Origin of the sequence: Shewanella sp. SACH, from assembly GCF_001887095.2 — a bacterium.
GTDB classification, from domain to species: domain Bacteria; phylum Pseudomonadota; class Gammaproteobacteria; order Enterobacterales; family Shewanellaceae; genus Shewanella; species Shewanella baltica.
In genome coordinates this window covers 315,519-430,861 of the sequence record NZ_MPDG02000001.1, presented here as the reverse complement: position 1 = coordinate 430,861, position 115,343 = coordinate 315,519, and the positions used below count along the sequence as shown (strand labels likewise).

Below are 115,343 nucleotides of genomic sequence, written 5' to 3'. Positions count from 1 at the left end.
TCACTGCAAAAGACCTTAGTCGCAGACTTAAGCCAATGTGCTCAAGGTGATATTAGCGTTAAAATCATCGAACCAAAAAGCTTTGGCATTCAGCGTATTATCGAGTTACCAGGCACGTGTATTGACGATCTCGATATTGAAGTCAGCGATTATAGTTTTAATCCTGATTACTTGGAAAACAGCACGGACGATAAGCAAACGGTAGCGGAAACGCTTAATTCAAACCTGCTGAAATCCAACTGTTTGATCACTTCGCAACCCGACTGGGGCAGCGTAATGATCCGTTATCAAGGGCCTAAAATCGATCGCGAGAAACTACTGCGCTATTTGATTTCTTTCCGCCAACATAACGAGTTCCACGAGCAATGTGTCGAGCGAATTTTTGTCGATTTGAAGCGTTTCTGTCATTGCACTAAATTGACCGTTTACGCCCGCTATACGCGCCGCGGCGGTTTAGATATCAACCCGTATCGCAGTGACTTCGAGCAACCTGGCGAAAGCCACAGACTCGCAAGGCAGTAATTAACGTTCGTTCGAGTATCAGATTACGAACTAAGGTTTAGAACTGAGAAAAAACCAAGGTTAAAAACCGAAACTAAGCTCTGAATCGCTAGCCTAGTTGCTAGCAAGATTCAGAGCTTTTTCATTTACCGTGCTCGCACTGGCATCGAGCAATAAGCTTCGTAGCCATTGATGGCTCGGGTTTTGGGTGTATTTACTGCTCCACACCATATACAAATCAATGGGTCTTGTTTTCAGTGGCATAGGTAAAATCTGGATGCCGAACAACTCGGCGTACTGACTGGCGTATCGCAAAGGCGCTATGCCTATCGCCTCACTTTTGCCTACGGTAGCAAACATACTCAATAAAGATGACTGCTCACTATACATCTTGCGTCTAGGCAAGACGCCTTCGGTAAACAAATCCCCCGCAGTAAGATTAAAACGCCGCATATTCAAAAAGACGTGTTTCTCCTCAAAATACTGCTCATGGGTAATGGCGCCTTGAATCCGAGGATGCTGCCGACTGACGATACACACTAAGGTTTCGGTGAAGAGTAATTTGCTCGAGAGCAAACTTTGCTGCGCGGGTTTAATGTCTATCGCCACAGCGACTCGCTCAAGCAAGATATCGCGATATAAATCAGCTTCCTGTGGCGGTGATTCCCGAAAAATCACTTCAATATCCGCATCCTGTAATAAAGCCTGCACACCGGTTTGCAGCGCTTCGATAACCGACTCATTGGCATACACATAGAAGCGTCGCTGACTGCACTTTGGATCAAAATGCTCAAACCCCAGCAATACAGTTTCGATATCTGCCATTGGCTGCTCAAACTTACGGTACATTTCCCGCGCCACTGCCGTCGGTTCAATTCCCCTCCCAACCCGATTGAACAGTGACTCCCCGACCCATACCCTGAATCGACTGATCGCGTTACTGACTGAAGACTGAGTTAAGTCCAACTCTTCAGCCGCTTGCGTGAATGAACGAGTACGGTAAACCACCATAAACACCCGCAATAAGTTTAAATCTAATGGCTTTTGTGTCGGCATAAGGGAAACTACTCATTCACAATATGAATATTACAACCCAAGCTAACGCGAGTTATCTAAATACACAAGCTGTCTATACTCAAACCATCAACGACACTATCCCTCCTATCTGTAGGTAAAATTATGCAAAAATCTTTGATGACATTGAGTATTATCGCAACGTTCTCCCTCAGCGCTTCGGCGGCAGAACACGAGCATGAACATATCAGTCTGCACTATCAGGGAAAGCCTGCGACCCAGCAAACCGCTGAGGTCAACAAGGCCACAGCAGCCACTCTAAATTACACCGATAAAAAAGCCTTTGAAGAGTTTTCTAAGAATCTCATCGCCGAACTCGATGAACCAACTGCCGCCATTTTACGCACCGAATTCAGCTTTATCGGCGACAAAACCCCAGACACAGTCAATCCCTCACTCTATCGCCAAGCCCAGTTGAATATGGTGTCTAACGGCTTATACAAGGTCACAGATGGCATTTATCAAGTTCGCGGCACTGACTTGTCGAACTTAACCCTTATCCGCGGTAAAACAGGGTGGATCCTTTATGACGTGCTGCTCACCAAAGAAGCTGCAAAGTTATCATTGGAGTTTGCACTAAAAAACTTGCCTGAGGGTAATGACTTACCTGTGGTGGCGATGATTTATTCCCACAGTCATGCGGACCATTTTGGCGGTTCCCGTGCAATCAAAGACATGTACCCTAAGGTCAAAGTCTATGGTTCAAATAACATTACCAAAGAAATTGTCGACGAAAACGTTCTCGCCGGTAATGCTATGAGCCGCCGCGCTGCCTATCAATACGGCGCAACGTTAGAGCGAAACGATCAAGGTATTGTCGATGCAGCACTCGCCAAGGGGTTATCCAAAGGCGAAGTGACCTACGTTAAACCCGATGTCACCTTAAACGGCAAAGATAAGTGGGAAACACTCACCATTGATGGTATCGACATGGTGTTTATGGATGCCTCAGGCACAGAAGCCGCCTCGGAAATGGCCACCTATATTCCCTCAATGAAAGCCCTGTGGACGGGTGAACTCACCTACCATGGCATGCACAACATTTACACCTTGCGCGGTGCAAAAGTCCGTGACGCCATCAAATGGTCAAAGGATATCAATGCATTGCTGACACGCTTTGGCGATGATGCGCAGGTACTTTTTGAGGCCCACTCGGCGCCCGTCTTTGGCAATGCGGATGTGAATGCTTACCTCAGAATGCAAAGAGATAACTATGGCCTAGTGCATAATCAAACCCTGCGTTTAGCCAATAATGGCGTGGGTATTCAAGATATTGGCGATGCGATTCAAACCACTATCCCTAAGGCGGTGCGCGATACTTGGTATACCAATGGTTACCATGGTACCTACAGCCATAATGCCAAAGCCGTGTACAACATGTATTTAGGCTATTTCGATATGAATCCAGCCAACTTAAACCCGCTACCGACAAAGGAGGAAGCGAAGAAATTTGTCGAGTATATGGGTGGTGCTAAAGCTGTGGTTAAACACGCCAAAGCCGACTATGCCCAAGGGGAATACCGTTTCGTGGCGACGGCACTGAATAAAGTGATCATGGCAGACCCCGATAACGAAAAGGCCAGACAATTACTTGCCGATACCTATGAACAACTGGGCTATCAAGCCGAAGGCGCAGGCTGGCGTAATATTTATCTCACTGGCGCCCAAGAGTTACGCGTAGGGATCCAACCCGGCGCACCCAAATCGGCATCGGCAGATATTTTAGGTGAAATGGAGATCTCGACTCTGTTTGACTTCCTCGCCGTAAAAGTCGATAGCATCAAGGCCGCTGAACTTGGACTGATCAGGCTTAATGTGATTAACCCCGATACCAAAGAAACACTCTACGTCGAACTAAGCAACGGTAACTTAAGCAATATTAAGGTTAATAAACCAATGGAGGCCGACACCAATCTTTATATTGATAAGCGCTACATTACCGGGATTTTACTCGGCAAAGTGACCCTCAAAGACTTACTTGCCAACGGCACGGCCAAACTCGAGGGCGATAAAGCGGCCTTCGGTAAGATAGCGTCGACCTTAGTAAAATTTGATGAAAACTTTGAAATCGTCCCGCTACCTAGCGCGAAATAATGACATCAACGCCCTGAAGCTTCAGGGCTTTTTTATGGGAAAACGAACTAGCGCATAATCACCTTGAACGCCTCTAGCACTGGGGGATTGGCATCATCCCAAGCAGATTCAGGATGATGTTGTCAGTCAGAAAGCAGAATTAGTTCGCAGGAGCTGGTGTTGGCGCTACAGTTTTACACTCAAGTAATAATTGCTGGAAATGTGCGCCTAAATCTTGCTGGGCAAATTGCTCGCTCGCGGTCGCCATTTGCTTCAGGCTTTGTAACGCTTGATCTAAACCTTGTTGCTCGATAAGGCTTTTAGCATAGGCCGCCGCATCAGCGCCCTTTTGTAACAGACTCGCTACCTGATCAAAACTGATGTCTTGCTGCATCACTTTCTGTAAGTCACCCAGTAATTCTGCCACCTTGGCCGACTCCACCAGCGAGCCTTCAACATTAACTAACTTACCAAGCGGATCTTGGCTCAGTTTTTCTGCCACGCAGGCAGAAACTGTGCCCGCTGCCGCGCTTTGGGCGACAACATCTAAGCCATTGGCACGAATTTGCTCAACCACTTGCTGCAACTGTGGATCTTGGGCCAACCAAGCCTGCTCTAATTGCTGCTTTTCATCGCCACCAAAATAACCACAACCAGATAGCAACACCAGCATAGTGACCGGCAATACGCACTTAATCCGTTTCATTGCTAAACCTCATTTATTTCATTCAAATTCAAAATATTATGGGCGTGACTATATCCATCAATGTTTAACCGAAGATGAATAAAATGGATTGATAACAAGATAAGGCGCAGAAAGAATTATGGCTAAACGCAATCGCAGATCTTAGCGGTTTAGGTGAGTTTACTGGCGCGAAGAACGCACTCTGTTTCGCAGTTAATAATCTGCAAGTAAGACTTCTATGCTGCTCAGCTGCGCGGTTAGCGTCATGGGAATCGCGGCATTACCAGCATGCGCTAGGCTAATGGCAAAGCGATACTCCTCGGTCAAACGACCAAAGTGCGTCTGCCAATGCAGGGAATCAACCAAATCCGGTGTTTTTAGCGAGATTTGTTGCGGGATATTTAGCGAGATATGTGGATAAACATTAAGCATTGAAGCTACGCCGCAGGCTTGCCTCAATCCGGCATCTTGGCATGATAACTCAAGCGATTCTGCCGCCAATTGCTCAAACGGCTTAAGCTCAAAGGCAAAGGATTTGAGCGACTGCGCTAAACCTAGGCCAGTCGCCTTAATATAGGATTCCTTTAACGCCCATAAATCGAAAAAGCGCTGCCGCTGACTCGCTTCATCGACAAGGGTCAACAAAGCCGCAGTTTCTTGGGCGGAAAAATAATGATTTAGGATTGGATAGATATCCGTCTTCGGCCGCGATCTTTCAATATCGACCCCAAATAAACCAGACTCAACACCATGAAACTGAGCCACACCAATCAATAACCAATCGCCGCTATGGCTTAAGTTAAACTCAAGCCCCGTTTGCTGTTGCAATTTTGCCGTTAAACTCGGCTTACCCTTAGCGCCATATTCAAAACACCACTCGTGTGGCGATAAATCCGCATAGCGAGATAACACGGCCCGCAACGCTGCCCTGACCTGTAATCCCTTCATTTGCGCCTTGGGATCGCGATAACGCGCGACCTTGGCGAGTTCATCATCACTTAACCAAGACTGAGCGAGTGATGTTTGCGGCGATGAAATATCGCTCAGTGGAATAAAAAATAGATCCACATTCACGCCGTTTTTGCTAGATGTTCTGGAGTCGGTCATTTGAGGGCCTTGCAGGACAAAGCCTTGCGGCTGATGGTTATCATTGTCTGGCTTTTTGGAGAGCACTTAGCAACATTCTTATCTGGGTTCATCATTATTTGAGTTCATTAGCATCTTAAATAGTTTCAACTAAGCCCGAGTTCAATTCTTAGCTGCACTCTAATTAGAGCAATTCTTAGAACGCCCCTGAACGCCATCCTATGCGCAAATTTTTGCAGCAATTGCGCCAAGGCTTTACGCCCAAATTAACAGGTTTAGCCGCACAGTCTCATTCATGACGAAAGGGACGTAAGCCAATATTGAGCTATTTTACCCCGCTAACTCAAAAAAGCGGTCTTTATCGCCCCTAAAAATTTAACTCTTCCACTATCAAAGTATTAAAAAGCCCAAGCGGTCAGCGAAAACCCAACATAACGCACAGAAAATACCATTACTCAACGAAAGCCAATAAATTCCAGTCCCAGATGATTGTATCGACCCGAAACCTCAGGTAATCTGCATCCCCATTAAGTGACACAGATGATAAGCACAGGTTTTACGATGAGTGTCACTATGTTCTTCAAGAGTGCCACAGCTGACTCAGCCAAAATGGCTTCTCAGTCCCAATAGATTATGTCGGATGATAATTATTATTAATGGCAGCTCGCGACTCTCAATCTAAAGCGCCGTCTTACGCCCCTAAGAGCACAACTCAAGCGGCGAAAAAAGACAGCGCACCTCGGCATCGAAACGCCACCACCACGCCTGAAATGCGACTCTTTATCCAGCAATCGGATCTGAGCGTCAGCCAGCTGGCAAAAATTTTAAATATTACTGAGGCAACGGTGCGTAAATGGCGGAAGCGTGAGTCCATTAGTAACAGTTCGAACACGCCCCATCACCTCAATACCACGCTCACGCCGATGGAAGAATATGTGGTGGTGGGATTACGCTATCAACTCAAACTCACCTTAGATAGATTACTTCAGGTTACCCAAACCTTTATTAATCCCAATGTGTCACGCTCCGGCCTTGCCCGTTGCTTAAAGCGATATGGCATATCGCGGCTCGATGAATTTGAAGCACCGCAAGTCCCCGAACGCTATTTTAATCAATTGCCTGTGACTCAAGGCAGCGATATCCAAACCTATACGGTCAATCCCGAAACCTTGGCCAAGGCGCTGGCTCTGCCAAGTACCGACGGTGATACTGTGGTGCAAGTGGTGTCACTCACCATACCGCCGCAGCTTACTGAGCAAGCTCCAAGCTCAGTGCTATTAGGCATAGATACGGCAAGTGATTGGATTTACCTCGATATTTATCAAGACAGCAATACTCAAGCGACCAATAGATATATCGCCTATGTCCTCAGACATGGGCCGTTTCATTTACGAAAGTTGCTCGTTCGCAACTATCACACCTTCTTAGCCCGTTTTCCCGGTGCCCATGGCACGCCAAAGACAAACGCGGCTGAATCCCAAAACAAGGTCACCGTATCCAGGTCGACCCGTGGAGACTCTTTATGAGCCATACCCCTTCTGTACCTAATTCTGCGACTGAGTCAAAAAAAGATAAACGACTCAACAAACGTTTGAAAGATATGCCCGTTGCCATCGTCGGCATGGCCAGTATCTTCGCCAACTCGCGTTATTTAAATAAATTTTGGGATTTGATCAGCGAAAAAATCGATGCCATTACTGACATCCCAGACACCCATTGGCGCGCCGAAGATTACTACGATGCAGACAAAAGCAAAGCCGATAAAAGCTACTGTAAACGCGGTGGTTTTTTGCCTGAAGTCGACTTCAACCCCATGGAATTCGGTCTGCCGCCCAATATTTTAGAACTGACAGATACCTCGCAACTATTGTCGCTGATTGTCGCCAAAGAAGTGCTCGCCGATGCCAATCTGCCCACCGATTACGATCGTGATCGTATCGGTATCACCCTAGGCGTGGGCGGTGGTCAAAAAATCAGTCAGAGCTTGAACTCGCGCCTGCAATATCCAGTGCTTAAAAAAGTATTCAAAAGCAGCGGCCTGAGCGATGAAGACAGCGAAATGCTGATCAAAAAGTTCCAAGACCAATATATCCACTGGGAAGAAAACTCTTTCCCAGGTTCACTCGGCAACGTGATTGCAGGCCGTATCGCCAACCGATTTGATTTTGGCGGCATGAACTGTGTGGTCGATGCTGCCTGTGCGGGCTCACTGGCCGCTATGCGTATGGCGTTGACTGAACTGACCGAAGGTCGCAGCGACATGATGATCACTGGCGGTGTCTGTACCGATAACTCGCCATCCATGTACATGAGCTTCTCAAAAACGCCAGCCTTCACCACTAACGAAACCATTCAACCCTTTGATATCGATTCAAAAGGCATGATGATTGGCGAAGGGATCGGCATGGTCGCGCTTAAACGCCTTGAAGATGCCGAGCGCGATGGCGACCGGATTTATGCCGTCATCAAAGGCGTTGGCGCCTCATCGGACGGTAAATTTAAGAGTATTTATGCGCCGCGCCCTGAAGGCCAAGCTAAAGCACTCGAACGCGCTTACGACGACGCGGGTTTTGCACCGCACAGCATTGGTTTGGTTGAAGCCCACGGCACAGGTACTGCCGCAGGTGATGTAGCTGAATTTAATGGTTTAAAATCGGTATTTGCCCAAGGCAACGACACCAATCAGCATATCGCGTTAGGTTCAGTGAAATCCCAAGTGGGCCACACTAAATCCACCGCAGGTACTGCGGGGGTAATCAAAGCCGCACTGGCACTGCATCACAAGGTATTGCCTGCGACCATTAACGTTAGCAAGCCTAATCCAAAACTGAATATTGAAAGTTCGCCATTCTATTTAAATACCGAAACGCGCCCATGGTTCCAGCGCGCCGATGCAACGCCGCGCCGTGCTGGCGTCAGCTCCTTTGGTTTTGGCGGCACCAACTTCCATCTTGTATTAGAAGAATACAAACCTGAGCATAGCCGTGACGAGCAATATCGTCAGCGCAGTGTGCCGCAGACGCTATTGTTTGCCGCCGCCAATAAAGCCGCGCTGCTTAGCGAATTAAAAGCTGCGTTGAGCCAAAGCGTAAACACGAACGCGAATAAGAGCAGCGCTGCGAGTCTGAACGCTATCGCCCAGCAATATCCGCTACGCACACTGGCAAGCACAGATGCCCGTTTAGGTTTTGTGGCTAAGGATATCGCACAGCTGCAAGCTCAGTTAAATCAATCGATTGCGCATTTAGAAACCAATGCAATTGAAGTGTGGCAATTGCCTTCTGGTATCAGCTACCGCTCTCATGCCTTAGTGGCTAAGAATGAATCAAAGAAAGTAGCCGCCCTGTTTGCCGGTCAAGGTTCACAGTACCTCAACATGGGCCGCGAACTCGCCTGCCATTTCCCTGAAATGCGCCAACAAGTGATGGCCAGCGATAAGGTATTTGCTCACCACGGCCAAACGCCGTTATCCAACATCCTTTACCCTATTCCGGCATTCGATGCCGATGCGGTTAAAGCCCAAGAAGCGGCGCTGACCAATACCCTGTTCGCCCAAAGCGCCATAGGCGCGGTTTCAATGGCGCAATATTCGCTATTAACTCAGGCGGGGTTTGCCCCCGATATGGTAGCAGGTCACAGCTTTGGTGAACTGTCAGCCCTTTGCGCGGCAGGCGTGATTTCCAATGAAGATTACGTCGAACTGGCCTTCGCCCGCGGACATGCCATGGCGCAAGTGCCGAGCGATACCGCGAGTAAAGCCGCAGACACTGGGACTCAAACTGACTTAGGGACAATGTTCGCCATCATTCTTAAGCAAAAGAATGATATCGATGCGCTCAATAGCTGTTTAGCCCAGTTTGATGGCGTTAAAATTGCCAACTACAACGCGCCGACACAATTAGTCATTGCAGGTGGCACAGAGCAAACTCAGCTGGCCGCTAAAGCCATTAGCGAACTGGGCTTTAAAGCGATTGCCCTGCCCGTCTCTGGCGCGTTCCATACCCCATTGGTTGGACACGCACAAAAGCCATTTGCCAAAGCCATTGATAAAGCTAAATTCAGCGCACCTTCTGTCGCACTTTATGCCAACGGCACGGGTCAATTACACCCAACCGATGGCAAAGCGATTAAAGCAGAATTCAAACAACACATGCTGCAATCGGTTCGCTTTAGCGAACAACTGCAGGCCATGTATGACGCTGGCGCCCGGGTATTTGTTGAGTTTGGCCCTAAAAACATACTGCAAAAGTTAGTTGAAAATACCTTAGGTGAACACTTAAATGAGCTTTGCCTTGTTAGCATTAACCCGAATCCTAAGGGCGACAGTGACAGTCAATTACGCTTAGCCGCAGTGCAACTCGCGGTAGCCGGTGTGGCATTAACTGAAGTTGATCCCTATCAAGCCATTACGTCACAAGAGATTGCCGAACGTGAAGCGCCATCAGCAATGAACATCAAACTCACCGCCACTAACCATATTAGTGCTGCGACCAAAGCTAAGATGGCCAAATCCCTCGCCACAGGCAGCGTGACTAGCCAAGTGCAATATGTGGATCGCATCGTTGAAACGGTTGTCGAAAAAGAAGTCGAAAAAATTGTTGAGAAAGAAGTCATCGTCGAAAAAGTTGTTGAGAAAATAATAGAAGTGGAAGCGAATCAAGTGGCAGCTGTTGAAATGAAACAAACATCCCCAAGCGTTGTGCAAGGCTTAAGCAATCAGCAGCAAGCGACGGCGCAGTTAAACCCAAGCACACCTAACGTCAGCGGCGATGCGTTAACGGCATTTTTCAGCGCACAATCTCAAGCGGCGCAGTTACATCAACAGTTTTTAGCTATCCCGCAGCAATATGGCGATACCTTCACGACACTGATGACAGAACAAGCCAAGATGGCAAGCCAAGGCATTGCAATCCCAGAAAGCCTGCAACGCTCGATGGAAATGTTCCACCAGCATCAAGCGCAAACCCTGCAAAGCCACGCCGAATTTATGCAACTGCAAAGCAGTAGCAGCCAAGCGGCCTTGGCGATGCTAAACAATGCGCCGATTAACTTTACCCCAGCGGTTGCAAGTCAGCCACGAGCAACTGCGCCGGCTCCTGCACCTGTTGCTCTAGCACCTGTTGCTCTAGCGCCTTTTGCTGCATCGACAGTGGCGCACAATGCCGCACCAGTAGCGGCTCAGGCTGTTGCGACGAGACCAGCAGTTAGCACACCCATTCCTCCTGTTGTGCAAACCGCTCCTGTTGCTTATGCGCCTGCGGCAACAGTACAAGTTGCGCAAGCAGCTCCTGTTTTAGTTATGCCAGAGATGACATCTGCGACACCAGCAACAAGCGGTTTAAGTGCTGCACTTGTTCAACAAACTATGATGGCTGTGGTGGCCGACAAGACAGGCTACCCCACTGAAATGCTGGAACTTGGCATGGATATGGAAGCCGATCTAGGTATCGATTCGATTAAGCGCGTTGAAATTTTAGGCACAGTACAAGACGAACTGCCGGGCTTACCTGAACTATGCCCAGAAGATCTGGCCGAGTGCCGTACCTTAGGTGAAATCGTTGACTACATGAACAGCAAACTGCCTGCGGCTGGCCAAGTTGTAGTTTCTACAACAGCGCCAACAGCTCCTGCCGCCAACGGTTTAAGCGCTGCGTTAGTGCAACAAACCATGATGGCTGTGGTGGCTGACAAGACAGGCTATCCGACTGAAATGCTAGAACTTGGCATGGATATGGAAGCCGATCTAGGTATCGATTCCATAAAGCGCGTTGAAATCTTAGGCACAGTACAAGACGAACTGCCGGGTTTACCAGAACTCAGCCCAGAAGATCTGGCCGAGTGTCGCACCTTAGGTGAAATCGTTGACTACATGAACAGCAAATTGCCAGTAGTTAGCGTGGTAGCAGTTGCACCACCGGCAAACGTTGAAGCAACGCCTGCACAAATTCCAGCGAATAACGGTTTAAGCGCTGCCTTAGTGCAACAAACCATGATGGCTGTGGTGGCTGACAAGACTGGCTATCCGACTGAAATGCTGGAACTTGGCATGGATATGGAAGCCGATCTAGGTATCGATTCAATTAAGCGCGTTGAAATCTTAGGCACAGTGCAAGACGAGCTGCCGGGTTTACCTGAGCTCAGCCCAGAAGATTTGGCCGAGTGTCGCACCTTGGGTGAAATCGTTAATTACATGAACAGCAAACTGCCAGCTGTGGGATCAGTTATCGTAGCAACTCATGTGACAGCTGCCGCGCCTGCCGCCAGCGGTTTAAGCGCTGCGTTAGTGCAACAAACCATGATGGCAGTGGTGGCCGACAAAACAGGCTATCCCACTGAAATGCTGGAACTCAGCATGGATATGGAAGCCGATCTAGGTATCGATTCTATCAAGCGCGTTGAAATCTTAGGTACAGTGCAAGATGAGCTACCGGGCTTACCTGAGCTGAATCCTGAAGATCTGGCCGAGTGTCGCACCTTAGGCGAAATCGTTGACTACATGAACAGCAAATTGCCAGTAATTAGCGCGGTAGCAGTTGCACCAGCGGCAAACGTTGAAGCAACGCCAGCACAAGTTCCAGCGAATAACGGTTTAAGCGCTGAAAAAGTCCAACAAACCATGATGGCTGTGGTGGCCGACAAGACGGGCTACCCCACTGAAATGCTGGAACTCAGCATGGATATGGAAGCCGATTTAGGTATTGATTCGATCAAGCGCGTTGAAATCTTAGGCACAGTACAAGACGAGCTACCAGGCTTACCTGAGCTGAATCCTGACGATCTGGCCGAGTGTCGCACCTTAGGTGAAATCGTTAGTTATATGCAAGGTAAGCTAGGCCAGAATGTAGCGCCAATTAGCGCTGTCGCGGCTGAACCAGCTATCGATTTGCCACCCCATGATTTACCACCCCATAGCGAGGTAGTGCTAAAAAAGTTGCCAGCGGCGGCTGAGCTAACGCAGCAATCAGCACAAAAAGCTCTGCCACGTGTTTTTGCTAAAGATGCCTGCATTATCATTAGCGATGATGGTCACAATGCTGGCGTACTTGCCGAGAAATTGCATGCTCAAGGTCTAACGGTTGCGGTTGTGCGCTCGCCAGAAAGCCTTGTAGCCAGTGCATCACCGCTCAATAGCCACATTGCCAGCTTCACATTGGCGGCGATTGACGATGCCAGTATCAGCGCAGTGATTAATGAGATCAAAAGCTTAGGTCAGGTTGCAGGCTTTATTCATCTGCAACCACAACATAAAACCTCAGCCGATGCGAAAGGTTTAGTGTTATCGAGTGCCGCCAAAGCGTCGGTCGAGCAAGCGTTCTTGTTCGCCAAACACTTACAACCGCTTTTAACAACAGCAGCAACGGCAAATACTGATAGCAGCTTTATCAGCGTCAGTCGTATCGACGGTGGTTTTGGTTATCTTAACCACAGCCAAATTGCCCGCAGCGAGTTAAACCAAGCGGCATTAGCAGGTCTGACGAAAACCTTGAGCCACGAGTGGCCAAGCGTGCATTGCCGCGCCTTAGATATCGCGCCAGCACTTGATGCCAAACAACTGGCCAATGCGGTCATCGCTGAGTTATTTGCAACCGATAAGCTATTAGAAGTCGGTGTGAGTGAAGCAGGCGCAACAGAAACGCTGGCACGCGTAACCTTAGTTGCAGGCAAGGCAGATACCCGCCACAGCGCAGCTAACTTGACCAGTGCAGATAAAATTCTAGTGACCGGCGGCGCAAAAGGCGTGACCTTTGAATGTGCCTTGAGTCTGGCAAAACGCAGCAAGGCGCACTTTATCCTTGCTGGCAGAAGCAGCCAACAAGCCATTCCTGCTTGGGCACAAGGTAAAAATAACAGTGAACTTAAAGCCGCAGCTATTGCCCATATTCAAAGCTTGGGCGAGAAACCCACCCCAAAACAAGTGGATGCCTTAGTATGGCCAGTTCAAAGCAGCCAAGAAATTGCAGCAGCACTGCAAGCCTTTACCGCAGTAGGCGCGAGTGCCGAGTACTTAAGCCTCGATGTTAACAATCCAGACGCGATCGCCAGCACGATAGTGCCGATCACCGAATTATCACCTATTACCGGCATCATTCATGGTGCGGGCGTACTCGCCGATAAACACATCCAAGACAAAACCTTAGATGAGTTAGCACGGGTGTATGGCACTAAGGTCACAGGCATTAGCAATCTGCTTGCCGCACTGGATTTAGATAAAGTAAAACTGATTGCCCTGTTCTCTTCGGCGGCGGGTTTTTACGGTAATACCGGCCAAAGCGATTACGCCATGTCCAACGACATACTCAATAAAGCCGCACTGCAACTGGCGCAGCAACTGCCAAATGCCAAAGTGATGAGCTTCGATTGGGGCCCGTGGGATGGCGGCATGGTGAATCCTGCGCTGAAAAAGATGTTTATCGATCGCGGTGTTTATGTGATCCCGTTAAAGGCGGGTGCTGAGTTATTTGCGAGCCAATTACTGAGCAACACAGGCGCACAATTGCTGGTCGGTACTGACATGCAAGGCAGCGCACCTCATGACGACACTTCTAATAAAGTGCAAGAGACTGAAGGTAGCAATCTAAAAAAGCCTGAAGCGGATCTGACCACTGACGCGTCGGATCCGCATGCTTTGCTTAACGCTTTAAATCCAAGCGCAGTAAATATAAGCGCTGTAAAACTGCAGCGCACACTGGACCCTAAGGCAATGATCTTTATTGAAGATCACTGCATTAACGGTAATCCCGTATTACCGACTGTGTGCGCGATTCAGTGGATGCGTGAAGCCGCCTTTGATGTGCTCAAGCAACCAGTCAAAGTGCAAAGCTACAAGCTGTTGAAGGGCATTATTTTCGACACTGCCGTGTTACAAAATGGAGCGTTAGAAAGTGCAGCCCCCATCACGCTAGAACTTGAACTTGCACCGATTGCGTTAACGGATAAAGCCGCGAAAGATACTGACGAGTGCTTGAGTAGACAATTCAGTGCCTTAATCAGCTTTGAAGGTCGTCCGCAATATCAGGCCATCCTAGTCGTTGATGATGCTGTTGATGCTGTTGATGCTGTTGATGCTGTTGATGACGCGGCGAGTGATAACTTAGCCACTAACAGCAAAGCAACTACTTTTGACGCGCACAGTTTGGCAGGACTTTCAGCCATCACAACCGCGAGCAGCCTTTACAGCGACGGCACGCTTTTCCACGGCCCAAGACTGCAAGGTATTGAGTCTGTGGTGAAGTTTGACGATGCGAGCTTAGTCGCCAAGGTGAGTCTTCCCCATGTTGCGTTAGCGGACTGCGGGAGTTTTGTGCCCAATCTGGCACCTAAAGGCTCACAAGCTTTTGCGGAAGATTTGCTGCTGCAGGCGATGCTGGTGTGGGCGAGACTCAAATATGGTGCGGCGAGTTTGCCATCAAGCATTGGGGAGTTTATTTCCCATGCGCCGTTTGCCTTTGGCGATAAAGGGTATCTAGTGCTCGAGGTGGTAAAACACTCTGGTCGTGCCCTTGAAGCCAATATTGCGCTGTATCATCAAGATGGCCGCTTGAGCTGCGAGATGAACAACGCCAAAGTCACCATCAGCAAAAACCTTAACGGTGCATTCTTAGCCAATAAAGTTGCTGCTAATCAAACCGCTGCGAATAAAGCCATTGAAAGCGTGGAGGCGAAAGTCGAGTGAACTTAGCCCACCCTTTAGCAACGACGCATAGCGGCCAAGCTGAAACGTCGATAGCTGACACAGCTAATGCCGACAAGGCTATTGCAGACACGGTTATTACTGAAAAGCTTGCCAAGCCACTGCGTATTGCAGTGTTGCTTGGCGATGCCGTCAACCTTGACTCTCACTCAGCCCAAGTATTAGGGACGTTTACTGAACGTGAAAGAGTTCAAATTTGCGCTGCCGATGCCAACCAATCAACAGCACATGAACCGACATTGCACGAGTCGAAAATGCATGAACCGTCAGTGCATGAGCCGTCAGTGTATGAGCAAAGGTCGCTCACTGCCTTGTTAGGCCAAGCAACAACAGCCATTGAGCAAGGCAAGCTCGTTGAACTTAAATTCAATGATGGTAATCTACCCCAGTCTCTGTATTTGCTCGATGGTTTACGCGCCGCCAAACTGCGTCTCCACGCCCATGCTTTTATTGCTGGCTTTGCCGCTGGCAATGAGGCTACAGGTGTTGCAAATGCGGCGGCTGTTGCAAATGCAGCGGCAGTTGCAAGTAAGGCGTTAGCGGCGGCAAAGCGCAGCCCAGCTCAAACCGTTCAACATCAGACTGTCGCCAACACACTCAACGAGGCATTTGTTGCGCTGCGCCAAGGCGTAACCGCCCTCGCCGCGCGAACACAAGCGCCGCTTCATGGCGCAACTGATATTAAAGAGGCAAACGGCACCAATCATCAAACTGGCTATTGGTTTAGCGACCAACATCAAGCGCGGGTGTTGTGTCTAAATCTTGTAGCAAAGACGTCACATCAAGCGGATGAGTCTCGAAATCTAAACCAAAGCCTAGTGCTGACCCAAGGCACACAACTTGCCGCGCCCAAAGCCCTTGTCGATGAAAACAGGCTGTTTGTGCCGATAAGCGCTGACAATATTGATTCACTCATCGCGCAAGTATTGCTGCTAATTAACACACTGGAAAATGGCACGGACTTTCACGTTGAGCAGTTCAAACCTTGGTTTGAACGCTACGATGCCAACGCACCACTGGCATTAGTCTTGATGGCGGCATCAAGTGATGATCTCAAACTTGAAGCCAAAGCCATGCTTACGGCGCTTGAAAATGATGCTATTCGTCATCATGATCAACCCTTTAAGACACCAGCGGGCAGTTGCTTTACCGCTAAGCCACTAGGGGATGCGGGACTGACCTTTGTATATCCCGGCGTTGGCACGGTTTACGCCAATATGTTCAATAACTTGCATGAGTATTTCCCTGCGCTGTATCACCAGCTAGAACGTGAAGGCGATTTAAGCGCCATGCTGCAATCACCGCAAATTTATGCGGCAGATGTTAAAACCGCGGCTGGCATGAACCTAAGTCAGCAAGCAATTAGTGGCGTGGGCGCCAGCTACCTATTCACTAAGCTGTTAACCCAAGTCTTTAATATTCAGCCAAAAATGGCGCTCGGTTACTCAATGGGCGAAGCCGCCATGTGGGCCAGCCTGGATGTGTGGCAAACACCGCACGCTATGATTAACGCCACTGAAAATAGCGATATTTTCAACCATGCGATTTCTGGCGAGCTAACCGCAGTCCGCCGAGCATGGCAGCTTGCGGATGATGAAGCCATAGTGTGGAACAGCTTTGTGGTGCGCGCTGATAGCAATGAAATAAAGGCATTATTGCCAGAGTTTCCTCGTGCTTATTTAGCCATCACCCAAGGTGATACCTGCGTCATTGCAGGCTGCGAAACAAGCTGTAAAGCCCTGCTTGCCAAGTTAGGTAAGCGCGGGATTGCCGCCAATCGCGTCACGGCAATGCATACCGCGCCTGCCATGCTAGTCCACGGACAAGTACAAGATTTCTATACTCAAGCGCTAAAAGCGGCGGCGCAAGATTCACCTATTCGCTTTATCAGTGCAGCGCAAACTGCGCCAGTAATCGTGGATAGCAACAGCATTGGCCGCGCGATTGCCGATACCTTTTGTTCGCCACTCGACTTTAGTGCGCTCATTCAAAATGCCACTGAGCAAGGCGCAAGACTATTTGTCGAAGTGGGCGCCGATAGGCAAACCAGCACACTCATAGATAAAATCAGCCATGCCCATGCAAGCCAAAGCACAGCGAACGCGGCGACAGCCGCCATTGCTTGCAATGCTAAGGGTGCCGATGCTATCACCAGCTTACTCAAGTGTTTAGCTCAGCTGATAAGCCACAGAGTACCGCTGTCGCTCGCGCCGCTCATTCAGCCGCTAAGTGCTAACGCAGCCCCTTTATCATCAGCAGTATTACCAGAAGGAGAACCCCTGTGAGTTCTCAGCATTTCCCTACTATTGATAAAACTACCGTGCCTACCATTGCGTCAAACAGCGCATCAAAAAGCGCGTCAAAAATCGCGATTGTCGGTCTCGCGACTCAGTATCCTGACGCAGATAATCCCCAAACCTTTTGGCAAAATCTGCTGGATAAAAAAGACTCGCGCACCCAAATTAGCCGCGAAAAGCTCAATGCTAATCCAGCCGATTACCAAGGTGTGCAGGGTCAGTCTGACCGTTTTTACTGTGATAAGGGCGGCTACATCCAACACTTCCAGTTTGATGCCAAGGGTTATCAACTGCCTGAGTCTGCCTTTGACGGTTTAGATGAAAGCTTTTTATGGGCACTCGATTGCAGTCGTAAAGCCCTCCAAGACGCAGGGATTGCCACAAGCGATGCCGTACTGGCGCGCACAGGAATTGTAATGGGAACCTTGTCGTTCCCGACCGCCCGCTCCAATGAATTATTTTTGCCTCTGTATCATCAAACCGTTGAAAAGGCGCTGCAAAACAAACTTAATCAAAGCGCGTTTCAGCTGGCTGATTTTAACCAAGCTCACGCCGACAAAGCATTAAACGTCGAGCAAGCGTTAAACGTTGCCAATGGCGCCGTTGCTCACACAGCCTCAAAGCTGGTCAGCGATGCACTCGGTTTAGGTGGCACTCAGTTAAGTCTGGACGCCGCCTGCGCTAGCTCGGTTTATGCACTCAAACTTGCCTGCGATTACCTAACCACAGGCAAGGCCGATATGATGCTTGCTGGCGCAGTATCGGGCGCAGATCCCTTCTTTATCAACATGGGATTCTCGATTTTTCACGCCTATCCAGATCACGGTATTTCGGCGCCCTTTGATAGTAACAGCAAGGGCTTATTCGCCGGAGAAGGCGCAGGGGTTTTAGTCTTAAAACGCTTAGAAGATGCCGAGCGCGATGGCGATAATATCTATGCCGTCGTCAGCGGCATTGGATTGTCGAACGACGGTAAAGGCCAGTTTGTATTAAGCCCCAACAGCAAGGGCCAAGTGCAAGCCTTCGAGCGCGCCTATAGTACGGCAAACACTCAGCCCGCCAATATCGAAGTGATTGAATGCCATGCCACCGGCACGCCGCTTGGGGATAAAGTCGAGCTCGCCTCGATGGAGCGCTTCTTCGAGGACAAACTCGCGGGTTCAGCAGTGCCGCTGATCGGTTCGGCAAAATCTAATCTTGGCCATTTGCTCACCGCCGCAGGCATGCCGGGGATCATGAAGATGATTTTTGCCATGCGCTCGGGTCGACTGCCGCCAAGTATTAACTTATCAGCGCCGATATCCTCGCCTAAGGGTTTGTTTAGCGCTAAAAATCTGCCAACAGAATTACATGCTTGGCCCGATAAAGCCGGCAATGACCGCCGCCACGCGGGTGTTTCTGTGTTTGGTTTTGGCGGCTGTAACGCGCATTTGTTGCTGGAATCCTATGCTGCTAATACAAACAAAAAGAGTGAACAAGCCGCAGTAAGTTACCAGCACACGCCATTAAATATCATTGGCTTAGCATCGCACTTCGGGCCTTTATCCTCCATTAATGCACTGGATAACACGATAAGCGCAAAGCAGCATGCCTTTATCCCGCTGCCCGCTAAACGCTGGAAAGGCTTAGACAAACACCCTGATATTCTGGCCAACTTTGGTTTAAGCGGAACTGGCCTCGCAGCCGCACCACAGGGCGCGTATATCGACCAGTTCGATTTTGACTTCCTGCGTTTTAAAGTGCCGCCCAATGAAGATGACCGCCTGATCTCCCAGCAACTGCTGCTAATCAAAGTGGCTGATGAAGCGATTCGTGATGCCAACTTAAAGCCCGGTGGCAAGGTTGCTGTATTAGTAGCGATGGAAACTGAACTGGAATTACACCAGTTCCGTGGCCGCGTAAATCTACACACACAACTGGCCGACAGCCTTAAAAAACAAGGAATAACACTCACACAAGCTGAGTATCTCGCCCTTGAAAAAATCGCCATGGACAGTGTGCTCGATGCCGCCAAACTGAACCAATACACCAGTTTTATTGGCAATATCATGGCGTCACGCATCGCATCCCTTTGGGACTTTAACGGCCCTGCCTTTACCATTTCAGCGGCGGAGCAATCGGTCGCCCGCTGTATCGATGTAGCCGAAAATCTGTTGTCCCAAGAGTCCTTAGATGCCGTGGTGATCGCCGCCGTCGATTTAAGTGGCAGCCTTGAGCAAGTGATCCTCAAAAACGCCGTATCGCCAGTGGCATTTAATGCCACCGACACTGGTTGGAAAGTCGGTGAAGGTGCAGGCGCATTAGTGCTCACGACAGCGCAATCAAGCATTGAAATTCGCAATAACGATGCCAATGCCCAAAGTAATGGCAACAGCTATGGTCACATCAGCGGCCAAGTGTTTGGCGCTATGTGTGACATGCAAGGTCACAGCAACACAGCGCGTATTTGCGATGACTTGTTAACCCAAGCCAAGGTGAATAGCAGCCAAATTAGCTTGATTGAAACCAGTATTGCTGTTGAGCAACTTGCCGATTCAGCGCTGGTACTCAATCCCCTGCTGCCGAGTGTGAACCAGCGCAGCCAAGCCGCTGATACCATTGGCCACAACTTTGCCGCTGCGGGAATGGCGAGTATTTTGAGCGCGCTATTGCAGCTTAAAAATCAAGGGCAGTTAAAAAAACAAGCGCTGTTTGACAAACATACATCTCAACCTCAGCAGCACGCGCTCGTAGCGACTTTTAGCCAAGGTAAATGCTCGCAGTTATTGCTCAGCCAAAGTGCCACGCAAGCGCACAGTTTGCAGCAAAGGCTTGAACAAGACTTAACGCTTTCTGAGCAAAAACACTTAATTAAACAAGTGACACTCGGTGGCCGCGATATCTATCAGCATATCCTAGATACGCCGCTCGCGGACATAGATGCAATACAGCAAAAAGCCCAAGCCATCACTGCATTGCCAAAGCGCAGCCAACGCAAACATTTGGCCCAAATAGCGAGCAAAGACACAAGTGGCTTTGCAACAAGCAGCCCGACCACGGCTCAACAAAAAGAGACATTAAGCAGCATGCCAATGAATGCCCTAAGCACGCCCAATGACAACGCCGCTCAAGCAGAGCTAAAAGACGCTGCATTTATACGTAATCAGCAACTCGCCCGTGAAGCCCATTTAGCCTTTTTACAAAGCCGTGAGCAAGGCCTGAAACTGGCCGATGCCTTGATGAAAGCCCAGCTTGCCAGCGAGTTAGCCGTCAATGGCCAAGCTGATCCGGTGGAGCAGCAAGCCATCGTTCAAGCATCTGCGACAGCGGTTCATCCACATACTGCACTTTATCCAAACCAAGTGCTTTATCCAAACCATGCAAAAGTGCCTCTGTACACGCCGCCAACACCGATGAGCAAGCCTTGTATTTGGGATTATGCGGATTTAGTCGAGTACGCCGAAGGCGATATTGCTAACGTCTTTGGCCAAGATTACGCCATTATCGACAGCTACTCGCGCCGTGTACGCCTGCCAACCACAGACTATTTGCTGGTATCTCGGGTAACGAAACTAAACGCCCAGATGAACCAATATCAGCCTTGCACTATGACTACAGAATACGACATTCCTGTGGACGCGCCGTATTTGGTCGATGGTCAAATTCCGTGGGCCGTGGCCGTTGAATCGGGTCAATGCGACTTAATGCTGATCAGCTACTTAGGTATCGACTTTGAAAACAAGGGCGAGCGCGTTTATCGCCTGCTCGATTGCACCCTGACCTTCCTTGGCGACTTACCGCGCGGTGGCGACACCCTGCGCTACGATATTTCCATCAATCACTTTGCCCGCAATGGCGATACCTTGTTGTTCTTCTTCTCCTACGAATGTTTCGTGGGCGACAAGCTGATCCTGAAAATGGATGGCGGCTGTGCCGGCTTCTTCACCGACAAGGAACTGGCCGACGGCAAAGGCGTTATTCACACCGAAGCTGAAATCAAAGCGCGCAACCTCGCCTTGAATAATCCGAATAAGCCGCGCTTTACTCCGCTGCTTGATTGCGCGCAAAGCCAATTTGATTACAGCCAAATCCATAAACTGCTCGGCGCCGATATCGGTGGCTGTTTTGGCGGCGCCCATGCGGTGCATCAAGCCCAACACGGTTTGCAGCCCTCACTATGCTTTGCATCCGAAAAATTCCTGATGATTGAACGGGTCAGCCATCTTGAGGTGCATGGCGGCGCGTGGGGCTTAGGCTCAGTGCAAGGCCATAAGCAGCTCGAAGCCGATCATTGGTATTTCCCGTGTCATTTCAAGGGCGACCAAGTGATGGCGGGATCGTTAATGGCTGAAGGCTGTGGTCAATTACTGCAATTCTTTATGCTGCATATTGGTATGCACCTCGGTGTTAAAGATGGTCGTTTCCAACCGCTCGAAAACGCATCACAAAAAGTGCGTTGTCGCGGTCAAGTGTTGCCGCAATCTGGCCTGCTCACCTATCGCATGGAAATCACCGAAATCGGCATGAATCCGCGCCCGTATGCTAAGGCGAATATCGATATTCTGCTTAACGGCAAAGTAGTGGTGGATTTCCAAAACCTTGGGGTGATGATCAAAGAAGAAGCCGAATGCACCCGCTACCTTGCGGATAACGATGCCTGCACAGCTGACAATACGACTAAAAATGCTGCTTCGGCTGTGCCGCTAGTTTCGACAACACCCGCATCGTTCGCCGCGCCGTTAATGGCCCAGCTGCCAGATTTAACTGCGCCAACCAACAAAGGCGTAGTGCCGCTAAAGCATGTACCTGCGCCGATTGCGCCAGCGGATTCAAAGTACGCCAACCGTGTGCCCGATACCCTGCCGTTCACGCCGTACCACATGTTCGAATTTGCCACCGGCGACATCGAAAACTGCTTCGGCCCCGATTTCAGCATCTATCGCGGCCTTATTCCACCGCGCACGCCTTGCGGTGATTTACAGCTCACGACTCGCGTCATTGCGATTGACGGCAAACGCGGCGAGCTGAAAAAGCCCTCTTCGTGTATCGCCGAATACGAAGTGCCCGCAAACGCTTGGTATTACGACAAAAATAGCCATCACGCCGTAATGCCCTATTCTGTGCTGATGGAAATATCACTGCAGCCAAACGGCTTTATCTCAGGCTATATGGGCACCACCTTGGGCTTCCCCGGCCAAGAGCTGTTTTTCCGTAACTTGGACGGTAGCGGTAAGTTGCTGCGCCACGTGGATTTACGCGGCAAAACAATCGTGAACGACTCACGTCTGTTATCGACTGTAATTGCTGGCAGCAACATTATCCAAAATTTCAGCTTCGAGTTAAGCTGCGATGGCGAGCCTTTCTACCAAGGTAAAGCGGTATTTGGTTACTTCAAGGGCGATGCGCTGAAAAACCAACTCGGCATAGACAACGGTAAGATCACACAACCTTGGCATGTGCAAAATGGCATAGCCGCCGATAGCCAAATCAATCTGTTAGATAAACAGCATCGCAGCTTTAACGCGCCAGAAGGTCAGCCGCATTACCGTTTAGCGGGCGGTCAGCTTAACTTTATCGACAAAGCCGACATCGTGAAGACCGGCGGTAAAGCGGGCCTTGGCTATTTATACGCCGAGCGCACCATTGACCCGAGTGATTGGTTCTTCCAATTCCACTTCCATCAAGATCCGGTAATGCCAGGCTCATTAGGGGTTGAAGCCATTATCGAGCTGATGCAAACCTATGCGATTGACCAAGACCTTGGTGCGGGCTTTAAGAGTCCAAAATTCGGCCAGATATTATCGGATATCAAATGGAAGTATCGCGGCCAAATTAACCCATTAAACAAGCAGATGTCGCTGGATGTACACATTACCAGCGTGACGGACGACAATGGCAAACGCATCATTATGGGCGATGCTAACTTGAGTAAAGATGGCCTGCGGATTTATGAAGTCAAAGATATCGCCATCTGTATTGAAGAAGCTTAATGCGGTAAATTCTATTTATTGAATCACTTAAAAATAATCCTGCCGCTGCGTTGGTTTTTTACTCCCGAACTTTTTACTCAAGTAATAGCAACGCAGCAGCATTAAAAACGAGACCCAAGATGACTAGCCATACTCTAGATCAATTCAATAGTAATAACGAAAAACTCAGCCCTTGGCCGTGGCAAGTCAACGATGCAGAGCTGAGCTTTGATATCGACTCATTAGGCAAAAAACTCAAAGATTTAAGCCAAGCCTGTTACTTAGTCAATCACAGCGAAAAAGGCTTAGGCATAGCGCAAACGGCCGAAGTGACCACAAGTGACAGCCAAGCGCCATTGGGCTCACACCCTGTCAGCGCCTTTGCCCCTGCCCTTGGCACCCAAAGTTTAGGCGACAGTAATTTTCGCCGCGTCCACGGCGTCAAATACGCTTACTACGCCGGCGCTATGGCTAACGGTATTGCCTCGGAAGAACTGGTTATCGCCCTTGGCCAAGCGGGCATTTTGTGCTCATTTGGCGCGGCGGGGTTAATTCCATCCCGCGTTGAAGCGGCCATTACCCGCATTCAAGCAGCGCTGCCCAATGGCCCTTACGCTTTTAACTTAATTCACAGCCCGAGCGAGCCCGCGTTAGAGCGCGGCAGCGTTGAGCTGTTTTTAAAACATAAAGTGCGCACGGTCGAAGCCTCAGCATTTTTAGGTTTAACGTCGCAGATCGTCTATTACCGCGCCGCAGGTTTGAGCCGCGACGAACATGGCGAGATAGTCATTGGCAACAAAGTCATAGCAAAAATCAGCCGCACCGAAGTCGCGACTAAGTTTATGGAGCCAGCGCCTGCTAAAATCCTACAGCAATTAGTGAGTGATGGTCTTATTAGCCAAGATCAAATGGCGATGGCGCAACTTGTGCCAATGGCAGACGACATCACAGCCGAAGCCGACTCAGGCGGCCATACCGACAATCGCCCATTGGTCACGCTATTGCCGACGATTTTGGCGCTCAAAGATGAAATCCAAGCTAAGTATCAATATAAAACGCCAATCCGTGTTGGCGCAGGCGGCGGCGTCGGCACACCCGATGCAGCATTAGCGACCTTCAACATGGGCGCGGCCTTTATCGTCACAGGTTCTATCAACCAAGCTTGCGTCGAAGCGGGTGCGAGCGAACACACCCGTAAGTTACTCGCCACCACAGAAATGGCCGATGTGACTATGGCGCCTGCCGCCGATATGTTCGAAATGGGCGTTAAATTACAAGTGGTTAAGCGCGGTACTTTGTTCCCGATGCGCGCCAATAAGCTTTATGAGATCTACACCCGTTACGATTCGATTGATGCTATCCCTACGGACGAGCGTAAAAAGCTCGAAGAGCAAGTGTTCCGCTCATCACTCGATGACATTTGGGCGGGTACTGTCGCCCACTTTAACGAGCGCGATCCTAAGCAAATCGAGCGCGCATTGGATAACCCAAAACGTAAGATGGCATTGATTTTCCGCTGGTATTTGGGTCTGTCTAGCCGCTGGTCAAACACAGGTGAAATCGGCCGCGAAATGGATTACCAAATCTGGGCAGGCCCAGCACTGGGGGCATTTAACGCTTGGGCGAAAGGCAGTTATTTAGATGACTATAAAGCCCGTAATGCGGTCGATTTAGCCAAACATTTAATGGTAGGCGCAGCGTATCAATCCCGCATTAACTTGCTGTTATCTCAAGGTGCGAGCATTCCGGCCACACTACTACGCTGGAAACCGCTGAATCGTTTTTAAACGCTTGTAGCCCTATTACAGACTGCTAATAAAGCAAATTGATGCAAGAGCCGACACTGATTGATGAATGGATTAATTGATTCACGCATTAACAGTGTCGGCTTTTTATTCTGTTTCATTTGTCATCAACCTCAGCTCCCCGACCTTCAATCAAGGCTTTGATCAACGTTTCAAATCCCAATATTAGGCTGAAACTCTTACCGAAGCTTAGGTAAAAATTGCCTGTACTACGTTTAGTACATTCGCGCCCGCTTAAAACCAATCAATTAAATTTCATTTAAAATCAACAAACTAATTAAAATATGCAAAGTTGGCATTATGTTCGCAATCTAGAAATAACCATTAGCCGTTACCTTACAAATGACACAAACGGTCATGCGAAGGATTAAGACAAGGGCAGGAGGTTCATATGTTAGGTTGGACATTAGTATTTCTGGTTGTTGCTGTTATTGCAGGCCTATTAGGATTTACTGGGATAGCTGGCGCAGCGGCGGGCATAGCGAAAATCATTTTCTTAATCTTTATTGTGTTATTAGTGATTTCCCTGCTGGTTAATGCCTTTAGAGGTAAGTCACCGCGACTTTAATTATTTTTTAGAAAGGAGATGTATATGAAACCATTTACTCTGATGACAAGCGCTTCACTGGCATTATTACTCGCCCTCGGTTTAACCGCTTGTAGCGATAACAAAGCCGAAGACGCGGGCGAAAAAATTGATGAAGTGATGACAGATACAGGTAATGCCATCGAAGATGCCTGTGAAGAAGTCAAAGAAGGTGTTAAAGCTAAAGATACTAAGTGCTAAGCAAACCTCACTTTAGGGTGGCAATAGACTCGTCTACTGCCACCCTTTTGAGTTAGCACCTAATTTAAACTTGAGTTAGAACCTGATTTCAACGACGCGATTCACCGATGCAGTCAGCCGTTTAACATGCAGCGGTAAAATCAAATGAACAGCATTGGAGGGCGCGTATGCTAAGCAAAATCCACATCAAATATTTCTACTTAGCAGGTGCCGTACTGCTAGCCTATTTTGCGGTAACGGGCACGTCTCCCCTGCTCACCTTTATTTGGGCTTGGACAAGCCTGTCGCTATTTTTAGTCGGTTCAGCCTATTGGTTTAATCTCGCCAGCATTTTTAGAAAGCGCCAAGATGGCACTATCCCTTGGTATATTCGCTGGGGCTTTATTCCGTTTCTATTGGGCTGCCGGCTGTATAACCATTGGGCGAGAAAACGCGACTCAGTGCCGTCGATGCAAAAGATAGATGAGCAGTTGTATCTCGGCTGCCGATTATTTTCTGCGGATCTGGAGAAAATCAAAGCCAATAAGATCACCGCAATTCTTGATGTGACCGCCGAATTTGATGGCTTAGATTGGTCGCAGTTTGAAGATCATATCGAGTATTTAAACATTCCCATCCTCGACCATAGCGTGCCGACCAACGCCCAGCTCAATCAAGCCGTTAACTGGTTGCATCGCCAAGTGCGCGCCAATAAACAGGTGCTGATCCACTGTGCTATGGGGCGCGGTCGTTCAGTACTGGTGCTCGCCGCCTATTTAGTCTGTAAAGATAAACAGCGTAACTTCGCCGAAGTATTACAACAAATTAAGCAAGTCCGCAAAACCGCGGGCTTAAACAAATGGCAATTACGCGCCCTTGAGCACATGCTCAAGCAAGGCAAAATCAACATCCATAAAGTGGCGTGGATTATCGCCAACCCTGTCTCTGGCGGCGGCAAATGGCAACAATATGGCGAGCAAATCCAAGACGAACTAAAAGCCTATTTTGACCTAACGTTAAAACTCACCAGCGAAAATATCAGCGCAAACACCTTCGCCAAAAAAGCCCGCAGTAGCGGCGCAGATATCATTATTGCCTGTGGCGGCGATGGCACAGTGACAGAGGTGGCATCGGAAATAGTGAACACCGACATCGCCTTAGGGATCATTCCCTTAGGCACCACTAACGCACTCAGCCACGCGCTATTTGGTTTAGGCAGTAAGCTCATTCCTGTCTCTCAGGCGCTGGACAATATTATCCAAGGACATTACCAAGCCATTGATACAGCTCGTTGCAATGAACAATTAGTCTTGTTACTTGTGGGGATAGGCTTTGAACAGCAGATGATTGAATCGGCCAACCGTGAACGTAAAAATGCCCTCGGCCAGTTTGCCTACCTCGATGGTTTATGGCGCGCCGTCAATGCCGATATCACTTTAACCATACAGCTCAGCTTAGATGATGCCGAGCCCACAACATTGACCACCCATAGCCTCATTGTTGCCAATGCCGCCCCGTTTACCAGCGTATTAGCGCAGGGCGATGGCGAGCCAAATATGACAGATGGCCTGCTCGATATTACCTGGTTAGATTCAGGGGATGAACCTAAGGAACAGCTCCTTAGCCTGGCCGAATTAGCCATTGCTGGATGGGTAAAAGAAGGTAATAAAGACACACATTCAAAGCGACCTAGCGCGCCTTCTACCGCGACCAAGGTCCACCACGCCCATGCGAAAAAAGTGAGCATTAGCAGTCAGCCCAAGTGTAAATATGTGATTGATGGTGAAATCTTTGAACCCGCAGATCTCACCATTGAAGTCCAACCCGCATCCCTTAAGGTGTTTGTGCCTTATCAGGAAATAACTGAAGAGGATGGGTGACGGCTCAATGAGGCCAAAAATCCGAGTCGCACCCTTCCTATTGTCAAAATAATATTGAAACAGAACCGATTTTTACACTATTTTTTTTGTAAATAATAACTTCTATTCTACAGCCCTTAATCAAAAAGCGGAGTTAGAATATGAAACACCTTATCACATCAGCATTATGGCTTTCTTTGACAGCCAGTAGTTTTGTGAATGCCACCACAGCAATAGGAAGTCTTGAAACCGTCGCTGAATTGCCAATACGACCAGGCAATGTCAGCGTAACTGCACAAGGTCGGATTTTTGCCACAGTACATCCACTTGATACACCATCAGGTTTGCAATTGATTGAAGTTAATCGTGAGACCAACGCTTATAAAGCTTGGCCTTCAACGGATTTGCAAAAAACATCGACTGCCAATACCACTCAATTTGATACCTTATTAGGGATTGCTCAGGACAAAGCTGGACACCTTTGGACCGCAGATATGGGGTTAGAATTAGGCCAGACAAGGATTTGGGGATTCAACATTAAGGATGGCAGTTTATATAAACAAATCGTCCTACCGCAAGCACTAGCGCCCAAAGGCAGTTTTATGCAGGATCTGGTTGTCGATTCACAAAAAGGCTGGATTTACTTAGCCGATATCGCTAACCCAGGCCTCATAGCGGTTCGTATTGACGATGGTCATACAATACGTTTTTCAGATCATAGTTCGCTGCAGGCCGAAGCGGATGCAGTAATGAACATAGACAACAAAACAACATTGTTTAATGGCAAAGTTGCCAGTGTCGCGGTCAATCCGATCAGTTTATCCGCTGACGGAAACACACTCTATTATGGCGCAATGAATGGCACTCACTGGTATCAGTTATCGACTGCGGCTTTACAAACAGGCAACGATAATAAAATTATCGCCACTGTAAAATTAGTCGGAGCCAAGCCAGTATCAGATGGCGCATCAACGTCCAAACAAGGTAATCATTACTTTACCAATTTGAACCACAATGCCATTTCCATGCTAGATAACAAAGGCACACTAACCACAGCGGTCAGTTCTCCACTACTGGATTTTCCAGATAGTGTGCAATTTGGTGAAACGGGTTGGTTATATATTTCAGTAAATCAATTGCATAAAGCAAAAGCCTTCAATGGTCAGGCCGAAACTGCTAAACCACCTTATCGCATCATGCGACTCTGGACCGGTGAAGATACCGCTGCGGGGCAATAATATTTGAGCTGCAACTGCAAAGTTGCAGCTCATTTTTGCTTAAGGGCCATAAAGCATTCATCGCAATCTAAGTAAACGCCCCCATAACCTTCACTTTTAAGCCTAAAAACTACATCTCTGCATTCGATTCACCCGCTTCGATTTGCTGCTCGTATTTGCTGAGCTTGTTGTAGAGGGTTTTCACGCTGATCCCCAGCTGCTCGGCAGTATCGGTTTTATTGCCTTGAGTCGTTTCTAATGCTTGATAAATGGCGATTTTTTCTAAGTCATCTAAACGCATGCCCTGCGGGATAACGACTTGGTCATCGCCAGAAGCACCCATTTCACTCGCCTGTGGCAACTGTAAATGGCTGGGTAAAATCTCTTGGTCTGCCAAAATATAGGCTCGCTCAATGGCATGCTTTAATTCACGCACATTACCCGACCAAGGGTACGCAGCGATCATCTGCGCACTGTCGTCAGCGAGGCTTTTATTCTGCTTTTCTGCCACGTTACGATAGGCAAGAAAATGCTGCGCCAGCCCAAGAATATCATCGCCACGTTCCCTTAATGGCGGAACGCGGATAGGGAACTGGGCCAAACGGAAATATAAATCCTCGCGAAATTGCCCAGCCTCGATTGCCGCTATGGGATCACGATTGGTTGCCGCTACAATCCGCACATTGGCGAGTTGCACTTTGGCACCGCCAACGGGGCGATATTCACTATTTTCAAGCACTCTGAGTAACTTCACTTGATGCTCAATTGGCATTTCGGTGACTTCATCGAGAAATAAGGTTCCGCCTTCTGCCTGCTCAAATACGCCTTTGTGATCGCGATGAGCGCCAGTGAACGCGCCTTTTACATGGCCAAACAACTCGCTATCGACCAATTCAGGGCTTAAGGCGCCGCAGTTAATCGCGATAAAAGGCTCGTTCAGCCTAGGGCTGGCAAGATGTATGGTATTAGCGACCAGCTCTTTCCCCGCCCCGCTCTCACCGATGATCAGCACATTACTGTCGGTCGCGGAGACGCGGCGAATCGTGCGATACAGCTTATGCATCGCAGCAGAGGAACCGACGAGTAAACCATATTGGTCTAGCTCACTGGAAAAAGGCCGAGGCCGAATTGGGGATGACACTAGATACTGGGCAAAATCGGCGAAAATATCGCTGATTAACGTCATGTCGTAGGGTTTGCGAAAATGATAACCGGCAAAATGCGACATTAACTGATCAAGATTGGGGTTTGGCTGGCCGTCGGAGAGAAAAATAAACTCAATATTAGACAGAGCTACATTGTCCAGTAGCCCGAGATAATCCTCACGGCTAAGGCTGGACAGCTCAATGATGGCAACATCGACGTGATTCGCCTCAAGCTGTTCTATCCAAGGCAAATCATCGACACTGCGTAGCTTATTAAAGTCGGCAGCGCCGGCGAGTTCTAAGATGGCTTGTTCGGCGTTTACATCCTGCAGGTGATAAAAAAGTGTCAATCGAGCCATGCTATCCCACTCCCTGTGTATGAAGGGCTACTGTATGTCAGTCGTGAAATTTTAACAACAGCAGCGGTAATAGTTGCCGATATTCCAAGAGGATGGCGTAATGAACCGAGAATATCAGTCTAAAAATCAGCCTGTTAACATATCATTAAAAACGAGAACAGAATATGCATGGTAGCTGAACGAAACTCAATTAGTTGACCCAAGCCGTTAAACAAGGCTATGTCGAACACTAGCATTAGGAGGCCCATAATGAAGTCTAATGTTGTGCAACATCAGACTGATATCCGCGCCGATATCATGTTGATCGATGAAATGATAACGCTCAATCAAGAAGGACTCACATTTTACAACCAAGCGATGACGTACGTCGAAGACTATAACCTTAAGCGGATTTTTTCGACCAAAGCGAATATCCACCAGCGAATGTTGAGGCGATTTGAGCAGCTGCGCCCTTTGTCTAGCGAGCCGCTTCATGGCCTGAGTCATACGATACCTGTCACTTACACTCAAGCGACAAAGTTGCTGCATCAGTGCCATATATCGCAGGCGATGGCCGCACTTGTCGTTATAGAGCAGCAAGTGTTAACCCAGATGAAGCAAGCAGTAAGGCAAGCACATCAGCCACAACTTGCCAATCAGCTCGCAGAAGGCGCCGCTTGGCTGCAAATCAGTTGCGATGGTATGAGTTCGCTCAATCCTGGGTAATTCTTTGCACCTGTTTACATCAGTTTGCATTAGTGCGCATCAGTATGAGCCTCTTTACCTGGCAATATCCAGCTTTAACGCACCGCTTGCTATTCCGCACACATTCGTGCGGTTTTTTATGCTTTAAAGATGACTTCGCTTGCCAGAAAAAATTACATTTTGTCGGTAAAAAAGACCGACTTAAGCAAAACAATCCTTCCATTAAAACATCAAAAATAGCAATCAAACACTTTCAAATCAGCAACTTAACAATGTTGGCACGATTCACGCAATATCTAACATCGAGAAAACAACGGAGGATATGATTATGAAAACCACAACAGCATCAGTACTAGCGACCTTACTTGTCGGTTCAATCAGTTTAAATGTCGCAGCAGCTCAAGATTGGAAGGACGGGGCTAAGGATGCGTGGATCGATGGTAAAGCTGAAACTACTTTACTGCTCAATACCAATCTCAATTCCTTTGACATTATAACGGATGTCAAAGAGGGAAACGTGACGTTAACGGGTAAAGTGGAAAGCAGTGTCGATAAAGCTCTTGCCACTGAACTGATCAAAAGTTTAGACGGCGTAAAAGATGTCGATAATCAACTCATTGTGATGAATGAGAAAGAAGGCACCAGTGAAGTTGTTGCTACTTTGACCGATTCTAAGGTTGCCACAGTCGTCAAAACCCGTTTACTGTTTTCAACCGATGTTTCCGGCACTCAGATTAATGTGGATGTCGCTAATGGTATCGTCACCTTAAAAGGTGAAGTTGCTAGCGATGCCGAACGTCAGTTAGCGCTGAAAATTGCCGAGAATACCGACGATGTGAAAAAAGTTGTCGATAAAATCAAAGTCGTTAAAAAAGCCTCTTAACGCTAGCTAAAGCTGCACTTTCTGAAACTAGCTTTCAAAAGTAGCGCTTTAACAGTCAGAGTTAAGTACAAGGCGTTAATCTTGCCTCAACTTTTGAACTCGATTGATAAGAAAGAGTAATAACAAAAAACCAGCCTAGGCTGGTTTTTTTATGTCCATTATGTCACTAAATCAAGCAAGGTTTTCTAGGCCACGTAGATAAAACTAGGTTTGAGAAAACGAAATCAAGGTAGGAAAATTGAACGACATCAGGCTAATGCTGGAAGCGATAGTACCTTAAGCGATAACACCTTAATAGTGCCTGAAACTATATTTTCAGAAACAATCATGCCTAAAACAATCATGCCTGAAGTCGCGTTAAAATGCGGGCTCAGCGCTGGCTTCAAAGCCAAACTGGAACTCATAAAAATGCTGACCATTTTCGATACTGATGGCCATAGTGCCCGTTAAGCCCTGCAACTCGCCCGCACCGGAATGGGGAACCACTTCTAAGATCAAACGGTTTTGTCCATCGGTCATAATGCCAAAATGTTGCAGCACGAAACTACCCTGCTTACCACACACTTTGCCAACCACTTGCTCAATCGCCACATAGCCAGCCGAGCCTTTGACTGACGTCATTGCACTGAGCATTTCCCCTTGGCTACGGCCCTCAAGCTCGCCATAAAAGGTTTTATCTAAACCCATACGACCTAACGTCACGCCGCCCACACCCGTAGCATAGGTGCTATCTGGGGTGAGCTTAACATCAAATTTCCCAGTGATTTTGCTAACTTGCATGACACTCTCCTTGTCAAAACATTATGCCAAGTCTATCTACCCGAGAATACTTGCCGCAGCGGCAAGCATCACACACAGAACGAAAAATAACTTAGCACAAGCCTGCGCAGATCCATAATGCATTTACTCCCGACCCTTTGCGCACGACTACTCACTACTGATTTATGTTAGTGATGCCAGTTTCGCTCACTGTCACCTCTAAGGTTTTGACGATTTCAGGGCTTTCAGACATAGGTTGGTCAGGCGCTCTATCGCGATAAATCACGGCAATTTTGAATGGGGCTTCGAAGGGATAAACAGGTTCAATACTGTCAACCTCAATGCGGTCGCCCAGCATAACGCTGCCTAAATGCTTCAAGTTATTGTGTTCAAAATCGAGGCTAAACAAGCCAAGATACCAAAATGCCCCCGAACCTTGAGTCGTCACAATAAACGGTGCCACAAAGGGCATAGTCTGCATTTTAGGATCATCTTGAATTGGCGCGTTACTCTGGGTGTCGGGCTCTAAAGCGGGATCGAAATTTAACGGCGTAATGCGCAAATAATCCAGTAATACTCGGCCTTTTACCTCGCCATCTTGATAATCGCCCATCGCAAATTCAGTTTGCTTGATCTTAATAAAATGGGTCAAGGCAACCGATTTACCGCCCTCTGGTAGGGTAATTTCAAACGGGTTGGCGGTATTTAAGCTGAAGAGTTTAAGCATCACTTCCGACGCATTCGCCACCGGCTTAACCTCAAGCGGTGTCACCACTTCGACCTCATTGGCCTGTGCCTGCGTTTTTTCCTGCGCCATGGCCTCGTCGTATTGCATGACCTTACCATCTTCCATCACCATATAAATATCATCATTGGTCATGTTGAAACGGTAAATACCTGCGGCGAGTATGGCTAATATCACTAAGGTGCCCGCTAAGGTTAACTTTACAAACGTACTCATTTTCTCTCCCCAATCGCGCGCTTTGTGCGCTGCTTTTCTAACACTGATCAACTTCAAATCAATGTCGGAGCAGTATTACAGATACTGAGTTAAAGCGGAGTGGGTAAAGTGTAAAAAAGTGACGCTATTTTGAGTTTTGTCAGGCTAAGTTCAGCAACATACCCTTTACTCGGCCAATATAATGGGCCGAGTAAATACTCAGCCCAACACTTAGCTACTTCTCGTTTTTCCACAAGGCTGGGGTTTGGTTCGGTTGCCAATTACTTTGGGAGAAATGGGCTTGCACTAAGGAATAGATTTTATCTTGATACGAGACAAAATCAGGCTGCTGATAATCATGCTGATCCTGCCAAGCGGGGGCATAGTTATCTAGCGTGTCGAAACGGTATCCTTGGCGCTGCGCCTCTTCCACAAAGCGTTTAATTTTAGGCAAGTTGATGGTCGCCCCCTGACCACGGTGAGCATTCTCAAACAGGAAGTCGTGGGTCAAGATCACCACTTTACCGTCGTGCAAACCATCGCTACAGTCTAAGTTCTGCGTGCGACTGTTAAGAGGGTTCATTGTGGTGCCCGCACAGGTGTTGATCACTTGATTGATTTTATCCACCAGCTCAACCCCATCGGCCATAGATTCGGCTGGAAAAGCCACGCCCCAATCCTCTGGCCCCCAATCAAAGTCCCAACCAAATATTTTATAGTCACTCTCGGCGAGCATGTTTTGAATTTGCACCGCAACTTGCGAGCTGTTGGTAGAGGTTTCAGCGGTACAAGCAAAAGCAGGGTCCCAAGGTGGCACAGTATCAGAGGTGGCACACAAACCGTCGCCTTTGAGTTTACTGCTCACTCGCCAGCCATTGGTATAGGGCAAACGCGCCAACTTAGTCATCTTGTTGTTTGGATAACTGGCGGCATTAGGGATAATTTCAACCACTTTGGCGGTATTCGTCACAAAGTAGGTAAAGTCGGTAGCCGCATCTTGATAGGATTTAACTGGCCAGAGGCCCACTTGATTGCAATAAACCGCCCCCGATTGCACACCATCGGTGCAGTTATGCAGCATATGATCGTAACTGTGGTTTGCCAGAATATGACCATCGTCTAGCAAACGTTGTAAGGCGACAGCCGCTAACGCTTCGTTTTCATCCCCTTCGCCATACATATGAAAAGCATTGATAAAGAACGTCGCCTTGATATTGGCGTCTTTTAAGGCGTCTAACAGTCCTAAGGTCGCATCAATTGGACCATCATCAAAGGTGAGGTAAATGGTTTTATCGCTGGCGTGGGCAACACTTAAGCTCGCTAAACAAAGTCCAACTGCGGCGGCTATCGATTTCAGTTTCATGATCTCATCCTATAGATAATGTTTAAAGCTAATGCTTAAAAAGTAATGAGTTAATGCCCATGGTGTCCAAACTCACACACAGTGGCGGCACTCATTCGCTCGGCATCTCTATAGTGAGTAATCCAGCTGGCGTTAGTTATACCATCCTAGCAACAAGCCATACTTTTCTACGCTAAGTCGATAAATCTCCCATCACCACTCAAGTTGAAATCACCGCCTCCCTCGCGTTAAACACAATAGAAAAATACCAATCCTAGTGTGAAAAGTACCGCATCAACAATTCGATAACAGGTAAGTTAACTGAAGAAAAAAACAACACTAAAGCACTACAGGGACGCTATAACATGTCAGAAGGTCAATTATTTAAGAGCTCTTTGCTCGCATTGTGTATCGCTAACGCCTTATTCGGGATGAGCTCAACCGCAGTCGCGGCGGAGCAACAAGAGGCAACGGCAGAAAATATGGAGGTGATCCAAGTACGCGGCATACGTCGCTCGATTGAAGCCTCATTGAATACCAAACGCTTCGCCGACTCCACGGTCGATGCCATCACCTCGGAAGACATAGGTAAGTTTCCCGATAAAAACATCGGTGATGCGCTGCAGCGAATTTCTGGGGTGACGGTCGATAGGCAATACGGCGAAGTAAGCGGCGTCACTATTCGCGGTACAGCGCCAGAGCAGAGCCGTATTTTGCTTAACGGTCAAACCGTTGCTAGCACTTCTTGGTATGACTTGGGTCCTGCCACTCGTACCTTCAATATGGAATTGTTGTCGGCTGAGCAAGTGAACGCCGTTGAAGTGCATAAAACCCCGACTGCCAGACTTGAAGAAGGTGCGCTGGGCGGTACTGTCGATCTCAAAACCCGCAAGCCCTTAGATCTCGATGCCCACACCTATCAAGTCGCTGGCGAGCTGAGCCAAAGCAGCCTGTACGATGAAACAGACCCGAGTGGCTCATTCCTCGGAAGCTGGAAAAATGACGATGAAAAGTTCGGTATTTTAGGCGCCTATTCAGTAGAAAAAATTACCAGCGGCCGCCAAGTGCTGGAATCTCTCAGTGGCTATTATGAATACTTCGCCGCCGATCCCGCGCAAAATCAAGAATCTACCGTTGGCGCTTGGGGCATTGGCTCGCAGGCCTTTAGAGCCGAACGTGAACGGACCAGCGCCCAAGTCACACTGCAATTTGCGCCAACTGACAATACCGAGTTCACCTTAGATTACTTTAATTTTGAACTCGATATCCCCCACGTAAACCATAACTTCTTAACCGTTGGCGCGCGCGGTTCAGGCTCCACCAACGTAGTGAACAATGCCCAAGGCGGTACGGCATCGGCAACGATTCTGCCGGCGTATGCGTCGATTATTTATAACCCTGTGGTGCGCCACGCGGTCAATATGAAATCTGACGTACTCAACTTAACCGGAAAATACGTCGGGGACAGTTTTACGATTAGCGGCGTCATTGGCCAATCGACCTCAGATGGCGGCACCCAAGGCGGTTCATCTTCTTGGTGGATCCCAGCGACGGATCAAGGCGGTAAAATTGGCGACTCCGCCTTCCCTAATGGTCAAGGCAGTGTCGATGGCGGCTTTAGTTACGATGCCACGGGTCCCTACCAAGTGGTGCTGACGAGTTTAGATGCTAACGATGCCAGCCAGTTCAAGCACGCCCAAGAGGCGAACTACGAAACCACAGTGCAAGATCATAAAGTGACCTACGCACAGACCGATTTCGAATATCAACTCGACCATGATTTTATTAACAAAATTGCGGTCGGGATTAAGTACAACACCAGTGATTTCGAGCGAAATGCCTTCAACCGTAACCCCGCAGAAATCCTAGGTTTCGTGCCTAATGGCAACCTCGCTAACTGGAGCGATGGCGTGCTGTCTGGGCTACATTCCCAGAGCGGCGGCAATGTGCTCGACTCCTATGCCAAGTTAGATGAAGACAAATGGTGGGCCTTTATCAGCGAGAAATACGCCAATGGCGAGTTAGTGGAAGTCGCCGATCTCGGTAACACCTTCACTGTCGAAGAGGATATGTTGGCCCTGTATGCCCAAGCGGATTTCAGCGGCGAATTCTACCGTGGTAACTTTGGCGTGCGTTACGTTAACACAGACCAAACCTCAACCGGTTTTGCCGATGGCAAGCCCTACAATGAATCAGTCAATTACGATAATTGGCTACCGAGCATCAACGTCGCCTTTGATCTGCAAGAAGACTTAATCCTACGTGCTTCGGCCTCTTCCGTGATGGCGCGTAACAACTACAGCGACCTCAAACCTGGTTTAGCCATAGCGAAAAACTTTGGTACTGCGACCGGCGGTAATCCAAATTTGAAACCCTATAAGGCGAATCAAGCCGACCTTGGCATCGAATGGTACTTCACTGAATCTTCTATGTTGTCGGCGGCCCTGTTCTACAAAGATATTGATAACGTAGTGTTTGTCAGTGAGTCGACGCAATATATCGAAGGTTGCGGCGCGTCAGAATCCGAGTGGGATAAATGCCGAGTTACAGCCCCAGCCAACGGCGGCAGCGGCTCAGTGACTGGGCTTGAAATCCAGCTGCAACATAACTTTGAAAGCGGTTTTGGCTTCTTGACCAACTACACCTATGTTGACAGTAAGAGCACTCGCCCCGATGGCACTGAACAAATGATTGAAGGCGTGTCAGAAAACTCCTTCAACGGCTCACTCTTCTACGAAGATGATCTATTCAGCGCCCGTATCGCCTATAACTGGCGTTCAGAATACTTAGGCGTGGGTAACATTCAAAACGTGTTAAACGACAGCTATCAACAAGTCGATGCCTCGATTATTTGGCATGCGATGGAGAACTTAGATGTTTCACTCGAAGGGGTTAACTTAACCAATGAAGTGGTGCAATCCTATGATGTTAAATATGGATTGACGCAAAATACCATCGAATTTGGTTCACGTTATTTCGTCGGTGCCAGCTACAAATTTTAAACTTGAGTCACACCATAGCCGACCTTAGGGTCGGCTTTTTGCGTTGATAATGCAGCGGGGATAAGCCATGAAAGTGAAGCAAGCAATCAGAAAAATCATTATCTTAGGTGGCGGCACCGCAGGCTGGATGGCAGCGGCCGCCCTCGCGAATAACCCCGTATTTGCCGCCATTGAACTCTGTTTAGTGGAATCGGACAACATAGGCACTATCGGCGTTGGCGAAGGCTCGACGCCACACTTAAAACGCTTTATGGACAACTTAGGCATTAGCGAAAAAGATTGGATGGAGCAATGCCACGCCAGCTATAAAACCGGCATCGACTTCATCAATTGGAATGGTGACGGCCAGCAATACTTCCACCCTTTCTATTTTCAAATGGATGTAAAACCCGCCGAAGTCTTTTTTATCAACGCCAATGCGAGGCGCCGAGGGCATGGCAATGCCGTTAAACCCGATGCATTTTTCTCTAGCGGCGTACTGGCCAAACACAATCTCAGCCCAAGGCCGAAGAAAACACTACCCTGCGCTAACGAATACGGCTATCACTTCGATGCAACTGAGCTGGCCAATTACTTAAAAGATTATGCCTGCCAACGTGGCGTACGGCAGATCATTGCTGATGTGGTCGAGGTGTCAACCTCCCCAAACCAGCAGATTGAGACACTGAACCTGGCAAATGGCGAACGACTGAGCGCCGACTTTTTCATCGATGCCAGCGGTTTTAGCGCCAAGTTAATCCATAAAGCCCTAGGCGTGCCCTTTCAATCCTTCGCCGAGGAGTTGCTCAACGACAGCGCCGTCACTGTACCTGTACCTGTACCTGCATTAATAAACTCCACTCAAGCACAGCAGGCCAAGTACCATACCCGCGCCACGGCGCTCAGTGCGGGCTGGCTATGGCAAATCCCCCTCACCCACAGGCTTGGCAATGGCTATGTTTATAGCAGTCGCCACCTCAGTGCCAATGCCGCGGCTAAGGAATTGTTGCACAGTGTAAATTTACCCGAGTCGACCCAAGTTCGGTTTCTCAAGCTGCGGGTCGGCGTCAGTGACAAGGCTTGGCACAACAATGTGCTGGCGATAGGGCTTGCGCAAAGTTTTATCGAGCCGCTCGAAGCCACGTCGATCATGATGACTCAGTTCACCCTTGAAAGATTTATGTCATTATTCGAGCGTTATCAATTAAATAAGCAGGCAGAAACCTTAAGTCGACAAACATTAAATCAAGCAGTAATGCAGTTAGTGCTCGGCATAAAGGATTACATTCAGGCCCATTATGTCACCAGTCAGCGCAGCGAACCTTATTGGGTGGCAGCGAGAAAAGTCGCGATTTCCCAAAGGCTGACGCAACTATTAAAAGCTTGGTATCAAGGGGAAGACTTTGATTTACTGCTTTACCAATACGATCAGCAGCTAGCCTACTTTCGCCCTTCTTGGTATGCGCTATTAGCGGGAATGGATTACCGTGACCCAAAACTGAAGCGCCCATTTGAGCCGATTTCAGCGGAGATCACCGCCCAGGCGATAAGCTACTGCCAAACCTTAGTGGAGCAGTATTTTCAGCCTAAGCATTCGTGAAAGTAAGGGTTAAATCGCCCTTTGTTTACTGCTGAAGCGCTGACGAAAGCGACTCGGCGTGACGCCTTTAAATTGAATAAAGCGTCGATTGAAATTAGATAAGTTATTGAAGCCACACTGATCGCTGATGGTTGAAATCGGGCTCTGGTTCGAGAGTAATAACTTGCACGCCTTAGCGATCCTGAGTTGATTGATAAACTCAGTTAAGGTTTTCTCGGTGCGTTTTTTAAAGAAGCGATGGAAATGATTGGTGCTCATGTGCGCCAACTTTGCCAAATCCTGTGCCGACAAGGCCTGAGTGTAATTGTCATAAATATGCTCAATCACTTTATCGAGCTTTTTCACGGTAAAGTCGAGCTTACTGCCGTGGGTGAACAAGGTACTGGACAAGAGTTCTTGCTGACTATCCTGTTGTAATAACGCTAATAATTCCAATAACAAAATATAGCGTTTAAAGGGATTAGCCATCTCCATCGCGATAAACACGCTATGGGCTTTGCGCGCCGTTTCCTCACTAAACAACACGCCCCGTTTGGCATGGGTCAAAAGCGAATGCAAGGAAGCTAACTCGCGCTGCTCATTCACAATTTGGTGTAGCCAGACTGCGGGAATTTGTGCCACATACACGACTTCCTTCACTCGATTTTTCGAAGCGGAGCCCATCAAAACGGACTCTTTCAAACCGACCGCAGTTGAAGTGCCGCCTTTCAAACAATCGTTCTTTGAAACCTCGTCAGTTAAAACATCAAGGTTAGCCTCGGATTGCCAGCCGTGGGGCATGTCTGGGCCGATGATCACTAAATCATAATCGCCATAGCGGGCAATATGGTCGCCCACATAACGCATGCCATAACTGTTGAGGGTTAAGCAGATTTCGTACTCGGGGTGATAATGCCAGTTGAGATCCATGTGGTCCCATTCATAACGAAAGTAACGCCAAGAGCTGTTTTCATCGGGGATCACTTTTTCACACAGAGGTTTCATCCATTAAACTCCAGTTACTCATTCCTTTACCTTAGCTTCAATCAACTTTTACAGATCAACGCCATTCACTCAAGCTAGCCGTTATTCCATCCTGTTAAATTATTCAATTACTTAGGCCTTATTTTTAAATGCCAGCCATGACCTATCAGCTCGGCGAAATCGCTGTGCCTCGCGCACTATTGTCTATAGCAAGTCAGCCCTACAGTGATACTCAACTCCGTTACTCTAATACTATTCTATCCAATGTTAATTAAAGGTAACTATTTTACAAGCAAACACTTTATCAGCAGATACTAAAACACGGTTTTACCTATGCCTATCCGCAGCAGCGGCAACCCATATCTATAGCCAGTATCTACAGCCCGTATTAACTGCACCTGATGTAAATCAGCCAAATCAGCGCGAACACGATTTGCATATGTGAGAAAAGTATCGACAGAGGCACCATTCGTATCACCGCCATAGCGAGCGTCAGTCCACAATGAATTTCACTTAATTCAATTGGCTAAGCACATGAAACACAAACTCATCATTCTGTTTGTCCTCTGTACTTTCTTTGTGATTTCCTTGATGACCAACAGTATGGGGCCGATTTTTCCTGCGTTAATTGACAGTTATGCTATCGGCCTGACGTTGGCGGGGTTATTTCCCTTTGCGTTTTTTATCGCCTACGGAGTGACATCGATTCCTGCGGGGATTTTGGTGGACAAGTACGGTGAAAAGCGAGTGATCATCTTAGCCTTTAGCCTCGCGTTTATCGGCGCAGTTACTTTTGTGTGTCTCCCTTCCTTTAGCATCGCCATGTTTAGCCTGTTTTGTATCGGCACTGGCATGAGCTTATTGCAGGTAGCAGTGAATCCCTTACTGCGCCAAGCCGCGGGGCCTGAGCACTTTGCCTTTTTCTCCGTACTGGCCCAACTCGCCTTTGGCGGCGCCGCAACCTTAGCGCCGCTGGTGTACCAGCATTTTGTCGCCTTAGATCAAGCCAGTGCAGCATCAGCCAACTATGTGCAACAGCTATTGCCCGAGAACATGAGTTGGCTCGCCATGTACTGGTTATTTGCCGTGGTCGCACTCGCCATGGTGCTCTTTGCCAGCCTAGTGAAGATGCCCAAAGTGGATAAATTGGCAGATGAGTCGGCGGGTGCACTGGAGACCCATTTACGCCTTTTCAAAGATAAAACCGTTTTGAAATTCTTCTTCGCTATCGCCGCCTACGTTGCACTTGAGCAAGGGCTTGCTAACAGTATCTCAGTCTTTTTGTCGCAATATCATGGTCTTGATACCTTAAGTGTCGGCGCCAATGTGGTTAGCGATTTTTGGTTTTACATGACGCTCGGCTGCCTACTCGGTTTGCTGCTACTTAAGCTTATCGACAGTCAGATCTTGCTGCTCAGTTTTTCCCTTAGTTCACTGGTTTGTTTTCTGGTGGCGATTTGGGGACCGAGCCAACTAGCATTAATTTGTTTCCCATTGGTTGGCTTTTTCATTTCTATCATGTGGTCGGTGATCTTCTCGCTGGCGCTCAATTCTCGCGCCCAAGATCATGGATCATTCGCTGGCATTCTCTGCACTGGCATTATCGGCGGCGCGTTTATCTCGCCGATCATTGGTGTTATCAGTGAGCTGTCCGGCGAATTACGGCTCGGGATGCTAGTGCTGTTAATTCCTATGGCATACATAGGCTATGTAGCCCTAACGGCTCGTCCCTTAATTAAAAACACCACATTATTTTCAACAAAAGCGGCCTCAAAGAATGACGAGCCGATGGCAACAAACAACACGAGAGGCAACAAGCTATTATGAGCGTCCTATGTTTAGATCTTGGGGGAACTAAACTGATGTTGGCACAGGTGGAAGGTAAAACCTTACTCGACACTTGGCGGTATCCCGTTCCCGCCGATGGCAATTTCGAACAGTTATTCGATTTCCTCGTGACCTGTATCCACAGCCATCTCACGCCTGAAACCTGTGGTATTTCCATCGGGATACCCGGCATGGTGGATATGCAAAGCGGCACTTTACTCGAAGTGCTCAACATCCCTGCGTTGACGGCAACGCAGTTAGCCCAGCTACTTAAAAATACCTTTGAAATGGATGTTGTTGTGAATAACGATGCGAACCTCTTTGCCCTTGGCGAAGCTGTGCTCAACAGCAATCAAGACATGCTCGGGATTACCTTAGGCACTGGCGTGGGCGCTGGGGTGATTTTTAATGGTCAGTTGTATTCGGGTAAACATTGCGCCGCAGGTGAAATCGGTAGCTTGAGTTATCGCGATGGCATAATTGAGCACTACTGCTCGGGGCAATACTTCACCACTCACCATCACATGAGTGGCGAATATTTGTATCAAAAAGCCTGTGAAGGAGACAGCCAAGCGCTGCAAGCCTTCGCCCATTTTGGTGAACACTTAGCGCACATGATCGCCCAAACCTTACTGGTATACGATCCCAAAGATATCGTCCTTGGCGGCTCAGTCAGCCAAAGCTTTCCCTTCTTTATTGAAGCGCTTAAACAGAAATTGCAAAGCTTAGTCTATGGCCCCCAACTGGCGGACTTGACGATTTCAGCCAGCCAACATCACAATGCGGCACTCATAGGCGCGGCGCAATGGTTTTTACAACAACAGAAATCAAGCGATTTTAACTAACATCACAATGCTCCAGCAATTGATCGACGCGGCACAGTGGTTTTTACAACAACAGAAAATCAAGCGATTTCAACTAACATCACAATGCTCCAGCAATTGATTGGCGCGGCGCAATGGTTTTTACAACAAAAGGACTTAGCTAAGTGAAAGGACTAACGAAAGGGAAAATAAAGTGGCAGAGGATTAAGACGGCATTAATCAGCGGCATAATGGCAGTGCTTCCCTTGGGGCCAGTGCTTTCAATATTTATTATGCCATCGGTACAGGCAGCCAACGCCGTGCAGGAGGCAAATCATGTCGCACTTAATCAATTGGCCGATAAACTTCAGCTAAGTTATCAGTTAACCGCCAGTTATCTTGAAACCTGTCCCGCTAAAGAAACCCAATGCTATCGCTCTGCCATTGAGCTAACCCTGCCCGCTCAGCTATCTAGCGACAAGTTATCTAGTGACAAGCTATCCAGTGAAGAGTTAAATCACGGCGATTGGCAGATCTACTTCAGCCAATTATCGCCCGTTTATTTTGTCGATGCGGGTGACTTTAACATTGAGCATATCAATGGCGATTTACATAAAATCACGCCTAAAGCCAGCTTTAAGGGCTTCGTCGCTAATCAAGTTTATCGTATTGAGTTTTATAGCCAAGGCAGCCAAATCACCCGTTCCGAGTTTATGCCAAACTTCTTTGTCGCTATGGGTGATAAAGCGCAGCTTATAAAGAGCACTCAAACCCAGCCCAATAAAGAGACGGGGTTGCCCGAGCAAGACTACCTCGCGCCTTTTAATGCCGATCAACAATTCTTACTGGCAAAAAACGATGCAACCCCCTTTGCCGATGGCCAGTATTTAGCCGAGCAATATCAAGCCTTAGCCGCAAACGCAAACGCAAACAAGACAACTGACATTAGCGGCAAACTCATCCCCACGCCACTTCACAGTAAAAGCCTAGACTCAGCGCCCTTATCCCTTGCCAAAGGTTATCGACTCACGGCTGCGGTAGACTTTAAGGGACGGCAGGCGGCGTTTAATTACCTCAGCAGTTTAGGCTTTGCGGCCAAGGACAAAGGTACGCCGCTGTTATTACAGCTCGATACTCAAGCTCCTAAAGTCGCCAGCACTGAAGCCCATGATAGTGAAATGAAAACCAGCGAAGCCTATCAGTTAACCATAACGGCTGAGCAAATCAGTATTCGAGCGGGCACTGAAGCGGGACTCTTCTACGGCCTACAAAGCCTCGCAGGGTTGATCAGTTTAAGTGACGATCAACTGGTCGCCATCGAGATCCAAGACCAGCCTCGCTACGCCTTTCGCGGCCTGCACATCGATTTAGCCCGTAACTTCCACTCGCTAGATTTTATTAAACGCATCATTCCACAGCTCGCCGCCTATAAAATCAATAAACTGCATTTGCACTTAGCCGACGACGAAGGCTGGCGTTTAGCCATACCCGGCTTACCCGAACTGACCGATGTGGGCGCAAAACGCTGTTTCGATTTAACCGAGCAAACCTGTTTATTGCCACAACTAGGCAGCGGAATTGCGGACGTTAATCCCGTCGATGGCTACTTAACCGTGGCACAATACCAAGAAATATTACAACTGGCTGATGCTCACCATATCGAAGTGATCCCCTCACTGGACATGCCAGGGCATTCCCGCGCCGCGATAAAATCCATGGAGGCGCGTTATCACCATTATCTATCCAAGGGAGACAAAGCTAAGGCGGAGGAGTTTTTACTGACTGAATTTGCAGATAAAACCCAATATTCATCGCTTCAGTATTATCACGACAACACACTCAATGTGTGCTTGGCGAGCACCTATCACTTTATCGATACAGTGATTGATGAAGTCAAAAAAATGCACCAAGCCGTAGGCATTCCCTTAGTGCATTACCACATAGGCGCCGATGAAACCGCGGGCGCTTGGGTCGACTCTCCCGCGTGTATCACAATGAAAAAACAAAAAGCCGATGAGTTAACCGGACTGCACTCACTCAATGGTTACTTTATCGAACGCGTTGCTAACATGCTGGCAGATAAAGGGATTATTGCTGCTGGCTGGAATGATGGTATGGGTGAAGTGCGCCCCGAAAACATGCCCGCCCAAGTGCAATCTAACGCTTGGTCACTGATTTCAGACAACGGCCATCAAATCGCCCATAAGCAAGTCAATCTTGGCTGGAAGGTCGTGCTCTCAACGCCGGAAGTCACCTATTTTGATTTCCCCTATGCTAGCCATCCAGATGAGCGCGGTAATCATTGGGCTGCAAGGGCAATTGACAGTTTTAAGGTGTTTAGCTTTATGCCCGACAATCTGCCCGCCCATGCCGAGCGCTGGCGCAATAGTTTAAATCAGCCATTTATCGCGGACGACAGCCACAGCCAGCTCAAGCCGGGACACGGTTTTTACGGCTTGCAGGGGCATCTTTGGAGCGAAATGGTGCAATCGGATGAGCAAGCAGAATACATGCTATTCCCGCGCATGATAGCCCTTGCAGAACGGGCATGGCACAAGGCACCGTGGGAATTAGCCTATGATTATCAAGGTAAAATCTATAGCCAACAGACTCAACATTTTGCCAGCCAACTCAATGGCCAAGCCGAGCAAGTCCTCAAACAGGATTGGCAAACCTTCGCCGCGGTTTACGCCAATAAAGTGCAGCCTAAGTTAGCAAAAGCGGGAGTTTTCTACCGCATAGCGCCACCTGGAATACGTATTGAAAATCAGCTGTTAGTGCTCAATAGCCTGTATCCCAATGCCGAGCTGGAATACCAACTCGATTCAGGACCTTGGCAAACCTACCGCCAAGCGTTCAAGCTTAATGATGTCAAACACATCCGCGCCAGAGTCAAAGATGGCGCACGTTACTCTCGCCCATCGACTTGGCAAAGCTCCCTCTAATCGTTCATCGCACAATGCCGGCCATCACATGTGATGGCCGATGCGTTAATTGACGATTAATGCCGCTGGTCGATGGGTTAAGCATGGGCTTAACGCTCTTAAATTGAGGCTTTTCAATAACAGCGCAACTCAGGCTATAATCTCAGTATTCGCGAGCACACTGTACCTGTGCAATGCGCTTTCTCAGTGAAAGTTCACAATTATATTTTGCCTAACCTTAAGGATCCACCTGCCGATGACAACAGCTTCTACTAGCCCCTTTGCCGTGTTAAATCAAACCACTGCGACCTCGTTCAATGAGCAGAAGAATCTGATTAAACGGGTATTTAAAGGTAAGCCAGTGCAATGTCCTAGCTGTAAACAGACATTAAAAGTGATATTGCCTGAGCAGGCAAAGGCAGAACAAGCGGCAGGAATTTACTGTGCTAAAGGCTGTACTGATATCGAACTCGATATGGAAGCCGTCGCGGGACTCTAACAAATTAGAATCAAAACTTTTGCCTTAACACTTTCGAATTAACACTACGGCGGTATTACGGATAACTCGCCGTAGCAGCATTAATTACTTCGCTATTTATTGATATTGTTCGTGCGAAGTTCAATCTTTTCAAGATTCAAGACACTTGCCACTGCCATTCGAGCAAAGGTTCAGCACTCGCTTGCAGACCCCGGCTCAGCGTGACGTTAAATACACTTTTAGCGGGAATCACTCCCACGCCTTTTGGGGTGCCTGTCATCACAATATCGCCTTCATCGAGACTGATAAACGCTTGTAGTTCGGACAATATGGTCTGAGGTTTGTAGATCATTAAATCGATATGCCCCTCTTGAACCAAGTTATCGTTGATACTCAAAGTAAAATGCAGCGGCGCCTCGGCATCATCAATCGCCACAAAGGGACTGAATAATGCGGCACCATCGAAGGCCTTTGCCCGCTCCCAAGGCAATCCCTTGGCTTTTAACTTGCTTTGTAAATCACGTTTAGTGAGATCTAAGCCGATGGCAACGCTGCTAAAACGGCCATCTTGAAACATAAAACACAGCTCGGTTTCATAGTGCAAGCTTTCACCTTGATGCTCGGCAAGCAATACTGTCGACATCGCCGAATTGGGCTTTAAAAACACCACCATGTCGTCGGGTATATCATTGCCTAACTCATGGATATGATCGACATAATTACGTCCAATGCAGACAATTTTTGTCGGTACGATACGCTTTTCACCCAAAACGACAGATTTCATTTTTAATCCTTTTTACGATACGGTTGAGATTATTTTTAAATAATCAAACCAAGAAGTTAACCTTAACTAGCGCTAAACTCTAAATAGAATAATTCACTTTACTTGTGACGAACTCTGCTACACTTGAATTAATATTTCAATAAAAACAGCGATCTAATCATTAATAAACCCATTTTACAGGGACAGTCATAGAAGAGGTTTTCGCACTATGTTGACGCTTACCATAAAACAAAAAATCATTTTTAGCTTTAGTGCCATCGGCGCCCTGCTCATCGCTGGCAGCAGCTTCTTCTATTATTCACTCTCACAAGTACAAACCGCCTATCAAAATATCGAAACCTTAGCCGTACCGGTGCAAAAGCAGAGTAATAGCTTGCAACTGGTACTGTTGAAAATGTCACGCCTTGCCACCTTGGCCCACAGCCAGCAAGACACAGCCGCCTTAACCAAAAGTCAGCAAGCATTTACAGCGCTGCAGAAGAAATATCAAAGTATCGAAAATGAGTTAACGGAGCGAGTGGCAGATCAATCTAAGATGCAGACTTCCCTGCACGAGGCGCAGGCTAGATACCAAGCCTATTTGCAACAAAGCCAAGCCATGTTTAGTGCGAAACTCGCCAATGAACAAGCAAAGCAGCAATACCAACAACTTTTCCAACGCTTTAACGATGCCAAGACCAACGCCAGTAATGCGATGATCGATCTCGAAACCCTGTCCATCCCCGATAATCCCACTCTGCTCGAAGAGATTGTCGGTACAGGCACGCGTATCGACGACATGTTGTATACGCTAACCAACACTATGGGAGAGCTGATCCACACTCAAAGTTTGGAGGTGATCCAATCGCACCAGCAAGATGTCAGCATCTTACTGGGTAACCTCACCACTAACTTTACCTTTTTAAAACAACAAACTGATGGGCTTGATACCTTAGGCTTGCTGCAAACCTTCGAACAGCAATATGCGATTATCAATACCTTACTCGCCGCGCCTGCCGAGCTTTATAAAACTCAACAAGCCGTGGTTGAGGCGCAGCTTCAAGCCGAGCAACATTACCTCGATGCCGATAAAGAATTTAACGCCAATAATCTCGCCTTAGACAAGTTAATCACCTTAGCCGATCGCCGATTTAGCAGCCTGCAAACCATTGCCAGTAATGCCATTGAGCAAGGGCAAACCTTAGCGATAGTGCTCGCATTGGTGTTTATCGTTATGGTGAGTTTTATTTCCTTTTTCACCTCCAAGGCCATGCTCAATCCATTAGCCTTAGTGAATGGCGCGCTGGCGAGCATCGCCCGTGGGGATTTATCTAAACGTATTCACAAACGCCATGATGATGAATTTGGCACCCTGATCGATAACATGAATACCTTGAGTGATGATCTTGCCAAGCTACTCACCAATATCAGCCAAAATGCCCATTCGCTGGATAGCTCAGCCACCCAAACCAATGAGCAAGGTCAGCGCATTGCCAATGCCGCAACCGCGCAAATCAGCCGCGTCGATGAGACTAAAGCCTTAGCTGAACAGATGTTTACCAGTTCTAATTTAGTAACTGAACAGGCCAGTGAGTCGGCGAAACAAATCAGCCAAGCCTCGAAATACGGCAATCAAGTGAAGCAAATTGCCGATGATAATCGCAATAAAATCGCCGAACTGAGCGCCCGCTTAAGTAGCTCGGTTGAGGTCATGTCTCGCTTGAGCATTCAAAGCGATAATATTGGCAGCATTTTAACCACCATTAGCAGCATTGCCGAACAAACCAATTTGCTGGCACTGAACGCCGCCATTGAAGCCGCCAGAGCGGGGGAACATGGACGGGGTTTTGCCGTCGTGGCCGATGAAGTGCGATACCTTGCCTCACGCACTCAAGCTGCCACCGCTGAAATTCAAACCATGATCACGGCCCTGCAAAAAGAGACCTCCACGGCAGCGAGTGCAATAACCACAGGTCAAAATCAGGCAAACGAATGTGTCGGACAAAGCCAAACCCTGCAGGATGCTATCGCCCACATAGAAAGTACCTTACACACGCTCAATGATATGAGTCTAGAGATCACCCACGCCGCCCATGAGCAGTTAGATTACAGTCAACGTATTGAGTCGAGCATGAGCGAGGCGGCGCAAGCAGCAGATCAAAATGCCAATGAAGCCATGGACATGGCCAAACGCAGCAACGAAGTCACCACGCTTGCGCATTCACTCACCAGCTCAGTGGAACGCTTTAAACTCTAGTGAGTTTAGGTTTTTAGGAATGTCGAAAACTGCATTTGAGGGTTACAGAAGGCAGGAGTTAGCGAGGTAAAAATTAGCACTTAAAAATGATCACAGAAGTCGCAAAACTACCTTAGCGACTTCTGTGGCTGTATATCCAATTTCAACAAGTCTGCGGTTAAGCATATTCCATCAAAAATTCATCGAGTTGTTCGTTAGCCATTTCAATTTCGTCACCTTCAAACTGGGCGATATGGAACATACCCTCGCCTTCGTTGGTAACAGGAATATTGCTGATCCCTATGATAATGCCGTCGGTTGGTGCACGAATGGCCACACTGTCACCGCCGTGGGGGCTGACGATATGGGCAATGATATAACCCTTAGTCACCCGCTGGCCGAGCTTGAGCTTCATATTCACTAAGCCGTCGGATTCGCTGCGCACCCAATAACTACGAATCGCACTGACACTCGAACCCTTATTGCTTACCCGTCCCTTCAACATGCCTAAACTGCGCATCACATTGAGCACGCCCTTGAGGCCGGATTTTATCGACAATTCACTGAAACGAAGTGCCTCGCCCGCCTCGTACAAAATACATGGAATGCCCTGCTGGTTAGCGTAGCCCCGCATCGAAACACTGCGCGCTTTAGAATGCATAATAAGCGGCGCACCAAAGGCATTTGCCATAGCCAGCATAGTCTCGTCGCTGGTATCACAGCGAATTTGCGGCAAATTGTCCCTGTGAATCGCGCCCGTGTGCAAATCAATAACATGGGTTGCATGGACTAATAACTGAGTGGCAAAGAGATTGGCTAACCGGCTTGCCAGCGCCCCTTTACTGGAGCCTGGGAAGCAACGGTTAAGATCGCGCCTATCGGGTAAATAACGGGATTGCTGAATAAAACCAAACACATTCACAATCGGCACCACAATCAAGGTGCCCGTCAGATTCTTGGGATTGACTCTGGCTAATAAACGACGACAAATCTCGATACCATTGAGTTCATCCCCATGAATGGCGGCGCAAACCAGCAAAGTAGGGCCGGGTTTGGCCCCGTGAAACACTTCCACATGAATATCGAGTTGCGTATCGGTATACAACTTAGCGGCGGCCAGTTTGATCCCCAGTTGAGTCCCTGCTGTGACTCGTTTACCTGCTAATTCAAATGCTTCACGTCTTTTTACCATGGCAACTCCCTTGTACTATCGAATGTTGTCCCGCGCGGCTGATCCATATTAGCCAATAGCGCTCGGCTATCGCTTCTCGCCAGATGTCTAACACTAGAAACTAAAAACAAAAACTAAATGATCACGTGAAGTTTAAACGATTTATTGCGGCTCAAATTGATTCAGCCAAGATTTTAAAATCTGCAGCAACATAGGTCTATCTTCAACGCTCACGCCCGCTAACAATGCACTCTGACATTGAATATGCTGCGGCAATGCCTTATCAATGAGCGCCTTACCCTCAGCAGTTAACGAGACATGTACGGCGCGGCGATCTTCCTTACTGTGCGCCCGCTCAATCAGCCCCTTATTTTCGAGTCTGTCTAAACGGCTCGTCATAGCGCCAGAGCTTAGCATCATGCTCTGATAAAGCTGTGAAGGTGAGAGTGTAAACGGCTCACCCGAACGCCTTAAGGTGGCAAGCACATCGAACTCGCCTTGACCTAAGCCAAATTCGGCGTGGCATTGCAGCAGTACCACTTCAATATATTTCGTTAAACGCGCGATTCGCCCAAGCACAGCCATAGGGATCAAATCATCAGTCACCCCTTGTTGCTGCCACTGGCCGACAATGCTATCCAAACCATCTTCGCTTTCAAGGCCATCTGCTTTGGTGTTCGAAGCTGCTTGGTCTTTATCCGCAGGGCTCATGTGAGTGAGTGTCGTTTTCGCTGTCATAGCTTTATCTCAACATAAAGATTCTTTATATCATTCTTTACATCTTAGTCATTTTCTCGCAGAATTAAAATATCTTTATATCAAGATACATCTGAAAGAGATTCTTTTTGAACTGTAGCGATGCTGTTTCAAACTGCTGTTATTGAAAGGAAATAATAGTAAATGTGCTAAATGCCGCTACAGGTCACTCTTTCAGCAAATCAAACTCAGCTTATTTTTGGAGAAAATCCATGCGGTCACCCCAGTCAGAGAAAGCGAATTTATTGCTTCTCGGAATCGCGTTCATTCTTATAGGTCTAAATCTGCGCCCCATTCTCGCTTCCGTCGGGCCTTTGCTGCCCAGCATACAAGAGGATATCAGCTTAAGTTTTACCCTAGCGTCTATGCTGACATTGCTGCCCGTGCTCGCCATGGGACTGGGCTGCTTTGCGGGTTTTAGTATCGCTAAACGGTTAGGTTTTAATACCGTGATGACGGGATCGTTGATCCTGCTGATCGTCGCCACGGCGATGCGTTTTTGGGCGATGGATGCCAGTTGGCTTATCTGCTCGGCATTACTGGCGGGAATCGGTATCGCCCTTATTCAAACCATCATGCCCGCCATGATCAAACTCAATTTCGGTGAACGGGTGCCCTTAATGATGGGGCTTTACGTCACCGCCATTATGGGCGGCGCCGCTTTGGCCGCCAGCAGTGCGCCTTTTATCGGGATGAACTTAGGTTGGCGCGCGGGCTTAGGCCATTGGACTTGGTTAGGTGTAGCGGCACTGGCGCTATGGCTGATGGTTAAACATAACGCCGCATTGCCGAATCAAACTGCGGAGCAAACTGTGCAGCTTAGCTTTTGGCGTTTTCGTCGCAGTTGGCTATTAGCGATATTTTTTGCTTTAGGCACAAGCTGTTATGTTTGCGTACTTGCATGGTTAGCGCCCTACGCGGTCGAGCTAGGTTATAGCCAAACTCAATCGGGATTAGTGTTAGGTTTCTTAACCAGTATGGAAGTGATCGCGGGCTTAGTGTTTCCTTGGCTTGCCAGCAAGTCAACGGACAGACGCGCTATTATTGCCCTACTGTGCTTACTGCAACTCATCGGCTTTATGGGACTCGCACTCGCCCCTCAAGTGTCGCTATTTTTATGGGCGGGACTTGCGGGATTAGGCATAGGCGGGATTTTTCCACTCGGATTAATTGTGACTATGGATCATCAACAAAATCCGATGTTAGCGGGTAAATTAACCGCCTTTGTACAAGGTGTGGGTTATACCATTGCCGCCATTTCGCCTTGGATTGCTGGATTGATCCGCGATAATTTCAATAGCTTTAACAGTGCGTGGTTGTTGCTCGGGGGCTTAAGTCTGATGGCGTGGATACTATCTTGGCAATTTAATCCGCAGGGTTATGCACGCCAATATCAAGTCATCCGCTGCGTATCTTAACTCTCTCATTCAAAATAAAAAAACCGCCATATCGATTAACGAGCATGGCGGTTTTTTATAGTGTGCGGCTCGATAAATCGAGCTGCACACTCAGTAAAACTTAAGACTTTTTAACGAAGCACGTCAGGATCACAATGCGAGTACCGTTAACACGGCCTTCAATGTGCTCTGGGTTGTTGGTCAAAGCAATGTTACGCACAGCTGTGCCGCGCTTAGCCACAAAGCTAGTGCCTTTCACGTTTAAATCTTTGATGATCACAACCGTATCGCCAGCGTTAATTACGGCACCATTACTGTCTAACGTTGGTGCAGTGTCGTCACCTGCGGCAGCAACTTCAGCATCGCCCCACGCTTTTACATCGTCTTCAAGGTAAAGCATATCCAGTAAATCTTGCGCCCAGCTTTCGCCATTTAAGCGCTTAAGCATACGATATGACATCACTTGAACTGCCGGTACAGGGCTCCACATGCTGTCGTTCAGACAACGCCAGTGGTTCATGTCAATGGTATCCGGTGCCGCAATTTGGCCACTGCAGGTTTCACAAATCATGATCTCATTGTCACGGCCATCGGAGGCTGGCAGATCATAAATAGAGAGTTCGATCTCGCTGCCACACAGTTCACACTTGCCGCCACAGCGACTTAGCAATTCATTTTCAGTCATTTTTCTGTTCTATATGCCTAGTAAAACGCGGATTATGCCATAAACCGGCTTTTTTCGGCAGGGGGCTGAGGCAATATAACCCTATCTTTTATAAGTTTTATAAACCGCGCCCACACTGCCTTGGTGATTAATCTTTAAAATTCATAAGCTAAACTCAAGCGAACATCGCGCCCAGCAGCTGGGATCCCATCGGAGAGAAACGGCACCACTTGCAAATTGGTGAGGTTTTTCACCATCAAACGCACGCTTAATCCCTTTAAACCAGCTTGGGGCTCATAGGCGAGGTACAGGTTCTGCAAGAAGTAATTTTCGCTCGGCGACTCGGCATTAAAGATATCGCCATGGGGAACACTGGTTTGCGCATCATACCAAGCGCCCTGCCAAGCCACTGAAATATCATCGGTAATATACATGCCTAAACGCAGACGAATATCGAGCGGTGCCATGTTGGCTAAATACTCGTCGTCATCTTGGCTGTCTCTGAGTGACCCATTGTGTTGACCTTGCAGCCATGAAACCGCCAGATCACTGAACACGTCTTGATAGCGATATTGGGCCTCAAAATCAGCACCGTAAATATGGTAACCATCAAGATTGGTGTAACCGCTTTGAATTAACTGGGTTTTATCAGACTTAGCCCCACGGCGCTGGGCGATATCATCGCGGCCTAGGTTGGCAAACAGAGTAAGCTGCGTCGTCAGCGCATCATCGTTGGCAAGCAGATGCTGGTGCTGTGTCATCAAGCCTAGCTTGAAGGCATGTAAGCGTTCGACATCGATGTCGCGACTCGTGCCGGTAATGCTGGCTTTGGCGTATTGCACGGCATAAATCTCATCCACCACAGGGGCTTGCAAGCTATAGGCGTAATCAAAGTTTAACCGAGCGTAGTTTGTCAGTTGATAATCTATGCCTAATCTTGGTGAAAACCCCGAGTGGTGAGTCGAGCTATAATCGTGACCCGCGCTGATGTCGTTATAATCTGGCGCAATATTTGGCCGACCTATGCTGTAGATAAAGTCATATCGCAGCGAGGGAGTGACGGTTAAGTCGTTGGTGAGATGAATCGCGTCGCGAACATACACGGCATAAGTGTCTTGGCGACCTTCAGGTTGATAATAAGGTGTGTACCAGCCAAAGTTTTTCTCAGGATTCTTCTCATAGCTCTTGTTAAACACGAGCGAAGTACGGTCGAGACTGCGGTACTGCAATCCTGTGGTGATTTCGTGATCGCCAATCAAACTCAAGTTGTTGATATCAATATAATCACGTTTGTAATCTAGCCAAGATTCGTGGCCGAAGTTGCCTACGGAAACCGTCATTTTCTCCCACGCAATATCGGGTCTTACCCAGTGGCGCGCATTCGCCGAATGAGAGATCACCACTTGGGTATCAATCAGCGGATTGCTCGGCGAATAACGATAATTGGCAGACCAAGTGTTATCTTCATAGGTGTTATAGGCGGTTGTGGCATACAGCGCCTGCTCGTAGGAGCCGTACTTTTTGATGTTGTAGTCTGAGATGGCAGGCATGGGGCCACGGCGGTTAGCCCAAGGTTTGCGGCCCTCATCGAGATAATGGGTCACGCTCAAGGCCAGTTGGTGATCGCCCTGCTCATAATCAATCTTGCCTAGATAGTTATCTTGCTCATAGCCCGAATATTCAAACTCATCGCCATTGGCTAAAGTCACATCCCCCGCATCACGGCGTGTAAGGTGCAACAACCCCGATAAATGCGGATTCACCCGGCCATAGACAGTTCCCGTATAACCCATAGCGTCATTATTGCTGGCGTAGCTGGTTTTGACTCGCGCGCCAACCGCTTGATCGTATTTAAGAAAATCATCGGCCGATTTAGTGACCACATACATGGCCCCACCAAAACCGCCATTGCCCGAGCGCACATCATGGGCACCTTTGATCACTTCCACTCGTTTGATGAGATCAGGATCGAGGAAAAATGAGCCATAGCGATACTGCTCAAATCCCACCGGAGCATTATCCACATAAACGTTAAAATCTTCGGTCTCGCCAAAGCCCCAGATATTAATCCGCTCACCGCCGCTGCGGGTGCCACCATCGATATGCGCTCCCGCCATATCATCAATCACTTCGGCGAAGTTCGTCGCCTGCATCTCCTCGATTTGTTCCATGGAAATAATCGCTTCACCAGGTTTAGCGACTGTGATGGCCCTACGATATTGCTGCCCATGAACCTGCAGGATTTCAATCGGCTCAACCTTAGGCTCGCCCAATACCTCATTTGCGTACAACGGCATTGAGGGCAACAAACATAATCCCATCAGCGACAGATTTCTATTCGCTTTCCATTTCCCAAATTTAGGCAGGCAACCCATTCAACGTCTTCCTATTAACAAACTAATCTAAAAATAGGGCGGCATTATAGGCACTAACGAGAAAGATAAGAATAGTTCTCACTTGGCTTTACGTGTAAATAACGGTCTGGTTGAAAACAAGAGAGAAGCGGCGCACTCCAAAAAATTTAAGTGAAGATCTTGTCGAAGAATGGCAGTATTAGTGCCATATTTGACCCCCTCTAATCCTCTTAAGAGTGTACGACTTCGCAATACGAGTGAATATACGGGCGACTAGCCTGACGTTCGCCCTGCTTGTATCTAGGCGCATCTAGGCTGTTGGCACTCGTTTCAAATGCATTAATAAGGTTCACCGATAATGGCCACGCTCACGACTAAAATCCCTATTGCGACAGGTGCAACGTTCAGCCCAGCGAGTTTGCAATTTTTAAATCAACTGGCGCAAAACAACTCCCGCGACTGGTTTAAAGCCCATCAAGCAGAATACGAAGAGACAGTGCGAACCCCTGCGCTGCAGTTTATCGAGCAAATGCAGCCCAGTATCCTCGCCCTCTCGCCTCGGCTCACTGCCGTACCGAAAAAAGTCGGTGGCAGTCTTATGCGTCCCCAACGAGACAGCCGTTTCAGCAAAGATAAAACGCCCTATAAAACCAATGTAGGTATTCAATTCCGCCATTTTCAGGGCAAAGACGTGCATGCGCCGGGACTGTACTTACACATTGCCGAAGATGGCTGTTTTATTGCCGCAGGGATTTGGCACCCAGAATCGAAAGCCTTAAATGCCATTCGCACTTGCATCGATGAGAATCCCAACGGCTATAAAAAGGCACTACAAACCTTGCAGAGTCATGGATTTAACATGGACGGTAACAGCTTAACTCGACCACCAAAAGGGTTTGATAAAAACCACCCTATGCTGGCAGAACTAAAACGCAAAGATTTTATCGCCATAAAAAATATCACCTTTGAAGAACTCTGCCGCCCAGATGCCGCCAGTTTCTGTGCCGAGCAATTTGCACACTGCACTCAATTGATGGCCTATCTGTGTTTCGCGCTGGATTTGGATTTCTAGACAATAGACTTTTAACCAATTGATTTGTAAAAATAGACCGTTAAAAATAGATTGCTAAAAGCAAAATAGCCTAGGCAAAACCTAGGCCATTAAAACAGCAACTTGTGCCGTTAAACGGCTTGATTTGCACTTAAGCATTTGTAGTTAAACTGCACTTAAACTTTTGTATTTAAACTGCCTATGTAGCCCTGCAATACCGCGAATGCATTGTCTAGCAGTTCATATTCGCCCGCTTTACCTAACACTCTAATTCCTTGTAATTGCAGTACTAAAAATGCAGCGACCTGATGCGGCTGTACATTGGCCAATAACTCACCTCGCGCTTGGCAGTCCTGCAACACTTGGGTGAATGAGGTATGTAATCGGCAAAATAACCGCTGACATTCCTGCAGCACACTCTCATCGTCGAGGCTCTTTTCTAATACGGCATTTTGCATAAAACAGCCGTATTTTTGTTCCCGCTGCAGGGCAACAAAGCGCGCTAGATAAGCTTCTATTTCAGCCAAGCCCGCTTTTTCATGCAGCAGAGTATCTGAGGCGCCAAAGGAGTAGTTATCGAGGTAGAAACTGAGGCACTCGCGGTATAGCTTTTGCTTGTCGCCGAAACTGTTATAAAGGCTAAATCGATTAATGCCTAAATGGCCGACGAGATCGGAAATCGAGGTTTCGGCAAAGCCTTTTTGCCAAAAAAGCTCCATCGCTAATATGAGTTTTTCCTGCCGATCAAAATTACAACTTCGTGCCATAAGCCTGCGACCTAATCTCTTGAATACGCGCTCACAATCAGCTTTACCATTCCTCTTTACCACACTCTTCTTTACTACAGAAAGTTGAGGAGCAAATCATTCTTGACTGATCGTTTAGATATGGCGTAAATTCTATCCTAACCGATCGTTCCGTTAAAGCCTTATATGCTCAAATCGAGCATAAAGCACAGATAAAAACTACAGGACTTTAGATGAAACTCTACGAATTAGCTCCGACTCCCAGCGCGCGTCGCGTCAGTATTTTTCTTGCGGAAAAAGGCATAGAAGTGCCAAGAGTGAACGTCGATATCCGCGGAGGGGAGAATTTAAGTGCCGAATTTAAAGCCAAAAGTGTAAATGGCCGCATTCCATTACTCGAACTCGATGATGGCAGCTACCTGTGTGAATCGGTTGCCATTTGCCGCTATTTAGAAGAAATCCACCCAAGTGTTCACTCGCTGTTTGGTAATACGCCACTTGAGCGCGCCAAAGTAGAAATGTGGCAACGTATCATAGAGTTACAAGGCTTAATGGTTGGGTTTCAAGCCTTTCGTAATTTAAGCGGCGTCTATAAAGACAGGGAAAATTGTGTCGAGTCTTGGGGCGCAGAATCACGCCAAAGGGTCATTGACTTCCTGCCGACCTTAGACCAACAATTGAGTAAGTCGCCCTTTATGGCAGGCGATGAATTCAGCATTGCCGATATTTCGGCTTACGTTTTTATCAGCTTTATTAAGAATTTAGATATTGAAGTCACTGACAGCTTGCCGCATCTTAAGGCTTGGTTCATCACTATGGCGCAGCGTCCTGCCATAGTATCGTTAACCCCTACAAAATAGCGGCACGAATGCCAGAATAGGCCCTAAAGTGAGTAGCTATAAGCGTTATAACCTAAAGGAATCATCATGATAGATTTATACACAGCCGCGACCCCTAACGGTTTTAAAATCTCCATCGCACTGGAAGAAATGGGGCTAGAATATCGCGTCCATAAGCTAGATTTCAGCACCAACGAGCAAAAACAGCCTGAGTTTATTGCCATTAATCCAAATGGCCGAATCCCCGCCATTATCGACCGCGACAACGAAGATTTTGTGGTATTCGAATCCGGTGCAATTCTGCTGTATCTCGCCGAAAAAACAGGTAAATTCCTGCCAGCCGATCCTAAAAAGCGCTCACAGGTGATCCAATGGTTAATGTTCCAAATGAGCGGCGTCGGACCCATGATGGGTCAAGCTAACGTCTTCTTCCGATACTTCCCTGAGAAAATCCCCGCAGCTATTGACCGTTATCAAAAAGAAGGTCGACGTTTATTCGAAGTCATGAATACTCAACTCGCCACAAATCAATACCTTGCAGGTGACGAATACACGATTGCCGACATCGCCACTTGGCCTTGGGTACGTATCCACGAGTGGAGCGGCATCAATATGGAAGGTTTGACCCATTTGCAACGTTGGTTAGATGAGTTAGCGCTCAGACCTGCGTGCCAAAAAGGCATAATCACGCCGCCACCGGTGGAAATGAGCGATGAAGAACGGGCTAAGCAAATCCAAAAGATGGTGACGAAATAGTCATCTGCTAAACGGTCATTGCGCGAATAGCTTGCAAATAGCCCTTAGGTACTGAATACACCATGAGTCTCAATGACTCAACCACAAAAAGCCCCATTAGCAGATGCTAATTCGGGGCTTTTTTACTGCCTGTTATCGGGCAAAACTGCTACACTCTGCGCCACTTATTTTTCTCCTCTGTTCAGCTATGCCTCTTACATAAAGGCGCAGTCACAGAAGCATGATCTAGGCTAAATTTATGGGTAATCCAAGCAGCTTCTCTTCCGGTATGGCATCTAACTCAGTCACATCATCGGCGTTAAATGTTCAGGCAAGCACTCCAGCGCAAAAACGCGCGCTCAGTTACGCCAGTACAATTAAACAATTATTCGATGAAATTCAAAGCAGTAAAATGCCCGCTGACCGTATTCTGGCAAATTACTTTAGAGAACATAAAAAACACGGCTCGAAGGATCGTAAAGTCATTCGTGAATCCTTATTTAGTCTGTTTCGCTGGTGGGGTTGGTTTCAGCGATTAGGCGATCAACAAACCTCAGCCGTTTATTTTGCCAGCCTAAGCGCCAGTGCCCTATTGGAAGCTCACGCTTGGCAAGATATTGCCAGCGCTTGGCATGAGTTATCACAATCGCCCATCGATTATCAGCAAGCTCAAGCATTTACTGTTGAAAGTCTCGACGACAAACTGGCACTGATACAGTATTTATTTCCCGCGACTGAGTTTAAGGCACAGGATTTATTACCCGACTGGTTCTGGCAAGTGTGCCCTGTTGATGCTGCGCAGCAAACGCAATTAATTGCAGCTATGTCCAGTCGCCCGCCAATTTGGGGACGCGCGCAAGGGATCACGAGTCAAGATGCAGCGACACAACTGCAAGCGCTCGGCATAGAAGCGAGTTATGGTCATTACTTTAGCGATGCCATCAATCTTGGCAGTAAGAGTATGAATCTTAATGAAATAGCCCTGTATAAAGACGGTAACATCGAGATCCAAGATTTGGCTTCACAGGTCATTGGTCAAATTTGTGCGCCTGAACCCGATGCCCATTGGTGGGATGCTTGTAGCGGTGCTGGCGGAAAAACTCTGCAACTGCGCTCTTTGATGTTAGCTAAAGCTGCTGATAACCAAACGTTATCTGCGGGCAGCATCATATCGTCCGATATTCGCTCCAATGCCCTAGAAGAACTCACTAAGCGCGCCCAAAGAGCCAACTTTAATGGCATTAGTGTGGCCCGTTGGAAGAGTGATGCCCTCCCCGTGCCTGCGGATCATTTTGACGGTGTGTTAGTCGATGCCCCGTGCAGTTGCACTGGCACTTGGCGACGTAATCCTGATATGCGTTGGTTGGATAGTGTTGAAGCCGTGGCCGATAAAGCCGCGTTACAGCTCGATATTTTAAGCCGCAGTAGCCGTGCAGTTAAGGCCGGCGGCATCCTCGTTTACGCCACTTGCTCCTTGTCGCCCATCGAGAACCAAGACGTGGTAACGGCGTTTTTACAGCAACATCCAGAGTTCACGCTCACGCCGATACGCCATCCTTTTAGCGGTGAACAAACAGAAATGTTGACCGTGTGGCCCTTTGAGGCCAACAGCGATGGCATGTTCGTCGCACGTATGCTCCGCAGCAAGTAACACTAACTCATTATTTTGTATCAAAACTTGGCGTCCTCCTTTCTGGGCGCCAAGTTCAATCGCATAATCTGATTAATGATTAAAATCAGATTTACTCTTTTATTATCATCAAGATAAACCACATCCTTCCGGTTAAAATCTCAGATACGTCCATTTCAGTGGCAAGATATGACTCTTGGGCAAAACTTTTCACCATCAATGATGAAATATTTCGCTTTAGCTTCATCTCACCTTTGGGTAAAAAGATCGGGTGCTGCGAATGGCACAGGTATTTTTGGAATTTTGACCATGTCACACTCCTATGAATTTGACGACGATGATGCGCCATGGGGCGATAACGTCAAAGGTAAGCAAAAGAATAAACGCGTGAAACAGCGCCGCAGGGATACTAAGCGACGTTACTCGGACGATAATACAGAGGTGGATTTCTACCAAAATAAATCGAAGTAACTGAACCTAAGTCCCCTAGCCCCACGGGTTTGTTTAACGAATTCGTTCTGTGCTGAACCTGCCAAATCTGAGCAAGTTGGATAACATCCAACTTGCTACTCAATCCTGTTACCCCCACTCAAATTCTTAATAAATCAATTGTAAAATCAATGGGCTTAATAGCTTATTTGCCCTATGCTTTTTGGGTTATAGCTTTAAAATCATTGGACTTACACTGAAATTTAAGGATGAACGCCATGGAAAAACAGCGCCCCGACTTTATTTATCCCCAAGGCAGTATGTTGATGCACTCCCCCTTAGTGTTAAATAAAGCCGATATGTACGGTTTTTTTATGAAGGGGAAACAGGCAAATCTCCAACGCTCTATCGATAAGACCTTGAATCAAGTTGCCGGTAGTGCAATGTATTTTAAAGTGTTATCGCCCTACGTACTGACAACCTTCACTCAAATTGAAAAAGCCTACTCCGCGTATCCAGAAGACAGAGCCAAAGGTTGGATCCAAGAAACGGACATCATCACTTGGGTCATGGTCGGGCGCCAAGATAGCAGCGACAGCACACAAATCAGCCAAGTCTACTTTCAGCCGCTACACATTTGGGTGAACGATGCCATGGCCTTAATTAATGGCCGTGAACTCTTTGGTTATCCTAAATATTTATGTGAATACACTATGCCAGCTGTGGGTGAGCCTCTGACGCGATTATCCCTTGCAGCCAAAAGTTTTTTACATTTTTCGCCAGAAACTGAACTCGCCCTGCATCCATTGATTGAAGTGAATTGCGATGCCAAACCCGAGGCGCAGCTTTCCACCCTTGAAGCGATAACCCAAACCTGGCAACTCTTTAAAGAACAAACCGATTTCATCCCAGAGCTCGACCAGCTCGGCGAAGAGCAGCTGTTTCATCTGTTATTTAAACCCGCCATCGATCAAGTATTTCTAAAGCAGTTCCCCGACTCATCAGGGCAAAAAGCCGTTTATCAGGCCATCGTCGCCGCACCTGCCCAAGTGAATAAAGTACACAGTGTTGCCCTGCTCAAAAATGATTTTGTCGCGACCATTTTTGATAATGCCAGCTTCCCGTTACAGGACACGCTCGGGGTCGAGATTGGCGAGCAGCACGTCTTACTGCCTTACCATGTGAACTTTGATTTTGAAGTGCCACCCGGTGAAGTTTTAGTCGATAACTCCGAAATCAAAAAACAGAAAATAGCCATTCTCGGTGGCGGTGTCGCGGCCATGACCGCAGCCTGTTATCTGACCGACAAACCCGGCTGGCAGAATCAATATGAGATTGATGTCTATCAACTCGGCTGGCGTATCGGTGGCAAAGGGGCAAGCGGCCGCAATGCTGCAATGGGACAACGTATTGAAGAACATGGATTACATATTTGGTTTGGTTTCTATCAAAACGCGTTTGCCCTAATGCGTAAAGCTTATGAAGAATTAGATAGGCCAGAAGGAGCGCCGCTCGCGACCTTTTTTGATGCCTTTAAACCCCATAACTTCATCGTATTACAGGAAGAAGTCAAAGGCCGCTCGGTAAGCTGGCCGATCACTTTCCCGACACTACCTGGCATCCCTGGTGATGGCACCGAAACCCTCACCTTCTGGAAAGTCGTTAAAGTCGCCTTTGCGTGGATCAAAGAATGGCTCAAGGACATGGATGACTTGCTCGATGCCGATGAAAAAGCCATGGGAACACCTAAAAACTGGCTCGATAGCAGCTGGTTTGAACGCTTAAAAGATAAGTTAGAGGATTCAGTCGAAGATGCCAAAGAATCACTCGACGCGCTCGGCGATAAGCTCGAATGCCATTTCAATCAAATGATTGGCCGCGAGTGCGATGAGCATGTCCACAGTGAAAGTGACGATGGCTTTGTGGAATCGGCCGTCGATGCCCTGCATAAACGACTCGTCAAACGCTTTAGCGGCCATTTAGATAACAATGACGAACTGCGCCACTTGTACATCGCCGCCGATCTGGGGCTTACGATACTCAAGGGCATGTTTGCCGATGATGTGTTTGAAAAAGGCTTCGATGCCATTAATGGTTATGATTACCGCGAATGGTTAACCAAACACGGTGCCAGTCTTAAGTACACAGTCGACAGCGCACCCGTGCGTGGTTTTTACGACTTAGTCTTCGCCTATGAAAAAGGCAACTTCGACAAACCCAATGTCGAGGCGGGGACGATTATCCGCTCTATGCTGCGTATCGCCCTGTGCTATCAAGGTGGCGTAATGTGGAAAATGCAGGCCGGCATGGGCGATGTGGTCTTTACGCCTTTCTACGAAGTGCTCAAACGCCGAGGTGTCAATTTCCACTACTTCAATCGCGTCGATAATCTCGAATGCCGCAATCAAAGCGTTCAAGCAATTGAAATCACCGAGCAAGTTGCCTTGGCACCGACAGTCACAAGATACGATCCCTTGGTCGATGTTAAAGGTCTCGCCTGCTGGCCAAGTACGCCCAATTATGAGCAGCTTGAGCCTGAACAAGCGGCGCTGCTCAAAGCCCATAATATCAATCTGGAACACTTCTGGAGCGATTGGGACAGCGTATATGAAACGCACTTTGGCAAAGCCCTGCCGAAAAAGCGCTTAGTCAAAGGTGTGGATTTCGACAAAGTCATCTTCGGTCTTTCCATAGGTTCTGTGCCCCATGTGGCGAGTGAAGTGATGGCACAAAGCCCAGCCCTCGCACTTTGCGTTGATAAGGTGCAAACCGTTGCCACTCAAGCCTATCAACTGTGGATGAACCAAGATCTTAATGGAATAGGCTGGCCGAATTACTCTGAAGATGGCGAGGAGCCAGTATTATCGGGCTTCACCGAACCCTACGATACTTGGGCATCGATGAACCAACTGCTAGACAAAGAAGATTGGCGCGGCTTAGAACCTAAAAATGCCAGCTACTTTTGCTCGGCATTGCCTGTCGAAGCCTATCCACCAAGCTCGGATGTGGATTTTCAACAACGGAAAACCTTAGAAGCTAAAGCCGGTGCTATCCACCAGCTCAATACCGAAATCCATAAGCTTTGGCAAAATGTCGGTGATAGCTTCCCTTGGGAATGGCTACACGATGAACAAGACCGTCAAGGCGTTGCCCGCTTCGATAGCCAATATTGGCGTGCAAATGTGGACCCATCCGAACGTTATGTGTTGTCGGTTAAGGACAGCTCGCAGTATCGCATAACAACAGATGGCACAGGGATAGATAACTTGTATATGACGGGCGATTGGATAAAGACAGGCCTTAATGTGGGCTGCGTCGAAGCGGCGACGATGGCGGGCATGCACACCTCAAAAGCAATATCGGGTCATCCCGTCTTGATAAAGGGCGAGAAAGACTTCTAAACTCGTACTTATCGACCGAGGACAACACTCAGCTTAAGGTAAAAAAAACGGCGCAGAATTTATCTGCGCCGTTTTGTTTTACCTGGCTTTTATCTAGCATCCATTGCAAACCATTTGATTGAACGCAGTCGTTAGCTTAAATGCAGTCTTACATCGACCCCGCGCGTATCGGCATACTCTTGGCGGCGCTTATCCATTCGCGATTGGTACAAGTTAGTGTCTGCCGAACGCAGCCATTCATGGGGATCGGCCACCTCTGAGTTTAACGAGATCCCAAAACTGCACTGACAATCCTTAAAGCCTTGGCTGGCTAATTGTTCGCCTAACCCATTTAACGAACTCAGTAATAGCGGGATCCCTGCCGAAGACGTCACAACCACAAACTCATCACCACTAATACGATAAAGCTTTAAATGGGCTAAGTCCGTTGCTTGCAATAACTGCACTATCGATTGCAGTAATCTATCGCCCTCTTGATGGCCGAGCGTCTCGTTAACACTTTTCAGGCTATCGATATTCAATAGAGCTAAAGCCATAGGCTGCACCACTTTATCGGCGAATCCTAATTGAGAATTCATATATTCATCAAAAGCATAACGATTGCCGACTCGGGTCAAGCCATCTAAGCGGGCTTTTTCCCACGCAATTGCAAGCTCTTCAATATGCGCCTTACGTTCCTCTGCGAGTAACTTAAGCTTATTCGCTAACGCTAAGGACAGCAGCAACGCATCAGCCGTGCCGCCCATCAGCGTCGCCAGCTCCGCATGTTCGATAAAATCAGGGGTTAGCCCCATATTCCCGGGCAAAATAATCACCGCAGGCAAGAGTAAACAAGTGAAGGCAAGAATAAAATAACGCGCAGGGGCAAAGCCTTTCATCAAGCACACATTACCGCAGGTAATCGCTAAGGCAATCCACAGCATGATCAGCACTGAGGCAATAATCGCCGTATAGGGCAACAACCAAATACTGGTCGGCAAAGCAACAATACAAGCAAACATCAAATACTGACTAAGGCGCCACAATCGTGGTGAGTAGCTAGGCAGCTGCAAGAAGTGCTTGTAAAACATGATATTAAAAATCGGCAAACTGATAAAAAACAGATGGTGCAACTCAAGGTAATGGAAATTAAACAAGTGCGCCGGCAAATGGAAGGTCAGTGCCCAGCCAGCAAAATACGCGAAGACATAAAGGCCATAATAAAGAAAAGCTTTATCGAGAATAGAGATATAAATCAGAAGATTATATAAAGCGATAAACAATAAGCCGCCTAAGCACAGCAGCACTGCCATGGCGAGGCGATCAGACATCAACTGATGATCCGTCACGCTTTGCAGGGCAATCTCGGGAGGAGATGAGTAATAACGGCTACTGAGCTTAACCAACAGCCAATAATCCGTCCCCATATTCAAGGTGACCTTACGGCCATAATCGAATAAAAATTCGTAGGGGGCACTGTAGCCGCTATGGGCATGTTGCGAACTGCCATCACTGCCGAGTATCCAATAATCTACGGATTCGATAATCGAATTACTCGCATCCACTACCCAATTCGACTGACGTTGATTGACCATCACAGGCGTGATCATCCAATAGTCACCGCCGGTTAAACTCACAGAGTTAGCTTCGTCGAGTTGGCCCATCCAATGGGGCACGGCATCAAACTGTTTTGGGGGCTGTTGATCCGCTTGAGCATGGAACAAATACGGCGAGTCCAACGCAATTTCAGCGCTTAATACAGAGGGACTTAATGTCCATATAAAAAGTAAAAAACACCAAAATAGGGTTTGTTTAAGTTTGTTCATCGGCTTATTAAGTTAAAGGGCCATAGATCATTTATACAGCTATGAAGTAAATGCTAATGCTGTCAATCTTAGTCGATAGTTGGAATTGTAGGTTAACTTTATGGCCACATTTAGTTTTTTACAATCAGTTAGGCTAAATTAGTCGAATATCCCATGCCGTATGGAGCTATTTTAGTCTCAAAGTCCAAACCGTGGCCTGAAATCCAAAATACAACTTAATACTGACTTATTTTTTGCTGGGATCCTATGCAGCCTCTATTGATGATTTTAGCCGCACAACTCCTGATTGCCAGTGGCAACCTCTTAGTCAAGTTGCTTGAAAATGATGCCCCCGTGTTCCAACTGGTGCTCTACAGACAACTCTTTGCCACCTTGCTAGTGCTGCCTTTTGTGTGGCGCTTGCAGGGTAATCTCAAACTGAGCCCTTATTACAAAGTGCATCTTGCCCGCGCCCTATTGATTGGACTCGGCAATGCCATTTTTATGCTCGCCATTTTGCATCTTCCCCTCGCAACGGTAACCGCCGTGATTTATACCTCACCTTTGTTACTTCTTGTGCTTTCTGCGTTATTTTTGCATGAACGCATAGGCTATCGACGCTCAGTTGCGGGGATCATTGGCTTTACTGGCATTCTACTTATCAGCCAACCAACCGAATTTAACCTGTATATAGGTTTAGCCTTTTTCGGTGCCATGACGTCGGCGTTGAATAGTTTGATTTTAAAGGCCTATTCGACCCATGAACATCCTTTCTCTATGCTCTTTTGGTCTAATGCCTTTGCGATGATATTTCTGATACCGGCGACCTTATACGAAGGCGCGGACTTTAGTTTGCCAGTGGCACAGGTGGGATTAACGTTGGGACTATTTTATATTGGCATGACCTATCTCATCATTCACGCCTATCGACGTGCCGATGCGAGCCAAATGGCGCCTGTAGAATATACCGGATTGATTTTTGCGGCCTTGTTCGGCTGGTGGATACTGGATGAAGAACTCAGCCTAGTGATGTTAATCGGTATCGGATTAGTCATTTTTTCATCCATATTGCCCAGCTACAGCGAGCTAAAAGCAAAATGGAAAAGCCGGCGAAGTTGACCTCGGCCGGCTCTTTACATCGACTGCTAAGTTAACGCAGCGAGATCAAAACGATTTGTTTTAGAAGCGGAATTTGCCGCCAATATACACGCCATCTTCGAAAGTGAAATCGCGCGCATTATCGTACTCATAGGCAATCTTGCGATAACCAACATAAAACGCCATGTTTGGCGTTACGCGGTATTGCACTTTTGAATCGAGCTCATATTGACCATCAACATTACCAAACGATAAGACTGACGGTGCGTAGTAAGCGGCGGCGTGTAATGAAATATTAGGTCCCATAGATAGCGCATAACGGCCACCAACAGAAATGGCGCTACCATTTGGAGAATAGTCAGACCAAAGCTGACTTAACTTAGCGCCAACTTCAAAGTGATGCACGCCCACATCATGGGTCATGTGCATTGCACCTTGGGCAATATGGCCGCCCTCGTCGGCATAGATATAACCTAACACTGCGTTAGTATCTTTGTTCAATTGCAGTTCTAACTCAGTAGAAACCACATCGTTATTTAACCCAAGATTAAATTCTGACGCATTCACTTGCAGCGCTGCTGCACTCAATAATAAAACACTTGCTACTCTGAACTTAGCCATAAAAACACCTCAATAAATGACTGTGGGTAATAGCCGCGGATCATACCGAATAAATAAAGAAAATCAGCCTATTTGCGTATAAATGGGGATAATTTGCGAGGGGTATACAAATGTAAAACAAACTCGAAACAGCTGAAGATCTAAGTCTTTTCACTTACAGCACAATTATACCGTTTGAATGCGATCACCCACTAAAGACAGCATTATCGCTTCAGCGTCGACATTGGCACTTAAGGCTAAGTAATACCAACCCACAGTGTTGCCCGTGCCGCGGATACTCAAATAATCACGCCAAAACTGAAAGCCCGCCTTCAATAAATTAGCTTGGCTCGACGTGTTCTCGGCGCGAATAGTAGCGTATAAAATCGAGATCCCTAAAGCCTTCGCCACTTCGATACGTTTTTGCGTTAAACCTTGGGCAATGCCTTGACGTCGATAATGGGACGACACCACCAGATAACCCAATTCACCGACAGTGCCTTTATCGACAGTGCCTTTACCGGCTTTTATCGCAGCGCAACCGACTATCTCACCCTTAAGGGTTTTCGCTAAGATCACCGCACGAGAATCGAAAAATACCTGATGGTCCAGCGGATGGGCGTTATCATCACGCCCATCAATTAATTGTGCCGCCAGCGCTAATTCCTCTGGCTGTTCACTTATTACAAACTGAATGTCACTCATATCCAGATTAAACCGTTAATGTTGCCAACATACGGGAAATGCACGCCACTTAGCTGTGCACTCATATCCCACTTCGCTATCACTCTCACAATACAATCTAACAGAGCACTGCTGATATAACTGTTTATATACCAATGCACTACAGATACAAGAGGGTCGCCATACCTAAGAAAGTAAAGAAGCCCACCACATCTGTCACTGTGGTCAAGATCACTGAACCCGACAGCGCCGCATCTTGATTAAACTTCTGCAGCACCATAGGCACGACCACGCCAGCAATTGCCGCCACGGCCATGTTGATCAAAATTGCACAGCCAATCACTATGCCTATGGTCGCTTCACCGAACCACCAGCCAGCGACTAAACCTATGACTATCGCCCACAAAAATCCGTTAACTATGCCAATACCGAGTTCGTTCTTCATTAACGAAAACAAGTTACCCGCTGAAATCTGTCCCATGGCCATACCGCGGATCATCAGCGTCAATGACTGACTCCCCGCAATGCCGCCCATAGAAGCCACAATCGGCATCAATACCGCTAACGCGACCACTTGGGATAACACATTTTCAAATAAGCCAATCGTCGCCGAAGCGAGGAAAGCTGTCAGCAAATTGATCCCGAGCCACACAGCGCGGCGCTGGGCGCCTTTCATAATCGGCGCGAACAAGTCGTCGGACTCATCCATACCCGCAGTCGCCATCAATTGCGCTTCATAATGTTCACGCACTAAAGCGGTCGCAGTTCGCAGCGTCACGCGACCAATTAACTCTCCAGACTCATCGATCACAGGCAATTCGATTTCGCGGCTGTGCTCTATCGCTTCGGCCGCTTCCAATAAACTTGTGTCAGCGGATAACGCACGGCTATCCTCGGACAAAAGTGAAATCAATAATTCATCGGGATTATGTTTAAAAATGTCATACCGACGCACTGTGCCTTGATACTTATCCTGATCATCAACGATAAACAAATTGTCGTTACAATCGAGTTCAATACGGCGGAAAAAGCGCTGTGCCTGCGCAACGCTCGCCTTATCACTGAGCACCAACATTTGATGATCGGTATAACGGCCGATTTCATTCTCAGAGTACTGATCGTAGAGTTCGAATCGTTGTCGCTGACGCTCGCCCATCAGGGCCAAGGCGCGATCGGTAAAACTTTCAGGGAGATAATCACTCCACTCAATTAAATCTTCTGGGCTTAACTGGGCAAATAGCAGATCCACTTCATTGTCGGGCATCCGTTTGAGGATCCCCATGCGCGGATCGGCACGCATCAAGCTCAACACTGTCACTCGGTCAGCAAATTCAACTTGCTGCCAACGCTCGTAACGCTCATCCAAGGGCAAGGATTCAAGCGCTAAGGCTATGGTTCCAGGTTCTGAGTCATTCAAAATTTCGCTAAACACTTCAGCTTGTTCTTCGCCTTCAACTTCAGTGAGTTGTTGAACAACCTGCCCCACGTCCGCTTGCATGTTTGTTTCGTATTCTGCGTCATTTTCTGTCACACAGATGCCCTTTTCTTTAGCTACAAAATTGCTGTAACTATATTGATAATTAAGTAAATTAGCAAACCCACAAAATGAATTGCACACAACTATATTGCTGAAAATCATTTTTGGGTTTATGCTGTTTGACTAAGATCCTATGGAGGTGAACATGACTACGAATATATACAGCCAATCAGCGACAGACATTCAAGGCAACACAGTAAGTTTAGAGCAGTATCGAGGCAAAGTACTCTTGATCGTCAACACCGCCAGTGAATGTGGATTTACACCGCAATACAAGGGATTAGAAGCGTTATATCAAGAATATAAAGATCAAGGATTAGTGATTTTAGGCTTTCCTTGCAATCAATTTGGCGCCCAAGAAAAAGCCGATGAGCAAGGTATTCAAGCCTTTTGTGAATTGAATTTTGGCGTGACGTTTCCGCTATTTTCTAAAATAGAAGTGAATGGCGAACATACCCATCCACTTTATCAATACCTTAAGAAAGCCGCTCCCGGTGTATTAGGTACTCAAGGTATCAAATGGAATTTCACCAAATTTTTAGTTAATCGCCGAGGCGAAGTGATTGAACGATTTGCATCGACCACGAAACCCGAAGCGTTAGAAAGTAAAATTGCCGCTTTGCTAAAATAATTTACTCGCTATCTATTTGAAATTTTGCGTTTTATAAAAATTTAGATTTATTTTAACTTTTTTATGGAACTTTAACCGTACAAGCCCCCTCAAATGTATTGAACAGTGAATGTCTTTTTCATGTTCATCATCTCCCTGGGGCTTCTAGCGCGGCCCCCTTGACCTAGGAATAGGTCACTAGGCAACCATTGGGTTGCCTTTTTTTATCCCAATGATTTATATGTCAAATAAATGTAATGCTTCATTTCAACTGCTTTCTATCTCTCAGAAATTCTTTTTTAAACTTTTTAGGATTTTTTTGCGATATCGATGAACTTAATTAAAAATGGCGACTCTGAGTATAGGTAAGGATTAACGGATAAGATTAAATGCACCTTGAGAATGAAATATGTGAATTGCAGTTTCATCTACTCAAATGACACAGTTTCTGTTTTATCGCATTGAGTCTAATTAGTTGGTCGTTCATCATCATCTCCCTTTTGGGACACAATAGAAAACACGCTAGCGCACTGAATTCTACTTGTATCCCGCACTGATTTCCTTGTGGCAACCTTAGGTTGCCATTTTTTTTGCTCAAATTTCAACAAGCGCTAACGCTAGCTCATAGATTAATAAGCTGACACGCGTTGAATTTTTATCGCTATGATTATAATGTAAAACAAATGTAGCACTTAAGTGTGAGCGCTCAATATTTCCCAGAAAAATACCCCATAAAATCTTTTTAAACTTTTTGAGATTTTTTTCTGATATCGGTGAACTTAATTAAAAATGGCGACTCTGAGTATAGGTAAGGATTAACGGATAAGATTAAATGCACCTTGAGAATGAAATATGTGAAGTAGCAGTTTCATTCACTCAAATGACACAGTTTCTGTTTTATCGCATTGAGTCTAATTAGTTGGTCGTTCATCATCATCTCCCTTTTGGGACACAATAGAAAACACGCTAGCGCACTGAATTCTATTTGTATCCCGCACTGATTTCCTTGTGGCAACCTTAGGTTGCCATTTTTTTTGCCTAAATTTCTATACGCACCTAAATCTCTATAATCGCCTAAATATCTATAATATTAGTGACTTGTCCAATTGAACTTGAATCGAAGGGTGATAGCCTGCGCGAGCCTTTGTATAGATATCTTTTAATTCAGTATGATACCCCGCGATTTGCAGCTCAGCATAAAGTGGCCGCACAAATTTACCGCGGCCAATACGCACTAAATAAGCACTTAAAGCCGGCAACACAGGGTCGTAATGATTGCGAATCGCCACCCTAAACCAATCACAGGCAATTTCCGCATTAGTCGATTGAGTGAATCGGAACGTTTCGTCCAGATCCATCAGTTGCACTTGGCTGACAACTTCAGGTAATTGGGTCAGAAAATACTGCCAATGATGTACTCGCCAATCTTTCACGCTTAATTGGCTCGCGGCCGTTCCCTGTAAAAAACTCGCCAGCGCATCATCGACTTTATCTAAACTCATGGATGTTGGTCCGCAATATCCCTCGGGTAAACCTTCGCCATAAATCCACGTTAACAGCTCGGCTTCGGTAATCTTATCTGAGTGTAATGGCAGTAAAGTTTGCTGCGCGTATTCGACAAACACTTCGGTGGTAATCGCTTTAAAGGCAAAATGATCCACATAGTTGCGTAAAAATTTATCGAACGCCACTCGCCCTAGCCTGCGCTCAAGATCATGGACAAACATCGAGGCTTTATCATAAGTAAAACGATTAAAGGCAAGGTTGGGATCGCCCTGTTGCACATTGGCGGGCAAGGTTTGTTTATCCTTAGGCAAAGACGCCATTTCTTCTGTTAAGCGACCAAACTCTATCACCCACTCCAACTCTGCCTGCTCTTTGCCGTAAACCGCTTCCACGATACGGTTAGTAAAGTAAGTCGTAAAACCTTCGTTTAACCAGAGATCTCGCCAGGTTGCATTACTGACTAAATTGCCCGTCCACGAATGCGCTAACTCATGGGCAACGGTTGACACTAAGCTTTTATCGCCGGCGATGAGTGTGGGCGTTAAAAAGGCTAACCGCGGATTTTCCATCCCGCCAAAAGGGAAACTTGGCGGCAAGATAATCATGTCATAACGGCCCCACACATAAGGACCTAACAATGACTCGGCAACGTCGAGCATATATTCGGTATCTTCAAACTCTTTTGCGGCGGCGACCAGCATACTCGGCTCAGTATAAACCCCGCATCTTGGGCCTATCGCTTGAAAGGCAATATCACCGACGGCCAGCGCCATTAAATGGGTCGGGATAGGTCGTTCCATCTCGAAGTGAAACACACCATTAAGCGGTGTGTCGGGATGATTCATCGCACTCATCACTGCGCGCATGCCTTTGGGCACTTGCACTTTAGCATCAAAGGTCACTCTCGCCTTAGGCGTGTCCTGTAGTGGGATCCAGCTGCGGGCATTGATCGGTTGCGATTGGCTAAAGAGATAAGGTAACTGTTTACCCGCAGTTTGCTCAGGTGCTAGCCACTGTAATCCTTGGGCGACGGGAGAGGTCTGATAGTGAATACAAACCTGTTTGCAAGGTGACGTTGGTAAACTGATACATAATTTTTGCCCGAGAATGGTATTGGCTTCACTCAGCACAAAATCGAGCGGCTCCTCATTCGCTTCTGTTAAAAAACTCACTGTATCAGTGGCATTGACGCTATCTGCAGCATTCACAGAAGTAACCGCGAGTATGGTTAAATCGCGACTATCGAGCCAAAGCTCAGTTACATCCGGCTCAAGGTAATTCAAGGACAGCGTCGCTTTACCGAAAAGACGCTGCGCGTCAAAATCCACCACTAAATCCAAAGAGACATGTCTCACTTGCACTTGTTCGGTATTAGCAAAAGAATGGTAATCTCGGGTTAAATCCCAAGTCGTTGCATCCGCTAGCGTACTCTTAGTTGGTTGTAACACTGTCGCCTCGATATTCAAGTTCTGAGCTCTGGGCTCTGGGCTCTGGGTTCAGGGCTTTGGGCTTTGGGCTTTGGGCTTTGGGCTTTGGGCTTTGGGCGCTAGCCCTCTAAGCTCTGGCTCTTAATGTATAGGGTAAGTTTGAATACTTAATCGTGAGTTGTATGCCGTGTGGCGCACTGCTGTGGTGCAGCGCTTCATGACTTGCCGCTGTTATAACTACACAGTCATAACTTGCCACTGTCATAACTCATCACGGATTGCTAGTCGTTATTATCGACTGCACATTTGCTCAGAGGCAAATCGTAACTGAGCTTTAAGTCAGCTTATCGGCACGTTATAGGCAAGTTTTTTGTAACAGTTCATCTTTGGCGGCGATCACAGAACTGCAATCGGTTTTCTTTCGTGATGCAAGATTTGCCCGTTGCGACGGCCAATAGCGCCAATAGCGCCAATAGCGACGAGCAAACTGAAGAAACTGAGAAAAAATCGAGGCTCGCGCTTCTTATAAAACAAAGTGCAAAATTATTTAAAATATTTCGCACTTTCTCTGAACTAATTTAAGGATGCTGAGTCAGATATTATGAACCGAATCTTTGTAATGAGTTTCTTCGTTCATCATCATTCTCCTTTAGATGGTTTCTAGCGCGACCGTCCCAAGATTCCGAATTGGAATTTACAGCAACCTATTTAGGTTGCTTTTTTTATGCATTTATTTGGCAATCTACCAGATAGAATAACCAAACATCATCGCCCAGATAAAACCCCAGAAACAAAAAAGGACCTCCGAGGAAGTCCTTGATTAACAAGCCGTTTGGCTTACAAGCGGATACCCAATTTTTCTAAATCTTTCGCTACAACACTTTTTGGAATTGTAACATAACCATCTTTTTCAACCACTTGCTGACCCTGCTTAGACAGCACATAACGGATGAATTCTTTTTCCATTGGTGCTAAGTCTTTGTTTGGTTGCTTATTCACGTAAACATATAAGTAACGTGATAACGGGTAAGTACCGTTAGCTGCGTTTTCTGCAGTTGCTTCGATAAACTCTTCGCCTTTCTTAGCAATCGCTACCGCTTTAACACCAGCAGTTTTGTAACCGATACCTGAGTAACCAATCGCGTTCAGAGATTGGGAAACTGATTGCACTACAGATGCAGAACCGGGTTGCTCGTTCACGTTCGCTTTAAAGTCACCTTTACACAGTGCGTGCTCTTTAAAGTAACCGTAAGTACCAGATACAGAGTTACGACCGTAAAGTTGAACGTCTTTAGCTGACCAGTTGCCATCTAAGCCCAGCTCGCCCCAACGTTGGATGTCGCTGCTACCACATTTGTGAGTAGAAGAGAAAATACCATCAACTTGTTCAACGCTTAAGCCTTTGATTGGGTTATCTTTGTGTACGAATACTGCTAAAGCATCGATAGCTACGCGAATTTCAGTTGGCTTATAACCATAATGTTTTTCGAACGCTTCAACTTCATTAGGCTTCATCTTGCGGCTCATAGGGCCGAACTGTGAAGTGCCTTCAGTCAACGCTGGTGGCGCAGTAGAAGAACCCGCCGCTTGGATTTGGATGTTGACGTTAGGGTACATATGTTTAAATTCTTCGGCCCAAAGTGTCATCATGTTGGCTAACGTATCTGAACCTACAGATGATAAGTTGCCTGACACGCCACTCGCTTTTTCATAAGTTGGCAGAGATTGATCAATCGATGCCATCGCAGTTGCAGAGAATACACCAGCGGCTGTTAGGGTAATCGCGCCGACAAGCTTTTTCAGTTTCATTATGTGCTCCAGTAGTAAGCTAACTAATTTGTAACTTAAGTTTCTTCAGACGCAGCCAGTATCAATCGCTACAATGACAATTCTATGTCTGTGATGTGACACTTAGATGACAATGCGTTATTTATCGCTTTTTTCTGTCACTAATAATGAACTCTCTGAACCTAGAAACAAAAACAGGCCATAATGGCCTGTTTTCATTATTAATTGCGAATATTTCACTTAAGCAATTTACTTCTTACGCTCGATAAGATGTAAAGGAATAACAAAGCTAAACGTACTGCCTTTACCCACTTCACTGCTGATTTTAAGCTCACTGTGATGATGGTTAAGCGCATGTTTTACTATCGCAAGACCTAGACCACTACCACCGGTTTGCCTTGAGCGCGCACTGTCTACCCGATAAAAACGTTCAGTTAATCGACCTATGTGCTGAGGTGCAATGCCTTCGCCCGTATCCGTTACGCTAAAGATAGCTCCCGTTGCCATACTGCGCCACTGCACTGTGATTTTACCGCCGGGTTCAGTGTAACGAATCGCGTTAGAAATCAAGTTTGAACAAGCACTTCTTAGCTGTAATTCATTACCGTGGGAATCAAGCCCAGGTTCGCAATAAAAGCTCAGCTCGTATCTATCTTGTGCCAGCGCTTTAGCTTCCTCCTTGAGCACTTCCATCAACTGCGTCATGTTCACAGTGTTTTCGAGGTTAATATCAGCCGCATCTTCAATTCGCGATAACATCAATAGCTGTTCGACCATAGATTGCATTCGCCGCGTCTGCTGCTGCATTAAAGCCAGCGGCTTGACGTTCATCGAATCGGGCTCAGCCATGCTTTGCATCATTTCGAGATAACCCTGCAACACAGTGAGCGGCGTTTTCAGCTCATGTGACACATTCGCGACAAACTCTTTACGCATGCCCTCGAGCTGACGTATACGGGTGATATCCCGCGCAATTAACAGTAGCTGCCTGTCACCGTAGGCCATGATACGGATCTCAAGCAAACGCCTATCCGATACCGGCGAAGGTAACTCCAGCGGCTCTTTGTATTGTGCAGATTTAATATAAGCGGAAAAATCAGGATGGCGGATCAAGTTATCAATACGCTGGCCATTATCCTGCGGCCAAACAAAGCCGAGAATAAGCTGCGCTAACTTGTTGCACCATAAAATATTATGCTCTGAATCGAGCACCACAGCGGCATCGGGTAACGCTTCTGCACCTTGGCGGAATCGCGCCAGCAATGCGGCCAATTGACCGACACGTCGACGATTCTTACCTTGGAGGCGATATATGCCGTTAAACACCCCTTCCCAACTCCCACTGCCCTGCGGCGGCGTGAGTTTTCTATCGCGCCATAACCAAAAGTTAAGCCGTGATAATTGTCGGTAATGCCAGCAAACCAGCCCTAGCATGCCGAAAAAGAGTATCCAGAGAAGTTTCCCTACCAATAAACCTATTAGCGCGCAAAGCAGTAGATATAAGGCTAAGCGCGTAAACAACCGGTACCCTGAATAAGAGTCAGACATAAATAAACCCAAACATCAGGCTAAATAAGAGGAGCACAAGATAGCCTAAAAGCTAACTTGTGCCTAACACTTATTCGGCACTAAATGCGTGTAGAGAAACGATAACCTGCGCCACGAACCGTTTGGATCAAGCGATCGTGACCAGACTCTTCAACGGCTTTACGAAGGCGTCTGATATGCACGTCAACGGTTCTGTCTTCAACATACACATTGGTTCCCCACACATTGTCGAGCAGCTGTTCGCGGCTGTAGACACGTTCTGGGTGGGTCATGAAAAAGTGTAATAAACGAAATTCGGTTGGGCCCATATCTAATACAGTATCGCCTACGCTCACCCTGTGGCTCACAGGATCGAGCATTAAGCCCTGCACATCAATGGTTTCTTCTAAACGAGTCGGTGCACTGCGACGCAATACGGCCTTAATACGTGCGACAAGTTCTTTAGGGGAGAAAGGTTTAGTGATGTAATCATCGGCGCCGACTTCGAGACCTTTGACTTTATCTTCCTCTTCACCGCGGGCAGTTAACATGATGATCGGAATTTGGCGCGTGAACTCATCTTGCTTCAAGCGTTTCGCCAATTGAATACCACTTCCGCCAGGAAACATCCAATCCAATAAAATCAGATCGGGGTAAGGCTCCTTTAGCAGCGCAATGGCCGAATCAAAATCTTCCGCCGCAGAGGTCGTAAACCCATGCTGTTCCATTACAAAAGTCAGCATCTCGCGGATAGCTAACTCGTCTTCTACTATCAATATCCTTGCAGTCATAAGTGATTTTCTGTCAGTGAATGTCAACACGGCTATTATTAGTCATTTTTATTACAGATTTATGAATTAGCACGCCGTTTGAGCCATATAGTCGTAATATTTGTCATAATAAGTTTATATAACTGTTTGTTTATAGCAATAAAAAAGGAGGCAATATGCCTCCTTAATTGAATCTTAATACTGGATTTAGAATTTGTGTTCTAAGCCAACACCAATGTATTTGTCATCATCTGTAGACGCTTCTAACGAACGATTGGTGTAGAAAGCGAATAGTTTAGTTGGCTTACCTAAGCTGTAGTCTGCACCTACCGACCATGAATCACCAAGTTCTTCCATATCTTGGAACTGAGCTTTTAAAGTAACAGCATCGATATCATAGGCAGCGCTTAATAGATAGCCGTTAGCACTTTCTGCAGTGACTTCAACTGGCATCGACGTTGCAGAATCATATTTATAGGTTTGCTCTTGTTGCTGGTACATACCACCCAGTTTAATACCGGCTAACTTAGCTTGTAAGCTGGCACGAACAATCTCATATCCAGACACATCTGAGTCATAAGCAAGAGATGCATAAACGGGTGTTTTCTTCAGTTTCGCATCACCATACATGGCCGCTAAGCTAAAACCATCTTGAGCAAATTGACCTTTTACATCATTTCCTTCGGCAACATAGGTAACACCGAATACAAAATCACCAAAGGAAGGCGTAAGGTAAGTCGCCGTTTGAGCAGCGCGAACTTCACCCTTGAACAGCTTACCTAAGTCACCTGAAAGGTCGTTAAACTGATCAACATCACCTTGAGAAATTTTCAACAAGGTATCATTACGACCCACAGAGAACGAACCAAATGCACCTTTCAAACCAACAAATTGGTTACGTGCAGTAAAGTTATCGCTTGATGCTGCACCTGTATCAACTTGATATTCCACTGTGTAGAAAGCTTCCAGCGAGCTAGACAGTTCGAAATTACCCTTCACACCAAAACGAGAAGCATTACTTTGAATAGTTGTTGTAGCATCACCTTTCTCATCATTTGATTGAGCAGTGACATTCAACTTACCATAAACAGTCAGTGGCTCAGCGGCATAAGCTGAAGCCAGAGTTGCAGAAGCTAGCGCAGAAGCAAGTAGAGTTTTACAAAAAACGTTCATCATTTAATCCTTTCGACGTTATGTTCGTCTTGGTTATTGGTTTGGAACGACCGAAAGTGTGCAATGAATGTGTTTCAGTTTTATTTCAATTGTGACCGTTTAGTGCGCGAGGTAAAAAAACTGACGCTGAGCTTGGCAACAAACCCAGTAACAATGCGGCCTGCAGCTGAGCCAATTCTTATGTTACAGTTTAATGAATTCTGATCCGCCGCTAGAAATTAGCTATCGAACACAGGTTTACCCCGCCCAAACTATGCCGTAAACTGCCACTTTAATTTTCAATGAGCGCCTCTTATGTGGTTTAAAAATCTTACTCTTTATCGTTTCAATAAACCTTTTGCCGTCGAAACCGAAGCGCTAGAAACTGCGTTGGCCGATTTCACCTTCTCTCCGTGCTCAAGCCAAGATGTCAGTAAATTTGGTTTTTCCAATGCGCTAGGCAAGAAAGGCAGCTCCTTGGTACACAGTGCCGACAATCGCCATCTGATCTGTGTAACTAAAGAAGAGAAAATTCTCCCAGGCCAAGTCATCAAAGAAGCCTTAGAAGAAAAAGTCGCCCTCATTGAAGATGAAGAAAATCGTAAGATGGCGAAAAAAGAAAAAGATGCGCTAAAAGATGAAATCATTACTAGCCTACTGCCACGCGCTTTTTCACGCCGCAGCCAAACCCATGCTTTGATTTTGCCAGAGCTGGAAATGATCCTTGTCGACAGTTCAAGTGCCACTAAAGCCGAAGAGCTGTTAGCGTTATTACGTAAAGCGCTCGGTAGTTTGCCAGTGATCCCATTGAGCTTTAAAGCGCCAGTCGAATCCAATTTAACCGAATGGTTAAAACTTGGCAGCGCGCCATTACCTTTTGAAATGCAAGATGAAGCTGAACTTAAATCCGAAGCGGATGAAGGCGGCATTGTACGTTTCAAGCAACAGGATTTAAAAGAAGACGAAGTCTTAGCTCACCTCGCAACAGGCAAGCAAGTCCACAAGTTAGCACTGCATTTCGGCCAATCGATTGCACTATTATTGCAATCGGATGCCAGCGTTAAACGCCTTAAATTCTCAGAAGAATTTAGAGCGGGTAACGATGAAGTGGGCACTGATGACCCTATGGCACGTTTAGATGCAGACTTTGCCTTAATGGGCAGCGAATTGGTCGCCTTGATGCATGCACTCGTGGCAGCACTAGGTGGACTCGAAGACGCGCAAGTTTAAGCCTCAGCGAGTTAGGTAAGCCAAATCTGCGACTCACTCGTATTATCGTATGAATGAGTTGAAATACAGAATAACAAAAGGCGCCCCCTCTAAATGAGTGGGCGCCTTTTTTGTATCAATCAAACGCCTAAATTTAAGGCATTCGGCTTAATCGCAAGCCGAATGCCATTTGATTGAGTCATTAGCTTTAGTCACTAATTTGGGGCACTAGCTTTAGGGCTAACATTAGTCACTAACATTAGTCACTCACTTTAATCACTAATTTTAGTCATTGGCTTTAGACACTAGCTCGCCTTTATTATTAAACGGCCAATCAATGCCTAGCCAAGCCTTGAAAAAGGCTTTCTGTTGCTTAGTCGCTTTCGCATCGCCCTTGAGCACTAACTTACCGCTTTGCTGCTCCCCAAGGGTGAGCTTAACTTGTTTGATTTTATCGTTGCTGAATAATGTCACTTCAATGCTATCACCAGTCTTAAAGTCGTTGATGCGCTTATCAAACCCCGCAGCCGTCACCTTAAGACCATTAATCGCTAATACTTCATCCCCCGCGACGATACCCGCTTGCCACGCAGGGCCATTACGCAGCACTTGGTCTAACACTAAAGAGCCATGGGCGCTGCTTAACGTCATGCCGGCAAATGCCTCGACTTTTGAATCTTTGCCATAGGACAGTGCTAACCCAGCCTGCGATAACAGTGCAGGGAAATCTAAGCTCATCGGGCTATTCACGTTTGCCTGCCACCAAGGCGCATAATCTTTGCCGGATAAATCCTTAAGGATATGCTGCACATCACTAACCCCATAGCCCTTTGGCACTCGGTGATCTTGATATAAACGGCGATGCACATCACGGTATGAATGCTTGAGTTTCGTATCTTGCAGCAGCGAGAAATCTAACGCTAAGGAAGTTAAGTAACCCTCAGAATAGATATTCACACTGTGATTAATCGCATAATCGCCGCCCGTGCTGCTCCACTCTCCTGCACTCGCCTCGGCAACAGATTGAGTTTCACGCCCAGGGTTGAGTTGGTTTTTCTCAACGCGTTTAGCTAAGTCTTCGAGGAATTCTTTAGGCGTCATCACCCCAGCACGCAGCAGTAACTGGCCTTGAAAATAACTGGTAGAGCCTTCGGCCATCCACAGTAATTCCGTCATGTTTTCATGCTGATAATCATAGGGCACAAGTCCCGCAGGACGATAGGCCTTTACGTTCCAGGTATGGATAAACTCATGGGATGCTGTGCTAATAAAGCGTAGGTAATCCTTGCGCTCACGGAAACTAAAACGCGGCAGTTGGATAACCGTAGAATTTAAATGTTCTGTCGCGCCACTGGCGCCGCTGGTGGCATGCACCATATACACATAACGATCAAAAGGATAATCATCCCAAATCGCCTTTGCTTGACCACTTAATGCCGTTAAATCCTTAACGACTTTATCGGCGTCATAGTTACCTTCACCCCAAAATACTAACTCATAGTTTTTGCCATTAGCACTAAATTGCTTATGGGTGCTCACACCGGTTTCGATAGGGGAATCAATTAACACATCGTAATTTTGCGCGATAAAAGAATGCGCTGGCGTGCCTGAAGCCATACCCGAGTAACTTTGCCACGTTTCAGGAACGTTCAATTGAACCGATACAGGCTCAGAGCGAAATTGCGGGCTATACATGAACACGCCGCTGGCATCTAAATACGCGTGGCTCGCATCAATATGGCGAACCCTTTGGCCTAATTCATTGGCATACAACTGATAACTAACCGTTACGCTAGTTGGCTGCGTGAGCGCGACTTGCCATTCACCGCTCGCCGTACGTTTCCATGGGAGTTCATGACCTTGATTGTCTTTGGCGCTAAATAAACGCACGCCATCGGCCAAAGGCAATACTTGATATTTACCCGTACGCCACACTGGCAGATTGACCGTAAAATCGCTGGTCTTCACTTCAGGAAAAGTCACATTCACTTGAGCGATATGATGCTCGGGTTTAACGAGGTCGATTTGATATTTCACCTCGGCCAATACTTGGCCAGAAAATAATGCACTTAATATCAAGATTGATAATCTGTTGGGTTTCACTCTTGCTTCCTTCTGTTATTATGCTTCTTATGATTTTTCCAAGTATAACAAGTCGATGTAGCATCCTCATTAGGCGCTAACAAAAGCTAACAAAATAAGTTCCTTGACTTAAGGAATGAGGAATCACAGTTCAAATGCAAAAACTCACGGTTATTTTATTTACTTTGTTGCTGTCACTACCTTTTAGCGTTCAAAGCCGAGATCTCGAAGCTGATGAGGTGGAGTTAAGAGAATCGCCACAGCAAATGTATGATGTACTCAACAAATCCATTTCCTTCCCCCTTGCGTTCCAAAACCGTGACCAATTTGAGCGTGCAGCCCAAGAACAAGGCTACAGCCCAATCGAATTTGAACAGATTTTGTATCTGCTGACTCGGCTGAATATGGAGCCGAACGTGAAAACTAAGGTCGGTTTTCAAGACGCAAAAAGCTTGATTGAACTCTTATCTACTGCGGCGCAATCGCCCTACGAACTTGCTATGGTCGCCATGTTGAATGGTCGTTACCTTGGCCGTACCGAACAGAAATATCAAGAAGCGATTGGCCTATATAATGAAGCGCTCACCCGCATTAACGACAGTTATGACATCGAAGCATTGATTCTTAAGCACAATATTCATGAGCACTTAGGCGGCTTACATTTATTGATCCGCCAAGAAGTACCGGCGTTGATGCACTTCCATACATACCGCGACATTGCTTATAAGCTCAGAAACGATTACTTAATCGCGGCGGCTGAAGCAAGACTGGGGTTCTATTACAATTTTAATCAGCAGCTCACCAAATCATTGCAGCATTACAGTGAAGCGATTCGGATCTCCAATCGCTCTAATTACCCAGCGATGAAAACCAATCTGCAATTACAACTTTCTAAGGTATATCGCGATTTAAAGCAGTGGGATGAAGCCCTTAAAAATGCCCACGAAGCCGCGGCCGGTTTTAAAAAGATGGGCAATGACACCTATCTTTCAAGCTGTATGACAGTGATCGCTATGGTCTATGGCGAACAAGGGGATTGGAATAAAGCGATTGATTACTACCTTAATGCCCAGCAATTAGATGCCAAACGCGGTAACTATATTGCCCAAGGCCTTAATTTCCACAATCTTGGTCAAGCCTACTCAAATATTAATGACAATGTTAACGCCCTAAAATATTTACTGATGGCCAATCAAATATTCAAAGAAAAACAAAGCCATCATTATCAGGTTTATAACGAACTCTTAATTGGCGAAATCGCGCAAACTAACCAAGATTGGCCGTTGATGATGACCCATGCCGACATCGCATTGGCATTGGCTATCGACTTAAAACTTGTCCATGAACAAAAAGCCGCGCTCACACTGATTGCCTCGGCGTCGCAAAAATTAGGGGAATTAACCAAAACCATCGATGCCCAAACCCGTATCATAGAGCTAGGTAACACCCTTGCAGAGAAAGAGAAAGACTCCCCAGTGTCGACCTCAGCACTAGCGGAACAACAGCTCAAACTTGAGCTCAACATGGTTCAGGGAAAACTTGCCGAGACAGTGAAGGAAAGCCACAGCACCCACACGCTACTGCTCATCTGCTGCCTGATTGCCGGACTCTTGCTGCTGGTGATTGCGTATATGTTGCATCATCGCCGCAAAATCTCGGCAATAAACGCCACATTAACTCAATTGAGCCTACAGGAACCCTTCACCCATAACTTAGGCTATGCGGCGCTATTAGCGCACTTAAGCTATAATCAAACTCAAGCGTCGACGACTGCCCTAGGGATTATCGCCTTCCCCGCCCAGCTCACAACCGACCTCGACTATGGCCAATATTTTAGTGATGCAGTCACGGCGCAACTGGCCACTCATCTAACAGATGCGCTCGCAGCACCTGTGTATGTGATACGCCAAGGGGTATTTGCAGTGCGTTTCACCCAAGCCGTTGAACCAACGCACGTGCTCAGCCAGATACGCCAAAAACTCGACCAACAGCACATCGTCCATCATTTCCGTCTTGGTTTTGCCAACTTGCCACTGTTAGCGAAATCAGAAATCAAAATGGCCGCGAAATTAAAGTTCGAAACCGTGCAGATGGCGCTCGCCTGTGCCCGCAGTTTAGAGGGCAATAACGATTATTTTGTCGCCCTCAGAGCACTCGACTTTGTCCCTCTAAGCTTATTTGCCAATCCGTTATTTTTACACCTTGAAAAAGGCATTGAGCGCGGGTTAATCAGATTAGATACCAACGGAAATAAAGAGGATGTTCGCTGGCCTTGCTGGGAAAATAACCAAGATAGGCAATTACTGGAAAATATTTGATCAATATCAGCAATTAATCACAGAGTCATAGGTAAATCGCATTTGCACTCTACGCCCAGTGTTATAACATTAGTATCATATGAGTTAACAGCTAATCTGGACATAGGATCGTCATGTTTTTTAGCCTTGCAGAGTTAGGACAACACTCAGGATGAAGGATTCGAGCGCTACCGTTTCACAACTTGCCTTGCTGCAACAGAAACTTCATTCGGCCAAACTAGCCCTCGATGAAGTCAATGAAGACAGAAACGCAAAGTTACAGACATTACTGCAATTTATTGGTCACTTAAGCCTCGCCTGTAAAGGGCAAAATCTTGAGCTAGATAATAAACTCGCCAAACTTCGCCATAACTTAAATACGTTTGAGCGAGTCGATGAGGCATTGCCAGAATTAGTCGATGTCGAGCGCCTGTTAAAAGGCCAATATCACCATGTGATGGTACAACTCGAAGAGAGTCGTGCGGGTTTGTCACAGGTGATCCGTCAGATCCAACGCGTTAACTCTGCACCTGAAAAGCTCAAAAAAGAAGTCAATTACTTCAAACAAGATCTGGCTAAACCTTTCCACACGGTTTGGGAATATATTCCTAAAGTTAAGCAAATCATCGGCTTCTACGAAACCATATTACAGCTACAATTTAACGAATCTGAAAAACTCGATGTCTTGCCAAAACACAGACAGCTAGCCCATGAGCTGGCGCAGATGATTTCGGAAATCGAGTTTCGTAAAGATCAGCGTGACCAAGTCTTAGTGATCAAAGAAGTGCTCTCTTCTGAGATTGAAGTAGACAGCTTGCTCGAAGCCTACCAAACCATTTTAGCGTTATTACTTGATAACATCGCCCGCGAGAAATCGGCATCGCAAGAATTTTTGTTTGCCCTCAACGATGCCTTAGCCGCAGTGCGTGAAGTGGTCAGTGAATCTTACAACCACAATCAACGCAGTTTTCAACTCAAGACCCAGTTGAATCGTGAGATCAACACCCGCGTCGATAACGCCGGTGAAATCATTATCGATGTGGAAGATATTGTCGATCTTAAAGCCCAATTGACTGAGCAACTTAACTCCATTCGTTCAGCATTGGCCCGTAAAGAAGCCTTAGAGCAAAGAGAACAAGCCTTACTGCGTAAGTCGATGGAGACAATGCGCAAAGAGCTTAATGAATTAAGTAATGAGGCGAACACCTACAAAGAGCGTTTGTTTGAACAGCAAAAACTCAACTTGCTCGACAGCTTAACTCAGTTACCTAACCGTGCCGCGTTAGAAGAGCGCATGGAGCTTGAATACCGTAACTATCAACGGCATAAATCTCCTCTGTGGGTGGCGGTTGCCGATATCGACCACTTCAAAACTATCAACGACAGCTTTGGTCACAGCACGGGCGACAAAACCCTGCAGGTGATTGCGATGGCATTGAAAAACTCGCTACGCGATACAGAGTTTGTTGCCCGTTATGGTGGCGAAGAATTTGTCCTGCTATTACCCGATGTAGCACCTGCTGATATCGCTCAACTTTTAAACAGAGTGCGCGAGAAAGTAAAAAATATTCCATTTAAATTTAAAAATCAGAGAATTACAGTTACAGTATCTATAGGGGCTGCGCAAGTTATGGGAAGTGAGCTCATACATGAGACCTTCGAACGCGCCGATGCAGCACTCTACAAAGCGAAACATGAAAGCAGAGACAGGGTTGTGATTGACGTATAATTGAGCCCCACTATACGCCTCCTCTAATCACTCCTGTCATGACGAAGGAGTGGTAAATGATAGTAAAAGTCAGCCCTAAAGGCAGCATGGATCAGCTTTCGCAACTTGAAGTTGATCGTCTCAAAAAAAGTGCCAAAAGCACGCTATATCAACTGTACCGCAACTGCTCCTTAGCAGTGCTTGCCGCAGGTTTAAAAACCGACAACTCTAAAGCCCTATTCGAGCAATACCATGATTTCGACATCCACGTCCTACAACGGGAACGCGGTGTTAAATTAGAATTGGTCAATCCCCCTGAACAAGCTTTTGTCGATGGCCAAATAATCACCGGCATTCAAGAACATCTGTTCTCAGTCTTACGCGACATCCTTTACATCAGCGACAGATACGACTCGCTCAAACACATTAATCTGACCAACGCCCACCATATCACCAATGTGGTGTTTGATATTTTGCGTAACGCGCGGGCGATTGCCCCCATGAAAGACCCTAATGTGGTCGTCTGTTGGGGCGGGCACAGTATTAATGCCATCGAATACCAATATACCCGCGAGGTAGGCTATCAACTTGGCCTGAGGGAATTGGACATTTGCACTGGCTGTGGGCCTGGCGCGATGGAAGGCCCGATGAAAGGCGCGGCCATAGGTCATGCCAAACAAAGGATTAAAAATGCCCGTTATATTGGTTTGACTGAGCCGAGTATTATTGCCGCCGAGCCACCGAATCAAATCGTCAATGAACTGGTGATCTTGCCCGATATAGAAAAACGCCTCGAAGCCTTCGTGCGTTTAGGTCACGGCATTATTATCTTCCCAGGTGGTGCTGGCACGGCGGAAGAGTTGCTCTATATCTTGGGTATCTTACTCAACGAAGAAAACCAAGAAACCCCTTTCCCGCTGATCCTCACAGGCCCCACGGAAAGCGCCGATTACTTCATTAAGATTGATGAGTTTATTGCCTCAACCTTAGGCCCTGAAGCTCAGAAAAAGTATCAAATCATCATAGATAATCCCACTGAAGTAGCGCGTATCATGAAGAAAAGCATGGAGCAAGTGAAAGCCTATCGCCGCTCAACGGGTGATGCTTACCAATATCAGTGGGCACTGAAGATAGAGTCTGAATTCCAGTTACCTTTTGTTCCGAGCCACGAGGTGATGGCAAACTTGGACTTGCACTTCCAAACCAATAAAGCCGAGCTTGCCGCCAACCTGCGCAAAGCGTTTTCGGGTATAGTGGCGGGTAACGTCAAGTCGGAAACAATCAAGCACATAGAGCGCGATGGTCCCTTCCAATTGAAAGGCGATCCTAAACTCATGGACATGATGGATAAGCTCTTGAGTGCATTTGTGCAACAACAGAGAATGAAGCTTCCCGGAAGCGCTTATATTCCTTGCTACCAAATAGTGAAATAGAGAGCGAAACAACGACACCCCATGAACAAGTTTTTAATCATCGATGGTCTCAACTTGGTTCGCCGCATCTATGCGGCGATCCCCGATGAAACAGATATGCAAAGCCTCACAGAGCGCGTCAGTTCGGCGTGCACTAAACTGCTGCGGGTGCATCGCCCTACCCATGTGGCTATCGTGTGGGACGGTGATGAAATATCATGGCGTAAACAGCTTTATCCCGATTACAAAAAAGGCCGTAAACCTATGCCAGAACCACTGGCGCAGGGTTTAGTTGCGCTGCAAGACCATTTAACCGCAATGCACATTGGCTCTATTTATGCCGCCGCGGAGGCCGATGATGTGATTGCGACACTGGCGATAAAAACCGCCAAAGCGCAAGGTGAAGCCATAATAGTATCCACCGACAAAGGGTTTAGTCAGCTTAATCATCGCCAAATCAGTCAATGGGATCACTTTAATCAGCAGTACCTCGATATTGCGGCGTTGGAACAAAAACTTGGTGTTGAGCGCAGCCAATTTCTCGACCTGATGGCATTAGCGGGCGACAGCGGTAATAAAATTCCTGGTATTGCGGGCATAGGCCCTAAGTCGGCCGCCGAGTTATTGAAAACCTTTAGAAGCTTACCGACCTTGTTCTCATCCTTATCTAACCTAGGCGCTAAGCAAGCGAAGAAGCTCGCCGAGGGCAAAGAGATGGCGAGGCTGAGTTATAAGCTGGCGCAGTTACAAACGGACCTACCACTCAATATCAACTTGAAAGACTTTCGCGTGATTGACTCCCCACCTGAAAAAACCATCAATCAAGACTAAACTTCTGTTAACACAAAGTTGCAATTAACGCATTTACCTTAGCGCAACAAAAGCGTATTTTATGGACGTGCTCAAGTGACTCATCTAATGAGGTAAAGGAATAACTATAAATGAAATCAAAAGTTTCAGTAATTATTGGTAGTATTTTTGCCGCCTACGTCGCCTTTGTCGCTGTGGTTGTACTGGTTTATGAACCAACGCCAGAAGACATGAATTGGGAGGACCGACAGGCCTATAACAGCCAGAAGATGAACGATTTAACCTTAGGGCAAAATATCGGTTCAGTAAAAGAATTGCTCGGTAAGGCCGACTTTTCTGAGGCAAAAGCCGTCAAGGAAGCCAAGTTACAGGTGCTCTTTTATCGCACTCACCATGAGAAATCAGACGGTGTGACGACCAAAGAGGAATGTACCCCGCTTATTTTTGAAAATGATAAGTTGATTGCTTGGGGCCAAGATACCTATAAGCAATACCTCGATGCGGGCACAGACACTGTGCTCACTTCCGCCCACGAGACATTGAGCAGTAAATAAATACGACTGACAACTAAATAAAAACGCCACCTAATCGGTGGCGTTTTTGTTTTCATAATTAACCAACGGAACGTCTTAGTGACAGCATACCTAGGTCACTCAGTGCGATAGCAATAAGCTAAATCAGTCACTTATTCATCATCGGCCTTGTACTCGACATAGGCTTCGCCTTTGCTGAGCCATTCTGGCGCGGGTTTACCCTTCAGATAATGATCGAAATACTGCATCATGCGAATGCTGTAATCGAGCTTATTCGGGTACTTTTTCAAGTGATGCGGCTCATCCTCATATTGTAAGAACACCACATCTTTACCCGCACGGCGCATGGCCAAGTACATTTCAACACCTTGTTCCCAAGGCACTGCGTCGTCCTTATCACCAAACATGATCATCAAAGGCGTTTGAATACGGTCAGCGTAAAATACTGGCGAGTTTTCAATGTACTTTTGTGGCGCGGCAAACAAACTCGCGCCAATACGGCTCTGTCCAGTTTCATACTGGAACTGACGCGCAATACCCGTGCCGTGGCGAATACCGCTGTAGGCGCTGGTCATGTTCGATACCGGCGCACCCGCGACCGCCGCCTTAAACATCTTAGTTTGGGTGATGGCAAACGCCGTTTGATAACCACTCCAAGAATGACCTTGCAGACCAATAGCATCGGGATCGGCAATGCCCATCTCTATCAGCTTTTGCACACCTGAGGTGAGCGCTTGCACCGAACTCGCGCCGGGGTAACCAATTTCAAAACGAATATCCGGTAGGAACACCGCATAGCCATTATTGATATACCAAGCAAAATTAGGCCTGTGGTTAATGTTCATTTGCGGGAAGGCATGCAGTCTATCCGTCATAAAGCGATAGTAATAAACCAACACAGGAACGCGCTGACCCGCTTGATAATTGGTCGGCTTGATCAGCACGCCATCTAACGGCTTACCATCGCCATTCGTCCAGTGAACTAACTCGGCTTTGCTCCAGTTAAACGCTTGGCGTTGCTTATCTAAATCCGTTTGCTTAAGCGCATTTTGCGGTGCGCTATAGTTAGCCGTATACAAGTCGGGGAATAAGTCGAAACGCTCCTTAGAAAACACGATAGTGTCTGCGTCTTTACTGCGCCCTAACACAGTCAACTTATACTCGCCTTGCATCAGCGTTTTCACGCCCGCTGCGCCGAGCGTCGCTTGGTAGAAGCCATCGGCCTTAGTTTTATCGCTATAACCGTGGAGTAACACAGTGGCGTTATAGGCAAGCTCAGTCGGCTCATCGGGATTATCGACTAAGCCCTCAAGACGATATTGGATTTTCTGGGTACGCCCTTTACCTGCGGTTAAAGCAAAACCTGCCTTAGATTCAGTATTAAACTGCCAGACATCGTATTTATCGTAAACCAAGAACCCAGCGTCATCTTTCAGCCAAGGGCCAAAACCATATCCCGGCGCGCTCGATGGATAGTCATGGTCTTCATCGGCAAAGCTGACCTTTAATGATCTTGTCAGGTTAGTGCGATGGGCCTCAGAAATATCATAAAGATACACATTACCTTGCTGATAATAAGCCACATACTTGCCATTACCCGACAAACTTGGCTCGGCATCGCTCGGCTGCTGAGTCAAAAAAGGCACCTTACTGCCAGTGTTAATGTCGACCAGATAATAGTCTTGATAGAAGCCCGCCCACGTCGCCATCTTGCGATAGGGCAAATCTGAACTCGCCAACATAAAGCGCTTATGTTGTGAAATCCTCACATCTGGCACAGTTTTATCGCCAAGCTGCACCACGTTATTTGAGCCTAAATGCAATACCGCAAGGTAAGTGCGTTTTTGCTCATCCTCATATTGCTTGATTTCGTGGGGTTTAATCCGTGGGTCGTCACCATGCCACACCTTAAGCCCGCGCTGTCCGGTAACAATATCGGCATCGAACAGGTCTTTTCCTTCGGTGATTTTCTGCAAACTAAGCTGCTGGCTCACCTCTGGCACTCGGCCGAAGAACAGCCGTTCGCTGTCCAATGAGAAGCTTAAACTTGTGTAGCGATTAAGTTTCCACTCAGGTGACTCAGGAGTTTTGCTGATTTTACCCGATTGCAAATCGACCAACGATAACTGATAGCTGCGACCATAGGGCAACTCGCTATCTTTGCCCTGCGTAAACGCCAGCCAACGACCATTTTTAGCCAGCGCTAACGCACCAACCTGTTGGCTAGGCGAATCAAAAACGACGGTTTTTTGGTGGGTATGTAAATCCACTAATTGCAATTTATGCTGTTTATTGGCGATATCATTCACCGCTAACGCAAGTCGGCGGCTCGCCTTATCAAACACATAACCAGTCACTTGCTCAACATCGATGCGCTGGGCTTGACCGTCTAAATTAAGCAAAGTAAAACGGCGGCCTTGGTCAAACTTATCAACCTTTGGCTTATCCGCTTTCGCTGGAGTTTGTGTGCCTGCTTCAGCGAGTTTTTCGATGGCTTTAGGCTCAGCATCTTTTTTAGACTCTTCATCGGCCTCAAACCACATTGCCAAATGCTTACCGTCATCACTGAACACGAATTCCTTCACGCGCTCAAAGCGGGTTTGCGTGCCCGTTTGGGTATCGAGTAATACCATGTCAGATTTGAGTTTTTTCTTCGCCTTGGCATCACTCGTTTCACGCGTGAGCAAACTCGGTTTGACCACCACAGCCACAAAGCGGCCATCGTGGCTCACTAAAGGATCTGACCCACCCGCAATTTGATAGCTTTGCTGCGACAGCACATTTTTCACAATGACGTGACTATCCCCGCGATCGGGCGCAGACTCGACCGCGATGACTTGGCCTTTATCTGCGATAATCGGCTTTTCAAGGGATTGAAAGTGCATGATGTCTGTGAGAGTGAGCGGTTTAGTGCTGGTTTCAGCCTGCACTGCTGGCAATATTCCAAGGGATAACAGCACCAGAGATGTGATAGGGATTAACTTCAATGTCTTCCTCTTTTATATATTTGTTAGACTAAAGTAGACTTTTTTAACCATTGGCTCTCCATCATGGTGAGAACCCAGTATTTTTACAAGTTATACCACATAAAAAATCGTGATATTGCTCACTATTTCCTGTGAAGTTTGACCAAAGATGGTTAAAATAATAGGCAGAAAAAATACCAAATTCATAGTCCTGCTATCCAGTTAACGCTGGGGCAGACAATTGCAGTAACGACGAACCGTGGAAGGACTTCTCCATGTCAAAAAGAACGATAACCGTAATTCCAGGTGATGGAATTGGCCCAAGTATTATTGATTCAGCCTTAAAAATTCTCGATAAAGCGGGCTGTGATTTTGAATATGAATTTGCCGATGCCGGCCTGACTGCACTCGAAAAGCAAGGCGAGTTACTGCCACCGCGCACCTTAGAATTAATCGAAAAAAACCGTATCACACTGAAAGGTCCACTGACGACGCCAGTAGGTGAAGGCTTTACTTCTATCAACGTGACTTTACGTAAAAAATTCGGCCTGTACGCTAACGTACGCCCAGTGATTTCGTTCAAAGGCACTCAAGCTCGTTACGAAAATATCGATATCATCACTGTGCGCGAAAACACTGAAGGCATGTATTCTGGCTATGGCCAAAAAGTGTCTGAAGATGGTTTGACGGCAGAAGCAACCAGTATCGTGACTCGCCAAGGTGCCGAGCAAATCGCCACTTTCGCCTACGAACTAGCTCGCAAAGAAAACCGTAAGAAAGTCACTATCGTGCACAAAGCCAACATCATGAAGTCAACGTCAGGCCTGTTCCTGAAAGTGGCCCGTGAAGTGAGCCTACGTTACCCAGACATCAAGACAGAAGAAATGATCGTCGATGCAACGTGCATGAAGTTAGTGATGAACCCAGAAAACTTCGATGTGATCGTGACGACCAACCTGTTCGGTGACATTTTATCGGATCTGTGTGCCGGTTTAGTTGGTGGTTTAGGTATGGCACCAGGCGCAAATATTGGCCGTGATGCAGCGATTTTCGAAGCCGTTCACGGTAGTGCACCTGATATTGCTGGTAAAAACCTTGCAAACCCAACCTCAGTGATTTTAGCGTCTATTCAGATGCTGGAATATTTAGGCATGGCTGACAAAGCTGAGCAAATCCGTAAAGCGGTATCTGCAGTGATCGAAGAAGGCGACCGTACCACTCGCGATTTAGGCGGCACTCACGGCACGACTGACTTCACTCAAGCGGTTCTTGAGCGTCTGTGATCTCAATGCTGAGCGCGTTTAAGGCGAGTCTATAACGCGCTTGTTCAAGCTTCAGCTTCATAAGAAGTAAGCGCTTGAAACTCAAATGAGTAAACACGAAAAAGCCCCGAAGTTTCCTTTGGGGCTTTTTGTTATCTGGCTTTTAAACCTGCATGGCTTTAAAACTGCGTATCTTTTAAATCTGTGTGACGATTACCGTATTAGCGTACCTAAGTAACGTACGCGAGTAACGACGGCAATATCACTGCAGAGTTATCGCAGGAATTAATTCCACGCGGTATTAGGACGCAGCCATAAATGCACAGTCACTTCATCACGGTCGTGATAAAGATGCTTACACTGCACTTTAAAATCGCTCACGCCATTTTCTTTAAGAATGGTCTGCATGGTCTCAAGAATGGCAGTGACTTCTTTATAGCGGCTCTTCATCGGTAATTTAAGGTTGAAAATCGCTTCCTTAAACCAACCGTTAATCGCCCAAGCTTCAATCAGTTCGGCAACGCGCGCTGGTTTCTCAACCATGTCGCACACTAGCCAATAAATGTTTTTGCGCTGTGGCTCGAAACGGAAACCATCTTCACGGTAATGTTTCACTTGGCCCGTTTCCATGAGTTTCTCATCCATGGGACCATTATCAACAGCCGACACAAACATGCCGCGACGCACCAGTTGATAAGTCCAGCCACCTGGGCAAGCGCCCAAATCCACTGAGTTCATACCACTGCGAATACGCTCTTCTTGCTCTTCTTTTGGCACGAATTGACCAAAGGCTTCATCGAGTTTCAGGCTAGAACGACTCGGAGCATCCGCCGCCATTTTCAGACGTGGAATACCCATAAAGTGTGGCGAGCTGTTATTGCTGTAGGAATAACCCACATAGGCACGGCCGGGTCCGATAAAACACACGTGGATAATCGGACGTTTTGGATTTTCCTGCGCGAGCAAACTGCCAGATTTTTTCAAATGCTGGCGTAAAGGCACAGTGAACTTACGGCAAAAAGCCGAGAGCTCTTTCGCTTCGTTAGTATCTGGCGTTTCAACCCGCACTTCACCCGCTTTGCTGACGTCACTGAGTGCCGCCACGATTGGGCTAATTCTGTCGTTTTCAGGCAAGTCGACTAACAAGTCGCTGGCAGCAAACATCTGGCGAGCGAAAATGAGCGAATCTAAAGGCAGTTGTTTCACTAACGTATCTGCGGCGTCATCTTCAAAACATTGGTATACGACATAGGCGTCGTTATTGTTGGCCTTAACAAAGCCACCCACATTGAGCTCACCGGCTCGCTGTTGGATTTCTGCAGCGCATTCTTTTTCAAAGCCTGCGCGGCAAAATAAAAATAGGTTTTTCATGGGGATCCCTGAGAAATCCAAGCCAAAGCATTGGCTGACTATCGATTTGGGCGTCAGTATACCAATTTCAATCCACAAATGCCCTATTTGCCTACAGCGGAACCTTGAATTGCGATTGGAGAAATAAAAAAGGCTTAGGTGCGCCCTAAGCCTGTTAACTCACATTGACGTTCGAGATTAAGACTCGTGACCGTCGATCACTTTATGGCGCCATACCGCAGCGGCAAATAATAACCAGCCAAGTAAGAAACACCCACCGCCCATCGGCGTGACAGGGCCAAGCCACTTAGTGCCGAACAATGCCAGTCCGTATAACGAGCCAGAAAACAACACTATGCCTGCAATAAACAGATACGCCGACCAATCCAATAAACGTGAGGTTAACCATTGGCCCGAAAAGGCAACCATGATTAAGGCGAAGGTATGGTAGAAATGGTATTGCACCCCAAGATTAAACACGTCAATCAAATCCGGTGGTGCGACTGCTTTTAAACCATGGGCACCAAAAGCCCCTAAGGCGACGGCTAAAAATCCGCTCACGGCGGCGAGTAACAATAGACCTTTACGCATTTAACTCTCCTGCTGGAATGGGCTTAACTCATTCAACATTCATTCGCTCAACATTAAGCTAACCAATAAAATCGCTAGATAAATCAATGGCACGTGCAAGGTTAGCGGCTTCAGTGGTGCCTGACGACTTTCTTGGGACAAAACTATGATCGCCGTCGGTTATCCAAGCCAATCCTATCTCTGCCTTCAAGGGCCAATTTGGGATCTGCTCTTTGCCACCAAACTTATCACGCTCGCCCTGTACGACTAATACTGGGACTTGGCATTCATTCAAAGGTTCCAATCTAGGCTCGCCGCCTTTAAGTGGCACAAAGGGGTAACCTAAACAAATGACTCTATCGATGTGCGCCGCTAATGCAGGATCGCAGGCTAATAACGCTGCCATACGTCCGCCCATGGATTTGCCCATCAGTACGACACGCTCGACCTTAGGTTGTGAATGAGCGATATCGAGCATCTGTGTAAAACACGCGAGCAATTTAGGCGCGCGGTCCGGTGGACGCCGTTTACCATCGACGGCATTGGCCTGCATATAGGGAAAATTAAAGCGCATCACTTGGCAGCCCTTAGCCGCTAGCCCCGCCGACATGGCCTGCATAAACTCAGAGTCCATGTTAGCGCCCGCGCCGTGGGCTAATAAAATCATTGTGCTCGCAGGCCCACCCTCTAATACATAACTTGGCTTATCCGGGCAACAACTCACTACGCGACTCCTCAGCAAACATATCTAACATCCATTCGCGAAACGCGACGACCTTACCAAGTTCAGCGTGATTCTGCTGGCAAACCAAGTAGTAAGCATCTTTACTGACCAAGACTTCTTGGAATGGGCACACAAGACGCCCCGCTTTTATATCGGGACGCGCCAGTACGCTGTAACCTAAAGCCACGCCTTGACCATGGGCCGCCGCCTGCAATACCAAGGACGAATGACTGAAAATGGGGCCTTGGTTCACATTAATATCGTTAATCCCACATTGTCTAAACCACGCCTGCCAATCGTGACGATTCATATCATGTAATAGCGTGTGATATTTTAAATCGCTCGGTTTTGACAACGGCTTAGGACCGTTGAGCAACATGGGCGAACACACAGGAATGAGCACTTCGTTTCTGAGCTTATCGGCGCGCAGACCAGGCCAATTGCCTAGACCATAATAAATCGCGACATCTACATCATCGGTTAATGAGCTCGCTTCGGTATCGACGGCTTTAATACGCACGTCGATATCGGGATTTTTCTCACTGAACTTTGCCAAACGCGGCACTAACCATTGAATTGCAAAACTGGGCGACATACTGACCGTCAGCGAGCCAATCGCACTGCGGGCGAGTAATCGGTCGGTAGCATCGGCGAGTTGAATAAAGATGTCTTTGATGTCGAGGAAGTAGCTCTGCCCTTCTTCGGTTAAAAGCAAAGAACGGTTCTTTCGGCGAAATAATTTTAATCCGAGGAAATCTTCTAATGCCTTTATTTGATGGCTCACCGCAGCCTGCGTAACAAACAATTCTTCTGCTGCGCGCGTAAAGCTCAAATGCCGCGCGGCTGCCTCAAATGCTTTAACCGCATTAAGCGGTGGTAATCGTCTGGACATAGTGATCTCAGTCTCGTTTTTTAATTAGTTTTTCTAATCCGTATTGTTACATTTAATCGTTTGTAAAGGCCAGTGATTTTGGTTAAATTTTGCGCCATTGAAACAGCGGTATCCACGAAACACTTATATCTATGAAACACCCTAGTTGGACAATCTCAAAGTTGGTGATGGGAATGTCTGACAGCGTTAATTTGTCAGCCCGGAGGCGACTATGTTTAATTTAAAATCAGCGTTTGCGTTAGCGATAATTTCAGCACTCAGCTTAAATGCCAGTGCTAATGTACTCGTTGACGAAATCGTCATCGATACTCGCGACTTACAAGCTAGTATCACTGCAGACTTAACCGCTGCAATGAATAAAATGCACCAAGAAGTGCTGCAAGAAGCCACACTATTGATTGCCGCAGATGATGTCGCATCAAATCAGCAGGTCGTTAAGCCTAATAGCTTATAAGACAACACCAATTCAGGTTTTCACCGCGAAGACCAAAAGAAAAAGCCGCATTCATATGCGGCTTTTTTGTATTCAATCTCTATGGGCACTTCCCACTGACAAGACATGTCAGTGGGCAAGTTTGCATGGATTTATGGGCGATACACTTTGACGTTAGTGTAGCCTTGCTCGATTAAATACAATGCCTGCAATTTACTCATCACCCCACGCTCACAATACAGCAAATAGGTTTTTTGCTTATCGAGATCGGCAAATTGAGTCGCTAACTTGAAGAATGGGATACGTTTAATCTCAATACCTTCAATTTGCAACGGCTTGCTTTCCTCTTCTTCAGGGGCGCGAATATCAATGACCACTTGGTTGGTATCAATACTGGCGACCGTTTCAGTCTCAGTAATCCGAGTATCCATTTGTTCTGCGATCTCCCTGATATCAATAGTGACAGACTGGGCGATGATTTGATCGATCAAATCTTCAGAGAACTTCTTCTCTTCCGCTTCAACTTTAGCTAATACCGCTTTAACTGTTGGCTTTTGCGAAATCACGCCACAATATTCAGGCATCGACTTGGCAAAATCTTCGGTGCCGATTTTACGGCTCTCGTTGATAATGTCTTGTTTATCCATGGCGATCAGCGGACGTAAAATCAACAGCTCAGTACAGCGGTCAATCACGTTTAAGTTGGTCAGCGTTTGGCTCGATACTTGGCCTAAACTTTCACCGGTTACTAAGGCTTGAATGCCCATACGGTCGGCAATACGCGCCGCAGTGCGCATCATCATACGCTTGAGCACTACGCCCATTTGGCCATTATCGATACGCTCTAAAATCTCAGCGACCACAGGCTCAAAAGGTACAGAGATAAACTTCACCTTGTGGGATTCGCCGTAGGTTTTCCACAAATGGTAAGCCACTTGCTTCACGCCAATTTCATGCTGCGCGCCGCCCAGATTAAAGAAGCAATAATGGGTACGCGCCCCTTTTTTGATAAATTGATAGCTAGACACACCTGAGTCAAAACCACCAGAAATCAAAGACAACACATCTTCCTGTGTCGCCATTGGGAAACCGCCTAAGCCTTCAATACGCTTAGTGACCATGTAAAGATTATCGCGTTCAATTTCAAGGTTAACGGTAATATCGGGATTCTTTAAACGCACACCTAAAGCATCGGTAAACTGATTTAAGCCGCCGCCGACGTAACGCTCCACTTCGATAGAATTAAAATCGTGATCGCCAGTGCGCTTCACTCGCACGCAGAAGGTTTTACCCGCGAGTTGGTCACGGTAAACAGGCAAGACTTGCTGATAAATATCGTCCACAGATTCGAAGCTGTACTCATCCACTTGCACTACGTGGGCAATGCCAGGAATACACGCCAGACGCTCACCGAAGGCTTGTGCCAATTCAGGCTTATCCTTTGGCACCATTACCATAATGCGGTCCCACTGACGTTGAACTTTAGCGTCTTCGTCGACTTTTTTGAGCACATTACGTATGTTGGTTTCGAGCATTTTGGTGAAGCGCATCCTTACGGGTTTGCTCTTCATCATGATTTCTGGGTACAGCTTTACAATAAACTTCATGGGATTTCCGCGGGCAATTTTAAAACAGCAAAATTGGTTAAAAGAATAATCGGGGGATTATATACCCAAGCGACCTAAAAATGCGAGTTTCAGCGCGCATCGCAAACAGCCACACAAGCCACATTCATGGCGGATTAATGGCGTATTAGTGATTAAGTCACGGCGGGATTTTTAAGCGAATTCGGTTGGAATAATGTCACTAAACCTATTCACTCAGTTTGAATTGCCCTGATTAAAATGAGTGGTTTGAAATGAATTATTTGAGATAAGTCGTTGAGGTAAGGTTGAAGGAAGCTTAGGGATAACACACTCTCTGCGATTGGCGTAAAGCCCAAATGGATTCAAATCAACCACAGCGCTTTGATGCACAAAGCGTTAGTAAAAAATGAAAAGTCCACATTCGCCCAATAAAAAAGCCGCAACAGGATTGCAGCTTTAGATGCGGTGAGTACCAAGCTACCTAAGGCGAATTACCAACCTGAATCTCATCAGATTCCTTCGCTTTACCTTGCTCAATGGCAATTTCCACCCTGCGGTTACGGGCACGATTCTCCGGTGAATCGTTTGGCACTATCGGGTTATTAGACGCCATGCCCACCACTTTCATCCGTTTAGAATCAAAGCCTTTAACTTGCACTAACTCGTGGGCCACTGCTACTGCGCGCTTGCTGGATAAATCCCAGTTAGAGCTATAAAGCTCATCGCTGATTTGCATATCATCCGTGTAACCCGATACCGTAATAATCCCCGGCACATCTTTTAGCAGTTCGCCAACAGATCGCACTACAGGCTTAAATCGCGGTTGAAGGAAGCCCGAACCAGAGGCAAATGCACCCTTCTCACGGATACGGATAATAATCTGCTGACCTAAGGACTCAATTTCGATCGCACCATCGGTGATCTCTTTATTGAGCTCCTGCGCCATCTTCTTCACTTCTTGATTGATCTTATCCTGCGCCGCTGCCGCTTCGGCTTTAACCGCATCGGCCACTTCCTGCGCCGTTGCAGTGGCTTCACCACCACGCTGAGAACCACTTTGCTGCTGAACGCCGCCAGCACTGTCGTCTTCACCCGCTTGGTAATCCAATACAGGTTCCGTCATTTCATTGGTTTGCTGGTTGATAATTTCAATCGGCGTGGGATCGGGACGTCCTGGTCTAAATTCTAAGGCAATAACAGACGTCCCTTTCGGGATATCTTTGACTTCCACCTTATTTTGCACACCAAAGGCATACTTCATTGAGCCCGCGATCTGCTTAAACTTCATTACGTCCATTTCGGAAAATGACAATAACAACACGAAGAAACACATCAACAGCGACATCAAGTCAGCAAAGGTCGCCAACCACATCGGTGCTCCGGCCGGTGGACAGTTGCACTTAGCCTTAGCCATGGGCTACTCTCCGTCCGTTGTATCTATTTTGCGATTTTTCTCAGCCAGATAATTTTTCAAGAAGCCTTCAATCACCCGTGGGTTTTGTCCGTCTTGAATCGCCAATACCGCATCCATAATCAAATTACGGTTCAGCATTTCTTCACCCATCCTAAGCGTTAACTTATCCGCGATAGGAAGACAAACCATGTTAGCGACCATAGCGCCATATAAGGTTGTTAACAAGGCCACCGCCATCGAGGGGCCGATGGATTTAGGATCTGACATGTTTGACAGCATGGCCACAAGACCCACCAGCGTACCTATCATTCCCATTGCCGGACCTACGTCACCAAACGCTCTAAAAATGCCGATCCCAGTACGATGGCGCTCTTCGGTCAGCGCAATATCCTTCTCTAAGGCCGCGCGCACCACTTCACCATCGTGACCATCAACAAGCATGTCGACGGCTTTTTGCATAAAGCTGTTAGTAATCTGCGCTTCTTCTAAGGCTAAAAAACCGCCTTTACGGGCGGCATCAGCCATAGTCACGGACTGTTCAATCAAATCTTCTGGCTTATCAATCTTAAAAATAAACGCTTTGGCGGCGATTTTTACCGCACTAAAAAACTGTTTAAGATTGAACTTCATCATCACCACGAAGAAGGACCCACCGAAAACAATAAGAATCGAGGGTACATCAACGAAAATCATTAAACCGCCGCTGGTGGCCATTGCCCCGAGGATAAAACCAAAGGCACCCACAATTCCAATTACTGTTGCTAAATCCACAACGGCTCCTCAATTTTCGTAATAAACGACATAATACTTACCCTAGGTAAGCAATAACACTCAGTTGTTCCACTGAGTAAGATAATCCCACCGACACACATGCGAGCCTTGTCTATCCAGTTAAAAATTACCATACAAATGATGATACTATTGTCAGTTATCGGACACACACTAAGCAAGTTTAGCGACAATTTATATTTTCTGAAAAAATTTCAGTAACAAAGCGTGCTATTGAGCAAATATCTTTAGTCTGAATTTGACCCTAAAGCCGCCCTGATATACCTTGTGTCCGCTAAATCAAAGGAAGCATAAACGTGGCGAAGAAACCCGAAAATCTCAGTTTTGAAGAATCCCTTGGCGAACTCGAGCGCATTGTTGCCGATCTAGAACAAGGCGATATCTCCCTCGATGACGCGTTAAAACAATTTGAACGTGGCATCAATCTGGTTCGAAATAGCCAAGCAAAACTCGAACAAGCCCAACAAAAAGTGGCCATTTTACTGAAACAAGATGAAAATGCGCCCCTATCCCCCTATGCCGTTGAGGGCGAATAAGCGTGTTAGTCAGTGCCATTCAAGAATATCAACAACGGGTTGATAATCAATTAAAACAGCGTTTTAGTACGCTTGAAGATACTGCTCCCCAATTAAAAGCCGCCATGACTTACGGCGCCTTATTGGGTGGCAAACGCATTCGACCTTTCCTTGTCTACAGTGTCGGACGTATGTTTGGGGTCGAGCTCGAAAAATTAGATGCTTGCGCCGCAGCCATTGAATGTATCCATGCTTATTCATTGATCCACGACGATTTACCCGCCATGGATGATGATGAACTGCGCCGTGGTCAGCCCACAGTGCATATCGCTTTTGATGAAGCGACCGCCATTTTAGCGGGGGATGCACTGCAGACCTTAGCCTTTGAAATTGTCACCGAAGCGGTCCCTGGGATCAGCAGCGAGCAACATATCGCTATGGTCAGAGTATTGGCAAAAGCCTCAGGTTATCGTGGCATGTGTGGCGGCCAAGCGATAGACTTAGCCTCAACAGATAAACATATTGATCTTAAAGCATTAACTCAGTTACATAATATGAAAACGGGCGCCCTTATCAGCTGCGCCGTTGAGTTAGCGTTAATCGCCGCAAACGCGCCAAAAAGTCAGTATGCTGCTATGATGGATTTTGCCCATGCGGTCGGACTCGCCTTTCAAGTACAAGACGATATCCTTGACATCGTAGCCACCACCGAAGAACTCGGTAAGCCGCAAGGCTCTGATACTGAATCGAATAAGAGTACGTTTCCACAACTACTTGGACTACAAGGTGCACAAGACACCGCCAAACAACTGATCCAAGAGGCACTATCAGCGCTGGCTAAATTGCCATACAATAGCCAGTTAATTGCAGACTTCGCCCGCTATATCATTGAGCGAAGAATATAATAAGAGTCGAAGTATCTCGCTATGAGTTTGGACATTTCTCAGTTTCCCGTGTTGGCGCAGGCCAACACCCCTAATGAACTCCGCCAGCTTCCTCAGGCACTTTTACCACAAGTAGCCGACGAACTGCGCGAGTTCCTTCTTAAGTCTGTTGGCATATCCAGCGGACATTTTGCCTCTGGGCTCGGCACAGTGGAACTCACTGTTGCGTTGCACTATGTCTACAACACCCCTTTTGATCGGCTAATTTGGGATGTGGGCCATCAGGCTTATCCCCACAAAATTCTCACGGGTCGTCGCGACAAGATGCACACCATTCGCCAAAAAGATGGCTTGCATCCTTTCCCATGGCGTGAAGAAAGTGAATACGACACTTTCAGCGTTGGGCATTCAGGCACGTCTATCAGCGCCGCACTGGCGATGGCGATTGCCGCAGAAAAAGAACAAGCGGGTCGTAAAGTCGTTGCCGTGATCGGTGATGGCGCCATGACTGGTGGTATGGTGTTTGAAGCCATGAACCACGCAGGCGACTTACACAATGACATGCTCGTGGTACTGAACGACAACGAAATGTCGATCTCTGAAAATGTCGGCGCCCTCAATAACCATTTAGCCCAACTGATGTCAGGCCGTTTCTACACTACGCTGCGCGAAGGCGGCAAGAAAGTATTGAAAGGCATGCCCGTCATCAAAGAAATGGCCAAACGCACTGAGGAACACCTCAAAGGCATGGTCGTTCCTGGCACCCTGTTTGAAGAGTTAGGTTTCAACTATATCGGTCCTATCGACGGCCACGATGTTGATGCTCTGGTCGAGACCATGCGTAATATGCGCAATCTTAAAGGTCCACAGGTGCTGCACATCATGACGAAGAAAGGTCGTGGTTATGAACCTGCTGAAAAAGATCCTATCGGTTGGCATGCCGTACCTAAGTTTGACCCGTCGCTGTTTAAAAAGCCGGCCACCAAACCCGGTTTACCGACCTTTTCCCAAGTCTTCGGCAAATGGTTGTGCGACATTGCCGAGCAAGATGAGAAAGTATTAGCCATAACTCCTGCGATGCGCGAAGGCTCGGGTATGGTTGAGTTTTCCCAGCGTTTCCCGAAACAATATTTCGATGCGGCGATTGCCGAGCAGCATGCAGTGACTTTAGCCGCAGGTTTTGCCTGTGAAGGCTTTAAGCCTGTGGTGGCGATTTACTCGACCTTCCTGCAACGCGCCTACGATCAACTTATTCATGATGTGGCGCTACAGCAATTACCGGTATTGTTCGCTATCGATCGCGGCGGTATTGTCGGTGCCGATGGTCCAACTCACCAAGGTGCATTCGATTTAAGCTTTATGCGTTGCATCCCCAACATGGTGATCATGGCGCCGTCGGACGAAAATGAATGTCGTCAAATGCTCTACACAGGCTATTGCTATGATGCAGGCCCAAGTGCAGTGCGTTATCCAAGGGGCTGTGCCACGGGAGCGACGCAAGTCGAAGCGATGACGGCATTACCGATTGGTAAAGGCGTGATTAAACGTGTGGGCAAACGCATTGCCATTCTCAACTTTGGCACCTTGTTAGCCTCGGCGTTAACCGCTGCCGAAAGCTTAGATGCAACGGTAGTCGATATGCGCTTTGTAAAACCGCTCGATGTTGATTTAGTCAAAGAGATGGCGCAAACCCACGAAGTGCTCGTCACTGTGGAAGAAAATGCCATCATGGGCGGCGCAGGTGCTGGCGTGCTTGAACAGCTTCAAAAGCTGCGAATGCCCAAGGACGTGCTTCAGATTGGTTTGCCTGATGAATTTATCAAACATGGCTCACCCGAGGAAGTTACCCATGACTTGCAACTGGATGCCGAAGGCATACTGGCGCAAATCAATGCTTATCTAGCGCAATAAGTGATTCAATAGATGGCGTAAGAGCGAGAACTCGGTCAAGTACTGCTGACCGATTCTGTTTGCCGATTCAGATTTCGCCCATAAAAAAAGGACTGCAATTGCAGTCCTTTTTTGTTGCTGTCTGTTAGAACAGCGGCTGTTCCAATAAAGCTTAAGCTTCGATATCTATCGTTGCGCTTTCTTGGTTAGGGCCACCCTGTGACACCATTACCATAGCAGGGCGCAGCAAGCGACTGTTCAGCTCATAACCCTTTTGCATCACCAACATCACAGTGTTCGCAGGGAACTCAGCACTTGGCTGCATGCCAATCGCTTGATGTTGATCTGGGTTAAATGACTGACCTTGTGGATCAATTTGCTTAACACCAAATTTAGCCACCGCAGTGAGTAAGCTTTTTTGAGTTAACTCAACACCTTGATAAATCGATTTAGTCGCTTCATCTTCTGGGTTAGTCCCCATCAATGCGCGCTCCATGTTATCAAGTACTGGCAAAAGTTCATTGGCGAACTTTTCCAAGGCAAACTTGTTCGCCTTTTCCACATCCATTGCGGCACGACGACGAATATTATCGACTTCGGCTGCAGCGCGGATGACTGAATCCTTCTGCTCTTCAACTTTCGCCAAAGCTTCAGCGAGTAACTGTTCCAGCTCTTCAATACGGAAATTGGCCTGGGTAAGCTCATCGATCAGACTTGCTTCTGCGGTAGATACTTCAGACTCTACACCCTCTTGGATCAGATCCTGTTCTGCTTTAATCGATTCGTTGCTCATTTTCACTCCAGCTAAAAATGCTTTGTTTCTGAAATACTCTGGGCATATTATGGGGATCAATTTTGACGTTTCAAGGCCTAAGGCCAGATCTAGCATAAATATGACCACAAAGTTTCATACTATCGGCCTTATCGGCAAACCTCATCACCAAGGGACCAACCAAACCTTAAAACGTCTGCATCATTGGCTGACAATGCAAGGCTTTGAAGTCTTAGTGGAAGAGCGTGTTGCTGCCGAACTAGGGCCCAATATCGAGGCGGTCGATTTACTAGAAATTGGCGCGCGCTGCGACTTAGCGATAGTCGTCGGTGGTGACGGTAACATGCTTGGCGCCGCTAGGGTATTAGCCCGCTTCGATTTAGGCGTGATTGGCGTTAACCGCGGCAATTTGGGCTTCTTAACCGACCTGCCGCCAGATGCCTTTGAAGAAGCACTCGCCAAAGTCCTCGACGGTGAGTTTGATACCGAGCACAGATTCTTACTCGAAGCCGAAGTCTATCGCCACGGTATGCTCAAGGCGAGCAATACCGCTGTCAACGAAGCCGTACTCCATCCGGGTAAAATTGCCCACATGATTGAGTTTGAGGTCTATATTGACGATCAGTTCATGTACAGTCAGCGTGCCGACGGCATGATAGTGTCAACGCCAACGGGTTCAACGGCTTATGCCCTCTCCGCTGGCGGCGCTATCCTGACGCCTAATCTGCAGGCCCTGATCTTAGTGCCTATGTTCCCGCACACTTTGTCGTGCCGCCCGATTGTCGTCGATGCCTGCAGCACCATTAAAATGGTGGTGTCACCGGACAATGGCGAGAACCTCGAAGTCAGCTGTGATGGCCACGTGCATTTAGCCGTGTTACCGGGCGATGAAATCATAGTGCGCCGTAGCTCAGAACGGTTACGTTTGATCCATCCAAAAGGGCACAATTATTTCCACGTGCTACGGACCAAATTAGGCTGGGGCAGCAAGTTGTTTTAAGCCAGCGCATATTTGTCCTATTCCCATTAATTATCGTTCCCCATAAAAGAGACGTCTCCCGTCTCTTTTTTATTCCTTCTATATCCCCAGAAAAAACGGCGGCTAAATACGAGAAGATCTCATTGAGATAATAGTGAGTGAACTACCCATTAGATTAAATAAACGAGCTGACATTCTCATCCATCGCATTTGCGAATTAATATCACTAACCAGTCTGATAAAAGTTCGCACAGCAGTCTTTCGCTTTATTACGTGAACTTTTTGCCTCAATTTAGCCCTGTACTCTCAATAATTCAGCTTAAGCTATTAGAAGCGGTGACTTTTAATTTCAATATTTGCGTTAGCCGCTCAATATCATCGACATTTAAGGCGCACTGTTCGCTCAAATAAACTGAAAGTAACTTAAATAACGGTTATTTAATTTCATATTAAAGTAAAATTAATTAAGTGACATGCATCACAAGAAAATTCCACCATTTAAAAAAGTGATCTGGATCACTATAAAAAACCACCTACCAACTGCAATATTAGTCAACTATAACAATAGCTTGAAATGTGCCAGCGTAACATCGCCAATTCAGCAGCATCACCCTATGCGACCTTAATCACACCTTAAAAATGTCTTAAAAAACCAATAACAGCCTATTAATGAAATAAATGGATCAGTTAATTGCAATAATGACCATCAACTTGAGTGATAACTCTAGTTTTAATAACTAAAATACCGATAACTTAAATTTAATATAATCGAAATAGATATACGCCTAGCCGTCTAAGTGATCACTGTCACAGATAGATAAATCCCCTGAGAGAAGTGTCCCGCAGCACTGTAAATTAGCATTTCATATAGCAGCCAAGATGATCTAGATCATATTAGTCAAGCCCACAATAGCGTCTAGTACACAACACAGAATGTCGAGACCATAACTCGTTGCAGTATTAACTGCTGATTTATCGGTCTGGGAAGTCGACATGAAGGCAGATGAAAAATTCTAATATCAATAATAAGACAGACCACTTTATGAAGAGGCAAGCATGACAATACTTCAACTCCTCGCCAGCTTGACGCCTGTGCTCAGTGTAATGCTATTCCTAGTATTACTCAGAATGCCCGCATCAAAGGCTATGCCCATTTCCATGCTAGTCACTGCGCTCGCCGCTGTGTTTATTTGGCAAATGGATACCACATTACTGGCGGCATCGGTCCTTGAAGGACTGCTCTCAGCCATCACACCTTTAACCATCATTTTTGGTGCTGTGTTCCTACTGAATACCCTGAAATATTCAGGTGCGATGGACACTATCCGCGCAGGTTTCACTAACATCAGCGCCGATGCCCGTGTGCAAGTGATCATCATCTGTTGGTTATTTGGTGCCTTTATCGAAGGCAGTGCAGGCTTTGGTACACCCGCCGCGATTGGCGCACCACTGCTCGTACTGCTTGGCGTGCCACCAGTTGCCGCAGCGGTTGTTGCTTTGATTGCCGACTCAGCCTGTGTGTCCTTCGGTGCGATTGGTCTACCTGTACTCTTTGGTATGGAGCAAGGCTTAACCCAAGGCGGCGTAAGCATGGCTGCGGCGCAAATTGCTGAACATGGCGGCACCTATGCTGACTTTGCGCAGTTTATTGCAATGCACATGATCACTATCGATTTAATCACAGGTTCGTTAATTCCATTAGTGATGGTATCGATTCTGACAGGCTTCTTTGGTCGCAATAAATCCTTCAAAGAAGGCTTAGCGATTTGGAAATTTGCGATTTTTGCAGGTCTTTCATTTACCGTTCCAGCGTGGATCATCAACTATGTTGCTGGCCCAGAATTCCCATCGGTTATCGGTTCTTTAATCGGTATGGCAATGGTGATCCCAGTCGCTCGCAAAGGCTACTTACTGCCTAAAGCCGCTTGGAATGATTTTGCCGAAAATGACAACCAAGAAACCGCCAAAGTGGAAACCACGGCTAAATTTTCCCAAATCGCCGCTTGGACACCTTACATCATCATGGCTGCGCTGTTAGTGCTGTCACGTACTGTTGCACCGCTAAAAGCCTGGTTATCTGGCTTTAACATCAGCTGGACAGGCTTAATGGGCACTGAACTTAAGGCGAGCTTCGCCACCTTATATGCGCCTGGTGCCTTCTTCGTTGCCGTGTGTATCTTAGGTTTCTTCCTATTCAAAATGAAAAGCCCTGCGATTAAGCAAACGGTCGGTGTGTCATGTAAATCCATGTTACCTACCATTATTTCATTAGGTGCTTCCGTGCCTATGGTGAAAATCTTCTTAAACTCAGGTGTGAATGGTGCGGGCTTAGCCTCTATGCCTGTCGCATTAGCAGATATGTTGGCAGGTTCCATGGGCGCAGTATGGGCTTGGATGGCGCCTATCGTCGGTATTTTTGGTGCCTTCCTATCGGGTTCAGCAACCTTCTCCAACATGATGTTCTCAGGCCTACAGTACAGTGTGGCTGACAATATCGGCATGAACCACGCTCTCGTCCTTGCCCTACAAGGCATAGGTGCGAACGCGGGTAACATGATGTGTGTGATGAACGTGGTTGCGGCTGCAACGGTAGTCGGTATGGCCGGTAGAGAGTCTGAAATCATCCGTAAAACCATGCCAGTCGCCATTGGTTATGCATTACTTGCGGGCACTATTGCTACCCTTTGGGGTGGTTTCTAAGCCCATTGCAAACTAAGGTCGCTGCGGCGGCCTTGGTCATTTTTAGCGTTAAGAGAGTAGCCTTATGTCAATTAATTATGACGTTGTATATAAAGACTTAATTAAACTGCTCGGCGAGTCCGCAGTATCCAATGATCCTGTTCGCCGCTTCGCTTGGTCTACCGACGCGAGTTATTTCCGCATAGTGCCAGAAATTGTTGTTCATGCTGATAATCTCGAGCAGGCAAAACACACCCTAGCCATTGCTCGCGCTCACAAGGTCCCAGTTACCTTTCGCGCTGCTGGCACAAGTTTATCGGGCCAAGCCATTGGCGATGGTATATTGCTGATCTTAGGCCACGATGGTTTTAGAACCATAGAAGTCAGCCCAGACAGCAACAAGATCACCCTTGGCGCGGCCGTGATAGGCTCCGATGCCAACGCTGCACTTAAACCATTGAATAAAAAGATAGGCCCAGATCCAGCCACATTAACCTCGGCCATGGTCGGCGGGATTGTGTCCAACAACGCTTCAGGCATGTGCTGCGGCACGGCTCAAAACAGCTATCAAACCATAGCATCAGTCAAACTCTTGTTTGCCGATGGCACTGAATTAGACACAGGCTGCGACAAATCCAAAGCGGCCTTTACCCAATCCCATGGCGAATTATTAGACTCGTTGACTGCGTTAGCAAAACTGACCCGCAGCAATGAAGTCCTCGCCCAGCGCATTCGTAAAAAATATTCCATCAAGAACACCACAGGTTACAGCATCAACTCACTGGTAGATTTCGAAGATCCCTTCGAGTTGATTAACCACTTGATTGTCGGCGCAGAAGGCACTTTAGCCTTTGTGGAAGAAGTCACTTACCACACAGTTGATGAAGCTCAATTTAAAGCCTCCGCTATGGCAGTATTCTTTAACATGGTGGATGCCGCGAGTGCGATTCCGCCGATTATTGGTGACAGTGTTGCCGCCGCCGAATTACTCGACTGGGCATCCATCAAAGCCGTGACTGGCAAAAAAGGCATGCCAGATTGGTTGAGCACATTACCTGAAGGCGCTGCAATTCTACTGATTGAATCCCGCGCTAACGATGCGCAAACCTTAGAAACCTACACCCAAGATATAATTGCCAAACTGTCACACCTTAAAACTGAACGCCCCATTACCTTCAGTAGCGATGCCAGTGTTTACAGCAAATACTGGGCAATGCGCTCTGGCTTATTCCCAATTATTGGCGGCGAACGTCCTAAGGGCAGCTCAGTTATTATCGAAGACGTAGCCTTTAACGTTGAACATTTAGCCGAAGCGGCGGCGGATTTAACCGCATTATTCAACAAGCATGGCTACCCAGAAGGGGTGATTTACGGCCATGCATTAGCGGGTAACTTCCACTTTATCATCACGCCGACCTTTGCATCGCAAGCCGATATCGAACGTTTCCAAGGCTTTATGCAAGATGTCGCCGAAATGGTGATCCACAAGTACGACGGTTCAATGAAAGCCGAGCACGGCACGGGACGCGCGGTAGCGCCCTTTGTAGAAATGGAATGGGGCGCCGATGCCTACACCTTGATGAAACGCATCAAGCACATTTTCGATCCCGAAGGCATGCTTAACCCTGGCGTTATCTTGAACGATGACAGCACAGTGCATGTGAAAAATATTAAGCCCTGCCCTGTGGTCGATGATTTTGTCGATAAGTGTATCGAATGTGGATTCTGCGAAAAAACCTGTCCAACATCGGCACTTAACTTCTCGCCGCGTCAACGTATTGCCACTTTGCGTGAAATCGAGCGCTTAGAGCAGTCTGGCGATAAAGCCGCCGCAGCCGAAATGCGCGCCGCCGCTAAATACGATGTGGTTGATACCTGCGCCGCGTGTCAGCTTTGTACTATTGCGTGTCCTGTGGATAACAGCATGGGCCAACTGGTGCGTAAACTGCGCACGCCGTACATCAGTACCACTGAACAGAAAGTATTAGATTTCCAAGCCAAACATTTTGGCGCGGTTAACCAAGTGATCAGCTCTGGTTTTGACATGCTCGGCGTGATCCACAAGATCACTGGCGATGGCATCACCAGTGCGCTGATGAAAACCGGCCGCCTGATTTCGAAAGAAGTGCCCTATTGGAATCCTGATTTCCCGAAAGGCGGCAAGCTGCCAAAACCATCACCTGCAAAAGTAGGCCAAGAAACGGTGGTCTACTTCCCAGCCTGTGGTGGCAGAACCTTTGGCCCAACGCCAAAAGATCCCGATAACCGCACTTTGCCAGAAGTAGTCGTGACGCTACTGGAACGCGCGGGTTATAACGTGATTACACCTGAGAAAACCCGCGATTTATGCTGCGGCCAGATGTGGGAATCTAAGGGAGACTTTAAAAACGCCGATGCCAAACGCCAAGAGCTTATCGATGCGGTGAGCAAAATGACCAATGGCGGCAAGCTGCCTGTGGTCGTCGATGCGCTGTCTTGTACTTACCGGACTTTGTCGGGTAATCCAAAAGTGCAGATTATCGACTTAGTTGAGTTTATGCATGACAACCTGCTGACTAAGCTCAACATCAGCAAAAAAGTCAATGTGGCACTGCACTTAGGTTGTAGCGCACGCAAGATGAAACTTGAGCCTAAAATGCAAGCAATTGCCGATGCCTGCTCTGCGCAAGTGCTCAAACCTGCGGGAATTGACTGCTGCGGTTACGCGGGTGAAAAAGGCTTGTATAAGCCTGAAATCAACGCCAGCGCGCTGCGTAATATCAAAAAGCTCATTCCTGTCGAGATTAAGGAAGGCTATTACGCCAACCGTATGTGTGAAGTCGGCCTCACTCAGCACAGTGGCATTTCCTATCGCCACTTAGCTTATCTGCTCGAAGAGTGCAGCCGCTAATCTGGTATGACAGTAGTAAACAACGGGGCGATATTTAGCCCCGTTTGTTTATATAAGCGAACTATTCTCATTTATTCATTTTTTAATATTATCGATAAATCTAAAACGGAATAAATACATTTTTAAACCAACATAATCAGTAAGTTAAAATATTCTCATTTTTGCAAAAATCTACAAGTTCATTTACTAAATTAGGGCTACTTATTCCGCATAGATAGGCCTATATTTGATCAACTACCTTAGCATTTGTGTGGACTTTGGGGTCGCACAGCAAGGCAATGTCGTTCACTAACAAGAAAGAGAAAACACAATGAAAATCGCCCTTTTCATCCCGTGTCTAGTCAATCAAATGATGCCAGAGGTTGCCATTGCCACCTTGGAATTATTAGAGAAACTCGGGCACCAAGTGATTCTACCCGCGGGTCAAACATGCTGTGGCCAGCCGATGACAAACTCAGGTTGCTTCGATGCAGCGCGCAGCACCACCCTTAAATTGCTCAACGCCTTTAAGGGAGTGGAATGCGACGCTATTGTTTGCCCTGCCGCCTCTTGCTTAGTGGCCGCCAAAGAAAACTTCCACGAGTTTGATAGCAGCCCAGAAGCACAAGCTGTGATCAACAAACTCTATGAACTGACTGAGTTTTTACACGATATCGCGCCGATCCCCGCCTTTACCAAGCCCTTCGCGCACAAAATCAGCCTGCAACTGAGTTGCCATGGTATTCGCATGTTGAACCTCGCCACCCCGAGTGAGCAAATGGGGCCAAGATTCAACAAAGTCGAAGCTGTGCTCGCCAATATTACTGGCATAGACATAGTGTATCCCGACCGCCGTGACGAATGCTGTGGCTTTGGTGGCACCTTCGCCGTCGATGAAGGCGCAGTGTCGGCCAAAATGGGCAAAGACAAGGCCCAAGCCCATGCTGCAACCGGTGCTGAATATGTGGTGGGTTTTGATCCCTCATGCCTATTGCACCTCGATGGCATGATCCGCAGACAGCAATTGCCGATTGAAATTCGCCACATAGCGCAAGTGCTGAACGCCGCGCTCTAGGAGACTCACCATGGCTTACAATCATAATCACGGGGCTCAAGGCTCACAGGTCCATGCCCATAAAGCAGATATTTTTTGCCGCGACGAAACCCGTGTCGACTGGCATTCAAAAGCCCTGTGGATGCTCAGAGAAAAACGCGACCGCGCCGCGGGTAGCATCCCAGAATGGGAACAACTGCGTCAGTTAGGCTCAGAAATTAAGCTGCACACACTAACCCATCTTGCTCAATATCTTGAAACCTTTGAACAAAACTGTATCGCCAACGGCATACAAGTCCATTGGGCCAAAGATGGCGCCGAGCACAATCGCATCGTGCATGACATTTTATCCCGCCATAAAGTCAAAAAATTGGTGAAGTCTAAGTCTATGCTGACCGAGGAATGCCACCTCAATCCGTACTTAGAACAGCGCGGCATTGAAGTCATAGATACCGACTTAGGTGAGCGGATTATTCAGCTCGCCAAAATGCCACCATCACACATAGTTGTGCCCGCGATCCATATGAAGAAAGAAGAAGTCGGCGACCTCTTCCATGAGAAAATCGGCACTAAAGCGGGGGGGTCCGATCCCTTGTATTTAACCCGCGCCGCCCGTGCCCACCTGCGTGAACAGTTCCTTAGCGCCGATGCCGCGATGACAGGCGTGAACATGGCGATTGCCGATAAAGGCGCCGTGGTGGTTTGCACCAACGAAGGCAACGCCGACATGGGCGCTAACCTGCCTAAGTTGCAGTTGCATTCAATGGGTATCGACAAAGTGGTGCCCGATATCGATAGCGCAGCCGTCTTGCTACGCACACTGGCGCGCAACGCCACAGGCCAACCAGTTACGACTTACAGCGCCTTTTACCGTGGCCCACAGCCCGAAGGTGAGATGCATATTATTATCGTCGACAATGGCCGCACTGAGATGCTTAAGGATAAAATCCTTGCAGAATCATTGAAGTGTATCCGTTGTGGTGGTTGCCTCAATACCTGTCCTGTGTATCGTCGATCTGGCGGTTACAGCTATAACTACACCATTCCGGGCCCAATTGGCATCGCTGTGGGCGCTAAGATTGATGACACTAACTCGATTGCTTGGGCCTGTACCTTGTGTGGCAGCTGTACCTATATCTGCCCGACTAAAGTGCCGCTCGATAAGATTATTTTCCACCACAGACGCCTTAAGGCCGAAGCTGGAAAACTCCCCTATGGCAAAAACAGTTACATGCCATTAGTGGGTAAATTTATGGCAAGCGAAACCATGCTGAACTGCTCTATGAGTGTGGCGAGAACTGCGCTGCGCATTCTACCGGGTAGTCTGTTAAAACCCTTTAGCGGTGCATGGGGTAAATACCGTGAACTGCCCGTCGCCCCGAACTCCAGCTTCGAAGCTTGGTTTAAGAAACACAGGAGCCTATAAGATGTCTAGTAAACTTGAAATTCTCAATGCGCTCAAACTGTCGGCCTTAACAAATCATCCTATGCCAAGCATAGATGTGACGCCAAGGGTCGAAAATCTCGTCGGCCAGTTCGAGACCAACCTCAATACTGTCGCGGGTACGCTGCATAAAGAAGGTGGCTTAGTCGCCCTGCAAGCCAAAGTCGATGAACATATCGCCCAAGGGTTACAGGTCATCTCCCTTGTAGAGGGTGTCACGGCAAACCGTGAAATGCCACCCACTGCCCACGAGCTCAAAAACATAGATTATGCAGTGATCCCAGGTGACATTGGCGTTGCCGAAAACGGTGCCATTTGGGTGAACAATAAGAATCTAGGCCACAGAGTCACGCCTTTTATCTGTGAAAACCTGATCTTAGCCCTGCCAGCGAATAAGATTGTGCCGACCCTACATCAGGCAGCTAAAGAAATCACGTTAGCCTCAGGTGAGTTCGGGGTGTTTATCGCGGGTCCATCAAAAACCGCCGATATCGAACAAGCCCTCGTCGTCGGTGCCCACGGCGCCTGCAGCTTGAACGTGTATTTGCTCTGATTCCTATAGATTTAATGTAACCAAGAAAATTCAAGGGTTACAGGACAATCGAACACGAAAGCCGCCTTCATTAGCGGCTTTCTTATTGAGACTTCGCTGAATGATATTTGAGTTGTAGGCTGATAAACCACTAACACAGCTTACCAATTAACGTTTATTGACAAGCAGTTTACAGGCTTGACATGGCATTCACTCACCGACTCGGTGAATAGAAACCTAGGGCCTCGAACGACAAGCTTATCAACGAGAGCCATGGTCGTTCTCATGCATCCCTGCATTGCACGACATTCAGGCGGCCTGCCTATCAGATGGCAAACTGGCC

Annotated in this window: 79 protein-coding genes (1 of these 79 only partly in view); 46 read left to right on the top strand and 33 right to left on the bottom strand. The window is 47.2% G+C overall.

Annotated features, from left to right (window positions below; translation table 11 throughout):
- Positions 1-522, top strand: the 3' portion of a protein-coding gene (gene queF, locus BM607_RS01675) for an NADPH-dependent 7-cyano-7-deazaguanine reductase QueF (protein WP_006080957.1). The gene continues 336 nt to the left of window position 1, outside the view; only the last 522 of its 858 coding nucleotides appear in the window; its start codon lies off the left edge, out of view; the stop codon is at positions 520-522.
- Between the two features lie 93 nt (positions 523-615).
- On the opposite strand, the gene BM607_RS01670 is transcribed toward queF, so the two are convergent.
- Complete coding sequence (locus tag BM607_RS01670; RefSeq protein WP_071939089.1) at positions 616-1,557, bottom strand: LysR family transcriptional regulator; 942 nt, start codon at positions 1,555-1,557, stop codon at positions 616-618.
- 123 nt (positions 1,558-1,680) lie between these two features.
- On the opposite strand from BM607_RS01670, the gene BM607_RS01665 reads away from it, so the two are divergent.
- Positions 1,681-3,669 (top strand): alkyl sulfatase dimerization domain-containing protein, encoded by a 1,989-nt coding sequence (locus tag BM607_RS01665; protein ID WP_071939090.1) that lies wholly within the window; start codon positions 1,681-1,683, stop codon positions 3,667-3,669.
- A 139-nt stretch (positions 3,670-3,808) separates the two neighbouring features.
- Here the strand turns inward: BM607_RS01665 and BM607_RS01660 are convergent, their stop codons facing one another.
- Both BM607_RS01660 and BM607_RS01655 read right to left on the bottom strand, forming a co-directional pair.
- Positions 3,809-4,354 (bottom strand): hypothetical protein, encoded by a 546-nt coding sequence (locus tag BM607_RS01660; protein WP_071939091.1) that lies wholly within the window; start codon positions 4,352-4,354, stop codon positions 3,809-3,811.
- 192 nt (positions 4,355-4,546) lie between these two features.
- A complete protein-coding gene (locus BM607_RS01655; protein WP_071939290.1) occupies positions 4,547-5,440 on the bottom strand; it encodes a 4'-phosphopantetheinyl transferase superfamily protein in 894 nt (297 codons plus the stop codon).
- 635 nt (positions 5,441-6,075) lie between these two features.
- Here BM607_RS01655 and BM607_RS01650 point away from each other — a divergent pair.
- From BM607_RS01650 to BM607_RS01610, 9 genes are all read left to right on the top strand, one after another.
- Entirely contained in the window at positions 6,076-6,945 is an 870-nt protein-coding gene (locus tag BM607_RS01650; RefSeq protein ID WP_071939092.1) for a helix-turn-helix domain-containing protein, read from the top strand.
- Positions 6,942-15,092 (top strand): type I polyketide synthase, encoded by an 8,151-nt coding sequence (locus BM607_RS01645; RefSeq protein WP_071939093.1) that lies wholly within the window; start codon positions 6,942-6,944, stop codon positions 15,090-15,092. The genes BM607_RS01650 and BM607_RS01645 overlap by 4 nt, the downstream gene beginning before the upstream one ends.
- A complete protein-coding gene (locus BM607_RS01640; RefSeq protein WP_071939094.1) occupies positions 15,089-17,395 on the top strand; it encodes a PfaB family protein in 2,307 nt (768 codons plus the stop codon). The genes BM607_RS01645 and BM607_RS01640 overlap by 4 nt, the downstream gene beginning before the upstream one ends.
- A 20-nt stretch (positions 17,396-17,415) precedes the next feature.
- Positions 17,416-23,376, top strand: a complete 5,961-nt coding sequence (locus tag BM607_RS01635) for a beta-ketoacyl synthase N-terminal-like domain-containing protein (RefSeq protein WP_170927455.1) — start codon at positions 17,416-17,418, stop codon at positions 23,374-23,376.
- 119 nt (positions 23,377-23,495) lie between these two features.
- Entirely contained in the window at positions 23,496-25,142 is a 1,647-nt protein-coding gene (gene pfaD / locus BM607_RS01630; RefSeq protein WP_071939096.1) for an eicosapentaenoate synthase subunit PfaD, read from the top strand.
- Positions 25,143-25,551: 409 nt separating this feature from the next.
- Positions 25,552-25,728, top strand: a complete 177-nt coding sequence (locus BM607_RS01625) for a DUF1328 domain-containing protein (RefSeq protein WP_011846326.1) — start codon at positions 25,552-25,554, stop codon at positions 25,726-25,728.
- Positions 25,729-25,752: 24 nt separating this feature from the next.
- Entirely contained in the window at positions 25,753-25,947 is a 195-nt protein-coding gene (locus BM607_RS01620) for a hypothetical protein (protein ID WP_006085205.1), read from the top strand.
- Positions 25,948-26,114: 167 nt separating this feature from the next.
- Entirely contained in the window at positions 26,115-27,806 is a 1,692-nt protein-coding gene (locus BM607_RS01615; RefSeq protein WP_071939097.1) for a diacylglycerol kinase family protein, read from the top strand.
- A gap of 140 nt (positions 27,807-27,946) precedes the next feature.
- The gene (locus BM607_RS01610; RefSeq protein ID WP_011846324.1) at positions 27,947-29,023 is read left to right on the top strand and encodes an L-dopachrome tautomerase-related protein; all 1,077 of its coding nucleotides are present in this window, start codon (positions 27,947-27,949) and stop codon (positions 29,021-29,023) included.
- 109 nt (positions 29,024-29,132) lie between these two features.
- Here BM607_RS01610 and BM607_RS01605 read toward each other — a convergent pair whose 3' ends face one another.
- Positions 29,133-30,506, bottom strand: coding sequence for a sigma-54 dependent transcriptional regulator (locus BM607_RS01605; RefSeq protein ID WP_063883259.1), 1,374 nt, complete (start codon positions 30,504-30,506; stop codon positions 29,133-29,135).
- A gap of 249 nt (positions 30,507-30,755) precedes the next feature.
- On the opposite strand from BM607_RS01605, the gene BM607_RS01600 reads away from it, so the two are divergent.
- Together BM607_RS01600 and BM607_RS01595 are read left to right on the top strand one after the other, a co-directional pair.
- Entirely contained in the window at positions 30,756-31,211 is a 456-nt protein-coding gene (locus tag BM607_RS01600) for a glutamyl-tRNA reductase (RefSeq protein ID WP_011846322.1), read from the top strand.
- A 307-nt stretch (positions 31,212-31,518) separates the two neighbouring features.
- The gene (locus BM607_RS01595) at positions 31,519-32,073 is read left to right on the top strand and encodes a BON domain-containing protein (protein WP_012588155.1); all 555 of its coding nucleotides are present in this window, start codon (positions 31,519-31,521) and stop codon (positions 32,071-32,073) included.
- A gap of 357 nt (positions 32,074-32,430) precedes the next feature.
- Here BM607_RS01595 and BM607_RS01590 read toward each other — a convergent pair whose 3' ends face one another.
- From BM607_RS01590 to BM607_RS01580, 3 genes are all read right to left on the bottom strand, one after another.
- A complete protein-coding gene (locus BM607_RS01590; RefSeq protein ID WP_006080939.1) occupies positions 32,431-32,853 on the bottom strand; it encodes a DUF3224 domain-containing protein in 423 nt (140 codons plus the stop codon).
- A gap of 154 nt (positions 32,854-33,007) precedes the next feature.
- Positions 33,008-33,793: a hypothetical protein gene (locus BM607_RS01585; RefSeq protein ID WP_071939098.1), complete on the bottom strand. Its 786-nt coding sequence runs from the start codon at positions 33,791-33,793 to the stop codon at positions 33,008-33,010.
- A 214-nt stretch (positions 33,794-34,007) separates the two neighbouring features.
- Positions 34,008-35,135 (bottom strand): polysaccharide deacetylase family protein, encoded by a 1,128-nt coding sequence (locus BM607_RS01580; RefSeq protein WP_011846319.1) that lies wholly within the window; start codon positions 35,133-35,135, stop codon positions 34,008-34,010.
- A 344-nt stretch (positions 35,136-35,479) separates the two neighbouring features.
- Here BM607_RS01580 and BM607_RS01575 point away from each other — a divergent pair, with 344 nt between their 5' ends.
- Complete coding sequence (locus BM607_RS01575) at positions 35,480-38,116, top strand: TonB-dependent receptor (protein ID WP_071939099.1); 2,637 nt, start codon at positions 35,480-35,482, stop codon at positions 38,114-38,116.
- Positions 38,117-38,183: 67 nt separating this feature from the next.
- The gene (locus BM607_RS01570; protein WP_071939100.1) at positions 38,184-39,695 is read left to right on the top strand and encodes a tryptophan halogenase family protein; all 1,512 of its coding nucleotides are present in this window, start codon (positions 38,184-38,186) and stop codon (positions 39,693-39,695) included.
- A 9-nt stretch (positions 39,696-39,704) separates the two neighbouring features.
- Here the strand turns inward: BM607_RS01570 and BM607_RS01565 are convergent, their stop codons facing one another.
- Complete coding sequence (locus BM607_RS01565) at positions 39,705-40,679, bottom strand: AraC family transcriptional regulator (protein WP_071939101.1); 975 nt, start codon at positions 40,677-40,679, stop codon at positions 39,705-39,707.
- 513 nt (positions 40,680-41,192) lie between these two features.
- Here BM607_RS01565 and BM607_RS01560 point away from each other — a divergent pair.
- From BM607_RS01560 to BM607_RS01545, 4 genes are all read left to right on the top strand, one after another.
- Positions 41,193-42,485 (top strand): MFS transporter, encoded by a 1,293-nt coding sequence (locus tag BM607_RS01560; RefSeq protein ID WP_071939102.1) that lies wholly within the window; start codon positions 41,193-41,195, stop codon positions 42,483-42,485.
- Positions 42,482-43,330 (top strand): ROK family protein, encoded by an 849-nt coding sequence (locus tag BM607_RS01555; RefSeq protein ID WP_071939103.1) that lies wholly within the window; start codon positions 42,482-42,484, stop codon positions 43,328-43,330. The genes BM607_RS01560 and BM607_RS01555 overlap by 4 nt, the downstream gene beginning before the upstream one ends.
- 143 nt (positions 43,331-43,473) lie before the next feature.
- Positions 43,474-46,233, top strand: coding sequence for a family 20 glycosylhydrolase (locus BM607_RS01550; RefSeq protein ID WP_071939104.1), 2,760 nt, complete (start codon positions 43,474-43,476; stop codon positions 46,231-46,233).
- A gap of 235 nt (positions 46,234-46,468) precedes the next feature.
- A complete protein-coding gene (locus BM607_RS01545; protein WP_006080930.1) occupies positions 46,469-46,711 on the top strand; it encodes a hypothetical protein in 243 nt (80 codons plus the stop codon).
- Between the two features lie 136 nt (positions 46,712-46,847).
- Here BM607_RS01545 and BM607_RS01540 read toward each other — a convergent pair whose 3' ends face one another.
- The gene (locus BM607_RS01540) at positions 46,848-47,474 is read right to left on the bottom strand and encodes a fumarylacetoacetate hydrolase family protein (RefSeq protein WP_071939105.1); all 627 of its coding nucleotides are present in this window, start codon (positions 47,472-47,474) and stop codon (positions 46,848-46,850) included.
- 208 nt (positions 47,475-47,682) lie between these two features.
- Here BM607_RS01540 and BM607_RS01535 point away from each other — a divergent pair, with 208 nt between their 5' ends.
- Positions 47,683-49,710: a methyl-accepting chemotaxis protein gene (locus BM607_RS01535; protein ID WP_071939106.1), complete on the top strand. Its 2,028-nt coding sequence runs from the start codon at positions 47,683-47,685 to the stop codon at positions 49,708-49,710.
- A gap of 157 nt (positions 49,711-49,867) precedes the next feature.
- Here BM607_RS01535 and BM607_RS01530 read toward each other — a convergent pair whose 3' ends face one another.
- Both BM607_RS01530 and BM607_RS01525 read right to left on the bottom strand, forming a co-directional pair.
- Positions 49,868-50,881 (bottom strand): succinylglutamate desuccinylase/aspartoacylase family protein, encoded by a 1,014-nt coding sequence (locus BM607_RS01530; protein ID WP_006080925.1) that lies wholly within the window; start codon positions 50,879-50,881, stop codon positions 49,868-49,870.
- A 141-nt stretch (positions 50,882-51,022) separates the two neighbouring features.
- Positions 51,023-51,598 carry a MarR family transcriptional regulator gene (locus BM607_RS01525; RefSeq protein WP_071939107.1) on the bottom strand — a complete coding sequence of 192 codons (576 nt, stop codon included), beginning with the start codon at positions 51,596-51,598 and terminating at the stop codon, positions 51,023-51,025.
- 230 nt (positions 51,599-51,828) lie between these two features.
- On the opposite strand from BM607_RS01525, the gene BM607_RS01520 reads away from it, so the two are divergent.
- Positions 51,829-53,034 carry an MFS transporter gene (locus tag BM607_RS01520; protein ID WP_012588166.1) on the top strand — a complete coding sequence of 402 codons (1,206 nt, stop codon included), beginning with the start codon at positions 51,829-51,831 and terminating at the stop codon, positions 53,032-53,034.
- A gap of 100 nt (positions 53,035-53,134) precedes the next feature.
- Here BM607_RS01520 and BM607_RS01515 read toward each other — a convergent pair whose 3' ends face one another.
- Both BM607_RS01515 and BM607_RS01510 read right to left on the bottom strand, forming a co-directional pair.
- Positions 53,135-53,698, bottom strand: a complete 564-nt coding sequence (locus BM607_RS01515) for an alkylphosphonate utilization protein (protein ID WP_071939108.1) — start codon at positions 53,696-53,698, stop codon at positions 53,135-53,137.
- A 134-nt stretch (positions 53,699-53,832) separates the two neighbouring features.
- A complete protein-coding gene (locus BM607_RS01510; protein ID WP_071939109.1) occupies positions 53,833-56,052 on the bottom strand; it encodes a TonB-dependent receptor in 2,220 nt (739 codons plus the stop codon).
- A 337-nt stretch (positions 56,053-56,389) separates the two neighbouring features.
- Here BM607_RS01510 and BM607_RS01505 point away from each other — a divergent pair, with 337 nt between their 5' ends.
- On the top strand, positions 56,390-57,103 hold the full coding sequence (locus BM607_RS01505; protein WP_071939110.1) for a DUF2461 domain-containing protein: 714 nt from the start codon (positions 56,390-56,392) through the stop codon (positions 57,101-57,103).
- Positions 57,104-57,258: 155 nt separating this feature from the next.
- Here BM607_RS01505 and BM607_RS01500 read toward each other — a convergent pair whose 3' ends face one another.
- On the bottom strand, positions 57,259-57,849 hold the full coding sequence (locus BM607_RS01500; RefSeq protein WP_071939111.1) for a TetR/AcrR family transcriptional regulator: 591 nt from the start codon (positions 57,847-57,849) through the stop codon (positions 57,259-57,261).
- A gap of 212 nt (positions 57,850-58,061) precedes the next feature.
- Here BM607_RS01500 and BM607_RS01495 point away from each other — a divergent pair, with 212 nt between their 5' ends.
- The 5 genes from BM607_RS01495 (at position 58,062) to BM607_RS01470 (ending at position 64,862) form a co-directional block, all read left to right on the top strand.
- The gene (locus tag BM607_RS01495; RefSeq protein WP_071939112.1) at positions 58,062-58,688 is read left to right on the top strand and encodes a glutathione S-transferase; all 627 of its coding nucleotides are present in this window, start codon (positions 58,062-58,064) and stop codon (positions 58,686-58,688) included.
- 66 nt (positions 58,689-58,754) lie between these two features.
- A complete protein-coding gene (locus BM607_RS01490; protein WP_012196817.1) occupies positions 58,755-59,423 on the top strand; it encodes a glutathione binding-like protein in 669 nt (222 codons plus the stop codon).
- Between the two features lie 238 nt (positions 59,424-59,661).
- Positions 59,662-61,053 (top strand): RsmB/NOP family class I SAM-dependent RNA methyltransferase, encoded by a 1,392-nt coding sequence (locus tag BM607_RS01485; protein ID WP_071939113.1) that lies wholly within the window; start codon positions 59,662-59,664, stop codon positions 61,051-61,053.
- A 288-nt stretch (positions 61,054-61,341) separates the two neighbouring features.
- A complete protein-coding gene (locus tag BM607_RS01475; protein ID WP_006080915.1) occupies positions 61,342-61,503 on the top strand; it encodes a hypothetical protein in 162 nt (53 codons plus the stop codon).
- Positions 61,504-61,739: 236 nt separating this feature from the next.
- Complete coding sequence (locus BM607_RS01470; protein WP_071939114.1) at positions 61,740-64,862, top strand: NAD(P)-binding protein; 3,123 nt, start codon at positions 61,740-61,742, stop codon at positions 64,860-64,862.
- 131 nt (positions 64,863-64,993) lie between these two features.
- On the opposite strand, the gene BM607_RS01465 is transcribed toward BM607_RS01470, so the two are convergent.
- Entirely contained in the window at positions 64,994-66,667 is a 1,674-nt protein-coding gene (locus BM607_RS01465) for a diguanylate cyclase (protein WP_071939115.1), read from the bottom strand.
- Between the two features lie 246 nt (positions 66,668-66,913).
- Between BM607_RS01465 and BM607_RS01460 the strand changes: the two genes are divergently transcribed.
- Positions 66,914-67,765, top strand: a complete 852-nt coding sequence (locus tag BM607_RS01460) for a DMT family transporter (protein WP_011846299.1) — start codon at positions 66,914-66,916, stop codon at positions 67,763-67,765.
- A 60-nt stretch (positions 67,766-67,825) separates the two neighbouring features.
- Here BM607_RS01460 and BM607_RS01455 read toward each other — a convergent pair whose 3' ends face one another.
- The 3 genes from BM607_RS01455 to BM607_RS01445 all read right to left on the bottom strand — a co-directional run bounded on the left by BM607_RS01455 (position 67,826) and on the right by BM607_RS01445 (position 70,559).
- Complete coding sequence (locus BM607_RS01455; protein WP_071939116.1) at positions 67,826-68,365, bottom strand: YfaZ family protein; 540 nt, start codon at positions 68,363-68,365, stop codon at positions 67,826-67,828.
- A gap of 165 nt (positions 68,366-68,530) precedes the next feature.
- Positions 68,531-69,049, bottom strand: a complete 519-nt coding sequence (locus tag BM607_RS01450; protein WP_071939117.1) for a GNAT family N-acetyltransferase — start codon at positions 69,047-69,049, stop codon at positions 68,531-68,533.
- Between the two features lie 139 nt (positions 69,050-69,188).
- Positions 69,189-70,559, bottom strand: a complete 1,371-nt coding sequence (locus tag BM607_RS01445) for a magnesium transporter (protein WP_071939291.1) — start codon at positions 70,557-70,559, stop codon at positions 69,189-69,191.
- A gap of 151 nt (positions 70,560-70,710) precedes the next feature.
- Between BM607_RS01445 and BM607_RS01440 the strand changes: the two genes are divergently transcribed.
- Positions 70,711-71,196, top strand: a complete 486-nt coding sequence (locus BM607_RS01440) for a glutathione peroxidase (RefSeq protein WP_071939118.1) — start codon at positions 70,711-70,713, stop codon at positions 71,194-71,196.
- Positions 71,197-72,257: 1,061 nt separating this feature from the next.
- Here BM607_RS01440 and BM607_RS01435 read toward each other — a convergent pair.
- The 5 genes from BM607_RS01435 to BM607_RS01415 all read right to left on the bottom strand — a co-directional run bounded on the left by BM607_RS01435 (position 72,258) and on the right by BM607_RS01415 (position 79,369).
- Entirely contained in the window at positions 72,258-74,129 is a 1,872-nt protein-coding gene (locus tag BM607_RS01435) for a M1 family metallopeptidase (protein WP_071939119.1), read from the bottom strand.
- 816 nt (positions 74,130-74,945) lie between these two features.
- Positions 74,946-75,917: a phosphate ABC transporter substrate-binding protein PstS family protein gene (locus BM607_RS01430; RefSeq protein ID WP_071939120.1), complete on the bottom strand. Its 972-nt coding sequence runs from the start codon at positions 75,915-75,917 to the stop codon at positions 74,946-74,948.
- Positions 75,918-76,145: 228 nt separating this feature from the next.
- Entirely contained in the window at positions 76,146-77,444 is a 1,299-nt protein-coding gene (gene phoR / locus BM607_RS01425) for a phosphate regulon sensor histidine kinase PhoR (protein WP_071939121.1), read from the bottom strand.
- 80 nt (positions 77,445-77,524) lie between these two features.
- Positions 77,525-78,214, bottom strand: coding sequence for a phosphate regulon transcriptional regulator PhoB (gene phoB / locus BM607_RS01420; RefSeq protein WP_006080904.1), 690 nt, complete (start codon positions 78,212-78,214; stop codon positions 77,525-77,527).
- Between the two features lie 186 nt (positions 78,215-78,400).
- Entirely contained in the window at positions 78,401-79,369 is a 969-nt protein-coding gene (locus BM607_RS01415) for a porin (protein WP_071939122.1), read from the bottom strand.
- 291 nt (positions 79,370-79,660) lie between these two features.
- On the opposite strand from BM607_RS01415, the gene rdgC reads away from it, so the two are divergent.
- Positions 79,661-80,575 carry a recombination-associated protein RdgC gene (gene rdgC, locus BM607_RS01410; RefSeq protein WP_071939123.1) on the top strand — a complete coding sequence of 305 codons (915 nt, stop codon included), beginning with the start codon at positions 79,661-79,663 and terminating at the stop codon, positions 80,573-80,575.
- Positions 80,576-80,839: 264 nt separating this feature from the next.
- On the opposite strand, the gene BM607_RS01405 is transcribed toward rdgC, so the two are convergent.
- The gene (locus BM607_RS01405) at positions 80,840-82,657 is read right to left on the bottom strand and encodes a PDZ domain-containing protein (RefSeq protein WP_071939124.1); all 1,818 of its coding nucleotides are present in this window, start codon (positions 82,655-82,657) and stop codon (positions 80,840-80,842) included.
- 134 nt (positions 82,658-82,791) lie between these two features.
- On the opposite strand from BM607_RS01405, the gene BM607_RS01400 reads away from it, so the two are divergent.
- The 5 genes from BM607_RS01400 (at position 82,792) to BM607_RS01380 (ending at position 89,417) form a co-directional block, all read left to right on the top strand.
- Positions 82,792-84,954, top strand: a complete 2,163-nt coding sequence (locus BM607_RS01400; RefSeq protein WP_071939125.1) for a tetratricopeptide repeat protein — start codon at positions 82,792-82,794, stop codon at positions 84,952-84,954.
- Positions 84,955-85,105: 151 nt separating this feature from the next.
- Positions 85,106-86,662 (top strand): GGDEF domain-containing protein, encoded by a 1,557-nt coding sequence (locus BM607_RS01395; protein WP_012588188.1) that lies wholly within the window; start codon positions 85,106-85,108, stop codon positions 86,660-86,662.
- Positions 86,663-86,718: 56 nt separating this feature from the next.
- Entirely contained in the window at positions 86,719-88,074 is a 1,356-nt protein-coding gene (gene ppnN / locus BM607_RS01390; protein ID WP_006080898.1) for a nucleotide 5'-monophosphate nucleosidase PpnN, read from the top strand.
- A gap of 21 nt (positions 88,075-88,095) precedes the next feature.
- Positions 88,096-88,884: a flap endonuclease Xni gene (gene xni / locus BM607_RS01385; RefSeq protein WP_071939126.1), complete on the top strand. Its 789-nt coding sequence runs from the start codon at positions 88,096-88,098 to the stop codon at positions 88,882-88,884.
- Between the two features lie 110 nt (positions 88,885-88,994).
- Complete coding sequence (locus BM607_RS01380) at positions 88,995-89,417, top strand: DUF3192 domain-containing protein (RefSeq protein WP_006080896.1); 423 nt, start codon at positions 88,995-88,997, stop codon at positions 89,415-89,417.
- A 131-nt stretch (positions 89,418-89,548) separates the two neighbouring features.
- On the opposite strand, the gene BM607_RS01375 is transcribed toward BM607_RS01380, so the two are convergent.
- Positions 89,549-92,383: a prolyl oligopeptidase family serine peptidase gene (locus BM607_RS01375; RefSeq protein WP_071939127.1), complete on the bottom strand. Its 2,835-nt coding sequence runs from the start codon at positions 92,381-92,383 to the stop codon at positions 89,549-89,551.
- 254 nt (positions 92,384-92,637) lie between these two features.
- On the opposite strand from BM607_RS01375, the gene BM607_RS01370 reads away from it, so the two are divergent.
- The gene (locus BM607_RS01370; RefSeq protein WP_006080893.1) at positions 92,638-93,645 is read left to right on the top strand and encodes an isocitrate dehydrogenase; all 1,008 of its coding nucleotides are present in this window, start codon (positions 92,638-92,640) and stop codon (positions 93,643-93,645) included.
- Between the two features lie 264 nt (positions 93,646-93,909).
- Here BM607_RS01370 and rlmM read toward each other — a convergent pair whose 3' ends face one another.
- The 4 genes from rlmM to BM607_RS01350 all read right to left on the bottom strand — a co-directional run bounded on the left by rlmM (position 93,910) and on the right by BM607_RS01350 (position 97,160).
- On the bottom strand, positions 93,910-94,995 hold the full coding sequence (gene rlmM, locus BM607_RS01365) for a 23S rRNA (cytidine(2498)-2'-O)-methyltransferase RlmM (protein WP_012088667.1): 1,086 nt from the start codon (positions 94,993-94,995) through the stop codon (positions 93,910-93,912).
- A 177-nt stretch (positions 94,996-95,172) separates the two neighbouring features.
- On the bottom strand, positions 95,173-95,565 hold the full coding sequence (locus tag BM607_RS01360; RefSeq protein WP_006080891.1) for a DUF423 domain-containing protein: 393 nt from the start codon (positions 95,563-95,565) through the stop codon (positions 95,173-95,175).
- Between the two features lie 58 nt (positions 95,566-95,623).
- A complete protein-coding gene (locus BM607_RS01355) occupies positions 95,624-96,268 on the bottom strand; it encodes an alpha/beta family hydrolase (protein WP_071939128.1) in 645 nt (214 codons plus the stop codon).
- Positions 96,249-97,160: a transcriptional regulator GcvA gene (locus tag BM607_RS01350; RefSeq protein WP_006080889.1), complete on the bottom strand. Its 912-nt coding sequence runs from the start codon at positions 97,158-97,160 to the stop codon at positions 96,249-96,251. The genes BM607_RS01355 and BM607_RS01350 overlap by 20 nt, the downstream gene beginning before the upstream one ends.
- 211 nt (positions 97,161-97,371) lie before the next feature.
- Between BM607_RS01350 and BM607_RS01345 the strand changes: the two genes are divergently transcribed.
- A complete protein-coding gene (locus BM607_RS01345) occupies positions 97,372-97,614 on the top strand; it encodes a hypothetical protein (protein WP_071939129.1) in 243 nt (80 codons plus the stop codon).
- Positions 97,615-97,745: 131 nt separating this feature from the next.
- Here BM607_RS01345 and thiI read toward each other — a convergent pair whose 3' ends face one another.
- From thiI to pomA, 3 genes are all read right to left on the bottom strand, one after another.
- Complete coding sequence (gene thiI / locus BM607_RS01340; protein WP_006080887.1) at positions 97,746-99,200, bottom strand: tRNA uracil 4-sulfurtransferase ThiI; 1,455 nt, start codon at positions 99,198-99,200, stop codon at positions 97,746-97,748.
- A gap of 460 nt (positions 99,201-99,660) precedes the next feature.
- Positions 99,661-100,593 carry a flagellar motor protein MotB gene (locus tag BM607_RS01335; protein ID WP_006080886.1) on the bottom strand — a complete coding sequence of 311 codons (933 nt, stop codon included), beginning with the start codon at positions 100,591-100,593 and terminating at the stop codon, positions 99,661-99,663.
- 3 nt (positions 100,594-100,596) lie between these two features.
- Positions 100,597-101,364, bottom strand: a complete 768-nt coding sequence (pomA, locus tag BM607_RS01330; RefSeq protein ID WP_006085155.1) for a flagellar motor protein PomA — start codon at positions 101,362-101,364, stop codon at positions 100,597-100,599.
- 314 nt (positions 101,365-101,678) lie between these two features.
- On the opposite strand from pomA, the gene xseB reads away from it, so the two are divergent.
- The 3 genes from xseB to dxs are packed head-to-tail and all read left to right on the top strand — an operon-like array spanning position 101,679 to position 104,692.
- The gene (gene xseB, locus BM607_RS01325; protein ID WP_006080884.1) at positions 101,679-101,918 is read left to right on the top strand and encodes an exodeoxyribonuclease VII small subunit; all 240 of its coding nucleotides are present in this window, start codon (positions 101,679-101,681) and stop codon (positions 101,916-101,918) included.
- A gap of 2 nt (positions 101,919-101,920) precedes the next feature.
- Positions 101,921-102,802, top strand: a complete 882-nt coding sequence (ispA, locus tag BM607_RS01320) for a (2E,6E)-farnesyl diphosphate synthase (RefSeq protein ID WP_071939130.1) — start codon at positions 101,921-101,923, stop codon at positions 102,800-102,802.
- A 21-nt stretch (positions 102,803-102,823) separates the two neighbouring features.
- Entirely contained in the window at positions 102,824-104,692 is a 1,869-nt protein-coding gene (gene dxs, locus BM607_RS01315) for a 1-deoxy-D-xylulose-5-phosphate synthase (protein WP_071939131.1), read from the top strand.
- A gap of 151 nt (positions 104,693-104,843) precedes the next feature.
- Here the strand turns inward: dxs and grpE are convergent, their stop codons facing one another.
- Positions 104,844-105,464 carry a nucleotide exchange factor GrpE gene (gene grpE / locus BM607_RS01310; protein ID WP_006080881.1) on the bottom strand — a complete coding sequence of 207 codons (621 nt, stop codon included), beginning with the start codon at positions 105,462-105,464 and terminating at the stop codon, positions 104,844-104,846.
- 100 nt (positions 105,465-105,564) lie between these two features.
- Here grpE and nadK point away from each other — a divergent pair, with 100 nt between their 5' ends.
- From nadK to BM607_RS01280, 6 genes are all read left to right on the top strand, one after another.
- Positions 105,565-106,443, top strand: coding sequence for an NAD(+) kinase (nadK, locus tag BM607_RS01305; RefSeq protein ID WP_012588194.1), 879 nt, complete (start codon positions 105,565-105,567; stop codon positions 106,441-106,443).
- A gap of 1,035 nt (positions 106,444-107,478) precedes the next feature.
- Positions 107,479-109,122 (top strand): L-lactate permease, encoded by a 1,644-nt coding sequence (locus BM607_RS01300; protein ID WP_006085150.1) that lies wholly within the window; start codon positions 107,479-107,481, stop codon positions 109,120-109,122.
- A 64-nt stretch (positions 109,123-109,186) separates the two neighbouring features.
- Positions 109,187-111,991 (top strand): FAD-binding and (Fe-S)-binding domain-containing protein, encoded by a 2,805-nt coding sequence (locus tag BM607_RS01295; RefSeq protein ID WP_071939132.1) that lies wholly within the window; start codon positions 109,187-109,189, stop codon positions 111,989-111,991.
- A gap of 310 nt (positions 111,992-112,301) precedes the next feature.
- Positions 112,302-113,045, top strand: coding sequence for a (Fe-S)-binding protein (locus tag BM607_RS01290; protein ID WP_006080877.1), 744 nt, complete (start codon positions 112,302-112,304; stop codon positions 113,043-113,045).
- Between the two features lie 10 nt (positions 113,046-113,055).
- Positions 113,056-114,450 carry a lactate utilization protein B gene (locus BM607_RS01285; RefSeq protein ID WP_012588197.1) on the top strand — a complete coding sequence of 465 codons (1,395 nt, stop codon included), beginning with the start codon at positions 113,056-113,058 and terminating at the stop codon, positions 114,448-114,450.
- Position 114,451: 1 nt separating this feature from the next.
- Positions 114,452-115,021, top strand: coding sequence for an LUD domain-containing protein (locus BM607_RS01280; protein WP_006080875.1), 570 nt, complete (start codon positions 114,452-114,454; stop codon positions 115,019-115,021).
- The last annotated feature ends 322 nt before the right edge of the window (positions 115,022-115,343 follow it).

Bases quoted from the DNA above. Each gene is read 5' to 3' on its own strand.
- BM607_RS01505 (WP_071939110.1), top strand. From the start codon at position 56,390: ATGGCCACGCTCACGACTAAAATCCCTATTGCGACAGGTGCAACGTTC.
- BM607_RS01585 (WP_071939098.1), bottom strand. From the start codon at position 33,793: ATGAGTACGTTTGTAAAGTTAACCTTAGCGGGCACCTTAGTGATATTA.
- BM607_RS01540 (WP_071939105.1), bottom strand. From the start codon at position 47,474: ATGAAATCTGTCGTTTTGGGTGAAAAGCGTATCGTACCGACAAAAATT.
- BM607_RS01580 (WP_011846319.1), bottom strand. From the start codon at position 35,135: ATGAAACTGAAATCGATAGCCGCCGCAGTTGGACTTTGTTTAGCGAGC.
- BM607_RS01620 (WP_006085205.1), top strand. From the start codon at position 25,753: ATGAAACCATTTACTCTGATGACAAGCGCTTCACTGGCATTATTACTC.
- rlmM (WP_012088667.1), bottom strand. From the start codon at position 94,995: ATGAAAAACCTATTTTTATTTTGCCGCGCAGGCTTTGAAAAAGAATGC.
- BM607_RS01380 (WP_006080896.1), top strand. From the start codon at position 88,995: ATGAAATCAAAAGTTTCAGTAATTATTGGTAGTATTTTTGCCGCCTAC.
- phoR (WP_071939121.1), bottom strand. From the start codon at position 77,444: ATGTCTGACTCTTATTCAGGGTACCGGTTGTTTACGCGCTTAGCCTTA.
- rdgC (WP_071939123.1), top strand. From the start codon at position 79,661: ATGTGGTTTAAAAATCTTACTCTTTATCGTTTCAATAAACCTTTTGCC.
- BM607_RS01570 (WP_071939100.1), top strand. From the start codon at position 38,184: ATGAAAGTGAAGCAAGCAATCAGAAAAATCATTATCTTAGGTGGCGGC.
- xni (WP_071939126.1), top strand. From the start codon at position 88,096: ATGAACAAGTTTTTAATCATCGATGGTCTCAACTTGGTTCGCCGCATC.
- pfaD (WP_071939096.1), top strand. From the start codon at position 23,496: ATGACTAGCCATACTCTAGATCAATTCAATAGTAATAACGAAAAACTC.
- BM607_RS01285 (WP_012588197.1), top strand. From the start codon at position 113,056: ATGGCTTACAATCATAATCACGGGGCTCAAGGCTCACAGGTCCATGCC.
- BM607_RS01520 (WP_012588166.1), top strand. From the start codon at position 51,829: ATGCGGTCACCCCAGTCAGAGAAAGCGAATTTATTGCTTCTCGGAATC.
- BM607_RS01470 (WP_071939114.1), top strand. From the start codon at position 61,740: ATGGAAAAACAGCGCCCCGACTTTATTTATCCCCAAGGCAGTATGTTG.
- BM607_RS01605 (WP_063883259.1), bottom strand. From the start codon at position 30,506: ATGGCTCGATTGACACTTTTTTATCACCTGCAGGATGTAAACGCCGAA.
- BM607_RS01370 (WP_006080893.1), top strand. From the start codon at position 92,638: ATGTCAAAAAGAACGATAACCGTAATTCCAGGTGATGGAATTGGCCCA.
- BM607_RS01590 (WP_006080939.1), bottom strand. From the start codon at position 32,853: ATGCAAGTTAGCAAAATCACTGGGAAATTTGATGTTAAGCTCACCCCA.
- thiI (WP_006080887.1), bottom strand. From the start codon at position 99,200: ATGAAGTTTATTGTAAAGCTGTACCCAGAAATCATGATGAAGAGCAAA.
- BM607_RS01650 (WP_071939092.1), top strand. From the start codon at position 6,076: ATGGCAGCTCGCGACTCTCAATCTAAAGCGCCGTCTTACGCCCCTAAG.
- BM607_RS01625 (WP_011846326.1), top strand. From the start codon at position 25,552: ATGTTAGGTTGGACATTAGTATTTCTGGTTGTTGCTGTTATTGCAGGC.
- BM607_RS01535 (WP_071939106.1), top strand. From the start codon at position 47,683: ATGTTGACGCTTACCATAAAACAAAAAATCATTTTTAGCTTTAGTGCC.
- phoB (WP_006080904.1), bottom strand. From the start codon at position 78,214: ATGACTGCAAGGATATTGATAGTAGAAGACGAGTTAGCTATCCGCGAG.
- BM607_RS01345 (WP_071939129.1), top strand. From the start codon at position 97,372: ATGTTTAATTTAAAATCAGCGTTTGCGTTAGCGATAATTTCAGCACTC.
- BM607_RS01300 (WP_006085150.1), top strand. From the start codon at position 107,479: ATGACAATACTTCAACTCCTCGCCAGCTTGACGCCTGTGCTCAGTGTA.
- BM607_RS01515 (WP_071939108.1), bottom strand. From the start codon at position 53,698: ATGACTGAAAATGAATTGCTAAGTCGCTGTGGCGGCAAGTGTGAACTG.
- nadK (WP_012588194.1), top strand. From the start codon at position 105,565: ATGACCACAAAGTTTCATACTATCGGCCTTATCGGCAAACCTCATCAC.
- BM607_RS01290 (WP_006080877.1), top strand. From the start codon at position 112,302: ATGAAAATCGCCCTTTTCATCCCGTGTCTAGTCAATCAAATGATGCCA.
- BM607_RS01565 (WP_071939101.1), bottom strand. From the start codon at position 40,679: ATGAAACCTCTGTGTGAAAAAGTGATCCCCGATGAAAACAGCTCTTGG.
- BM607_RS01440 (WP_071939118.1), top strand. From the start codon at position 70,711: ATGACTACGAATATATACAGCCAATCAGCGACAGACATTCAAGGCAAC.
- BM607_RS01400 (WP_071939125.1), top strand. From the start codon at position 82,792: ATGCAAAAACTCACGGTTATTTTATTTACTTTGTTGCTGTCACTACCT.
- BM607_RS01655 (WP_071939290.1), bottom strand. From the start codon at position 5,440: ATGACCGACTCCAGAACATCTAGCAAAAACGGCGTGAATGTGGATCTA.
- BM607_RS01465 (WP_071939115.1), bottom strand. From the start codon at position 66,667: ATGAACAAACTTAAACAAACCCTATTTTGGTGTTTTTTACTTTTTATA.
- BM607_RS01545 (WP_006080930.1), top strand. From the start codon at position 46,469: ATGACAACAGCTTCTACTAGCCCCTTTGCCGTGTTAAATCAAACCACT.
- BM607_RS01600 (WP_011846322.1), top strand. From the start codon at position 30,756: ATGAAGTCTAATGTTGTGCAACATCAGACTGATATCCGCGCCGATATC.
- BM607_RS01295 (WP_071939132.1), top strand. From the start codon at position 109,187: ATGTCAATTAATTATGACGTTGTATATAAAGACTTAATTAAACTGCTC.
- BM607_RS01530 (WP_006080925.1), bottom strand. From the start codon at position 50,881: ATGGTAAAAAGACGTGAAGCATTTGAATTAGCAGGTAAACGAGTCACA.
- BM607_RS01395 (WP_012588188.1), top strand. From the start codon at position 85,106: ATGAAGGATTCGAGCGCTACCGTTTCACAACTTGCCTTGCTGCAACAG.
- BM607_RS01500 (WP_071939111.1), bottom strand. From the start codon at position 57,849: ATGGCACGAAGTTGTAATTTTGATCGGCAGGAAAAACTCATATTAGCG.
- BM607_RS01595 (WP_012588155.1), top strand. From the start codon at position 31,519: ATGAAAACCACAACAGCATCAGTACTAGCGACCTTACTTGTCGGTTCA.
- BM607_RS01460 (WP_011846299.1), top strand. From the start codon at position 66,914: ATGCAGCCTCTATTGATGATTTTAGCCGCACAACTCCTGATTGCCAGT.
- BM607_RS01510 (WP_071939109.1), bottom strand. From the start codon at position 56,052: ATGGGTTGCCTGCCTAAATTTGGGAAATGGAAAGCGAATAGAAATCTG.
- dxs (WP_071939131.1), top strand. From the start codon at position 102,824: ATGAGTTTGGACATTTCTCAGTTTCCCGTGTTGGCGCAGGCCAACACC.
- BM607_RS01415 (WP_071939122.1), bottom strand. From the start codon at position 79,369: ATGATGAACGTTTTTTGTAAAACTCTACTTGCTTCTGCGCTAGCTTCT.
- BM607_RS01665 (WP_071939090.1), top strand. From the start codon at position 1,681: ATGCAAAAATCTTTGATGACATTGAGTATTATCGCAACGTTCTCCCTC.
- BM607_RS01430 (WP_071939120.1), bottom strand. From the start codon at position 75,917: ATGAAACTGAAAAAGCTTGTCGGCGCGATTACCCTAACAGCCGCTGGT.
- BM607_RS01280 (WP_006080875.1), top strand. From the start codon at position 114,452: ATGTCTAGTAAACTTGAAATTCTCAATGCGCTCAAACTGTCGGCCTTA.
- BM607_RS01490 (WP_012196817.1), top strand. From the start codon at position 58,755: ATGATAGATTTATACACAGCCGCGACCCCTAACGGTTTTAAAATCTCC.
- BM607_RS01335 (WP_006080886.1), bottom strand. From the start codon at position 100,593: ATGGCTAAGGCTAAGTGCAACTGTCCACCGGCCGGAGCACCGATGTGG.
- BM607_RS01575 (WP_071939099.1), top strand. From the start codon at position 35,480: ATGTCAGAAGGTCAATTATTTAAGAGCTCTTTGCTCGCATTGTGTATC.
- BM607_RS01475 (WP_006080915.1), top strand. From the start codon at position 61,342: ATGTCACACTCCTATGAATTTGACGACGATGATGCGCCATGGGGCGAT.
- ppnN (WP_006080898.1), top strand. From the start codon at position 86,719: ATGATAGTAAAAGTCAGCCCTAAAGGCAGCATGGATCAGCTTTCGCAA.
- BM607_RS01660 (WP_071939091.1), bottom strand. From the start codon at position 4,354: ATGAAACGGATTAAGTGCGTATTGCCGGTCACTATGCTGGTGTTGCTA.
- BM607_RS01525 (WP_071939107.1), bottom strand. From the start codon at position 51,598: ATGACAGCGAAAACGACACTCACTCACATGAGCCCTGCGGATAAAGAC.
- BM607_RS01495 (WP_071939112.1), top strand. From the start codon at position 58,062: ATGAAACTCTACGAATTAGCTCCGACTCCCAGCGCGCGTCGCGTCAGT.
- BM607_RS01670 (WP_071939089.1), bottom strand. From the start codon at position 1,557: ATGCCGACACAAAAGCCATTAGATTTAAACTTATTGCGGGTGTTTATG.
- BM607_RS01450 (WP_071939117.1), bottom strand. From the start codon at position 69,049: ATGAGTGACATTCAGTTTGTAATAAGTGAACAGCCAGAGGAATTAGCG.
- BM607_RS01615 (WP_071939097.1), top strand. From the start codon at position 26,115: ATGCTAAGCAAAATCCACATCAAATATTTCTACTTAGCAGGTGCCGTA.
- BM607_RS01610 (WP_011846324.1), top strand. From the start codon at position 27,947: ATGAAACACCTTATCACATCAGCATTATGGCTTTCTTTGACAGCCAGT.
- BM607_RS01485 (WP_071939113.1), top strand. From the start codon at position 59,662: ATGGGTAATCCAAGCAGCTTCTCTTCCGGTATGGCATCTAACTCAGTC.
- BM607_RS01360 (WP_006080891.1), bottom strand. From the start codon at position 95,565: ATGCGTAAAGGTCTATTGTTACTCGCCGCCGTGAGCGGATTTTTAGCC.
- BM607_RS01350 (WP_006080889.1), bottom strand. From the start codon at position 97,160: ATGTCCAGACGATTACCACCGCTTAATGCGGTTAAAGCATTTGAGGCA.
- grpE (WP_006080881.1), bottom strand. From the start codon at position 105,464: ATGAGCAACGAATCGATTAAAGCAGAACAGGATCTGATCCAAGAGGGT.
- BM607_RS01560 (WP_071939102.1), top strand. From the start codon at position 41,193: ATGAAACACAAACTCATCATTCTGTTTGTCCTCTGTACTTTCTTTGTG.
- BM607_RS01455 (WP_071939116.1), bottom strand. From the start codon at position 68,365: ATGGCTAAGTTCAGAGTAGCAAGTGTTTTATTATTGAGTGCAGCAGCG.
- BM607_RS01645 (WP_071939093.1), top strand. From the start codon at position 6,942: ATGAGCCATACCCCTTCTGTACCTAATTCTGCGACTGAGTCAAAAAAA.
- BM607_RS01555 (WP_071939103.1), top strand. From the start codon at position 42,482: ATGAGCGTCCTATGTTTAGATCTTGGGGGAACTAAACTGATGTTGGCA.